This window comes from Rhizobium sp. BK275 (assembly GCF_014193555.1).
In the GTDB taxonomy this organism is placed as follows: domain Bacteria; phylum Pseudomonadota; class Alphaproteobacteria; order Rhizobiales; family Rhizobiaceae; genus Rhizobium.
Window position 1 is genome coordinate 287,950 of record NZ_JACHZL010000001.1, and the last position, 112,673, is coordinate 400,622.

Below are 112,673 nucleotides of genomic sequence, written 5' to 3' on the forward strand. Positions count from 1 at the left end.
AAGCGACCATGTGGAAACCGCAAACCGGCCGTTCTGCAAAGCCTGCATCTTTCATCTCCTCCCGTTTCCTCGTAGGGACTCTGGCAAGAATGGCGTGCGGCTTCAAGCCCGCAATGCTAGATCCGGTCGCCGCGAATGATCGCTTCTGCCGCCAGAGAAACCGCGAGCAGTGCGTCATCCCGGTTAGCCGGGGCCGACAGAAGGAAACCAACCGGCATATCCGCCTCCCCCTTTCCGCAGGGAATGGAAACGCCGCACCAGTCCAGAAAATTGCCGAGCGCCGTATTGCGCAACGTCTTGCCATTTGTGGCAACGAAGAGCTCGTCGTCGCGCTCCAGTGCGGCGATCGGCGGTGCGACATGGGCAACCGAGGGGAAGGCGATCAGGCGATTGCCGATCAGACGCTCCGTATCGGCGATCAGTCGGGCACGCGCAGCAAGAATGGCGATATAGTCGGGCATGCTGGTCTTCTCGCCAAGACGAGTGCGCATGACGACACGATGATCCATGCGCGCAGCCTCCGGCCCTGCAAGCCGTTCGCGATGGAGGGCGAAGGCTTCGGCGGTCACGAGAGCTCCATGTTTTGCCATCAGCGCAAGGATCTCGTCGAAAGCCGGGATTTCGAGCGGGCTGACAAGCGCACCGGCAGCGCGCAGCCGCTTCACACCGCCTTCGAAGGCTTCGGCGACGCCAGCGCCCAGACCGTCGAACACGACGTTCCGCGGTGTGACGATCTCGATGCCTTTCAGGGACTGCCAAGCAATGGTCGGCGCGGTCAGACCGCGCATGGCGGCATCGACCCAGATGGCATCCTGCACGGAACGGCAGAGCGGGCCGAGGGAATCGAGGCTCGTTGCCAGCGGATAGACGCCTTCCGTGGCATAGCGTCCGCGCGTCGCCTTGTAGCCGACGATGCCGTTCAGGGCGGCAGGAATACGCACCGAACCGCCGGTATCCGTGCCCATCGCAACCGGTACAAGGCCTGCGGCAACGGCCACGCCGGCGCCGGAAGACGACCCACCAGGAATACGCGGTTCGTCCTTGCTGTGAGGATTTTCCGGCGTCCCATAATGCGGATTGATGCCGAGGCCGGAGAAAGCGAACTCGCTCATATTGGTACGGCCGAGAGCCAGCATGCCGGCATTCTTGAGCGTGGTGACGACGGTAGCGTCCTTTTTAGCGGGCGCATCGCCCGCCAGTACCACCGAACCAGCCGTGGTTGCCATGCCTTCGATGTCAAAAAGATCTTTCCAGGCGATCGGAATGCCGTCGAGCGTACCGAGCGAACGGCCGTCGCGGATACGCTTCGAGGAAGCGTGGGCTTCCCGCAATGCTCGCTCGCGCAACAATACGGTGAAGACCGCCTTGTCGGCATATTGCTCGATGCCGTCGAAGATCGCCTCTGCGACGTCAACAGGATCAGCCTTTCCGCTCTGGATGAGGAGGGAAAGCTGAGCGATCGACATCGCGCCGAAAGTAAGGGCCATGGGGGGAGTCCTGTGGATATCACACAGGATTTACCGCCTATCATTTCGCAGGACCAGCCCTTGCACGGCTTTTCACGACGATTGGTACGATTTTGTGAACACTGAGTTTGAATTAGCCCTCTTCAATTTATCGCAATTAAGACACACATGCGGTGCTGCACGCGGGAAGCGGACAGGCGCGCCACTAGCTTGCCCTCCCAAGCCGCATCCCAGTGCATTGCAGGAGACTTGAAATGACACAATCTGAAACTTGGACCTCCGGTGACCAGGATATGGTGCACCAGCATGTGAAGGAGGACGTGAGCTACGGCGAAGCTGAACGCGACTACGCCGACCACGTCAACGCACAGAAGCTCTCGGTCCTGGAGCGGATCGTGGTCGTAGGCGCCCTCGTATTGCTGAGCTTTGTAGGCTTCACAGCACCGTCGGCACAGACGTCGGCGACCGATCCGATGACCACCTCGGCCATAGAAGAGCCGACACCTCCGGGTGATAGCCTAGTGTCGCATCATCAGCGCTACGGCCATTGCCGTGAAACGAGCCCCTACGCAGACAAGGTCTGCTAAGAGCCAGCGATTTTCGCCGGGCATGGAATCTTTCGTCTGACTTGCGTAAGAAGCATAGGAAAGGGGAAGAACATGGCCGGTGACCTAGATTACGACCTCCATCGCTTTATCGAAGCGCAGAACGGCGTATACGAACAGGCACTTGCAGAGCTGAAAACCGGCCGTAAGCGCTCCCACTGGATGTGGTTCATCTTCCCCCAGATCGCCGGTCTCGGAACGTCTTCCATGGCGGAGAAATATGCCATTCGCTCCGCGGAGGAAGCCTCGGCCTATCTCGCCGACCCGATCCTCGGCAGCAGACTTTTGCGCTGTGTCGAGGCAATCCTCTCTATCAACGATCGCAGCGCCCACGATATCATGGGTGCACCCGATGATCTGAAGCTGCGCTCGTCCATGACGCTGTTTGCCGCGGTCAGCGACCACGGCTCGCCCTTTCACGAGGCGATCGAGCGTTTCTACGATGGAAAATTCGACGAACGGACAATTTCGATTCTGAGCGCCGGTAATAACTAACCCGGCGAGCGCTCCAGCGCCGCAATCTCCTTGGAGATTTCTTCGAGGCGCTGTTTCAGATCGTTTTGCGTACCATCGTCCACTTCCTCTTCGCCGAAGCAGTAGCGTGCGTCGTGCAGTTCGAGCTTGGCTTCAAGCTCGGCACGTCTGGCATATAGCCGCCGGAGATAAGCGTAATTCATCTCTGCCTCCAGATTGCTCTCCCAGATCAGCAGAAAAACGGCCATGCACTCCCAAGGTTCCCAAGCCTGAGCACCTTGGCCGCGTGGGGATCAGCCGAAGGCGGAGATCGCCACGTTGCACGCTTTTTCGAAATGGCAGGAACAGCCGCCATCCGTCATGGCCTGACGGGTGACGCGCGCGCCCTCGAGCAACAGCGTCAGCGTGTCGGCAAGAAGTTCCGGCTCACGTGCACCGGCAGCCACGCAAAGAGCCGCGAGCCGGTTGCGCTGCATGGCCTTGTGGCGCTCGATCAGCTCGTGCGCCGGATGGCCTTCGCCCTTCAATTCGATGGCGGCATTGGCGAGATCGCAACCTGCGGGCTCGCCATCCAGACAGTGAGCCCGATCTTCGACCCAGGCAAGCAGCTGGGCGCGCGCATCGCCAGGATGAGCAGCTTCGAGATCGCGCCAGATTTTCTCGGCCTTGTCGGAAGCGCGGCGCAGTGTCTCGCAGACCAGTTCATCCTTGGAGCCGAAATGCCGGTAGAGGGTCATCTTGTTGGTGGAGGCAGCATCGGCGATGGCATCGACGCCGATGCCGCGAATGCCGCGCTCGCGGAAAAGCTCCGAAGCCGTCGAAACGATACGCTCCCGCGGGGGGATTCGATCATCTGAAACGGCTGCGGAGATTTCGTTCAATGTTTCTGATTTTTTCGCGGACGAAGTCCTTGACATCGATGTGACCGATCGGTAACAAATATATTGTTACTTACCGGTAACACCACTCTTCGCGGAAGTCAATGCCAAGAGCGCTTGGCAGCAGGAGTGGAACACGGGCGACCGCCCACGAAAGGAGGACTGCACCATGAGAAAGACCAAAGAAGATTTGACCATTTCCGAAGCCCTTCGCGACCCGCTGATCGCCATGGTGCTGCGCGCCGATGGCGTGAAGCTTGACGACTTCAAGCAACTCCTCGAGACGGCCGCCCGCAAACGCGAGCCGCGTACCTCCACGGCGAGCGATATGATCGGGTCCTTTGCCAGCCGCGCCAATCTGCCGGCGATGCCCTGCTTCGGCTGATCTGACCGCTGGCCTTACAAGGCCCGATCGGCACTGGGGTTAAGCCCTGCCCCAGACGGGCTGCCGCTATCAACAGGCGGCAGCCCTTGCAACATGGTTGGTTGCGCGCTTCACGTCTCCGGCTTTCCGGAGTTGCGAGTTTTTTAAACATCCAACCGATTATGACTATATCTCCCAAGACGATACAACGCTCGCCGCCGGTGACGCCGTCATCATGACAATGTTCACCGGCGGTGGCTTTGCAAGCCGCAGACTCGGACTTGCCATCGCTGACCGCAATGCCTGGCCGGAGACATAGCCCGCATCCGATCAGCCAATATCTGCACTGATAGGTCAAGAACTCGGGCTGGGCCTTGTTGTTCCTGCCTGCGGCTCTTTGTGCCGTTGCAATTTAGAGTGATGGCAAATGCCTGCGCCGTATTCGGCACTTGACGCCAAGTTCTTTAGCCCACCTCAACCTGCGCCGCCTGAAAGCGGTATCCGCTGCGCCGCTATCAGGCATTTCCGTAAGCTCCCAAGATTTGCGATTTGCTTCGCAAGCAGCTATGCCATAGTAATGTAACAGGCTCGTATAGCATCAGAGGTACGTTGAGTTGGACGGAAACACATCACCCGCAATCTCCGAAGATGAAACCCCGGCCGAAGAGGCCGGTGCAAAAGGCGCTCGCCGCGCTCGCGTCAGCGGTATTGATCGCGCGCTGCAGGTGATCGACCATCTTTACGAGACGGGATCCCCGGCCGGCGTCTACGCCATTGCGAAAGCTGTGAAGGCGCCGCTTTCGACCGTCTATGTCATCGTCGACGATCTCGTCGAAAAGAATATGCTGACGCGCCAGTCTGACGGTTCGATCTGGCTCGGCTCGCGGCTTTACCATTATGGCCTTGCCTATGCCCGCTCGCTCGACTTCATGAGTGTCGCCACACATGAAATGCACGACCTTTGCCGGCAGGCCGGCGAGACCGTTCAGGTCTGCGGTCGTGACGGCGATTACATGCTGGTGCTCGCCATGGCCGATGGCCCCAGCCATTTCCAGGTCGCCTCGCGTGTCGGCACCCGCGTACCGCTCAACTGGACAGCCTCCGGCCGCCTACTGGTCGGCCACCTGCAGGAAGACGAGCGCGTCGAGCTCTTCAAGCGCTGCGCCCGCTCCTCGCCGACGGGCCGCGCCGAGATCGATCCCGCTACACTATCGGAATCCGCCGGCAAGGCCTTCGAAGCGCGCCTGTCGATCCAGGCCGGCGAATCCGACTATGCCGTCGCCTGCATCGCCTCGCCGATCTGCGATCGTGAGGGCCAATGCGTCGCCACCATCTCCATCGTCCTGCCGGAGCAGAAGGCCTTTTCGGACGAGAGCCATTATACTGCGCAGGTGCGCAACTCGGCGGAACGCATCGAAAGGCTGATGGGCTGGCGAGGCCATTAGGCGTTCCCGTCTGAAATTTTCCCGGTCATGATCCTCAGCCTTCCAAGATCGAATAGCCGATCTCACCCAGTTGATCCGGATCGGCGATCGCGTCCACCGTCGAGATCCTGTCGCCATCGAAACCCAGCGCCAGTACGATACGCAGTTGGCCCTCGATAAAGACAACCACACCGATTTCGCCATCGACAAGCGCGACCTTTGCCGATCTCGCCTTCCCCTTGAAGCTTTCGGCGACAGCCTCGGCGCCGTGAAGGGGAACGACATTGCCGAGGCGAGCGGCGGCCGCGTCCGGCCGGAAAACGGCATCCGGTGCGAGTACCGCAATGAGGCCCTCCAAATCACTGTTGCGAGAGGCGATCAGAAAGGCCTCGGCTATGCTTCGCCTGCGCGCAAGATCGACTTCGGGCGTTTCCGACTGTCCGCTCACCCTGCGTCGCGCCCGGCTTGCAAGCTGCCGGGCAGCAGCAGCGCTGCGACCGATCACGGCAGCAATGTCCTCGAAGGGCAGATCGAACATGTCGTGCAGCACGAAGGCAACGCGCTCGGCAGGCGAAAGAGTTTGCAGCACGACGAGCAGGGCGATGCCGATCGAATCGGCAAAGGCTGCTTCACGCTCCGGATTGCTGGCGATATCGGCGATTGCGCCATGCGCCGGCAGCTCCAGCGGCTCTTCGCGTCGCGTCTTGCGTGAGCGCAGCATGTCCAGGCATATGCGCGCCACGACCGTCGTCAGCCAGCCGGAGAGATTGTCGACGCCAGACCTGTCCGACCGCGTGAGACGCAGCCACGCTTCCTGCACCGCATCCTCCGCCTCCGTACGCGAACCGAGCATGCGGTAGGCGACGGCCCGCAGATGCGTCCGGTTCGCCTCGAATTCATCGGCCAGCCAGTTTTTCTCGTTCATTGGTCCACTCCTCATCCCGTCATGATGTCAAAGGCCATGACGAACGGAAGCCGGACGATGTGACAGGAGCGATGTCGCATCAAGCCCTCGTGAAATTTCTCCGGCGACTTGACCTGCCGCATTTTTCATTGGCTGATGGCGCGCAGATCCCTCCCTATGGTATTTCACTATGTCCTTCCGATTTGATAGCTCAAAACAATATGCCGCCTTCCTGTTCGACATGGATGGGACGATCCTGAGCTCGACTGCGTCAGCAGAGCGCGTCTGGGGACGCTGGGCCGAGCGGCACGGGCTCGATGTAGAAAAGTTCCTGCCGACCATGCATGGATCGCGCGGTATCGACACGATCAGACGGCTGAATCTTCCGGGTGTCGACGCCGAGGCGGAAGCAGCTGAGATTACCGAAGACGAAATCCGCGATGTCGAAGGCGTCGTGGCGCTTCCGGGTGCTGCCGATTTTCTGGCGTCGCTCCCACCGAACCGGTGGACGATCGTCACCTCCTCTCCGCGTCGCCTTGCGGCGCGCCGGCTCGAGGCAGCCGGCTTGCCTATGCCGCAGGCCATCGTGACGGCCGAAGATGTGACCGTCGGCAAGCCTGACCCGCAATGCTATATCCTCGGCGCCGAGAAGCTCGGCTTTTCCACGCGTGAATGCCTGGTCTTCGAAGACGTCGAAGCCGGCGTGAAGGCAGGAGCGGCAGCCGGAGCCGATATCATGGTCATCACTGCCGCCGGCCACAAGCATTCGCTGCAGGGCTATCCCGAGATCGAACATTATGCCGATGCGACCGTTCTCATTGCTGACAGCGGCCACCTCTCGATCAAGCTCTGATTGGCCAAGCTCTGATCGGCCAACCTCAGATCGGTCCGTCGCACCCGCTTGAAAGGAATTGCCATGAAGCCGGAAATCGTCTGCCTGATGATGTCGTCCCTCGACGGCGGCCTGCACCCGAGCAAGTGGACAGAAAGCCCCGATGGCGGCCGCAAGGAATGGACGGCCCTCTATCAGAAGGCACATGAAGAGCTGCAGGGCGGCGCCTGGATCGTTGGGCGCGTAACCATGGCCGAAATGGCGAAAGGAGAGCCGCATCCGCCGAAATCGGCCGGTGCTGTGGAGCGGCCGAACCATTTTGCCGATCGCCGGGCAGACAACTACGCGATTGCCCTCGACACCTCGGGCAAGCTGCATTTCACGCGGCCGGATATCGATGGCGACCATATCGTTGTCATCCTCGGCAGCGAGGTGCCGGATACGCATCTTGCGGAGCTTGCCGCCGACGGCATCTCCTACATAGTCTCGCCTTCCGCCGAAATCGACCTGCCCGCAGTGCTCGATGTGCTGGACAAGGAACTCGGCATCCGCAAACTGCTGCTCGAAGGCGGAGCCGCGATCAACGGCGCCTTCTTTGCCGCCGGGTTGATCGACGAGTTCTATCTGCTCGTCGCTCCGGCCCTGGATGGCAGCAGCGGCCAGCCTGTTGTCACGTTCGACGGAGGACTGGCAGGCAAGACGCAACTCTCACTGATATCGGCCGAAACGATGGGCAATGGCGCTGTCGCCCTGCGCTATAAGGTCCACGCCTGACGGCGCAGGAGCTTGCCAGCCACCTTGCTTCTCATCTTTTTTCCCGACTTCGTCACATTGCCTCATCCTGATCCGTCAAATCCATGACGAACGAAAGCTGGCGACATGCCGGCCCTGCGTCAAACGGAACACATTATCAGGAGATTGAACATGCGAGAGAGAATGGGAAATCCAGCCCTCGTCATCCCGGAAGCCATGCAGGCACTGAATGCTCTCGGTAAAGTGCCGGCCACGGCCGGGCTTGCGCCGGGATTTCTGGAAATCATCTATCTGCGCGCCAGCCAGATCAACGGCTGCAGCGTCTGCATCGATGGGCATTGGCGCATCGCCCGCAAACATGGGGAGACCGACGAGCGGCTCTTTGCCGTCGCAGGCTGGCGCGAGGCTCCCTATTACAGCGATGCCGAACGTGCAGCACTTGCCCTGACCGAGGCCGTCACCCGCCTCAGCGACCGCGCCGATCCGGTGCCGGAAGAGATCTGGGACGAATGCACCCGCCACTACGACGGCAAGAGCCTTGCGGCCCTCGTCATCGCGATCGCCAACATCAATGTCTGGAACCGGCTGAATGTCGCCACCCGGCAGATTGCGGGGAGATGGAAGCCGTGATCCACGGCTTCCCGGTGCTTAGATGATGCCACCGCCGCCGGAGACCGAAGCCGGGCGCTCGGCGGCGACTTGTCTGCGGTAGCCGCTGGCGCGGAAGGTGGCAACCGGATCGATCGCACCGCCGGCACGCCGGCGGGCTTCGGCCAGGATCGGCTCGACATCGGCGCGGTAAGCGCGCTTCAGCGTCTCGGAAGCCATCAGCGCATCGTTATCCTGCTGGTAGCCATCGAGCGCCTTGCGGTCGACGATCAGGGCCTGGGCATAGGCACGGCGGATTTCGTTAGCGCTGTTGATCAGGCTTTCGATCGGGTCCGTCACATTGTGAGACTGGTCGATCATGTGGGCCGGACGGAAATCATTCACGCCGCGCTGTTCAGCATCGACCAGCTCGTTGAAAACGAGGAACAGGCGATAGGGCTCGATCGCTCCGGCGTCGAGGTCATCGTCGCCATATTTCGAGTCGTTGAAATGGAAGCCACCGAGCTTGCCAAATTGGATCAGGCGGGCGACGATCATCTCGATATTGGTGTTCGGTGCGTGATGGCCAAGGTCGACAAGGCAATGCGCCTTGGGGCCGAGCGTCTGGGCGATCAGGTAGTTCGTGCCCCAATCCTGTACGATGGTCGAATAGAAGGCCGGCTCGTACATCTTATGTTCGGAGAAGAGCCTCCAATCGTCTGGCAATGCCTTGTAGATATCCGCCATCGAGGCGAGGTAACGCTCGAACGCCCTAGTGAAATTGCTCTGGCCGGGGAAGTTGGAGCCGTCGCCGATCCAGACGGTTAGCGCCTTGGAGCCGATCGCCTTGCCGATCTCGATGCATTCGAGATTATGCTCGACCGCCTGCCGGCGGGTCGCCGCATCCGTGTGGCTGAGCGAACCATATTTATAGGTCAGCTTCTGGCCGGGTGCGTCCGAGAAGGTGTTCGAGTTCATTGCATCGAAGCCGAGACCGAGCGCATCGCCCTTTGCCTTCAGCTCCTTCACATCGGTCTTGTCCCACGGAATATGCAGGGAAACAGTGGGGGTCGCCCGTGTCAGCTCGTTGATGACGGCGCAATCGTCGAGCTTGTCGAAAATGCCGCGCGGCTCGCCGGTGCCGGGGAAACGGGCAAAGCGCGTGCCGCCGGTGCCCACGCCCCAGGAGGGGACGGCGACGGAGAACTCCGCCACCTTACGGGTAATCGCCTCGATATCGACACCGCGGCGCGCAAGCGTTGCACCCAGCGCTTCGTAGTCGGCCTTCAAGGCTGCAGCGCGCTTGTCGTTTTCCGCCGCGACCAGATCCGGCGCAATCCTGGATTCTGTCATCTGTTCCTCCCAGAAATTCTGTTGCGGCGGGCGTGGCCCGCCGCTCGCTATCAGCGGGTAAAGCTCTGAACGTTGCCAGCGTCAACGTTGATGATGTTACCGGTCGACTTGGCCGAAAGATCCGATGCCAGGAAGTAGACGGCCTCGGCGATATCTTCCGGGAACACGTTCAGCTTCAGCATGGAACGCTTGCGGTAATGTTCCTCAAGATCGTCGACCTCGATCTTCGAGGAGGCCGCGCGCTGTTCACGCCACTCGCCGCTCCAGATCTTCGAGCCGCGCAGCACTGCATCCGGATTGACCGTGTTGACGCGGATGCCGGCTTCTGCGCCTTCGAGCGCCAGGCAACGGGCAAGATGGATTTCGGCAGCCTTTGCAGTGCAATAGGCAGCTGCCCCTGGCGAAGCGGCAAGGCCATTCTTCGATGCGATGAAGACGACGTTGCCGCCGAGCGCCTGACGGCGGAACAGCCGGAAGGCTTCACGCGAGACGAGGAAATAGCCGGTCGCGAGGATGTCGATATTTCGGTTCCAAGTCGACAGCTCGGTCAATTCGATCGGCGCTGAAGAGGCGATGCCCGCATTCGAAACGAGGATATCAATGCCGCCGAATTCGGTGCAGGATTCGGCGAAGGAAGCGATAACCGCATCTTCCTTGGTCACGTCGAGCTTGACGGCGCGAACTGCGTCGGCACCGTATTTCTTGATGAATTCCGCTTCCGTCGATTCAAGCGCAGCCTGATCGATATCGGCAAGCACCACGCAGGCGCCCTCGCCGACAAGGCGGGCTGCCGTCGCACGACCGATGCCGCCGGCGCCGCCGGTGACGAAGGCAACCTTGCCGGCAAGGCTCTTCGGCTTCGGCATGCGCTGCAGCTTGGCTTCTTCGAGCAGCCAGTATTCGATGTCGAAAGCCTCCTGCTCGGGCAGGCCCTGATATTCAGAGACCGTCGAGGAACCGCGCATCACGTTGATGGCGTTGACGTAAAACTCACTGGCGATGCGGGCCGTTGCCTTGTCGCGGGCAAAGGAGAGCATGCCGACGCCCGGCACCAGGAAAATCACCGGATTGGCATCACGCATAGCCGGCGAATTGTCATGCTTGCAGGCATTGTAGTAGCGCGCATAATCGGCGCGATAATCTTCCAGAGCCTTGTCGAGACCGGCGATGATGGCATCGACATCGGGCTTGGCCGGATCGAGATCGACGATCAGCGGGCGGATCTTGGTCCGCAGGAAATGGTCCGGGCAGCTGGTGCCGAGCGAGCCCAGCGGTCGCAGGTTCTTCGAATTGACGAATTCAAGCACCGCATCCTGATCATCGAAATGGCCGAGTTTGCGCTCCTGTTTGCCGATGCGTCCGCGAATTTCCGGCATCAGGCGGGCAGCGATGGCGCGACGTTCGGCAACCGGCAGGCTTTCAACGACTGCGCCGCCGAAGATCATCTTGCCTTCGGTCTGGCCGGCAAACCATTCGATCGCCTTGTTGATGATATCGAGCGTCAGCTCGTAGCAGGCCTTGGCATCGTTGGCCCAGGTAAACAGGCCGTGGCTTTCGAGCACCACGCCCTTTGCGTCAGGGTTCGCCTTGACGAAGGCTTCAAGATCAAGGCCGAGTTGGAAACCCGGGCGGCGCCAGGGCAGCCAGCCGATCGCGTCACCGAAAATCTGCTTCGTCAATTCCCTGGAATTCTTGGAGGCGGCAATCGCAATGATCGCGTCCGGATGCATGTGGTCGACATGCGTAAAGGGAACGAAGCCGTGCAGCGGCGTATCGATGGAAGCGGCGCGGGAGTTCAGGTTGAAGGTGCAATGCGGCAGGAAGCCGACCATGCGATCCTCGTCCTCGACGCCCTTGTAGATGCCCTTCAGCGATTCAAGCTTGTCCTGATAGAGCGTTGCGAAACCGTCGAGCTTGATCGTGCCGACATCACCGCCCGAGCCCTTGACCCAGAGAACCTGAACCTTGCCGCCGGTTAGCGGATCGGTTTCCATGACCTTGGCTGAGGTATTGCCGCCACCGTAATTGGTGATGCGCTTGTCGGCGCCGAGCAGATTCGAGCGATAGAGAAGCTTGCCGGGCTCATCGAGGCCCGCCGCATAAGCATCATCCCAACGGTTCTCAAGAAGTCGAACCTTTGCCGCCATGTCATCCTCCCATATAGGCTTGTGTATAGGCCTGCGGGGCGTCGCGATAAGCACGCCCTTTCGCTCACGGTATCGCGCATCAAAATGGCGCTTGTCAATCGAAAACGATCAAATTCGATTATGTTGCATCGCAATATGAAAATTTATGATCGTTTCTGATTGACAGGCTTTAACGGATACGAAATAAATATGACAAGAGGAGGAGCCCAATGCACGAACGCGAACGCCATCGCATTATCTTAAGCGCTGTCCAGGAAAAGTCCGTCGTTACGATTCAGGACATTTCCGAGCTGACGGACGCTTCTGAAGCGACGATCAGGCGCGACATTGCGGCTCTTCACGTGCAGGGCAAGATCCGGCGCGTTCGTGGCGGCGCGGAGGCTGTGCATCCGCCGCAGCTCGGAAATCTTGCAGGCCGTCCCTTCCGGGTGTCAGAATCAGTCAATATCGATAAAAAGCGCGCAATTGCGCGAGCAGCCGTCGATCTTTGCGAAGCTGGCGACGCCATCATTATCAACGGCGGCACGACCACCTTCCAGATGGTTCACTATATGGCCGGCCATCGTATGCAGGTGATGACCAATTCATTCGCCATTGCCGAGCATCTGGTAAAGCACTCCAAAAACACGGTGACGGTGCCGGGCGGCGCGATCTATCGCGAGCAGAGCCTGATCCTGTCTCCCTTCGACAATGACGCGATCCGCAATTTCTATGCACGACGCATGTTCATCGGCGCCCAGGGCGTCGGCCCGCTCGGCATCATGGAAGCTGACGCACTGATTATCCAGAGCGAGCAGAAGCTGATGCATCAGGCCGACGAGTTGGTCGTCATGGCCGATTCCAGCAAGTTCAATCGCCGGTCGAGCCTCATCCTTTGCGCGCTCGACCGGGTTTCGACAATCATAACCGACGACGGTATCGCCGATGAGGCGGCCCGTATGATCGGGAATGCAGGCGTCCGGCTCGTTGTCGCGAGCCCAACGGCGCAGGCAGTAAAGGAGGATTCCTCGTCGGTCGCATGAGGCGTCGGCGAGGTGTGGAAGTCTAAATCTCAGTGGGAGGACATGACATGAAACTTGCAAAGACACTTGCAATCGGCGTGGCGTTTGCCGTCGCCATGATGGCTGGCGCGGCAAGCGCCAAGGACATCAAGATCGGCCTCGTCGTGAAGTCGCTCGGCAACGGCTTCTTCGACGCCGCCAACAAGGGTGCTCAGGAAGCAGCCAAGGAACTCGGCGGCGTGGAAGTGATCTACACCGGCCCGACGAGCACGACGGCCGAAGGCCAGATCGAAGTCATCAACTCGCTGATCGCTCAGGGCGTTGATGCCATCGCCATCTCGGCAAACGATCCGGACGCTGTCGTTCCGGCGCTGAAGAAGGCTGCCCAGCGCGGCATCAAGGTCATTTCCTGGGACTCTGGCGTTGCCCCTGAAGGTCGCATCCTGCAGCTCAACCCGTCTTCGAACGAGCTGATCGGCAAGATGTGCCTGACGCTCGCCAAGGATCATCTCGACGGCGGCAAGGGTGACTTCGCCATCCTGTCGGCCACCACGACCTCGACCAACCAGAACATCTGGATCGACCAGATGAAGAAGCAGCTCAAGGACTTCCCTGGCCTCAACCTCGTCACCACTGTCTACGGCGACGACCTCTCGGACAAGTCCTATCGTGAAGCCGAAGGCCTCCTGAAATCCAACCCGAACGTCAAGGTCATCGTCGCTCCGACGACGGTCGGCGTTCTGGCTGCTTCCAAGGTCGTCGAAGACAAGGGCCTGGTCGGCAAGGTCTACGTGACCGGTCTCGGCCTGCCGTCTGAAATGGCTGGCGCAATCAAGTCCGGCGCGACGAAGGAATTCGCCATCTGGAACCCGATCGACCTCGGCTATTCCGCAACCCAGATCGCCTATCACCTTGCAAAGGGTGATGCCGACGGCAAGCCGGGCAGCGAAATCGAAGCCGGCCGCATGGGCAAGATTAAGATTGGCGACAATGGCGAAGCCGCTATGGCCGACCCCTTCGTCTACAATGCCTCGAACATCGACCAGTTCTCCAAGGTCTTCTGATTTCCAGAGATCATGAACGGACACCCGGCGGCTCTGCCGCCGGGCTTCTCTTTCGATGGTGGTAAGCTTGCTGATGACCCCTGCCCTTCAATATCCCGTCACGGACCCAAAAGCCGACGACGCAGCCGCCATTCTGGAAATGCGCGGCATCTCGCAGATCTTTCCGGGCGTGAAGGCGCTCGACAATGTCAGCATCGCGCTCTATCCCGGCAAGGTGACGGCACTGATCGGCGAAAACGGCGCCGGCAAGTCGACGCTCGTCAAGATCCTGACCGGCATCTATCGCCCGAACGAGGGCGAGATCATCGTCGACGGCAAGCCGGTGCATTTTGCGACGGCACAGGCCGCCATCGATGCCGGCGTGACCGCCATCCATCAGGAAACCGTGCTTTTCGACGAGCTTTCGGTTGCCGAAAACATCTTCCTCGGCCATGCGCCGCGCACACGCTGGCGCACGATCGACTGGAGCGAGATGAACAGCCGCGCAAGAACGCTGCTGACTTCGCTCGAAAGCAATATCGATCCGACGATCCGCCTGAAGGACCTCTCGATTGCGCAGCGTCACCTTGTGGCGATCGCTCGCGCTTTGTCGATCGAGGCCCGCATCGTCATCATGGACGAACCGACAGCCGCCCTCTCGCGCAAGGAGATCGACGATCTCTTCCGCATCGTCGAGGGCCTGAAGGCGAGCGGCAAGGCGATCCTCTTCATCAGCCACAAATTCGACGAGCTCTATGAGATCGCCGACAATTACGTCGTTTTCCGCGACGGCCGGGCCGTCGGTCACGGGAAGCTGAAAGAAACGCCGCAGGACGAAATCGTCCGCATGATGGTCGGTCGCGATGTCGAAAACGCCTTCCCGAAGATCGATGTCGCGATCGGCGGTCCGGTGCTCGAAGTCGACAAATACTGTCACCGCACCGAGTTCCGCGACATCTCGCTGACGCTGCGAAAGGGCGAGATCCTCGGCATCTACGGCCTGATCGGCGCCGGACGTTCGGAGCTCGCCCAATCGCTCTTCGGCATCACCAGGCCGCTCTCCGGCAGGCTGTCACTTGAAGGCCGAGAGATTGCGATCAACTCGCCACATGACGCCATCCGCGCCGGCATCGTCTACGTGCCGGAAGAGCGCGGCCGTCACGGTCTGGCGTTGCCGATGCCGATCTACCAGAACATGACGCTTCCCTCTCTGGCGCGCACCTCGCGCAAGGGCTTCCTACAGGCGGCGGAGGAATTCGCGCTCGCCCGCAAATATGCCGAGCGGCTGGACCTGCGTGCTGCCGCCCTATCCGTGCCGGTCGGCACGCTGTCGGGCGGCAACCAGCAGAAGGTCGTCATCGGCAAGTGGCTTGCCACCATGCCCAAGGTCATCATCCTCGATGAGCCGACCAAGGGTATCGACATCGGCTCGAAGGCTGCCGTCCATGGCTTCATCAGCGAGCTTGCCGCCGAAGGCCTCTCCATCATCATGATCTCCTCCGAACTGCCCGAGATTATCGGCATGTCGGACCGCGTGCTCGTCATGAAGGAGGGCCTGTCGGCAGGGTTCTTCGAACGCGATCAGCTTTCGCCGGAAGCGCTGGTGCGCGCGGCGACCGGAAATGCATGAGGTGACGGCATGATGAGACTGATCAGAAAACGCGAAACTCTGCTCTTCGCCATCATCGTGGTGATGATCGCCGCCTTCTCGACGCGCGCTGCCGATTTCGCCACGCCGGACAATCTTGCCGGCATCTTCAATGATACGGCAATCCTCATCATCCTGGCGCTCGCCCAGATGACGGTGATCCTGACGAAATCGATCGACCTTTCGGTCGCAGCCAACCTCGCCTTTACCGGCATGGCAATCGCGATGATGAACGCCGCCTTTCCCGGGCTGCCGCTCATCGTTCTCATTTTTGCAGCAGTCGTAATCGGCGCAGCCCTCGGTTCGATCAACGGCTTCCTCGTCTGGCGCCTCGAAATCCCGCCGATCGTCGTGACGCTCGGCACGCTCACCATCTATCGCGGCATGGCCTTCGTCCTGTCGGGTGGGGCCTGGGTCAATGCTCACCAGATGACGCCGACCTTCCTTGCTATTCCGCGCACGCCGATCCTCGGCCTGCCGGTACTGAGCTGGGTTGCGATCATCATCGTTGCGTTGATGTATATGTTGCTGCGCTACAGCCAGTTCGGCCGCTCGGCCTATGCAACCGGCGGCAACCCGACGGCCGCCGTCTATGCCGGGATCGATACCGGCCGGACGAAGTTCCTGGCCTTCGTCCTCTCGGGCGCGCTCGCCGGTCTGTCCAGCTATCTCTGGGTCTCGCGTTATGCGGTCGCCTATGTCGATATCGCCAACGGCTTCGAGCTCGATAGCGTCGCGGCTTGCGTGATCGGCGGCATTTCGATTGCCGGCGGCGTTGGCTCGGTCGCCGGCACGGTGCTTGGTGCGCTCTTCCTCGGCGTCATCAAGAATGCCCTGCCCGTCATCGGCATTTCGCCCTTCACGCAGATGGCGATCTCGGGAACCGTCATCATCCTCGCCGTCGTCTTCAATGCCCGGCGCGAACGCAACCGGGGCCGCATCATCCTGCGGGATCGCGCAGCAGCGGAGGTCGCAGCATGAGCGCCGTTTCTTCAACACCCGAAAAGCGCGTCATTCCTGATCGCCTCGGCACGCCCTTCAAGCGCATCATGTCGAGCTGGGAAGTGCTGCTCTTTTGGGTGGCCGTCCTGATCTTCATCTTCAATTCCGTGGCGTCGCCCTACTTCCTCGATGCCTGGAACCTCTCGGACGCGACCTTCAATTTCACCGAAAAGGCAATGATCGCCTTTGCCATGGCGCTGCTCGTCATATCAGGCGAAATCGACCTGTCGGTCGCCGCCATCATCGCGCTCGCTTCGACCGCGATGGGTGCAGCTGCACAAGTCGGCGTCGGCACGCCGGGCCTCGTTCTGATCGGCATCGGCACCGGGCTTATCTGCGGCGTCTTCAACGGTTTTCTCGTTTCAGTGCTGAAGCTGCCGTCGATCGTCGTCACGATCGGCACGATGAGCCTGTTTCGCGGCATCTCCTATATCGTGCTCGGCGACCAGGCCTATGGCAAATATCCGGCGGATTTCGCCTATTTCGGCCAGGGTTACGTCGTCTGGGTCTTCTCCTTCGAATTCGTACTGTTCATCGTGCTGGCGATCCTCTTTGCCATCCTGCTGCATGCGACGAATTTCGGCCGACAAGTCTATACGATCGGCAACAATGATTTCGCCGCCCGTTTCTCCGGCATTCCCGTCGAGCGCGTGAAATTCATCCTCTTCCTGCTGACCGGCGTGATGAGCGGTCTCGCCGCCGTCTGCCTGACCTCGCGCCTCGGCTCGACGCGTCCTTCGATCGCGCAAGGGTGGGAGCTCGAAGTCGTCACCATGGTCGTGCTCGGCGGTATCTCGATCCTCGGCGGCTCCGGCACGATCGGCGGCGTCGTCATTGCCGCCTTCGTGATGGGCCTCGTCACCTTCGGCCTCGGCCTGTTGAACGTGCCCGGCATCGTCATGTCAATCTTCATCGGCCTGCTTTTGATCATCACCATCGCGATCCCGATCATCGCCCGCCGCATCAAAGCCATGAGCGCCAAATGACCCTGGAAAAATACGCCTTCAAGATGAAGCTCAATCCCGGCATGGAGGCCGAATATCGCAGGCGGCATGACGAGATCTGGCCGGAACTGGTCGATCTCCTGCACAAGTCGGGCGCCAGCGACTATTCCATCCATCTCGACCGCGAGACCAATACGCTTTTCGGCGTGCTGACACGCCCGAAAGACCACACCATGGCGAGCCTGCCCGAACATCCCGTCATGAAGAAGTGGTGGGCGCATATGGGCGACATCATGGAAACCAATCCGGATAATTCGCCAGTTCAAAGCGACCTCGTCACCGTCTTCCATATGCCATGAGTGACTATCGCCACATCGCCGTTCTCGACATCGGCAAGACCAACGCCAAGGTCGTCGTGCTGGACAGCGCGACGGGCGCTGAAATCGCCGTTCGCAAGCAGCCGAACACCGTCATACGCGATGGTCTCTATCCGCATTACGATATCGAAACCCTCTGGAATTTCGCGCTGGCCTCACTCAAGGCCTTCGCCAGGGAGCCGGGCTTCGACGCGATCTCGATCACCACCCATGGGGCAGCTGCCGCCCTGCTCGATGCAAATGGCAAACTTGCCATGCCTGTCATCGATTACGAGCATGAATATCCGCAGGGCATCCGCGACGCCTACGACGCGCTCCGTCCGCCCTTTACCGAGACATTCTCGCCACGCCTATCGATGGGGCTGAATGTCGGCGCACAGCTGCACTATCAAAAGACCGCCTTTCCGGACGCGTTCGCCAAAGTCGCAAACATCCTTACCTATGCACAATACTGGTCCGCACGGCTGACCGGTGTCGCGGCAAACGAGGCGACCTCGCTCGGCTGTCACACCGATCTCTGGAACCCGAAAACCGGCGCTTATTCCTCGCTGGTCGACACGCTGGCCATTCGCGCCCGGATGGCGCCGATCCGTTCGGCTTTCGATGCGCTTGGTCCAGTCCTGCCCGAGATCGCCGATGAAATTGGGCTTTCCGTGCCCGTCTATTGCGGTATCCATGATTCAAATGCCTCGCTGCTGCCGCATCTCGTCGGCCGTGAGGCACCCTTCGCCGTCGTCTCGACCGGTACATGGGTGATCAATTTCGGCGTCGGCGGCGATCTCGACCACCTCGACGCGAAGCGCGATGCGCTTGCCAATGTCGACGCCTATGGCCGCGCCGTGCCGTCGTCCCGTTTCATGGGCGGTCGCGAATTCGAGATTCTCTCAACGGAAATCGGTGAGGTCAGCGATGCCGCGGCACGAGCTGCCGTCGCCGATGTCATCGCCAAGGGTATCATGCTGCTGCCGAACGTGGCGCCTGGTTCCGGTCCCTTCCCCGGCAAGGTCAGCCGCTGGGTGGGTGTGGAGGGCGCCAGCCGCCAAGAGCGATATGCCGCGGTCTGCCTCTATCTGGCGCTGATGACACAGGCCTGTCTCGGGCTGATCGGCGCGAAAGGCCCTGTTATCGTCGAAGGTCCGTTCGCGCTGAACGAGGCCTACTTGTTCCTGCTTTCCGCGTTGACCGGCCGGGACACGATGGCGCTGCCGGGCTCGACGGGCACGAGCCAGGGTGCCGCGCTGCTTGCCGGCATCAGACCCGTCTCCGGCGCGGAAAGACATTTCGCACCCTCGGCCATCCCAGGGCTTTCCGACTATCGGGAGCATTGGTACGCCGCGATGGAATAACAGTCTTTCCAACAGCGCCCTTGCTCAGACCGGCTGCGCCGTTACTGTGGCACCTCTCGATTTGATGAAGGGGACAGCATGACTGAATCATTCGACCCGCGGGCGCTGGCCGCCAAGCTTTACAGCCTGCGTCAGGACGGAAAGCAGGAGCCGACGAGCGCCTTTCCGCTGCCGAACGATTTTCACCAGGGCATGGAAGCGCAGAATTTCCTGAAGGCCGGCGAAGCTGTCGCCAGCAATGCCTGGAAGGTTACGGCCTCCCCTGAGGGCCAGCCGGTTACTGCGCCCCTCCATCCCTATGCCGAAGCCGTCTCCGGCGCGACGATCCCCTGGTATCCGGGCATGAAATTCGAAGCCGAAATTGCGGTGCGCTTCGGCAAGGACCTACCGTATCGCAAGGGCGCACCTTACAGCCGCGCCGAAGTTCTGGATGCGATTTCCACCGCCTATCTCGGTGCCGAACTGCTCGTCACTGCGGTCAAGGAAAGCGGCGCCGTCTCCTTCCTCCTCTTCCTCGCAGACCGTCTCGGCAATAGCGGCTATGTGCTCGGCCCGACCATTGCGAAGAGCTTTATCGATACGGCCGCAAGCACGCCGGTGAAGGTCACCCATGGCAGCAAGGTGATCTATGATGGCCTTGCCAAGCATCCGAAGGGCGACGTCCTGTTCTGGCTCCTCGACTACGTCAACGACCCGCTGCGGCCGGAAGATTCGCTGAAGTCAGGCGCGCTCGTCACCACGGGTACGCTCAGCGGCGCCGTCGAACTCACCGAACCCGGCGAGATCGATATCCACTTCGGCGACAGCGCGCGGCTGACCTTGTCCGTCGTCTGATATCGGCTTTTCGCACAGCGAATCCGGGTGATTGTCATACCGCTCTGCCTCCTGTATTAAACTTGAGTTTCATACGAAGGTTTATTCTGGCCATCTGGCCGGAGGCGGAAGTGGGAATGACATTTCAACCGCGCATGCAGAACAAGATTCACGGTTTTTCCGTCACCAAAGGCGTCAATCGCCGGGTGTGGAACGGCATCGTGGCCGATGTCTGGGATGTCGAATGCGCCTCCCATTGCGGCGGCTACTACGTATCGCAAGACCCGCGGCTTTTCATCCTCCTCGAAAAGCGCGGGCCTGGCAATTCGCGGGTGAAGCTCTCGCCGCGTGCCCATGGCACAGTGCAGGACACCGAAAAACGGCCGATCTCCTATGTTCCGGCCGACATGGAGGTCTGGGCCGATCTGGTGGACGTGCATTCCGTGCGCCATCTCGACATCCATTTCGATGTCGAGACCATCAGCCGAAGGCTCGGCGACGAGCTCGATCCGCAGCGCCTCGCCAATGCGCAACTGCAGTTTTCCGACGAGCGCGTGCTGTCGCTTGCCCAGTTGATCGCCGCCGAATGCGCTAATCCGCAGCCGCTCCATGATCTCTATGGCGACGGCCTGGCGCTCTCCCTCATCATCGATGTGTTGAAGCTCACTCAGGTACAGCCGCGCAAGCGCAGCAAGCTTGCCGCCTGGCAATTGCGCCGTGCCATCGAATTCATCGAGGAAAATTGCCTGCGCAATATCCGCCTCGAAGAAGTGGCGGCGGTCACCGGCCTGTCGCAATCGCATTTCAGTCACGCCTTCAAGGCGTCCACCGGCGTGGCACCGCATCAATACCAGACCAACGCTCGCCTCGAGCGCGCAAAACATCTGCTGGTCGGGAGCGAATATCCTCTGACGACCATCGCGGTGGAAACCGGCTTTGCCGATCAGGCCCATTTCACCCGCGTCTTCCGCAAGAATTTGGGTACCACGCCGGCGAACTGGAAGAAGGCGCAGATTGCCTAATTGCAACACGTCTGAACGTTTGCTCACAGCACGGAAAATTACCCAAGAACGTTCAATTTCCACCCGATCGCGACAATCCGGCCAATTAAAATTGAGTTAAACACTCGACTTATTCAAGGCCATACCGTGGCAAGCGAGGCCGCGGCACGAGTGGGGTAAATCATGCGAGCGCAGACCAAAGGGCTCATCTTCAGGGCATATCTACTGGCAGGAACGGCATTCGCCGGCAACATGGCGGTCTCTTCCGCCCTTGCTCAAGATGCCAATCCGACACAATTGGCGCCGATCGTCATCCAGGGCGGTGATGACAGCGCCACCGGTCCGGTCAAAGGTTATGTCGCGAAGAACTCGTCTGTCGGATCCAAGAGCGATACGCCGATCAACGAAATCCCGCAGTCGGTTTCCGTCATCGGCAGGCAGGAAATGGATGATCACGGCATCACCAACAAAGTCGACGAAGCACTCCTCTACACACCTGGCGTCACAACCCAGCCCTTCGGCAATGATCCCGATACCGACTGGTTCTATATCCGCGGCTTCAACGCCACCCAGACCGGCGTCTTTTTCGACAACCTGAACCTCTTCAGCTACGGCTTCGGCGGTTTCCAGATCGATCCGTTCATGCTGGAGCGTGTCGAGGTTCTGAAGGGGCCGGCCTCGGTTCTTTACGGCGGCGCCAATCCCGGCGGCATCATCAATCTCGTACGCAAGCGCCCGCTCGACGAGCCGCTTTATTACACCGATATCGGCATCAACAGTAACGGCAACGCCTTTACCGGCTTCGATATCTCCGACAAGGTCGGCTCCAGCGATACGATGACCTACCGGATCACCGGCAAGGTCTCCGGCGGCGACAACTACTCCGATTTCTCTCATGATTTCCGCGGCTTCATCATGCCGCAGCTGAGGGTCGCCCCTGACGATGCGACGAACCTCACCGTCTGGGGTTATCTCGCAGGCCTCGATCAGGTCCACACCGGCAACGGCTTCTTCCCCTATGAGGGCACGGTCGTGGACGCGCCCTTCGGCAAGATCCCGCGCGACGCCTTCTACGGCGAGCCTGATATCGACGACGGCAGCTATGTGCAGAAGATGGTCGGCTACGAATTCGAGCACGAATTCGACAACGGCGTGAAATTCACCTCGAACTTCCGTTATGGCCGCCTGGATAAACATGAGCAGGGTCCGTACCTCAACGGCTATGTGGGTGGCGTCCCAACAGCTCCAGATTACGCCCTTGCCCGTATCGGTTTCGAAGGTCGGTCCGGCGTCGATTCCGTTGGCATCGACAACCGCGTAGAGGGCGAGGCCGAATTCGGTGGCGCGACGCATAACCTGCTCGCTGGTATCGACTACAAATATTACCGTCTGGACAACTGGCAGGCTTGCTGCGGCTCGAACCCGATCAGCGCGACCGACCCGGTCTATGGCACGCCGCAGCGCGCCAACTTCGTTTACGCTGACGGCATCGTGACCATGAAGCAGATCGGCATTTACGCTCAGGACCAGATCCATTTCGGCGACGGCTGGCTTCTGACACTGAATGGCCGCTATGACCATGTCGATATCGATTCCGATGCCGCGATCGGCACGAGCTACAGCTTCGACGACGGCGCGGCCAGCGGTCGTGCCGGCCTCGCCTACGAGTTCGACAACGGCCTGACCCCCTATGTCAGCGTGGCAAGCTTCTTCAACCCGTTGATCGGCACCGGCATTTCTGGCCCCCTCAAGCCTGAAGAAGGCTATCAGATCGAAGGCGGTGTCAAATATGAGCCGACCTTCTTCGATGGCGTGATCACAGCCTCCGTGTTCCAGATCGACAAGCGGAACAATGCCGTGACCAATCCGATCACCTTCGAACAGAGCCAGCTCGGCAAGGTACGTTCGCGCGGCTTCGAACTCGAAAGCAAGGTCAACGTCAACGACAACTGGAAAGTCACTGCGGGTCTCGACTATACCGACATGGAAGTGTTGGAAAACGCGGCCAACCCGCTTCTCGTCGGCAAATCCCCCTATATCACACCGAAGGTCAAGGCTTCGCTCTGGGTTGACTACCTGGTCACGACGGGTGCGCTGGAAGGTCTCAGCCTTGGCGCCGGCGTTCGGCATCAAGGTTGGTCATGGGCGGATGAACAGAATACCGAAAAGGTGCCATCGGCGACGGTTTTCGATGCAGCTATCCGCTACGAGAAGGAAAACTGGGCCGCATCGCTCAATGTCGCCAACCTCTTCGACAAGGAATATGTGTCGAGCTGCCAAGGCCTTACGGTCTGCGGTTATGGCGATGCACGCACGGTCACTTTCAAGCTCAGCAAGAAATGGTAAGTTGACAAATAGAGTTTAGTTTTTCAGGAAGCTGCGATAAAGGGAGGGTTAGGGTTTCTCCCAAACCCTTTTGCAGCCAAGCCGGAGTTTCCTCGTGTCCACGCCCTTCCTGACCCTTACCGGGATCGATTATGCCATCGGCACCAGACCCATCCTCAATGGCATTGATCTGACGCTCGAGGCTGGCCGCATCTACGGCCTGGTCGGCCCGAACGGTTCCGGCAAGAGCACGCTCCTGAAGATCATCGCGCGACAGATTGCCCCAAAGAGCGGTGCGATCGCCTTCGACGGCAAAGCTGCCGCCAACTGGGGCAGCCGCGCCTTCGCCCGCCATGTCGCTTATATGCCGCAGTTCACGCCGGCGACCGACGGCATGACCGTGCGGGAACTGGTGGCCCTTGGCCGTTTCCCTTGGCATGGCACGCTTGGCCGCTTCAGCGCCACAGACCGTGAGATGGTCGAGGAAGCGATTGTCCGCACGGAGCTTGAGGATTTCGCTGATCGTCTTGTCGCCAGCATGTCCGGCGGCGAGCGTCAGCGCGCCTGGATCGCCATGATGCTTGCACAGAACGCCCGCTGCCTGTTGCTTGATGAGCCGACCTCGGCGCTCGACCTCGCGCATCAGGCAAGCGTCCTGTCGCTGGTGCAGGAGCTCAGCCACGAGCGCGGCCTCACCGTCATCATCGTCCTGCACGACATCAATCTCGCGGCGCGCTATTGCGATGCCATCATAGCCCTCAATCGCGGCCAGATCACCGCCGAAGGTGCGCCGGCCGATATCATGCAGGCCGATAAGCTCCAGTCGATCTTCGGCGTCGGCATGGGCGTCTTCCCGCATCCGGTTCGCAACGAGCCGGTCAGCTACCTGTTGTAGGCCATGGCATCTTTCTCCCGCAGGCGTTTTCTAGCCGGCGCCGCAGCCACGCTGTCGGCTCCCGCGCTTCTGCGGGCAGCCGACAGCCCGCGCGTCGCGACCCTCGACTGGGCCTTGCTCGAAACCCTACTGGCGATCAGCGCCAATGTGGTCGCCGGAACGGAGCTGCGGCAGTTCCGTAAGGTGGCGGTCACGCCTGTCGTTCCCGGCGGCGTCACCGATCTCGGCCTGCGCGGCACGCCGAATTTCGAGGTGCTGCGCTTCGCTCGCCCGGAGCTGATCCTCAATTCGAATTTCTACGCCTGGGCGGATGCTCGCATGCAGCCGATCGCCCCTGTCGAAAGCCATGCGATCTACAGGCCCGGTGAAAGCCCCTATGCGCTGGCAGAACAGACAACACTCGCCATCGGCGAGCAGCTGCAGCTTGCTGCTGCAAGACAGCTTACCGAAAAGCTCTCCACCAAACTTGAGCGTTACAAGACGGCTTTTGCTGGGGGCGATGGCAGGCCGGTCATCCCGATTAATCTCGGCGATGCCAGGCATTTCCGCGTCTTCGGTTCCGACAGCATGTTCGGCGAGGTGCTGAAGCGTGTCGGCCTAACCAATGCCTGGCAGGGAGCGACCAGCTATTCGGCGGCCGCTCCCGTTGGCATCGAAACATTGGCCTCGATGCCGGACGCCTGGATCGTCATGATCCCGCCCCATCCGGCCGATGCAATCGAGGAACTTTCGACCAGCGCTTTCTGGAACGCATTGCCTGCCGTGCGCGAGAAGCGCGTGCTGACGCTCGGCTCCATCAATCCCTATGGTGCGCTCCCGGCTGCCATGCGCTTTGCCGATCTTCTGCAGGAGGGTCTTGACGATGCATGGAATGGTTAGTCTCGCCAGGCCCGCCCGCAACCTCGACATTCCGTTTGCCGCTGTCGCGCTGCCGGTGCTTTGCATCACTGCCTTCGCGCTACTGATCGCAACACGCCCGCAGGTTCCCGGCGACATCGCTCAAGCCGCCGTGCTTGATGGCGTTCTGCTCTGGAACAGCATCATGCCGCGCGCCGTACTGGCGCTGATTGCCGGTGCCGCCCTTGGCCTTTCCGGCACGCTGTTGCAGCGGGTATTGCGCAATCCGATCGCCGACGCCTCAACGCTCGGCATTGCCTCGGGCGCGGAACTGGCGATGACGGCAGCGCTCAGCTTCTCGCCGCTGCTGCCAGGTTTGTCGCGAGAGATCATCGCCTTTGGCGGTGGGCTCGGCGCCGTCGCGATCGTGCTCGCTTTAAGCTGGCGGCGCGGGCTCGATCCGGTCACCGTCGCACTCTCGGGCATGATCGTCAGCATGATCGCCGCCGCGCTGAGCGTCACACTCATCCTGGCGCGCGGCGAATATGCGATGTCGATCTATATCTGGGGCGCCGGTTCGCTGAGCCAGCAGGATTGGAACGGCGTGCTTTCGCTTGGTCCCCGCCTTGTCCTCGGCTTTGCCGCCGCCCTGATCCTGGTGCGGCCGTTGCGCATTCTGACGCTGGATGACAGCAGCGCCAGGAGCCTCGGCCTTGCATTGCATTCTGCCCGCTTCGCCATCCTTGCGCTCGCGATCTGGCTCGCTGCTTCGGTCACGGCAGAGGTCGGCATCATAGGTTTCGTCTGTTTGGCAGCGCCGGCAATCGCCAGGCTTCTCGGCGCACGCAGCACCGGAAGCCTGATGATCGCGGCACCGCTGACCGGCGCCGGTCTGCTTTTCCTCACCGACTGCCTGACCCAGATCCTCGGCCCCGGCTTCACAGATCTGGCGCCAACAGGGGCTGCGACAGCCTTGCTCGGCGGCCCATTGCTGATTTTCCTGCTGCCGCGCGTGCATTCCGTCGCGGCCACGCCGGCCCAATCGACGCGGCCGCTCACGAGACTATCAAAGCCGCTTGTTGCCCTTGCCGTGCTCTGCGCCGCGGCTGTGCTGCTCTTCGTCGCCTTCCTCACGCTCGGCCCGGCCGATGACGGTTGGCATCTCGCGTCCGGCACCCTCTTCACCGGCCTCCTGCCCTTTCGTCTGCCACGCATCATCGTCGCGGCCGGCGCCGGCGGCATGCTGGCCGCAGCCGGCTTCATCATGCAGCGGATGACCGGCAATCCGATCGCAAGTCCCGAAGTTCTCGGCATCAGCAGCGGCGCCGGGGCTGGGTTGACCGTGGCTCTCTTCTTGTTCGGCTTCCCCTCACCCGCCATCATGCTGCTCGCCATGGCACTTGGCGCGCTCGCCGCATTCGGGGCGATGATCGCCATTTCCGCCCGCACCCAATTCTCGCCGGAACGCATGCTGCTTGCCGGCGTCGGCATCGGCGCCTTCGCCATGGCGATCGTCACCATGGTGCTCGCTCAAGGCGATATGCGCGGATACATCCTGCTGACCTGGCTCTCCGGCTCGACCAATCGCGCCGGCGCTTTTGAAGCTTGGACGGCAATCGTCTCACTTGCCATCCTCGTCGCGCCGCTGCCCTTTCTCGGCCGCTGGCTGACGATGCTGCCGCTCGGCGGCAATTCCAGCCGGTCTCTCGGTCTTCGCGTCGGCGCAAGCCGCCTGACACTTGCCATTCTCGCCGCGCTGATGACGGCAATCGCTTCATTCCTCGTCGGGCCGCTCAGCCTGGCCGGGCTCATCGCCCCGCACCTTGCGCGGCTTGCCGGCTTCCACCGGCCGGGCCACCAGCTTGCAGCAAGCGTGCTCTTTGGCGTTGGCGTGCTGATGACAGCCGACTGGCTCTCGCGTGTCGTTATCTACCCTTATCAGGTGCCGGTCGGCCTCTTCGCGGCCTTGATCGGCGGTCCCTATCTCATCTGGTTGCTTTCGCGAAAGGACATCAAACGATGATGGCTGCACCTTTTACCGCATCCGGCATCGCAATTGCCGTCGATCCCGTCAGGATGCTCGACGAGCTTTGCGCTCATTTTGTCGAACACAGCACCGTCAGGCGCGATGGCGACCAGGTGACCTTGGAGATGATGATCGGCAAGGCCGATATCCGCCATGAAGGTCGCTCGCTAGCAATCGAGCTCTCCTGCAAAAGTGCGCGCGCACTTCAAAATGTCCGCTCAGTGCTTGCCGAGCACCTCTTCCAGTTTGCCGGCGATGACACGTTGGAGCTCACATGGTCGGACGCGCCGAAAGCCGGCCGGCTGCCGGACCTGCGAGAAATCCGCGTCATCGGCGCCCGCAATATCAGCCCACACATGCGCCGGGTAACCGTTGCCTGTGACGACACCAAGCATTTCGCTCATGGCGGACTGCATTTCCGCCTGCTCATCCCACCGAAGGGTCGCGTGCCTGTCTGGCCGAAACTGCGTGCGGACGGGCGTATCGAATGGGCGAAAGACGAGGACGCGTTGACAGTGCGCATCTACACGTTCCGCAGCATCGATCTGGAACGCGGCGAGATCGACATCGATTTCGTGCTGCATGAGGGTGAAAACATGCCCGGCGCGGAATGGGCGGTGAATGCGAAGCCCGGTGATATCGCCGGTGCACTCGGTCCCGGCGGAGGCGGGGTGCCCGATGCCACATCAATAATCCTCGCCGGCGACGAGACGGCCCTGCCCGCAATCTCGCGCATTGCCGCTGAAGTGTCCGAGGGGACACACCTGCGTATCTTCCTTGAGATCGACGGCCCTACGGAAGAGCTTCCACTGCCTTCCGCCGGCACGGTCGAGCTCACCTGGATGCATCGCAACGGTGCGCCAGCCGGCACGATGGGTTTCGTCGAAAGCGCCATCAAGAATGCGCTGGCAACCGCCGATGCCGAGACCTTCGTCTGGGCCGGCTGCGAGCGATCCGAGGCCAAGCGGATCCGCGACTTTCTCAAGACCGAACGTGGTCATGACCGCCACAAAATGAGCATCGGCGCCTACTGGGAGTGCTAAAGCTCACATCTTTTCGCGGAACATTTCGATAATGGCGGAGAAATCCTTGCCGCCGTTGCCGAGCTTTTCGAAGAGCGCGTAAAGCTGCGCGGCTTCTGCACCAAGTGGTGTAGACGCGCCGCTCGCAAGTGCTGCCTCCTGCGACAGCCTGAGATCCTTCAGCATCAGGGCTGCCGCAAAACCCGGCTTGTAATCATTGTTGGCCGGCGAAGTCGGAACCGGTCCTGGCACCGGGCAATAGGTATTGATCGACCAGCACTGGCCGGATGAAGTGGAGGCTACATCGAAGAGCGCCTGATGCGAGAGGCCGAGCTTTTCGGCCAGCACGAAGGCCTCGCAGACGCCGACCATCGAAATGCCGAGGATCATGTTGTTGCAGATCTTCGCAGCCTGACCAGCGCCTGCCTCACCGCAATGGACGATCTTCTTGCCCATGGCCTCGAGGATCGGCTTCGCCTTGGCGAAGGCTTCGTCGGACCCACCGGCCATGAAGGTCAGCGTGCCGGCGCTTGCCCCGCCCGTGCCGCCGGAAACCGGTGCATCCAGCGACAGGCAGCTTGCGGCCTTCGCCATCTCATGCGCCTTGCGGCTGCTTTCGACATCAATCGTCGAGCAGTCAACAACAAGCGTACCCTGCGCAGTCGACTGCAGAATATCGGTCCAGGCCGTCAGCACGTGCTTGCCCTGCGGCAGCATGGTGATGACGATGTCCGCGTCCTTGACCGCCTGGCTGGCATGGCTTGCCGGCTTCACGCCGCTTTCCTCGGCCGCCTTCAGCACGGGAGCGGCCAGGTCGAAGCCCAGCACCTCGTGACCGGCCTTGACGAGATTGGCGGCCATCGGCCCGCCCATATTGCCGAGGCCGATGAATGCGATCCTTGCCATGGTCATCTCCTATCTGTTGTCCTCGAGGATCATGGCCGCTGCCTTTTCGGCGATCATGATCGTCGGCGAATTGGTATTGCCCGAGGTGATGGCGGGCATCACCGAGGCATCCGCGATCCTGAGCTTGGCGAGCGCCCGCAGCCTGAGCCGCGGATCGACCACGCTGTCCCTGTCCACACCCATGCGGCAGGTACCGACGGGATGGAAGATCGTCGTGCCGATATCGCCCGCCGCCTTCTCCAGTTCCGCCTCGCTCTGATAGCTCGATCCCGGCTTGAATTCCTCCGGATGGAAGCGGGCAAAGGAAGGCTGCGCCACGATCCGGCGCGTCAGCTTTATTGAACGAACAGCTATGTCGCGATCGCGCTGCGTCGAGAGGTATTTTGGCGCGATGACGGGCTGGGCAGCAAAATCCGGGCTGGAAACATGCACTGAACCGCGGCTTTCCGGCCGGAGATTGCAGACACTCGCCGTGATCGCCGGAAAGGGGTGGACGGGATCTCCGAACCTGTCCAGCGATACCGGCTGCACGTGATACTGCAGATCAGGCGTTTCCTTGTCGGGACCGGAACGGGTGAAGATGCCGAGCTGGCTCGGCGCCATAGCCATAGGGCCGGTGCGGTGCAGGAGATATTCAAGCCCGATCGCCGCCTTGCCGATCAGCTTGGACGCCTTTTCGTTGAGCGTCGGCACGCCGGTGACTTTGTAGGCAAGCCGAAGCTGCAGGTGGTCCTGCAGGTTTTCGCCGACGCCCTTCACGTCAGTCACCACATCGATGCCCGCCTGCTGCAGTACCTCGCCACGACCGACGCCTGACAGTTCCAGAATATGCGGCGAACCGATGGAGCCGGCCGACAACACGGTTTCCTTCGCGGCATAGGCCCGCTTTGCCGTGCCACCGTGTTGAAACTCGACACCGACGACAGCGCCCTCCTCGACCAACAGCCGCCGCACCTGCGCCTTGGTCATGACCGTCAGATTGCCGCGCTTCATGGCCGGGCGCAGGAAGGCCTTCGTCGCATTCCAACGGATTCCGGAGCGTTGGTTCACATCGAAATAGCCGGAACCCTCATTGCTGCCGCGGTTGAAGTCAGCCGTTTCGGGAATCCCGGCCTCTCTTGCGGCCTGCTGGAAGGCATCGAGCACGTCCCAGCGCACTCGTGCTTTCTCCACGCGCCATTCGCCGCCGGCGCCGTGCATCTCATCCTCGCCCTTATAGTGATCTTCCGACTTGCGGAAGAAGGGCAGCACGTCATCCCAGCCCCAGCCGGTGCAGCCCATCTGCCGCCAGAGGTCGTAATCGCGCGCCTGGCCGCGCATGTAGATCATGCCGTTGATCGAGGAGCAGCCGCCAAGCACCTTGCCGCGCGGGTAATTCAGCGCCCGTCCGTTCAGCCCGTCCTCGGGGGCTGTCGTAAAACACCAGTCGGTGCGCGGATTGTTGATGCAGTAGAGATAACCGACGGGAATATGGATCCAGTGGTAGTTGTCGTTGCCGCCCGCCTCCAGCAGCAGAACCCTGGTGTTGCGGTCGGCCGACAGCCGGTTTGCGAGCACGCAGCCGGCGCTGCCTGCCCCGATGATGATATAGTCGTAGCGATCCATGGATCGTGCACTCCGAAATGGCTGCGTCCCGCCTCCCCGGGGCCGGGGAGGCGGGATTTCGCGCCGCCGCTGCACATCTTCTCCCGTTGCAGGAAAAGCGGTCCGCCCATTCAGCGGCGATAGACAAAGCCCAGTTTACGCCCGAGCCGAGAGGCGTAGAATTCACCGATAATGCCGCGACGGAAGATCAGCACGCAGATCATGAAGACCACACCGGTAATGATGGTCACCGGAAATTCCGAGGTGGCGAGATAATTCTGCAGTGTCACGACCAGACCGGCGCCGAAGACCGGGCCGATCAGCGTGCCGATGCCGCCAAGCAGCGTCATCAGGATCACCTCGCCAGACATCTGCCAGGCGACATCCGTCAGCGTCGCAAACTGGAAAACCAGCGCCTTGACCGATCCGGCAAGCCCGGCAAGCGCCGCGGACATGACGAAGGCGCCGAGCTTGTAGCGCGCCACGGAATAGCCGAGCGAGACCGCCCTTTGCTCGTTCTCGCGGATCGATTTCAGGATCATGCCGAAGGGTGAGTTGATGAAGCGCCAGATGATCAGCAGGCCGATCAGAAATACCGCCAGCACGAAATAATACATGTTGGTCGAACTGTTGAGATCGATGAAACTGAGGAGATGGCCGCGCGGCACGGACTGAATGCCATCCTCGCCCTCGGTGAATTCCGCCTGCAGACAGAAGAAGAAGAACATCTGCGACAGCGACAGCGTGATCATCGCGAAATAGATGCCCTGCCGGCGGATCGCGAAGAAGCCCATGACGAGGCCGAGAAGTGCTGCCCCGAGAACGCCAACGAGAATTCCGAGCTCCGGCGGAAAGCCCCAAGACTTCACCGTATAGGCAGTGAAATAAGCGGCCCCCCCGAAGAAGGTCGCATGGCCGAAGGAGAGCAGACCGGTATAGCCGAGCAGCAGGTTGAAGGCACAGGCAAAGAGCGCGAAGCATAAGAGCTTCATCAGGAAGATCGGGTAGAAGAAGAAGGGGGCAAGCAGCAGAAGCAGCAGCCCGATGATCAGGAACCCGGTCTGCACCGACATCGCGGTGCGGCTCTTTTCCGTGCGGATCGTTTCGGTGATGTCAGCCATGTCACGCATCCCGGCCGAAGAGGCCCGCGGGCCTGATGAGAAGCACGATCGCCATGATGACGAAGATGACGATATTGGAGGCTTCCGGATAGAAGACCTTGGTCAGACCTTCCGCGATACCGAGTACATAGCCGGTGACGATTGCCCCCATGATCGAGCCCATGCCGCCGACGACGACCACCGCAAAGACGACGATGATCATGTTCGAGCCCATCAGCGGCGACACCTGATAGATGGGTGCTGCCAATACACCGGCAAAAGCGGCAAGGCCGGCACCGAGCGCATAGGTGAAGGTCAAGAGAACCGGCACATTGACACCGAAGGCCTGGACGAGAGTGGCATTTTCCGTTGCAGAACGCAGATAGGCGCCAAGCTTGGTCTTTTCGATCAGCAGCCATGTGCCGATGCAGACGACGAGCGAAACAACCACCACCCAGCCGCGATAGATCGGCAGGAACATGAAGCCGAGATTCACGCCGCCGGCTAGCGCCGGTGGCGTCGCATAGGGTTGGCCGGATGAGCCGTAGAGATAACGGAACGTCCCTTCGACGGAGAGCGCCAGCCCGAAGGTGAAGAGCAGGCCGTAAAGCGGATCGAGATCATAGAGGCGACGAAGGAAGAGCCGCTCGATAACGGCGCCGGCAAGCCCGACGATGACCGGCGCCAGGATCAGCGACGGCCAGTAACCTATACCGAGATAATTCAAGAGCAGATAGGCGACGAAAGCGCCGAGCATATACTGGGCGCCGTGCGCGAAGTTGATGACGCGCAGAAGACCGAAAATGATCGCAAGACCGAGGCTCAGCAGCGCATAGAAGGACCCGTTGATCAGGCCAATCAGCAGCTGGCCGAACAGCGCCTGTAGGGGGATGCCGAAGATCATCGTCATCGCGTCACACTCCCAGAACCTTGTGCAGCGTATCCATGCGCTGTGGCAGTTCGCCGACAGGGAATTCCGAGACCATCTGCCCATGATCCATCAGATAGAAGCGATCGGCAATACGGCTCGCGAAGCGAAAATTCTGCTCGACCAGCACGATTGTCATGCCGCGCTCCTTCAGCGTTTTCAGAACTTCGCCGATGCGCTGCACTATAACGGGTGCCAGCCCCTCCGTCGGCTCATCGAGCAGCAACAGGCGCACGCCGGTGCGCAGAATGCGGGCGATCGCCAGCATCTGCTGCTCGCCGCCGGAGAGCTTGGTACCGGAACTCGTGCGCCGCTCGTAGAGGTTCGGGAAAAGCTCGTAGATTTCATCCAGGCTCATGCCGCCTGGCGCCACGGCGGGCGGCAGCAGCAGGTTTTCCGAAACCGTCAGCGTCGAAAAAATGCCGCGCTCCTCGGGAACGAAGCCGATGCCTTTGTGCGCCGTCTTGTGCAGTGGCACCTGCATCATGTCCGTGCCGGCAAAGCTGATCTTTCCCTTTCGGGCACGCACAATGCCGGTGATGGTGCGCAAAGTCGTCGTCTTGCCGACGCCATTGCGGCCGAGAATGGTGATCATCTCGCCCTCGCCGACCGTCATGTCGATGCCGTGAAGGATGTGACTTTCGCCATACCAGGCATTGAGGCCCTGGACTTCGAGAAGCGGTGGCATCAGTGGTGCTCCTCCGTACCCATATAGGCCTGGCGCACACGCTCGTCCCGGCTGACGGTCGCATAGTCCCCCTCGGCGAGGATTTCGCCACGCTGCAGCACGGTGACATGCTGGCAGATATTGGCAACGACGGAGAGATTGTGCTCGACCATCAGAACCGCACGATCGCGTGCAACATCACGGATGATGGCGGAGACGACGCTGACATCCTCCTGCCCCATGCCGGCCATCGGCTCATCGAGCAGCAGCACCTTCGGATCGAGCGCCAGCGTGGTGGCAATCTCAAGCACACGCTTGCGGCCATAGGACAGATCGACGGCGATATGATCGCGCTCCTTGGAAAGTCCGACGCTGGCAAGCAATTGCTCGGCCCGCTCATTCAGGCTGTCGAGCGCCGAAAGCGGCCGCCAGAATTGCGTGGAAAGATTGTTCGGCCGCTGCAGGGCGACCCGCACATTGTCGAGCACCGTAAGGTGCGGAAAGACCGCCGAGATCTGGAAGGAGCGGACGAGGCCCATGCGCGCCACCCTGTCCGGCGGCGTCCTGGTGATGTCAGTGCCCATCAGGGTAATCGTGCCCGATGTCGGCTGCAGGAACTTGGTAAGCAGATTGAACACCGTCGTCTTGCCGGCGCCATTCGGCCCGATCAGCGCATGGACGCTCGCATCATGCACATCGAGATCGACATTCTTGACGGCCGTAAAGCCGCCGAAATCGCGCTGCAGGCCGCGGGCGGAAAGCACCACCCGCGGCTTGGCCTGAGTTTCATTTGCGGAAACCGCCATCGTTCACTTCACCAGATCGCAGCCGCTCTTGGCGGGGTCGATATAGGCTTCCTTGCCTGGGATGGTGGCGAGAACGTTGAAATAGTCCCACGGCTCCTTGCTTTCCGAGGGCTTCTTGACCTGCAGCAGGTACATGTCATGGATCATGCGGCCGTTCGGGCCAACCGTGCCGCCACGGCCGAAGACGTCGTCGACAGGCATTTCGTGAAGCTGCTTGGCAACGGCGTCCGTCTCGTCCATGCCAGCCTTCTGAATCGCCTTCAGATATTGCAGAACGGCCGAATAGGTGCCGGTGTGGACCATGTTCGGCATCTTACCGGTGCGGGCGAAGAACTTCTTGGCGAATTCCCGGCTCTGGTCATCGCGGTTCCAGTAATAGCCTTCCGTCAGTGTCAGTCCCTGCGCGGCCTCCATGCCGAGGCCATGGACTTCGGCAAGCGTGAAAAGCAGCGCCGCCAGATGCTGGCCGCCCTGAGTGATGCCGAATTCTGCGGCCTGCTTGATGGCGTTCGACGTATCAAGGCCGGCATTGGCAAGGCCGATGACCTTGGCGCCTGATGATTGCGCCTGCAGCAGGAAGGACGAGAAGTCCTGTGTCGACAGGGGATGGCGCACCGACCCGACGACCGTGCCGCCGCTCGCCTTCACATAATCGGTAGTCTGCTGTTCCAGCGAATAGCCGAAGGCATAGTCCGCCGTCAGAAAGAACCAACTATCACCGCCCTGTTTGACCAGTGCACCCCCGGTGCCGACGGCCAGAGCATGGGTGTCATAGGCCCAATGGAAGCCATAGGGCGAGCAGGCCTTGCCGGTGAGATCGGTTGTCGCAGCACCGGTAACGATATCGATCTTCTTCTTTTCCTTGCCGATAGCCTGCACGGCAAGCGCCACCGAAGAGGTCGTCAGCTCCATGATGGCATCGACCTGTTCGGTGTCATACCACTGGCGCGCGATGTTGGAGGCGATATCAGGCTTGTTCTGATGGTCGGCATCGACGATCTCGACCGGCATGTCGAGTACTTTGCCGCCGAAATCCTCGACCGCCATCTTCGCAGCCTCGACAGAGGACTTGCCACCGAAGTCGGCATAGACGCCCGACTGGTCGTTCAGAATACCGATCTTGACCTTTCCATCGGAAATGGCTGCGCTCTGGGCAAACACGGCAGTGCTGCTTGCAAGCAAAAATGCAACGGACGCAATGAAATTCTTTCGCATAGTCTCTCCTCCCAGAGATTGGCCAGATTGCGAATCTGTTCAAATTTGGCGACCCGCCCTCCTCAAAGCGGCCACTCCGCCCTTACGATCACGGAATTTCCTCCATGAGGCAACTGGCGGTTTACATCTAATTCCAAACAGTATCTGTTCGTTTTTGAACAGAACCCGTCACAAGCCGCTCCGGCGACAGTCGCAGCGCGCTCCTTGACGGGCGGCATTAGACCAAAGACGTAGACGGATAGGCGACGCCGATGAGCCACGCTTCGCAATTTACCTGGGACGATCTGCAGTTTTTTCTAGCCGTTGCGCGCACCGGTCAACTTTCGACGGCGGCGCGGCAGTTGCGCTCCAGCCATGCGACCGTCTCGCGACGCATCGACAGGCTGGAATTTGCGCTGAAAGTGAAGCTTTTCGAGCGAAATCCGCGCGGCTACGTGCTGACCGCCATGGGCGCGCGCTTTGTCGAAACCGCCGAGAAGATGGAGCAGGAGACGGAGCGCCTGCGAGCCGATCTTTCCGATGGCTCGCTAAGCCAGCGCGGACTCGTGCGGCTGAGCGCGCCGGAAGGCTTTGCCAACTTCTTCTTTGCGACGGTGCTGCCACAATTTGCCGCGCGCCATCCACATCTCGCGCTGGAACTCGTCACCATTCAGCAGATCATGTCGCTGTCGCGCAAGGAGGCGGATATTTCCGTTGTGCTCGACGAGCCGAAGGGCGGGCCTTATTTTGCGGAGAAACTCACGGATTACCATCTGCAGGTCTACGCTTCACGCGACTATCTGGCGCGCGCCGAGCCGATAAGCACGCGCGAAGACCTGCTGAAACATCCTTTCATCAGTTATATCGAGGAAATGATCTTCGCGCCGGGACTGGATTATCTCGGCGACGTGCATCCGCGCATCAAGCCGCAATTCCAGAGTTCAAGCATCTTCGCGCAGCTGACGGCCACCAGAAACGGCCTCGGCCTCGGCATCCTGCCCTATTTCTTCGCCTGCCGTTATCCTGAGCTTGTGCGCGTGCTGCCCGACGAAATCGACCTCAAGCGCCACTACTGGATCACCTGCCATCGGGATCTCAAGCAGGCACCGCGCGTGCGCGCCGTCATCGACTTTCTGCGGGAAACCGTTCGCAGCGAGGATGCCGGTTTCATCCCGCCTTTTATCAGCGTGTCAGGCGCGATACGGAAGGCGAAGGCCGAAACCTGACTATTTCAGGAATTCGGCGCGGTGCGGGGTGAAGGTGTCGATCAGCCGGCCCTTTTCCAGCGCCTTGACGCCGTGGACGAGATTGGGCGGAACGATGAAACTGCCGCCCTGCTTCAGCACTTCGGTGCGGCCGTCGATCGTTACCTCGAAGCTGCCTTCGGCAACATAGCTTGCCTGGATATGCGGGTGAAAATGCGCAGCCCCCACGGCGCCCGGCTCAAAGGCGACTTCCACCATCATCATCTCGGGCAGATAGGTCATGATACGACGGGTCACACCTGGCTCGGGGTTCACCCACTCGGCGCTCTCGGCCGATACGAAAAGATCGCTTGATGACATGTCTGCCTCCTCACTCCAGAATTCACCTGGCCAGAATCTATCTAGCGAGAATCCGTCGCGCGCAAACTGGCGCACCGGCCGTCATTTGAAAAGATGACTTGCGCATCTTTGGTGCAATAGTCGCTTCTGTTGACGCCGTCAGCCGGCAGGTCTATGGCGACCTTAAATCAGGCATGCCTGAACACTGGCGAGGAGACTGGACATGCAGCATACGCGCGAGGTTTTCGACTGGGCCGATCCCTTCCGGCTCGTGGAGCAACTGACCGATGAAGAGCGCATGGTGCAGGATACCGCCCATTCCTATGCGCAGGAGAAGCTCGCGCCCCGCGTTCTCGAAGCCTTTCGCCACGAGAAGACCGATCCGGAAATTTTCCGCGAGATGGGTGAACTCGGGCTGCTCGGCCCAACGATCGATCCGGAATATGGCGGCGCCGGTCTCGGCTATGTCGCCTATGGCCTGATCGCCCGCGAGGTGGAGCGCGTCGACAGCGGTTACCGCTCGATGATGAGCGTGCAATCCTCGCTCGTCATGGTGCCGATCGACGCCTTCGGCTCCGAAGAACAGAAGAAGAAATACTTGCCGAAGCTTGCGACCGGCGAATGGATCGGATGTTTCGGACTGACCGAACCCAATCACGGCTCCGATCCCGGTTCCATGGCGACGCGGGCGAAGAAAGTCGACGGCGGCTATAGCCTGACCGGCTCCAAGACCTGGATTTCGAATGCGCCGATCGCCGATATCTTCGTCGTATGGGCCAAGACCGAGGACGGCCTCATCCGCGGCTTCATCCTGGAAAAGGGCTGGAAGGGTCTCTCTGCCCCGAAGATCCAGGGCAAGGTCGGGCTCCGCGCCTCCATCACGGGCGAAGTCGTGATGGACAACGTCTTCGTGCCGGAAGAGAACCTGCTACCGAAAGTCACCGGCCTCAAGGGTCCTTTCACCTGCCTCAACTCCGCCCGTTTCGGCATTGCCTGGGGGGCGCTCGGTGCAGCCGAGGCCTGCTATGCCATGGCCCGGCAATATACGCTCGACCGCAAGCAGTTCGACCGTCCGCTTGCCGCCAACCAGTTGATCCAAAAAAAGCTTGCCGACATGGCGACTGAGATCTCGCTCGGGCTTCAAGGATGTTTGCGGCTCGGCCGCATGAAGGAAGAGGGTCATCCGCCGGTCGAATTGACCTCGATCCTGAAGCGCAATTCCTGCGGCAAGGCGCTGGATATCGCCCGCGCAGCCCGCGACATGCTGGGCGGCAACGGTATTTCGGATGAGTTCGGCGTTGCCCGTCACCTCGTCAATCTCGAAGTGGTCAACACCTATGAGGGAACGCATGACATCCATGCGCTGATCCTTGGCCGCGCCATCACCGGCATTGCAGCCTTTTCCAACTGAATCTGCCGCGGATAAGGCGAATTGCAACGGAGTTAACAATGTGCAACTTTTCCTCTACCGCGGCAGGCAAGCCGGCGGCTCAAGAGGGATTGGCCTATGTTTCTGCTGCTCGCACTCCTGATCGGCATCGTTGCCGGTCTTCGCGCCATGACTGCACCGGCCGCCGTCGCCTGGGGCGCAGCACTCGGCTGGTACGATCTTTCTCAGACGCCGCTTGCTTTCATGGGCTACCGGTGGACGCCATGGATCTTCACGTTACTGGCTGTCGTTGAGCTCATCACCGACCAGTTGCCCACCACGCCGTCACGCAAGGTGCCGATCCAGTTCGGCGCCCGCATCGTCATGGGTGCGCTTAGCGGCGCCGTGATCGGCGCGGCCAGCAGCTTGCTCTTCGGAGGCCTGATTGCCGGCGTCATCGGGGCCATCATCGGCACGCTTGGCGGGGCTGCCGTACGCGGCAGGCTCGCAGCCTCGTTCGGCCAGGATCGCCCGGCAGCCTTGATCGAAGACGCCGTCGCCATCATCGGCGCCATCATCATCGTGGCAGCGGTCTGATGAAGACCTTCGACGCAATCTTCATCGGCGCCGGCCAGGCTGGCCCGTTTCTCGCCGCCCGCATGGCGGAAAAAGGCATGAAGGTGGCGCTGATCGAACGCAAGTTCCTCGGCGGCACCTGCGTCAATGCCGGCTGCATGCCGACGAAGACGCTGGTGGCAAGTGCGCGCGCCGCCCAGGTGGCGCGACGCGCCGCCGAATACGGCGTGCAGATTCCGGGCGAGATCGGCATCGACATGAAGATCGTGCGCGGTCGCGCAGAGACGATCATCATGAATGCCCGCAATGGGCTAGCCGGCTGGTTCGACGGCATGAAAACCATGACGGTCATCTACGGTCATGCCCGCTTCACGTCTCCCAAGGAAGTCGCCGTCAACGGCGAGACGCTGACGGCGCCGAATATCTTCCTCAATGTCGGCGCGCGGCCGACGGTTCCCGACATGCCGGGCCTTGCCGATATCGATTATCTCACCAGCACCGGCATCATCCATCTCGACAGCCTGCCCAAACATCTCGCCATCATCGGCGGCAGCTATATCGGCCTGGAATTTGCGCAGATGTATCGGCGCTTCGGCTCGGGAGTAACGGTGATCGAGCGCGGCCCGAAGCTCGCGTCGCGCGAGGATGAGGATATTTCCGACGCGATCGCCGATATCCTCAGATCCGAGGGGATAAAGATCCATACTGACGTCAAGAACATCCGCTTCGCAAAGAGTGCTGATGGCGCGGCCGTCACGATCGACTCTGAGACGATCGAGGCAAGCCATGTGCTTATCGCCACCGGTCGCACGCCGAATACCGACGATCTCGGCCTCGATGCCGCGGGTGTGGCCACCGACAAGCGCGGCTACATCACCGTCGATGACCGACTTTCCACCAATGTGGACGGCATCTGGGCGCTTGGTGACTGCAACGGCCACGGCGCTTTCACCCACACGTCCTACAATGACTTCGAGATCGCAGCCGCCAACCTGCTCGACGGCGAAGATCGCAAGCTTTCAAGCCGCATTCTTGCCTACGCCCTTTATATCGACCCACCGCTCGGCCGTGTCGGCATGACTGAGAAGCAAGCGCGCGCCTCGGGCCGTAAGGTCACGGTCTCCACGCGGCCGATGAGCCGGGTGGGCCGCGCCAGCGAACGCGGCGAAACCAAGGGTTTCATGAAGGTGATCGCCGATGCCGGAACCAAAGAAATCCTGGGGGCGGCGATCCTTGGTATCGAAGGCGACGAGGCAATCCACGGCTTCATCGACGCCATGAACGCCGGCACGACCTATCCCGTATTGCGATGGTCCGTGCCGATCCACCCGACGGTGTCGGAATTGATTCCGACGTTGCTCGGAGATTTGAAGGCTGTCTGATCTGCACCGCCGACAGATGCATCGCAATCAGCCGGAGGCCGGCCATTGAATATCGAACTGCTGATCGAGAATTACGGCCTCCCGGCGATCTTTCTCGGCACCGCTTTCGAGGGTGAGACAGCAGCCTTTCTGGGCGGCGTCATCGCGCACAGAGGCCTTCTGACATATTGGGCTGCCTCGATGGCGGCTTCGGCGGGATCCTTTGCTGGCGATCAGATGTGGTTCTTCGCCGGGCGTTACGCTGCCCAATGGAGCTTCGTTCGCCGCCTGATGGAAACGCCGGCGCTGGCGAGGGTAACGCAACTTCTGGAAAAATACCCGACGGGTTTCATCTTCGCGTTCCGCTTCCTGGTGGGATTGCGAACGATCAGCCCCATCGTCATCGGCACGACACGCATATCGACGCAGAAATTCCTCGTCATCAACCTGCTGGCGGCGCTGGTCTGGGGCCAGCTTTTTACCGCCCTCGGCTATGCCTTCGGACATGGAGTAGAACAGATGCTCGGCCGCCTTCCGCTACACAACCATCTGCTCATTGCGCTTACCGCCGCGGCCATCATCGCGGGCGCGGCGCTGCTGCTTCACAGGATGAAACCCGGCATAAGGCACCCGTAAGGGCGCCTTATGCCATGACGATCTGCAGTTTGACGTCTGTCGGACGTGCTTCGACCGCACGATCGAATGCCTTGATCGAATCCTCGAAGGTAAAGGTCTCTGATATCAGCGGCTTCAGGTCGACGCGGCCCGATCCGAGAAGGGCGATCGAGCGCTCGTACTGGTGCGCATAGCGGAACACCGTCTCAATGCGGATTTCCTTAGTGGAAGCCGTAGAGACGTCGAAGCCAACAGGATTGACCGGCAGGCCGACGACGACAATGACGCCGCCCGGACGTGGCAGGGCCATGATCGTCTCCCAGGCCTTCGGTGAACCCGAGCATTCGAACACGACATCGGCACCCCAGCCATCGGTCAGCCGGCTGACTTCTTCGGCCAGGTTCTTCTCGCGGATATTGACCGGAATGACGCCCTGATACTGTGCGGCAATATCGAGCTTCGGCTGGGCGAGATCGGCAACGATCGCGCGCGCGCAGCCGCCGGCAAGGGCGGCAATCGCCACCATGGTGCCGATCGGTCCGGCACCGAGAACGACGGCCGTATCGCCGGGCGTGATCTTCGCCTTGGTCGCCGCCTGCATGCCGACCGCGAAAGGCTCGACCATCGCGCCCTCGGCGAAACTGACATTGTCGGGCAGCTTGAACGTGTAGTTGGCGGGATGCACGACTTCAGGCGTCAGCACGCCATGGATCGGCGGAGTCGCCCAGAAGGTGACGGCCGGGTCGATATTGTACATGCCGAGACGGCTTGCCTTGGAATTGGGATCGGGAATGCCTGGTTCCATGCAGACGCGATCACCGATCTTCAGATGCGTTACACCCGCGCCGACTTCGACCACCGTGCCTGCCGCTTCGTGGCCGAGCACCATTGGCTCGTTGACGATGAACGGGCCGATCTTGCCGTGCGTGTAATAGTGCACGTCGGAGCCGCAGACGCCGACGGTATGGATCTTGATCTTCACCTGCCCCGGTCCCGTCTCCAGAGGCAGATCAATATCGCGAAGCGCAAGCTCATGCTGGCGCTCCAGTACCAGAGCACGGACTTTGGTCATGATCGGTTTCCTTCCCTATGGCTCCCACGATTCATGGGGCGCCGTTGCGGCGACTATAAGACCGTAAGGCGCACCAATTCAATCATATCCGGCAGGCTTTTGCTCAATGCGTGACAAAATGCTCACATACCAATCACCCGAAAGATAAGTACTCCCTAGACGTCCGTATGATTCCGGAAAGACCCGGCGAGGACTACACTTGTCCCTAACCACCACGATAACGTGGGAAGGAGAAAAGCGATGAAGCACGACAACGATAACGTCGGCAGGAACCCAGCTTCCAACTCGCGGATCACAAAACAGCTCCGCGAATTCTGGCACAGCCTGGTGGATGAGGCCATCGCCGTACTCCGGCAAGGCCGCCAACCGCAACCGCTGCTTCAGCCGGTGCGGGTTATTGCGCAGGCGCGGGATCGAAATCGCCCCCAGCAGCGTTATTAGGCATGCACCGGCATGGCGTGGCGGAGGCATGACGCCTCCGACACCATGCGGATCGGCAATTTAAGGAAGACCGTCATGAAATCGATTGTGTCATTCTGCCTGTTCGCATCCCTTCTCCTGGCCGCAAACGAGGCGTTTGCGGCGATCGAGGAAGCATCGCTTCCGCCGGCACAGCAGGAAGAAAAGCTGGTGCCGGCCAACCTCGAACTCACCTTTACCGGACCAGTCGATCTCGCCCACTCGACGGCTATCCTGCTGGATGAGCAGGGTACGGCGCTGCCCACGGGCAAACCATTCCTCTCCGGCCCTGAAGGATCCGTCTTCAAGATCCCGCTCGATCCCGCCATGGCGCCCGGCTTCTACACGCTCAACTGGCGTGTCCTCTCGATGGACGGCCGCAGCGCCGAAGGGCAGTACCAGTTCAAGGTCGACCCTTAAGCTCTCCGACATTGCACCATCTGATATCGCGCCGTGCCTCGAGGCACGGCGTTTTGTTCGTATCGACCTGCCGATGGCGCCACAATTCCGACTTCGGGCGCATAAAGGCATTTATAAGATTTTTATATTGATGCCTCTTGCCCAATCTCGAACCTTTATGCGCTTCGGTCTCATATTAATGTCCGAGAGATCGCAAAGATCATCTCCACGCCAGAAAGCATAAAAGGTGCCGCTTCCACTGAGCCGGCACCCTTTGTCTTGTCTGACTCCAAGAATAACAAACCGGAGTCAAGATCGATGATGGATATAATTCTACTCGGCACTGCAGTCATATTCTTCGGGCTTTGCTTTGCCTATACGCGCGCCTGTGACAGGCTTTGACAGGAGAAAACGATGACCCTCGATTATGTCTTGAGCGGTGCCGTGACCGTGTTTCTCACCGTCTACCTCACCTACGCTCTCATCCGCCCAGAACGTTTCTGACAAAACCGGCGCTTCTCATTCGGAAGCAGCCGGGTACTGAAAGTTTCCTCCCATGACCCTCAACGGATGGCTTCAGATCCTGCTTTACTGCGGGATCGTCCTCGTGCTCGTCAAACCGCTCGGCGGTTACATGACGCGTGTCTTCAGCGGCGAGCGCACATTCCTTTCACCGGTCCTCGTTCCGATCGAACGGGGACTTTACGCCGTTGCCGGCACCAGCGAGCGCGAAGATCAGCACTGGACCTCCTATGCCTTCGCCATGCTGATGTTCAATCTGCTTGGCGTCGTCGTGCTTTACGCGCTGATGCGTCTGCAAGGCGCGCTGCCCTATAACCCGGCCGGCATGGCCGCAGTGCCCGAAGAGCTTTCGTTCAATACCGCCGTCAGCTTTGTCACCAATACGAATTGGCAGAATTACGGCGGCGAAAGCACGATGTCCTACCTGGTGCAGATGATGGGCCTGACGGTTCAGAACTTCGTCTCGGCTGCGACCGGGATGGCGATTGCCGTTGCCTTCATCCGCGCCTTCTCGCGCGCATCGGGCAAGGCGATCGGCAATTTCTGGGTCGATATGATCCGTGCAACGCTCTACATCCTGCTGCCGATCTGCATTGTGCTGACGCTTGCCTATGTTTGGCTTGGTGTGCCCCAGACGCTCGGCCCCTATGTCGATGCGACGACGCTCGAAGGCGCCAAGCAGACGATCGCCGTCGGCCCTGTCGCCTCGCAGCTTGCCATCAAGATGCTCGGCACCAATGGCGGCGGCTTCTTCAATGTCAACTCCGCCCATCCCTTCGAAAACCCGAACGCGATCTCGAACCTCATCCAGATGGTCTCGATCTTTGCGATCGGCGCGGCACTGACCAATGTCTTCGGCCGCATGGTCGGCAATCAGCGTCAGGGCTGGGCGATCCTGGCTGCGATGGGCGTCCTCTTCATCGTCGGCGTCGGCATCACCTATTGGGCAGAAGCTGCCGGCAACCCGCTGATGCATGCCTTCGGCCTTGAGGGCGGCAACATGGAAGGCAAGGAAGTGCGCTTCGGCGTCGCCATGTCCTCGCTGTTTGCGGTCATCACCACGGCTGCTTCCTGCGGCGCGGTCAATGCCATGCACGGCTCGTTCACTGCGCTCGGCGGCCTGATCCCGCTCATCAACATGCAGCTTGGCGAAATCATCGTCGGCGGTGTCGGCGCCGGCTTCTACGGCATTCTGCTCTTCATCATCGTCGCCGTCTTCGTGGCGGGTCTGATGGTCGGCCGCACGCCGGAATATCTCGGCAAAAAGATCGAGGCGAAGGAAATGAAGATGGCTGTTCTCGCCATCCTCTGCCTGCCGCTTGCCATGCTGGTCTTCACTGCCATTGCCACCGTGATGCCTTCGGCTGTCGCCTCCGTCGGCACGGCCGGCCCGCACGGCTTCTCCGAAATCCTGTATGCCTACACGTCGGGCGCGGCGAATAACGGTTCGGCTTTCGGCGGCCTGACGGGCAACACGCCCTGGTACAACATCTCGCTCGGCATCGATATGCTGATGGGTCGTTTCCTTGTGATCATTCCCGCACTTGCCATTGCCGGCTCACTGGTTGCGAAGAAGACGGTTCCGGCCTCGGCAGGCACTTTCCCGACGGACGGCCCGCTCTTCGTCGGCCTGCTCGTCGGCACGATCCTAATCGTTGGCGGCCTTACCTTCATGCCGGCGCTGGCTCTTGGTCCGGTCGTCGAGCATCTCGTTGGCCTTGCGGGCCAAACATTCTGAGGGCTCAGCCATGCTCGTGCGCCACAGGCTCCGAAAAGCCTTCCATCCACGTCCCGGTCTGCCGGGGCGTGGAGCCCAGCGGATGCCGCGCGCCTCCGACATCATCCTGGTGATGATGGCAGGCCTGCTCGTCGTCGTCTGCGCCATCAGAATTTTACAGGGCTGACCGGATGTCCGGTTCGCCGTCCTCGTTTCAAAGCTGGAGTCTCTTATGAGCCAGGCAAAATCCGCGAGCATCCTAGATTCTCGCATCCTCATTCCCGCGATCGGCGCCGCTTTCACCAAGCTGAACCCACGCACCCTTGCCAAGAACCCGGTCATGTTCGTCGTGGCCACGGTTTCGGCACTGACCACCGTTCTGTTCTTGCGCGACCTCGTCTCAGGCAACGGCAATCTCGGCTTCTCCTTCCAGATCAATCTCTGGCTCTGGTTCACGGTGCTCTTTGCCAACTTCGCCGAAGCCGTCGCCGAAGGCCGCGGCAAAGCGCAGGCCGACTCGCTGCGCAAGGCGCGTACCGAAACCCAGGCAAAGCTGCTGACCGCCAATAACGGCAGCGGCTACCGCATGGTGCCCGGCACGAGCCTGAAGGTCGGCGATCTCGTTCTTGTCGAAGCCGGCGACATCATTCCTTCCGACGGCGAAGTCGTCGAAGGTGTCGCCTCTGTCAACGAAGCGGCCATCACCGGTGAATCCGCTCCCGTCATCCGTGAATCCGGCGGCGACCGCTCGGCCGTAACCGGCGGCACACAGGTTCTTTCCGACTGGATCCGCGTGCGCATCACGGCGGCTGCCGGCTCAACCTTCCTCGATCGCATGATCTCGCTCGTTGAAGGCGCCGAACGTCAGAAGACGCCGAACGAAATCGCGCTCAACATCCTGCTTGCAGGCATGACGCTGATCTTCGTACTCGCCACGGCGACGATCCCGAGCTTTGCCTCCTATGCCGGGGGCTCGATCCCGATCATCGTGCTCGTTGCCCTCTTCGTCACGCTGATCCCGACGACGATCGGCGCCCTGCTTTCGGCGATCGGTATCGCCGGCATGGACCGCCTCGTCCGCTTCAACGTGCTCGCCATGTCCGGCCGCGCCGTGGAAGCCGCCGGTGACGTCGACACGCTGCTGCTCGACAAGACCGGCACGATCACGCTGGGCAATCGCCAGGCGACAAGCTTCCGCCCGGTGCGTGGCGTCCCCGAACAGGATCTCGCCGACGCAGCCCAGCTTGCTTCGCTCGCCGACGAAACGCCTGAGGGGCGCTCCATCGTCGTGCTCGCCAAGGAAAGATACGCGATCCGAGGCCGAGACATGGCTAGCCTGAAGGCCACCTTCGTGCCCTTCACTGCCCAGACCCGCATGAGCGGCGTCGACCTCGAAGGCTCGTCGATCCGCAAGGGTGCCGTCGATGCGGTACTCACCTACGTCAATGGGGACGCTTCCTCGAAGAACGGCGCCGAAGTCGTTCGCGAACTGCAGTCGATCTCCGACGAAATCGCCAAGGCCGGCGGCACGCCGCTCGCCGTTGCCCGCGGCGGCAGATTGCTCGGCATCATCCAGCTTAAGGATATCGTCAAGGGCGGCATCCGCGAGCGTTTCAACGAGCTGCGCCGTATGGGCATCCGTACAGTCATGATCACGGGCGACAACCCGATGACGGCAGCCGCCATTGCAGCCGAAGCCGGCGTGGACGACTTCCTCGCCCAGGCAACGCCTGAAAACAAGCTGCAGCTGATCCGCGAGGAGCAGGCGAAGGGCAAGCTGGTCGCCATGTGCGGCGACGGCACGAACGATGCCCCGGCCCTTGCACAGGCCGACGTCGGCGTTGCCATGAACACCGGCACCGTTGCGGCCCGCGAAGCCGGCAACATGGTCGACCTTGACTCCGACCCGACGAAGCTCATCGAAATCGTCGAAATCGGCAAGCAGCTCTTGATGACCCGCGGCGCGCTGACGACCTTCTCGATCGCCAACGACATCGCCAAATACTTCGCCATCATTCCGGCGATGTTCCTGACCTTCTACCCGCAGCTCGGCGTGCTCAACATCATGGGTCTCGCCACACCGCAGAGCGCCATCCTGTCGGCGATCATCTTCAACGCGCTGATCATCATCGCGCTGATCCCCTTGTCGCTGAAGGGTGTCCGTTACCGCCCGATCGGGGCCGGCGCGCTGCTGTCTCGCAATCTGCTGATCTACGGTCTCGGCGGCATCATCGTCCCCTTCATCGGCATCAAGGCGATCGACATCGTCATCACGGCCGCCGGCCTCGCCTAAGGAGTAAAGTCCATGTTAAAAGAACTGCGTCCGGCAATCGTCATGATCGTTGCCACCACGGCCATCACCGGCCTCCTCTATCCGCTCGCCATGACGGGGGTCGCCCAGGCGCTATTCCCTTCCCAGGCGAACGGCAGCCTCATTGAAAAGGACGGGCAGGTCATCGGCTCCAGGCTGATTGGCCAGGCCTTCACCAGCGACAAATATTTCCACGGCCGGCCGTCCGCCGCCGGCGATGGCTACAATGCCGCCTCTTCCTCCGGCTCCAACCTCGGCCCGACCAGCCAGAAGCTGATCGACCGTGTGAAGGGCGACTATGATGCGGCCAAGGCAGCCAACCCGAATGCCGAAGTTCCTGCCGACCTCGTCACCGCGTCGGGCAGCGGCCTCGACCCGCATATCTCGCCGGATGCCGCCTACTTCCAAGTGCCGCGCGTCGCCAAGGTGCGTGGTGTCGAAGAAGCCAAGGTCAAGGCGCTGGTCGATGCGGCCGTGGCCGACCGCGAACTCGGCCTGCTCGGCGAGCCGACCGTCAATGTTCTTGCGTTGAACCAGAGCCTTGATGCTTCTATGACTCAGTAAAGGTTGAGAGCCCCGGAGCGCTGCAGGCGGGCCGGGGCTCGCTCGTGAAGAAAGACCGAACCGCATGCCAGACGACAACCGCGACCAGGCCGGCAGGCCCTCGCCCGATGCGCTCCTTGAAAAGGCCCGGGCGGAGTCGCGGGGGCGCCTCAAGATCTTCCTCGGCGCTGCACCGGGCGTCGGCAAGACCTATGAAATGCTCGTCTCCGGCCGCGCCAAGATGGCCGACGGCTTCGATGTCGTTATCGGCGTTGTCGAGACCCACGGCCGCAAGGAAACCGAGGCGCTGCTCGCAGGTTTTGAAATCATCCCTCGCATCAAAGTCGCCTATCGCGGCCAGTCGCTCGAAGAGATGGACCTTGATGCCATCCTTGCCCGCAAGCCCGACCTTGTTCTTGTCGACGAGCTTGCCCATACCAATGCCGAGGGCAGCCGCCATCCGAAGCGCTATCTCGACGTCAAGGAGCTGCTTGACCGGGGCATCGACGTCTATTCGACGCTGAACATCCAGCATGTCGAAAGCCTGAACGACGTCGTTTCGCAGATCACTCGCATCCGGGTGCGTGAGACGGTACCGGATTCCGTGATCGACATGGCCGACGATATCGAGATCATCGACCTGACGCCCGACGACCTCATCAGGCGTCTTCACGATGGCAAGGTCTATGTGGCAAAGACCGCCGAGCGGGCGCTGACCAACTATTTCACCCCCGGCAACCTGACGGCATTGCGCGAACTTGCACTGCGAAAGACCGCCCAGCGGGTCGACGACCAGCTGCTGACCCATATGCAGGCGCATGCCATTTCCGGCCCATGGGCTGCCGGCGAGCGCGTGCTGGTGTCGATCGACGACCATCCCCGCTGCGCCTCGCTCGTCCGTTACGCCTCACGCATGGCTGCGCGCCTGCGCGCGCCCTGGGCTGCCGTCTATGTCGAGACCAACCGCTCCATCAATCTCTCGGAAACGCAGCGCGATACGATCGCCGCCACGCTCCGGCTGGCCGAACAGCTCGGCGGCGAGGCGATCACCATTCCTGGCCGTGAGGTGACCGAGGAACTGGTGCGCCACGCCACTGCCAACAATGTCACCCACATCGTCATCGGCGCACCGAGGAAGCCGACATGGCGCGAATGGTGGTGGAGCCGCTCAACGACCGACGAGCTAATCCGCCAGGCCGGCGACATCAGCGTTCATGTCATTTCCGGAAACGAGAAGGACATGGCTTCGCAGCGCGGCGTCAAGGCGGCCCCGAGCGCCCCGGCGCTGAATTTCAGGGCCTATATCGTCTCGACAGCCTATGTCGCGATCGCGCTGGCTGTCAGCGTGGTGCTCGATCAGGTGCTCGACGTGCGCAACCTGGCGCTCGTTTTCCTGATGGCGGTTCTGACGTCAGCGGTCATCCACGGGCTGAGGCCGGCACTCTATGCCTGTATCCTCAGCGCTCTCTCCTTCAACTTCTTTTTCCTGCCGCCACGCTACACGCTGACGATCAGCGACCCCGAAAGTGTGCTGGCGCTGTTCTTTTTCCTCGGCGTCGCCATTATCGCCTCAAATCTCACGGCAACGGTGCAGCGTCAGGCGGCAGCGGCTCGTCAAAGGGCGCGAACGACCGAAGACCTCTATCTCTTTTCCAAGAAGCTCGCCGGTACCGGCACACTGGATGACGTTCTCTGGGCGACCGCCTTTCAGCTTGCCTCCATGCTCAAGGTGCGCGTCGTTTTGCTCCTTCCGGAAGAAGGCTCCATCGCGGTCAAGGCCGGCTATCCGCCTGACGATACGCTCGACGATGCCGATATTGCCGCCGCCCGCTGGGCCTGGGAGCATAATCACGCCGCCGGACGCGGCGCCGATACGCTGCCGGGCGCCAAGCGTCTCTATGTGCCGCTGCGCACCGGCCGCACGGCCGTCGGCGTCATCGGACTGGACAGCGACCGTCGCGACGGCCCGCTGCTGACGCCCGAGCAGCAACGTCTTCTGGACGCCCTGGCGGATCAGGCAGCACTCGCCATCGAGCGCGTCCAGCTCGTCGCCGATGTCGATCGCGCCAAACTTGCGGCGGAGGCAGATCGCTTGCGTTCGGCCCTGCTGACCTCGATTTCGCATGATCTGAAGACGCCGCTTGCGGCGATCCTCGGCGCGTCCGGCACGCTGCGCGACTATTTCGATTCCATGACCGCGGAGGACCGCACCGACCTTCTCTCGACCGTCGTCGATGAATCCGAGCGCCTCAACCGCTTCATCGCCAACCTGCTTGACATGACGAAGATCGAATCCGGTGCCATGGAGCCGAACTATGCGCTGCACTATGCCGGCGACATCGCCGGCAGCGCGCTGCGCCGCGCTGCCAAGATTCTCGACCGTCACAGAACGGAAATGACGATCCCCGCAGACCTGCCCATGGTCCGCGTCGATCCCGTGCTCTTCGAGCAGGTCCTCTTCAACCTGCTGGACAATGCCGCAAAATACGCGCCCGAGGGTTCGGTCATCCGCATCGAGGGTTGGGCGGATGCCGATCATGTCGTCGTACAGGTCTCCGACGAAGGCCCGGGCATTCCCCCTGCAGACCTCACCCGTGTCTTCGACACCTTCTACCGCGTGCGCAAGGGCGATCAGGTCCGCGCCGGCACTGGCCTCGGCCTTTCCATATGCCGGGGCTTCATCGAGGCGATGGGCGGAACGATCACCGCCGGCAACCGGACCGACCGGTCCGGGGCCGTCTTCACCATCCGCCTTCCGAAACCGAATAACATTCCCAAACTGGATGAACTCAAATGACCGGTTCAGCCGTCAAGATTCTCGTCGTCGACGACGAGCCCCCGATCCGCAAGCTTTTACGCGTCGGCCTTACCGCACAGGGCTACGAAGTCCATGAAGCGCCGAATGCCGGTGCTGCCCGCCAGTCCGTCAAGGACGACCAACCCGATCTCATCGTGCTCGATCTCGGTCTTCCCGATATTCCGGGCCATGACCTTTTGCAGGAATGGCGCGAGGATGGGCTCACCATGCCCGTCGTCATCCTGTCGAGCCGCACCGACGAAGCCGGCATCGTCAAGGCGCTGGAAATCGGTGCCGACGACTATGTGACCAAGCCCTTCGGTATTAACGAGCTCGGCGCACGAATCCGCGTGGCAATCCGCCATCGGCTGCAACAGCAGGGAGAAAAGGCGGTTTTCCAGACAGGTGGCCTGTCGATCGATCTCGTCAAGCGCATCGTCAAGATTGACGGCAGTGAGATCAAGCTGTCGCCGAAGGAATACGACATCCTGCGCGTGCTCGCCCAGCATGCCGGCAAGGTTCTGACACATCAGTTTCTTCTGAAGCAGGTATGGGGTCCGGCGGCGGACGTGCAGTATCTGCGCGTCTATGTGCGCCAGCTGCGGCAAAAGGTCGAGCAGATTCCCGACCAGCCACACTATATCACCACCGAGACCGGCGTCGGCTATCGGCTCCGCGAGCCTGACTGATACAAGTCGAAACAGCATCGAGACTGAAATGAACCTCTCCAACATCATCCGGCCGGAGCACACCTTCATCGGCCTGTCGGTGACGACCAAATGGCGCGCGTTGCAGGCGATCTCCGAAAAGGCCGGCAAGGCTTTCGAAATTGACGGCCAGACCGTGCTGAAAGCGCTCGAATCCCGCGAGAAGCTCGGCTCTACCGGCATCGGCAACGGCATTGCCGTTCCGCATGCGGCTATCGACGGCATGACGAGCCCGCGGGGTCTCTTGATCCGTTTCGCCCAGCCGCTGGATTTCGATGCGATCGACGATATCCCGACGGACATCGCCTTCGTACTGCTCTTCGGGGAAAACAATCGTGGGGAATATCTGAACGTGCTTGCCGCCATCGCCCGCAGGCTTCAGTCGGAAGGTGTCCTTGCGGCCATGCGCAAAGCCAGAAACGTCGATGAATTCTATTCGGATTTCATCGCGGATTCGCGCGAGTGAGGAAAAATTCACTTCGCGCTTTCGACCTTCTCCCCGCCGTAGCGGGGGGAAAGCAAATCGAAACAAAGAGGCCGCTTCGGCCCCTTTTTATTAGAAGTCGCGCTGAAGACGCAGGAAACCGGAGGTTTCGTCGTCGCCGTCTTCTTCGTCGTAATACTGAACGCTGAGCTTGCTGCGCAGATTTTCAGCGATCTGGTAGTCGACGGTGACGCCGGTGGTATAAGCACTGCCGCCGGTGAAGTCACCATTAGCATCGAGATCGATCTTGTCAAAGTACTGGAAGGCCGGGATAACGGCCCACTTGTCGGTGAGCTTCATCTTGTATTCGGCAGCAACCGTCCACTCGGACTGTTCATAGTAGTAGTTAGCACCGCTGGCCCAGATGCCAGCGAGGCCGAGGGTGCCGGGGCCGATGTCGGCGTACAAGATTGCGCGGATAGCGCCTTCTTCGTTGTCGCTGTCGTAACCACCGAGCAGGTAACCGCTGAATGCGCCGCTCTTGAAGGAAACCTGGGCTGCAACGCCGAAGTTGTTTGGACCTTCGCCCGGCTTCTCGTCGTAGGCTTCTTCAAGTTCGTCGATCGAGATACCGGCTGCGAAGCGGTCGGTCTCATACTGATAGCGGATCGAGTTGTGGTTCGTCTCGTTGCTCGAGAGCGTGTCCGTCTCGCCGCTCAGATCGTCATCCCACCAGCTGTACTGCTTACCAACGCGGAAGCCGGCGATGTCGATGTAACCTTCGTCGAGCGTCGTCGTCTGGTTGGTAGCGTTGTCAGCGTTGGTACGCAGCGTGATAACGCCGGTCAGCGTGCCGTACTCGGTGTCGTTCTTGGTCTGGAAGGTGACCTGACCACGGGTAACGGCATCCCAGTCGGAATCGTTCGGGTTGGTTGCGGAGGCGCCGGGATTCTCGCCGGCGTTAAGTTGGAAACGGATGTAGCCTTCGATTTTCAGGCAGGTTTCGGTGCCAGGGATGTAGAAGTAGCCAGTCCCGTAGGCGTCGCAAACGCGAACATATTCTACGGGCTCCGGCTCGGCGGCGACGATAGCGTCGGCTGCATGTGCTCCGGAAACCGCTGCAAGGGCGGCAACAGAGCCAAGGAGGATAGTTTTAATAGACATCAGAAAGACCTTTTACGGTTTGAAGAAGGCAAGCAGTGCTTCAAGGGCACCCCTGCCGCCGGTCGCCGAATCCCAACGACCGGAAGTCCATGTAGGCACTCGAAAACGTCGGCGCTGCAAAAGAAGGCTGAAAATCGACACGCCAATGTCACTTTGGCGGTCAAACTGTGGCAGAAAAAACACGGCGCGGCGCGGCGCCACAATTGGCCGCGGCCGACTGTCAGCACATCCCGTTCGCAATCACCCGCTGAAAATGGGATGGCTTTCTAAGGTTGGTCCCCGGAACCGGAACAATCTTCGTTTCATTATACGACTTAGTTGATAGAGTTTAGCGCATAATCACGGAGGGTTCCCCATGCAGACTTCAAGGCTCACCCGGCTCATCGCGGCCGCGGTCATGGCAGGCAGCTTTGCGATTGGCAGCGTCGCGCCCGCATTCGCCGACCAGACGCTTCTCAACGTATCCTATGATCCGACGCGCGAATTGTATAAGGATTTCAACGCCGCCTTCGCTGCAAAGTGGAAGACCGACACTGGCGAAGCCGTAACGATCCAGGCCTCTCACGGTGGTTCCGGCGCCCAGGCGCGATCGGTCATCGACGGTCTCGATGCCGATGTCGTGACGCTGGCCCTCGAAGGCGACATCAACGCCATTGCCAAGGCGACAGGCAAGATTCCAGCCGACTGGAAGACCAGGCTCCCTAACAATTCAACCCCCTACACGTCGACGATCGTCTTCCTCGTGCGCAAGGGCAACCCCAAGGGCATCAAGGATTGGAACGACCTGATCAAGGACGACGTGCAGGTCATCACGCCGAACCCGAAGACTTCAGGCGGCGCCCGCTGGAACTTCCTTGCCGCCTGGGCATGGGCCAAGCAGGCGAACGGCGGCGACGAAGCCAAGGCACAAGATTACGTCACCAAGCTCCTGCAGCACGTTCCGGTTCTCGACAGCGGCGCACGTGGCGCGACGACCACTTTCGTCCAGCGCGGGCTCGGCGACGTACTGCTCGCCTGGGAAAACGAAGCCTATCTCTCGCTCGAAGAGCTCGGTCCCGACCAGTTCGAGATCGTGACCCCATCCTTCTCGATCCGCGCCGATCCGCCGGTCGCAATCGTCGACGGTAACGTCGACAAGAAAGGCACCCGCAAGGTCGCAGAAGCCTATCTGAGTTACCTTTATTCGGATGAGGGCCAGAAGATCGCGGCGAAGCACTATTACCGCCCGATCAAGCCGGAAGCAGCCGATCCGGCCGATATTGCCCGCTTCCCGAAGCTGACGCTCGCGACGATCGATGACTTCGGCGGCTGGAAGGATGCACAGCCGAAATTCTTCGGCGACAGCGGCGTATTTGACCAGATCTACAAGCCGGCCCAATAATAGATCTTATGAGCGCACATAACCCCACACGGTGGCGGTTCAAGCGGCCGAGCGTCATTCCGGGTTTCGGACTGGCGCTCGGCCTTACCTTGATCTGGCTTACCCTTATCGTCCTCATTCCCCTGTCCGGCCTTGCCTGGCGGTCGAGCGCACTCGGCTGGGAGAAGTTCTTCGGCATTGCATTCGACCAGCGGACATTGAGCGCGCTGCGCATCAGCTTCGGCTGTGCGTTCATCGCTGCCTGTCTCAATGTCGTCTTCGGCGTCATCCTTGCCTGGGTTCTGGTGCGTTACCGGTTTCCCGGCAAACGCATTATCGACGCCATGGTGGACCTGCCCTTCGCCCTGCCGACGGCCGTCGCCGGCATAGCACTGACCACTCTCTACGCTCCGAACGGCTGGGTCGGGCAATTCTTGACGCCGCTCGGCATCAAGATCGCCTTCACGCCTGCCGGTATCGTCGTTGCCCTCATCTTCGTCGGCCTGCCCTTCATCGTGCGAACGGTCCAGCCGGTCATGGAAGAGATCGACAAGGAAGTAGAGGAAGCCGCCGCCACGCTTGGCGCCAACCGCTTCCAGACCATCGCGCGCGTACTGCTGCCGGGCCTTGCCCCGGCGGTACTGACGGGCTTTGCGCTCGCCTTTGCCCGCGCCGTCGGCGAATATGGTTCGGTCATTTTCATCGCCGGCAACCTGCCGTTCAAATCGGAAATCGCCCCGCTGCTGATCGTCATCAAGCTCGAAGAGTACAATTATGCGGCTGCGACGGGCATTGCGGCGATCATGCTGATCATCTCCTTCGCGATGTTGCTCGTCATCAATCTCATCCAGAGCTGGAGCAGACGGAGGTACGGTTATGGCGTCTGATACCATCCAATCGACCGAGCCGCACAAGCTCCATTCGGCGGTCACCGAAAGCAAGGTCGCCCGCGTCACGCTGGTCGCCATCTCGCTCGTCTTCCTGCTTTTGATCCTGCTTCTGCCGCTGGCGGCGGTTTTCGTCGAGGCCTTCCGCAAGGGTGCCGGCTCATTTTTCACATCGCTTCAGGATGCCGAAACCTTCTCGGCGATCCGCCTGACGCTGATCGTCGCCGGCATCAGCGTGCCGTTGAACCTGACCTTCGGCGTCGCCGCCGCCTGGGCCGTCGCCAAGTTCGAATTCAAGGGCAAGGCGTTCCTGACGACGCTGATCGACCTGCCCTTCTCGGTTTCGCCGGTCATTTCGGGCCTCGTCTTCGTGCTGCTCTTCGGGGCCAACACCTGGCTCGGCCAGTGGCTGAGCGCCAACGACATCAAGATCCTGTTTGCAGCGCCAGGACTGATCCTCGCCACCATGTTCGTCACCTTCCCCTTTGTCGCGCGCGAGCTCATTCCGCTCATGCAGGAACAGGGAACGCAGGACGAGGAGGCCGCCCTTTCGCTCGGTGCCAGCGGCTGGCAAGCCTTCTGGCACGTCACGCTGCCGAACATCAAATGGGGCCTGCTCTACGGCGTGCTGCTCTGCAATGCCCGCGCCATGGGTGAATTCGGTGCCGTGTCGGTCGTGTCGGGCCATATTCGCGGCCAGACCAACACGATGCCGTTACAGGTGGAAATCCTCTACAACGAATATAATTTCACCGGGGCCTTTGCGGTCGCTTCGCTTCTGGCCTTGCTTGCCCTTGTCACGCTTGTTTTGAAGACGCTGCTGGAAATGCGCTATAGCGCCGAAATCGCCGCCAGCCGGCGGCACTGAAGGAAATAGAATGGAAGTACGCGTCCAGAACCTACGCAAGGAATTCGATCGCTTTCCGGCACTGCACGATGTCTCGCTCGACATCCGCTCCGGCGAACTGATTGCATTGCTCGGTCCCTCCGGCTCCGGCAAGACCACGTTGCTGCGCCTCATCGCCGGCCTCGAAAGCCCGACCGAAGGCCAGATCTTCTTCGGTGACGAAGACGCGTCGAGGAAGACGGTCCAGCAGCGCAATATCGGCTTCGTGTTCCAGCATTATGCGCTGTTCCGCCATATGACGGTGCTCGACAACGTCTCCTTCGGCCTGAAAGTGCGTAATTCATCCCGCCGTCCGCCGAAGGCGGAGATTCGCAAACGGGCGCTGGAACTGCTCGATCTCGTGCAGCTCTCGGGTCTTGAAAAGCGTTATCCGGCACAACTTTCCGGCGGCCAGCGGCAGCGCGTGGCGCTCGCCCGCGCCATGGCGGTCGAGCCGAACGTTCTGCTGCTCGACGAGCCCTTCGGTGCGCTTGATGCACAGGTTCGCAAGGATCTGCGCAAGTGGCTGCGTGAAATCCATGATCGTACCGGCCATACCACCGTCTTCGTTACCCATGATCAGGACGAAGCGATGGAGCTTGCCGATCGCGTCGTCGTCATGAGCCAGGGTGCGATCGAGCAGGTCGGCACGCCGGACCAGGTCTATGACAGTCCCAATTCGCCCTTCGTCTTCGGCTTCGTCGGCCAGTCGAACTGCCTGCAGGTGGAGGTCGCCGGCGGCGATATTCACTTCGAAGGCCGTTCGCTGGGCCTCAACGCCGAGGATGAGGCCGATGGCGCCGCCCAGCTCTATTTCCGTCCTCATGATGTCAGGCTCTGCGAATCGGCGGAGAACTGCATTGCCGGCCAGCCGGTTGCCAGCCGCCGTGTCGCGGGCACCCGCCATATCGAGCTCGATATCGGCAAGGACCGCCCGCATATCGAAATCGAGCTTCCGCCGAGCGAAGCCGACCGGCTGGACCGCACGCGTGTCGCCTTCAAGCCGACACGCTGGAAGCTCTTCCGAGGCTGATATCATCGCAGCACCGGTTCCCGCCAGAATCGTATTCCGGCGGGAACCCATTGGATTTTTTGTTATCTCCGGTTGTTTGTATTTTTGTCACATGCCGGGTAAAACGTTTTCGCTGAATCGAAAAGGGCTGGACTAATTCCAATAGGAGGCACCTGGCGTTGAGGGCGGAGATTTCCTTTGGAAAATCCCTGGTCGGGATTTTATTCGTAGGACTGGCAGCCGCGAGCTGCACGACGACACCGAAACCGGCGACAGCGCCGGTCAAAGCCAAACCGAAACAGTTTCAACCGGCAAAGGTCACTTTCAATTACACCACCAAGGATCGCGACTGCCTGAAACGGGCGATGTATTTCGAATCCGAGCATTCGGATGAGGCCGGCTATATGGCCGTCGGCAGCGTCGTCATGAACCGCCTGACCTCCGGCGCCTATGCCGACTCCATCTGCGGCGTCGTGGCCCAGAAAAGGCAGTTTGCGCCAGGCGTTATGACTCGCGAGGTCAAATCGCAGGCAGAGCCCGAGCTTGCGACCGCGGCTGATGCGATCCTGAGCGGCGAGCGCCATCCCGCAGTGAAGGACGCAATGTTCTTCCACACCGCGGGGTTGAAGTTCCCCTACAATAACATGCATTATGTGACGGTTGCAGGCGGCAACGCCTTTTACGAGAAGCGTGATGAAGACGGCGCGCTCGAGACCCCGCCGCCCCTGCCTTCTTACGAAGTCGCAATGAACTATGTACCCGGCGAAAGCATGCTGCCGCCACAGTTCGAGGTGCTGATCCCGTCAGCCGTTCCGGTGCCGATTCCAGCTCCCGATCCCATGGCGACGGCGAGCACACAACCGATACCGGTCATTGAGCCAGTGACGTCGATCGAGCCGGAGCCCGGAATGCCGATTGCGATTCCGACACCTCGCCCCGCCTATGACAATGTGATGCTGCGCGGAAGCATTCCGGCAAACGGCAGCTGATCCCGGAAGAATGAAAAGCGCCACAGCATCGGCCCGGAAATCGGAATCGATTTTCGGGCCGACACTTAGATTCACGGCGCTAGGCGCGCTCTTCCCAGATCTTCGCAAGCTCCACGATCGTCCCGACAGCCTTTTCCATATCCTGGCGGCTGATCCATTCGAGCGGCGAGTGGAAGGCATGGCCTCCGGCAAAGATATTCGGGCATGGCAGGCCCATGAAGGAGAGACGTGAACCATCCGTGCCCCCGCGGATGCTGCCACGCACCGGTGTCATCCCCACCTTGCGCACCGCCTCGACGGCGTTCTCGACGATCTCAGGGTGACGGTCGAGCACCACCTTCATATTGCGGTACTGCTCCTTCACCTCAAAGCGATAGGTCGAGCCTGGATAGGACTTCATCACATCCTTGACGATCGCTTCGAGCATGGTCTCCTTTTCGGTAAGGCCTTCGTCGGTGAAATCGCGAATGATGAGGCTGATCGCTGCCTTTTCCATCGAGCCGGCGACACCCGTCGGATGAATGAAGCCTTGCTTTCCCTCGGTTGTCTCCGGCGCGATATCCTTCGGCAGCCGGTCGATGATGGCGCCGGCGATCTTGATGGAATTTTCCATCCGGTTCTTGGCAAAACCCGGATGGATGGCGACGCCGGCAATGACGATATCGACGCTGTCGGCCGAGAAGGTCTCGTCCTCGATATGGCCGGCGGTCTCGCCATCCATCGTATAGGCGTAATCGGCGCCGAGCTTCTTCAGATCGACCTTGTTGACGCCTCGGCCGACTTCCTCATCAGGCGTAAAAAGGATCTTGATCGTCCCGTGCCTGATCTCCGGATTGTCGACGAGGATCTTTGCCGCGGCAATGATTTCCGCCAGCCCCGCCTTGTCGTCGGCGCCGAGCAGGGTCGTACCATCCGTGGTGATGATGTCGTTGCCGATCTGGTTCTTCAGCTGCGGATGCTCGGAGACACGGATCACCCGGCTCGGATCGCCGGGAAGCTGGATATCCCCGCCGGCATAGTTCTTCACCATCTGCGGCTTGACGTTCTTGCCGGTGAAGTCAGGTGCAGTGTCCATATGCGAGCAGAAACAGATGACCGGCACCTTCTTATCGGTATTTGCCGGAATGGTCGCATAGACATAGCCGTGCTCATCGAGATGCGCATCCGAAAGGCCGATCTCCAGGAGCTCCGCAACCAGAACCCGGCCGAGATCCTTCTGTTTCTCGGTGGTCGGCTGCGTGGATGAGGCGGGATCGGATTGGGTGTCGATGACGACATAGCGGAGAAAACGGTCGAGAACGGTACCTGTCATAATATCCCTTCCAGCATGATCATCATCTGATGATATAGCGTCCGAAAGCTCTGTGATGAAAGCTCTTTCCGCCGGCAGCGGGCCGGCATTCACCGCTCAATCCAACTCATCCACCCTCGGCGAGCGACCGCATCGACACAATATGCGACAACAGCCGGTCGTTCCCGACCTCGTGCACCAGAAAGGAGGAGGCGTCGAGAACGGGAAGATCGCCCCGATCTCCCAGCAGCAGCGGATTGGGCGGACAAAGCGAACCGCATGTCTGAAGGACGATCGATCCCGTTCTGCTGAGAACGGGCCGGTGAACATGGCCGCAGAGAATGCCAAGTGGTGGACGTTCCACCGCTTTCAAAAGCTCAAGAAGTGCGTCACCATTCCTGCATCCGACCTGATCCAGCACCTCTATGCCGATCTCGAACGGTGGCTGATGCATGAAGACGAGGACGGGTGTCGCCGCATCGGCAAGTGTGCTTCCTAGCCACGGCAGATGCGGCAGGATGTCACCATAGCTTTGTCCGGCTATCGTTACATCGACACCAACAAGGGTCACATCAGTGAGAGCTGCATGGAAGTGCATCGGGATGAATGTGCCGGCCCAGCTGCCGATCCCGGCAAGTTCGCCCCGCATCACGGATTGATCATCGCCATTGCCCGGCAACAGACAGACAGGAAAATCCAGCGACCGCAGGCTTTGCGCAATGCGGCGATAGCCCTCCCGCCATCCGTCATCCACCAGATCTCCGGTCAGGACGAGCGCATCGGGCCGGAATGCCTTCAGCCAATCGATCGCCCTTTCGAATACGAGCAGCGATGGACTGTCCGGTCCGGCATGGATATCGGATATCTGTGCAACAAGCATATCGTGCCCCTCGATTCCCAATGAAGGCAGTATGCCGAAAGCGACCGTTGCATTCTATCGCCTTCCGTTCAATCGACGCGGTTGCCCTCGCCGTTGAACACATGCAGGTGCTTGGCCGGAAAGGCGACGTTGACCTTTGGTCCCGCGCTCAGCGTCTCGCGATCGAGCGTGAAGATCTTGAACGGCAGGCCATGCAGCGAAAGATGCAGGATGATGCCGAAGCCCGTCGGCTCGACGAGCTCGACATCGGCGGCAATTCCGGCTCCGTCATTCGTCATGACGACATGTTCCGGTCGGATGCCGAGCGTCACCTTCTCGCCGTTCGACAAAGGCAGCGATCTGTTGAGAGGCACGTTCGTGCCGTCCTTCAGCTTCACCCCACCGGCATCGTAATTTGCATCCAGGAAATTCATACCGGGAGAGCCGATGAAACCGGCGACGAAGAGATTGGCGGGCCGGTCGTAGAGCTCCAGAGGGCTGCCGACCTGTTGCACGACCCCGCCATGCATGGCGACGATCCGGTCCGCCAGCGTCATCGCCTCGATCTGGTCGTGGGTCACGTAGATCGAGGTTGCCTTGAGGTCGCCATGCAGTTTCTTGATTTCGGCACGCATCTGCTCACGCAGGCGCGCATCGAGGTTCGAGAGCGGCTCGTCGAACAAGAAGGCTTTCGGCTGGCGCACGATGGCACGGCCCATGGCGACGCGCTGACGCTGGCCGCCTGACAGTGCCTTCGGTCGGCGCTCCAGCAGCGGGTCGAGGCCGAGTTTGGAGGCGGCACTCGCCACCGCACCGGCGATCTTCTCCTTCGCCGTCTTCCTGAGCTTCAGACTGTAGCTCATATTGCCGGCGACGTTCATGTGCGGATAAAGCGCATAGGACTGGAACACCATGGCGATGTCGCGGTCCTTCGGATGCAGCTCGTTGACACGGTTGCCGGCGATGCGGATCTCGCCAGCTGTGACCTCCTCAAGGCCTGCGATCATGCGCAGCAAAGTGGACTTGCCGCAGCCGGACGGGCCGACCAGCACGACGAATTCGCCGTCCTTGATCTCCAGGTCGACGCCGTGCAGCACCGAGAAATGACCATAGGATTTCTGGATATTCTTGATATCGATCGATGCCATGTAACTAACCCTTGACCGCGCCGGCCGTCAGGCCCTGGACGAGATACCGCTGGATGAGCAGGAAGAAGAGACCGGCAGGAATGAGCGCCATGATGCCCGCTGCCATCATCTGCCCGAAATCCACGGAAAATTTGGAGACGAAAGTAAGAAGGCCGACCGGGAAGGTCGCGGCATCATTGCCGTTGATCAGCATCAGCGCGAAGAGCAGCTCGCTCCAGGCCGCCGTGAAGACGAAGCCGAGGGTCGCCGCTATGCCTGGCAGCGTCAGCGGCAGGATGATCTGCCGGAAGGCCGTGAACTGGGTGGCGCCATCGATCATCGCCGCCTCTTCCAGATCCTTCGGAATGCCGTCGAAGAAGGACTGCATGAGGAAGGTCGCGAAAGGCACGTTGAAGGCGGTGTAAACGATGACGAGGCCCGTCAGGCTGTTCGTCAGGTGCAGCGGCGACAGGATCTTGAAGATCGGCGCCACCAGCATGACGAGCGGAAACATCTGGGTCAGCAGCATCAGCGCGATGATCCAATATTTCGCCCGGAAGCTGAAGCGCGACAGCGCATAGCCGGAGAGCGAGGCGCAGATCGTCACCGCCACCGCCGTCGCAGCCGACACGATCAGGCTGTTCTTGAAGAAGGTCGGGAAGGCGCTGTGCTCCAGCACGAAGCTGTAGTGCTCCCATGTGGTCCGCGACGGCCACATACGCACGCCCTCCGTATAAAGCAGGTCGTTCGGCGTGACCGAAACCTTCAAGAGCCAGAAGAGCGGGAAAAGCGCGAAAACGACATAGACGAGGATCGCCAGACGGTGCGCGATGATGGGAAGAACGGCTCGTCTCATGGCTCAATCCTTGGCAAGCAGGCTCTGCCGCAGCAGGATGATCAGCATGGAGTAGGCCAGAAGCAGGACCAGCAGCACCAGCGCGATCGCCGAGGCATAGCCGAAATCGAGGCGCCTGAAGGCCTGGGTGAAGATGTAGCTCGCAACGATCTGGGTACGATCCGCCGGCCCGCCACCGGTCATGACGACGATCAGGTCGGCGAAGTTCGAAATCCAGACGGTACGCAGCATCACGGTGATGGCGATCGTCGGCGCCAGGAACGGCAGGGTGATCGACCAGAAGCGCTGGAACCAGCCCGCACCGTCGATGGAGGCCGCCTCATAGAGATCGCGCGGAATTGCCTGCAGGGCGGCGAGCAGCGTGATGGCGAAGAACGGAATGCCCCACCAGACATTGGCGATGATCGGTCCCCACATCGCATATTGCGGATCTGAGAGGATATTGCCTGGCTCGCTCATCAGCCCGAGCGCAAAGAGCCAATGTGGGATCGGCCCGATGACCGGATTGAAGAGCCAGGCCCAATTCAACCCGGCAAGAAAGGACGGCACGGCCCAGGGCAGGAAGACCAGTGCCTGGATAACACCCCTGCCCCAGAAGGGCTTATCCAGCAGAAGGGCGAGGACAAGACCGAAGAAGAACTGCAGGATGACCGAGGCGCCGGTCCACCAGAGCGTGTTACGCAGCGCGCCATAGAAGGCTTTATCGCGCGAAAGTTCCCGGAAATGCTCTAACCCCACGAAGCCGCCGGAAAAGGGATTGAGAAGCTGGATATCACGGAAGGCATAAGAAACGCCGACCACCAGCGGCACCAGCATGACCGCGATGATCAGGATCAGCGACGGCGCGCTGTAGAGATAAGGCTCCGAGGCATCGGCCAGACGGCGCAGCCATGGCCGGCGGTCATGGCGTAACTCGAGCGTATGGGCGGTGATGGTCATTAACCCGATGCTTTCCCTCGCGACGCTTCAGGGCGCCGTCTGTCGTTGAATGAGCGGCGGCGGAAGAATTCCGCCGCCGTTTCAGTAGCCTGCCTTACTTCTTGGCGAGGAACTTCTGCTGAGCCTTGGTGAGGTAGTCGGCCCACTGGTCGGCAAGGTCCTTGGCGGAGATGTCACCGAGCAGCGCCTGCTGCGAGGTCTTGATCGCCATGGAATCCTTGAAGAAGGCGAATTCCTCGAGATAGGTCGGCATGACCGTCGGGACGGTGTCCTTGTCGGCCAGTTCCTCGAACCAGCCCTTGAACTGGTCACCAGCGTAGAAGGGATCTTTCTCGGCTGCCGTATAGGCCGGCAGAGCGCCGATCTTCTTGTTCCACTCGATATTGCCTTCCGGGCCTTCGAGCGTGGCGATCAGCTTCCAGGAGAGATCCTTGTTCTGGCTCGTCGTGAACATCGACCACCCGCCGTAACCGATGGTCGGATAGGACTTGCCGGCCGGCCCCTTCGGCAGCGGCATGACACCGAAATCGTCCTTTTTCATGCGTTCGGCAATGGCGATCAGCGCATCCGGGTCCTGGTCGAGGAAGGCGCAGGTGCCGGAATAGAAGCCGGCAACGACTTCATTGAAGCCCCAGTTGACGCTGTCCTTCGGCGCATAGCCCTTCTTGTAGAGATCGACCATCCACTCGATGCCCTTTGCCCAGCCTTCGCTGTTCATGGTCGAGGTGCCGTCTTCCTTGAAGTATGTGTTGTCGCCGGCCATGGAGGCGGCGAAGATCATCCAGCCGTTCAGACCGCCCGGGCCGCCGCGCATGCAGTAGCCATATTTGCCCGAGAGCTTGGAGACGGCTTCCGACGCCTTGGTGAAGTCCTCCATCGTCTTCGGCGGCTCCTTGACGCCGGCTTCCGCGAGCAGCTTCTTGTTGTAGAACATGGCACGTAGATAGAAGCCGTAGGGCAGCATATAGGCCGTGTTGTTGACGTCGCGGCCGAGTTCAAGCGCGCGCGGCGTCAGTTCCTTGGTATGTTCCCACTTTGCGAGATAGGGCTCAAGGCTTTCGAGCATGCCGTTATTGGCATAAAGCGATAGCCATGTATCAGGCATTTCCATCACGTCGGGCACGTCGCCGGCCGAGACCATGGTCGCAAACTTCTGGAAGGCTTCGTTCCATGGCAGCGAGATGATATCGACCTTGGTGCCGGGATTGGCGGCTTCGAACTTGCCGACGATCGATTTCAGCGTCTCGGTACGCTCCGGACTGGTGATGACCTCCACCAGCTTCAGCGTCGTATCCGCAAAAGCCGTGCCTGCCATCATCGTGGCGAAGAGCGTTGAAATTATAAGCTTTTTCATTTTAGTTCCCCTCCTGGTTGTTTGTGAGGTTTCGGTTATGAGGCGACGGCTATCGCCTTTTCGATATCCCTCCACAGGGCCTCGGTTCCTTCGAGGCCGATATGAAGGCGCACAGATCGCGGGCTGATACCGAAGGTTTGTGCGGAATTCGGCTGTGCCTTTTGCTGCAGCACCACCTCGCCCGGTACGATCAGGCTTTCATGTCCACCCCAGCTTACGCCCAGTTTGAAAAGCCTGAGGTGATCTGCGAAGGCTCTGATGTCGATGCCTTCGCGGAATATAAAGGAGAAGAGACCCGACGTGCCGCTGAGGCCGTTGGGCAAGCGGTTGGCAAGGCCCGGATGACAGACCTGCTCGACGACATCGAGCGCCTGCAGGCGCTGCGCGATCGTCACCGCCGCCGTCTCATGCGCCCGCATGCGGATCGGCAGGGTGCGCAGACCGCGGATCAACAGCCACGCATCGAAGGGAGAGAGCTTGCCGCCGAGGTAAGGATAGGATTCGGCCTTGATGCGGGCGATCATCTCCTTCGAGCCGGCGACGACACCGGCAACCACATCGCTGTGGCCGCCGAGATATTTGGAGGCCGAATGGATAACGAGGTCGACGCCAAGCGTCACCGGCCGCTGGAAGAACGGGCTCGCCCAGCTGTTGTCGATCATGGTGACGACGCCGTGTTTCTTTGCCAGTGCGGTCAGCCCGCCGACATCATGGGCTTCCATGACCCAACTCGTCGGGCTTTCCATGTAGAAAACCTTGGCGCCGGGCAGCGCCTTGGCGACGGCCTCTTCGTCGCGGCCGTCGACATAGGTCACTTCGACCTTCATGCGCTTCAGGATCGTGCCGAACAGGCGGAAGGCATCAGGATAGACATGCTTGACGGCGACGATACGGTCACCCGGCTCCACGAAGCTCAGCACGGCAGACGAGATCGCCGCCATGCCGCTTGCAAAACCCAGCGCATCCTCCGCACCTTCGAGCTTTGCCAGCATCTCCTCGAACATGCGCACGGTCGGATTGAGGCCGCGCGTATAGATCGGCCGTACCTTCTCGCCGCGATAGGAGGCGATCATGTCGTCATAATCTGAAAAAGTAAAAAGCGAGGTCTGGAAGATCGGCGGAACGACCGCTTCGGCGAAGTTGCCTTCGTCATGGGCAGTGATCAGCGAAGCAAGGTCGAACGGTTCGAGGCCGTCAGTCATCGGGACATTTCCTTGATGTCTTCCTCGACCACGTCGAGGATTTTCAGTGTCTCGCGCCGCGCCGCCTCGGTGTCTTGGGCGACGATGGCGTTGAAAAGGGTGCGGTGAAAGGGAAAGGAGCGACGGGCAAAATCCTGCCGGTCGAAAGGGTGCGTCCAGAAGCGTTCGAAGGTCTCGCGCATCTGCTCGAGAAGCTGGCGAAACAGCGGATTGTGCGTGGCATCGTAAACGGCGAGGTGAAAGGCCAAGTCCTCCGGCCCGGACGTCCCCTTGGCGATATGCACCCGCTCCATCTCGTCGAGCTTCTCCTCGATGACCATGAGGTCCTTCGCCGTGCGCCGCCGTGCAGCGACCATGCCGGCCTCGCATTCGATGCCACGGCGAACTTCCAGCGTCTGCAGCAACACGTCACGCAGATGCGCGGTATCGAGCGACAGCGACATGTGGACCGTGTCCCGGGAAACCGGTTTCAGCAGATAAGTTCCACTGCCTTTGCGCGTTTCAATCACGCCAAGCGCCTGGAAATGCCGGATCGCTTCGCGAATGGTGGAACGCCCGACGGCAAGGGCAGCCATCAATTCGCGCTCCGCCGGCAGCCGGTCACCCGCCTGAAGCCGGGCATCCTCGACGTAATGCGCCAGCGCATCCGTCACTTGACGGGCGCGGTCAATCGCCGGAAGCGGCCGGATCACCGGCCTGTCGCTACCATTTGCCTTCATGGTTCCCCAAGCTCTTTTCTAAGGCAGCCGACCTTTAAAATTGGTCTGACATCTTAGCATTTCTGAAAGCTGAAGCAGCGTCAAGGCGGTATTTTTGGGAACCCTGGGAATTGCCCGGAAGCGGGTTTCATGGCCCAAAAGGAACTCGCTCACCACAACGCTGTTTGGGTTCGAAAGCGGCTCGGCAGTGCTCACCTGCAATCTCGGCCACAGGCCGCCGGCGCAAACGCCGCGTAGCGGTACACGCGGCATTTGTGCATTTTAGGTCCGAGCAAGTTGCGTTACCCTCTTGACGAACGCACATGCTCAGCGCTTACTATGCCGCTTGACGGATATAAACCAAATAAACTGATATGAATGGGGGGAGGAATATGCAGGCTCGAGTCACAGCGCACGCGCGTTATACGGTAGCCGATATCGACAAGAGATTGTACGGGTCGTTCCTTGAACATCTCGGACGGGCCGTCTACACGGGCATCTACGAGCCCGGGCACCCAACAGCCGACGAGTCTGGCATGCGCCAGGACGTCCTTGAACTGGTTCGCGCTCTTGATACGCCGGTCTGCCGCTATCCCGGCGGAAACTTTGTATCGGCTTACAATTGGGAAGACGGTATCGGCCCAAAAAGTGAGCGTCCGACACGGCTCGACCTGGCCTGGCGGACTTCCGAGTCCAATCAGGTAGGCATTCACGAATTTGCGGGTTGGGCGAAGGCTGCGGGCACCGAGATGATGCTTGCCGTCAATCTCGGATCCCGCGGGCTCGATGACGCTCGCAATTTCGTCGAATACGTCAACCATCCAGGCGGCAGCTACTGGTCTGACCTTCGTCGCAAAAATGGACAAGCCGATCCATGGAACGTCAAACTCTGGTGCCTCGGCAATGAGATGGACGGTCCCTGGCAGGTTGGGCACAAGACCGCAGTGGAATACGGCCACCTCGCAAACGAGACGGCCAAGGCGTTGCGTGCCTTCGACGATAGCCTGGAGCTCGTCGTCTGCGGCTCCTCACATTCCGACATGCCGACCTACCCCCAGTGGGAGGCGACGGTTCTGGAAGAGACCTACGATCAGGTCGACTACATCTCGCTGCATATGTATTTCGAGAACTACGAGAAGAAGACCTCGGAGTTTCTGGCCCTGCCAGAGAAACTCGATCGGTATATCGGCACGGTCGGTGGCGTTATCGATTATGTGAAGGCGAAGAAGCGCTCCAAGAAGAATGTCCGCATCTCATTCGACGAATGGAACGTCTGGTATCATGAGCGTCGTAGCGATGCCAAGCGAATGAAGGAGTGGGACTGGCCGCATGCGCCCGTGCTGTTGGAAGACATCTATAATTTCGAGGATGTGCTTCAGGTCGGCTGCATACTCAATACCTTCATCCGCCGATCGGACGTCGTCCGGATCGCCTGTATAGCGCAGCTGGTTAATGTCATTGCGCCGATTATGACCGCACCGGGCGGCGCTGCCTGGCGACAGACCATCTACTTTCCATTCCAGTTTGCGTCGAATTATGGACGCGGCACCGCCCTTCGGCTCGATGTCGATTGCGCCAGGTACGACGCCGATATCGCCGCCGGTGTCTCCTACCTGGACATCGCCGGCGTTCATGACGGGGATGCAGGTACGCTGACCTTCTTTGCGATCAATCGCCACGGTGAGGAGGCCATGACGATCGATCTTTCTGTGGAGGGGTTCGGCAAAGCCCGCAGCGTCGAGCATACGCTGATCAAGCACGATGATCTGGAGGCTCGCAACACCAAGGATGCGCCGGACACAGTTGCCCCGATGAAGGTTGAGGGCGCGACGATCTCTAGCAATGGCGTGCAAGTCACCGTACCTCCATACTCTTATTCGATGATCAGGATCACGCTTTGACTTTGTAGTGAAACATGTTGGCGGCGGGAGGCCGCGAGCAAAAAGGGAGGAAAATATCATGTTCAGAATGCTGAAGCTCGCCAAGTGCATTGTGGTCGCAACTGCACTATGCGGGTCCGCTGCCCATGCACAGGAAACGGTCGCCTGGTGGGATTTTCTCAGCGGTGGTGACGGCGTGCGCATGAAGCAGATGATCGCCGATTTCAACAAGGCCCATGAAGGGAAAATCAAGATCGAGGCGACCACGCTGGAATGGGGCACGCCGTTTTACTCCAAGGTTCAGACCGCAGCCTCGGTCGGCGAAGCACCCGATATCATGACTTATCACGCCAGCCGGATTCCGCTGGCGGTGAAGCAGGGGATTCTCCAGGAAATAACTGCTGACGACTGGTCCAAGATGGGTCTTGCGAAAGATGACTATGCCGAAACCACGTGGGATGCCGTTACGATAGACGGCAAACAATATGCCGTTCCCTTCGACACCCATCCGATCGTGCTCTACTACAATAAGGATATCCTGGCTAAAGCGGGTCTGCTGACCGAGGACGGCAAGCCCAAGGGGCTCGACAGCCGGGAAAATTTCGAGGCAACTCTGCAGGGGCTGAAGAAAGCCGGCGTCAAATTCCCGCTTGGATCGGTCACTGCCGATGGCAACTTCATGTTCCGGACAATCTACTCCTTGATGGGTCAGCAGGACGGAGAACTTCTGACCGACGGCGAATTCCTCGCGGGTGACAACGCGCAGAAACTGCAAAACGCGCTTGCCCTCCTCCAGGGGTGGACCAAGGAAAACCTGCAATCGACATATACCGATTATCCCGCGACTGTCGCACTTTTCACATCAGGCGAGGCCGCAATGATGATCAATGGGGTTTGGGAAGTGCCGACCATGGTCGACCTTCACAAGCAGGGCAAACTCTTTGAATGGGGTGCCGTCGAGCTTCCCGTGCTTTTCAAGCATGCCTCGACCTACGCAGATAGCCATACCTTTGCCATTCCCGCCAACAAAGGAAAGGACATGACGGCGGACAAAAGAGCAGCCGTGCTGGAAGTCATTTCCTGGCTTTCGAAGAACTCGCTCTACTGGGCAAGTGCAGGCCACATCCCCGCCTATGGACCGGTCACCCAGAGTGCTGAATACAAAGCCATGCAGCCGAACGCTACCTATTCTCCTCTGACGGCCAACATGATCTTCGATCCAAAGACGCCACTCGCCGGCGTGGCCGGACCGATCTTCGATGTGATGTCCAACTACTTCGTTCCAACTCTCAACAATGAGATGGATCCGGCTAAAGCCGTCGAGGAGATCAAGACCGAACTCAACGATCTCTAACACCTTCTACGACAGGTCGCGGCACATTGCTCCGACCTGTCAGCAGCCCTCACGATCCCCTTATTGGAACGAAGGAAGCTTGCATTAATCATGCTCAGGAATAAACGAAGCGAGGCTTTGATCGCCGCGGTACTGGTTGCGCCTTTTGTGGCGATATACGGTCTGGTCTTTATCTACCCTTTGATCAGACTTTTCCTGACCAGTTTCACGGACGCTCCTCTGATCGGCAGCGGCGCGTATGTCGGTTTCGATAACTATGTGCGCCTCTGGGGTGAACGGCGTTTCGACACTGCACTGTGGAACACAGCCTATTTTGTCTTGCTAACGGTTGTACCTGGGACATTTACCGCCTTTGCCATTGCTCTCGGCATCAATCGGCTTGCAGGCCGGATGCAGGCCTTCGTCCTGGCGCTGTTTTTTCTGCCTTATATCCTGCCCGTGTCGGTCGTCTACCTGATCTGGGACTGGACTTTGAACTTCCAGTTCGGAATCGCAATGTATCTCTTTGACATGATAGGGATAAGCCGGGTCCCAGTTTTCAAGTCGACAGGCTGGTTTATGCCCGCCGTCGCCTTCATCACCATCTGGTGGACTGCCGGCTTCTCCATCCTTCTGTTTCTTGCCGGTCTTCGTTCAATCCCCGCCGAGATTTATGAAGCGGCCGCTCTCGACAATGCCGGCCGCTGGGCGACGTTCCGGCAAGTTACATGGCCGCTCATGTGGCCGATTACGGCCTTGGTGCTCACCATACAGTTGATCCTACAGCTAAAGATCTTCGACCAGGTCTACCTGTTTTCGACTGGTGGCCGCCCCAACGACAACCTTGTCCTGGTCTATTATGTCTTCCAACGCGCGTTCCAGTCCGACCAGGGAGGTCGTGCCGCCGCGGCTGCAGTCGTCCTTTTCGTGATCGTTATCGTCGTCTCGGTCATCAACTTCCAGCTCACACGTCTGTCGAAGGGAGGCGCGCGATGACCTCAACAACTGTCCAGCGCTTAAATGTGGCAGGTTTTGCGATCACGCTGGCGACCGTCGTCATCGCCGTGCTCTGGGCGTTCCCGCTCTATTGGGGCGTCGTCTCGTCGCTCAAACCGGAAGACGAAGTGGTAAGGCCCTACATCGAACTATGGCCAGACACCTTCACCCTCTCGCATTATGTCTTCGCACTGACTCAGACCCAGATCGGGACCTGGTATCTGAACTCGATCGTGACGGCACTGGCGATCACCGTACTGACCGTCGCTTCATCGCTTCTTTGCGGCTATGCGATATCGCAGCTCGAATTTCCGCTCCGCCGCCCACTCTGGTGGCTAATCCTGGCGAGTTTCATGGTCCCTATGCAAACCATGATCGTCAATCACTTCGAACTTGTGGCAAGCCTCGGGCTTCTCAACACATGGAGCGGCATCGTACTTCCGCAATTGATCCACCCTGTGATCATCATCGTCTACAAGCAGTTCTTCGATGGAGTGCCGAAGGATTTTCGCGAGGCCGCTGTCATGGACAATGCTTCTGAATGGCGCATCCTGACGCGGGTCTACATGCCAATGAACTGGGGTGTCACGGCGGCACTTGCGATCGTCACCTTTATCTGGTCTTGGAACGCCTTTCTCTGGCCCTTCCTTGCCGTGACGAAGACCGACATGATGACCATCACCGTCGGTATTACGCAGGTCAACGATGCCTTCGGGGTCTATTATGCCCGGCAACTCTCTGCAGCCGTGCTGGCCGGCCTGCCGGTGGCAATCGCCTATCTGGTGTTTCAGCGGCGCGTGACAGAAGCAATTACCCTGTCAGCCGGCATCAAGGGATGATACGGAACGTCAGCAAGAGCTGCCGTTCCGTATAAGAAGAGATTTTGCTCCTCAGTGTACGTGATGCGCCTTTCCGTCCTTGTCGAAGAGATGGACGGCAGTCATGTCGAATGAGATGAAGACGGTATCGCCCGGCTGAACATTGCAACGTCCTCCATCCTGTGCAATGACCTCGCTGCCATCCTTCAAGCTGCAATAGAGGAGCGTTCGATCGCCGAGCCGCTCCACGACACCAACTTTGGCCTCACTGCCCCGTGCGCTGGCACCTTCGCCTTCAACGGCCCGTACGGCTTCCGGCCGGATGCCGAGTTCGTAGCGACCCGGGCCTGACGGCGGCGGCGAGATCTTCAATTCGGCTCCGTCTCCTAGCCGCAAAATTCCTTCGGGTAGCAGGTCCACAGGGAGAAAATTCATTGCAGGACTGCCGACAAACCCCGCGACAAATCTCGATGCTGGCCTGAGATAAACCTCCATCGGCGTGCCGATCTGTTCGATCCTGCAATTGTTTAGTACAACAATACGGTCGGCAAGCGTCATAGCTTCAGTCTGGTCGTGCGTTACATAGATCATCGTCGACTTCATGCGCTGGTGAAGCTCGGCAAGTTCCACGCGGGTGCGTACGCGCAGCGCAGCGTCGAGGTTGGAGAGGGGCTCGTCTAAGAGAAAAGCTGTTGGGTCCTTGACGATTGCACGACCGATTGCGACGCGCTGGCGCTGGCCACCCGAAAGCTGGGCAGGCCTTCGCCCAAGCAGCGCATCCATCTCCAGCATCCGCGCCGCTTCGGCAACGCGCAGGTCGATATCCTTTTCTGGCATGCCTATGTTTCGCAAGCCGAAAGCCATGTTGTCCCGGACCGTCATGTGCGGGTAGAGCGCGTAGTTCTGAAAAACCATGGCCAGCCGGCGCTGACCTGGCGCCAACGTCTCGCTTCGCACACCGTCGATGCTCAAGGCCCCACTCGTAATCGTTTCAAGCCCAGCGATCATCCGCAGCAACGTTGATTTTCCCGAGCCCGAGGGTCCGAGAAAAACCATGAGCTCTCCGGAACGGATCGTCAGGGATATATCTTCGATGACTTTGACATTGCCGAAGCTCTTGGTGACATTTTCAAGCCTGATTTCTGCCATGAAGTTCCTCCCGATTAAAACCATTCTTTCCGGTATATACCAGAAGTCAAGATATCAGTAGGATACGACCATTCTGTTGTGACTTCTCTCCAGCCGCTCGCGAAACGGACACTCGAGTACCCGGTATACCGGCGGCGTTGCGCAGTCTTAATCAAGGCTGGACGGGCTTGGCTGAGCGGCATTCGTACAGCAGCCGGATCGCACTGTTTGCCCTAAAATTCTATTCCTTGGGCCGCCTGACTAGCAGGCCGACCGGCGCCCTTGATACATCATAATTTCCGATATACACATGAGCAAAACATGGGGACATGATGGAGCGGGCGTTTTTAACAATTTTCGCTGGCGAGAACAGTGACGCTATACGCGCGCTCTCGGCACCCGCGAGGGTTGATATGCTTAAACTTCTCTGCGCAGAAGGGCCGATGAACATCAATGACATTGCGCGTGCCCTTTCCCTTCCCCAATCGACAGTTGCTACTGGAATACAGATTTTGGAAGACGCGAGGCTCGTCGAGTCCCGGCTCGCCAAAGCACGGAAAGGGAACCAAAAAATCTGCTCAGCGATCTATAGTGAGATCGTCATCAGTTTCGAAAAGACCGCGGCTCAACGGCTTGATGATGTTATCGAGGTCGAGATGCCGGTCGGGCTGTATACTAGTTGTGACGTTTACGCGCCGTGTGGACTTTGTTCCACCGAAAGCGTCATCGGTCCCCTTGACGTTCCGGATTACTTTCTTGATCCGCAGCGCATGCAGGCCGGGCTCATCTGGTTCGGCAGGGGATATGTGGAATACAAATTCCCCAACAATGCCAGAGTCCTTAACAAGGATATCCGTGCAATCGAGTTCTCTCTGGAACTCTCGTCGGAAGTGCCGGGCACGAACGCCGACTGGCCATCGGATATAACACTTTGGGTCAATGGAGTGGCCATCGGAACGTGGACTTCGCCTGGTGACAACGGCGATAAGCGAGGTGCGTTTACTCCACCATGGTGGAAGCTGGAGGGCTCGCAATATGGGATGCAGAAGACGTGGCATATATCACGTAGGGGGACCTTTGTTGACGGCGCTCCCGCATCAGAAGTGACGATAAACGATCTCGCGCTTGCCCAGCACTCTTCTATACGGCTGAGGGTCGGCATTGCGGAGGATGCCCGCCATACCGGGGGCGTTAACATTTTTGGTCGCAATTTCGGAAATTACGGTCGCGATATCGTTATGCGATTGCATGTCTGATCACGGACGCCAGCAAGGTCTTCGACATTGTCCGCCCATCCCCTATGGCATGATAACAGCGTTAGACTAGCCTAACGCTGAATTGGAGCATTTGCGGTCGCGCAAGCTGCGCGCCCATAGCCGATTCAAATCACACCAATAAATAGCAGTTTCGCAACCGCTTCTGCACGGGGCCGCAACCTTCCCCAAAGGTGATCACACACCCCGCATGTTTCCCCAGAGCAAGACGTGAAGCTGGGGAAGAACGCGAGCGTCGAACCACCGGTCCGAGGTAACCCTGTCGACCAGCCACCGCATGCGGTTCAGTATTCCTTCGAGATCGATCGTGGCTTCTTCATCCACTGGCGGCGTGTGATTGCCGGGTTGCAGGAAGATCGGAAGCTCTTTGAAATCCTTTGCGACAGACCTTGCAAAGGCATAGTCGTCTTCATCGAATATGACGATCTTCATTGCGATCCTGGGGCCGTTGCGAGCCGCAGTTATGCAGTTTCTCAGTTCGCCCGGCTTGAATTCCATACCGCTGGACGGTGGTTTGGGACTGAGGATCAAATGATCCAGCTCTGCAAACCAGTCCTGGGCTATCGACCCCTGTGTTTCCAAGGCGAATTGATAGCCATCGTGCTTTCCTCGGGCGATCAGCGGCCCAAGCGGCTGGGTCGCCGGGTTTCCACCGGACAGGGAAATCATGAGAGGAGCGCCTTGAGAGAGCGATTCCACGTTCGACCAGACCTCATCGACCGACATTGGCGTCCACTCGTCGCGGAAGGCGCTGTCGACGGCGTGAAGCGTATCGCACCATTCGCAGCGATAGTCACAGCCGCCCGTTCTGACGAAGACGGTCGGAAGTCCCATGAGCGGCCCTTCCCCCTGGATCGTCGGTCCGAAGATTTCGCTGATGCGGATCTTTTGTTCCTTGCCTGTCATGGGCGATATTCCGCCCATGTCTTCGGGGTCTCGCTTACCCTCACGGCGGAGGTTTCCGGCAGGCGCTGCTTGCACCAGTCATAAAAATGCTTGGCGAGCCATTCGGATGTCACCCGGTCATGGCCCAACGCGTCGTTGAGATGCCGGTGATCAAAGGTCTCATCGATGTATCGCTTGAGCGGCGAAAGCTCGTGATAATCACGGACGAAGCCGTCCTCATTCAACTCCAACGCGGCAAGCTCGACCTCCACGATATAATTGTGGCCGTGCAGACGTGCGCACTGATGGTCATCAGGAAGGTGGGACAGCTGATGCGAGGCGGAAAAATGGAACTCCTTGGTGATCCGGTACATCACTTCGCCTCTTCTGCCTTGAACGCACCCGTCGCAGCGATCCAGAAATCCGGGTCGTCATAAACGGTCGGATCCTCGACGCCTGCGAGATGGAAGGCCTCGCGGCGCTCGACGCATGTCCCGCATCTTCCGCAATGGAAACGACCGCCTTTGTAGCAAGACCATGTCTCTTCAAAAGGCGTTCGGTGTCTTGCGCCATCAGCGACAATGTCGGCCTTCGTCGCGTTTACATATGGAGCAAGTAATCTGACATCGGCATATCCCTCAAGAGCATGCTGCTGCATCGTCTCGAATGCTGAAATGAACCCCGGCCGACAGTCCGGGTAGATGAAGTGGTCTCCGCCATGGACGGCAATCGCCACGGCGTCTGCGTGACGAGCAGCAGCAAGTCCGAATGCGATCGACAGCATGATGGCGTTGCGGTTCGGCACGACCGTCGCCTTCATCGTCTCCTCGGCGTAGTGCCCATCAGGAACCTTGACATCGTCCGTGAGGGCGGAGCCGGTCAGGTGCTTGCCCACGTTCGATATGTCTATGATGTCGTGTGGCACGTCGAGCTTTCGCGCGCAGAGAGCCGCGAATTCCAGCTCTTTGACATGCCGTTGACCGTAGTTGAAGGAGATGAGGCCGATAAGTTCGTGGTTCGCCGCAATCTTGTATGCAAGCGAAATGGAGTCGAGACCGCCTGAGCAGACGACAAGTACTTTCATTGTAGGATCCCTTGTTTTGTTGAACCGGGTGGGCTGCGACCGGTTAGCGGGGCACCTACTAAACTTCCGAAGCCGGGATGTCCAGTAACTTTGCCGGCAAGATGGCGAGCGGCGATCAGCGTCTTGGGTGCGCGGCGCTCGAACGGTCATTTCATCTTGCAACCACATTATGATGACCTGCCCGGCAGTCCTGCTGATGGCTGCAAAGTGAAGTCTATAGTCTGCAATCGGATCGAACAGTTCCAAAAGAAAAGCGGCGGCCGAGGGGCCACCGCTGCGGAGGTCAACTTAGCTGGTAATAAAGCGAACTCAGGCGACGTTCTGCCGTTTCGGCAACTTCCAGCCGGGGCGAGCAAAATGGCATGTGTAACCATTCGGAATGCGTTCGAGATAATCCTGATGCTCCGGTTCGGCTTCCCAGAAATCGCCGACGGGGACGACTTCCGTGACGACCTTGCCCGGCCACAGGCCCGAAGCGTTCACATCGGCGATCGTGTCCTCGGCGATGCGATGTTGGTTCTCGTCCGCATAGAAGATTGCCGACCGATAGCTTGCCCCGATGTCATTGCCCTGGCGATTGCGGGTCGACGGATCATGGATCTGGAAGAAGAACTCCAGGATGTCGCGATAGCTCGTCTTTTGCGGATCGAAGATGATCTCTATCGCTTCGGCATGGTTGCCATGGTTGCGGTAGGTTGCATTGGGAACTTCACCGCCCGTGTAACCGACACGCGTTGAAACAACGCCGGGAAGCCGTCGAATAAGGTCCTGCATTCCCCAGAAGCAGCCGCCAGCAAGTACCGCACGTTCTGTCGTCATAGAGATGTCCTTTCCAAAGGCGCGAAATTGACGGGGATCGTCAAGGTCTGCTTCGCTGACGCCTATATGGGTACTCGGCTCAATGATCGCCAGTCCACTGCCGCGGCATCGGGACCTTCCCTGAACCACATTCCGGCTTCCAGGCTGCTCCCTCAGCCGAGGGTATAATTTCTGCGGAACGAGATTGACCGGTGAGACGGGTCAAAGCACTCTGAGCCGAATTTTGCGTCGTCTGTCATCCGGGCGGCATTCTCTGGTTCGCAATTTCCGGCACCGCCTCTCAAAATCGGCTGCGAGCGTCGCGCAAGGGAGCTTTGGACATGGCACCAGAAAGACGGACGACCATAGAGCTTGATGGAGAAACCGTTCAGCAGATCGTCCAGAACCTCGATCCTGGCCTTGTCGCCGGCGGCTTTGCCCGTCTGCATGGCGGCAGCACGGAAGTCTACAGGATCGACCTTGCCGGCGCTGACATCGAACCGCTGGTCCTCAAGATCTATCCTGACAAACCTGAATGGGGACCGGCGAAAGAGAAGCTTGTGGCGGGTTGGTTCACGGAGCTGACGCGGCTTGCGCCAAACTGGCTGGAGATCGACGAGTCGCGAAGCCTCCTGCCGTTGCGCTACGCCTTGCTGCCGCTGCTGCCCGGCCGCGCGCTGCGTGACTGGATGGCCGAGCCGGATATAGAGCAAGCCTATCGGCAGATGGGGGAGTTGCTGAGAGGCATTCATGCGATGGCGATGCCAGCCTATGGCTACGTATTCGGCCACGGGATCGACAGACCGATATCGACGAATGCGGACTATATGACATCGGCGTTCGAAGACGTGTTCCGGCGCTTTCGCGACCTAGGCGGCGATGCCGATCTTGGGCGCCGTCTGCGGCAGCTGGCAGAAGGAAACTTCGGCCTTCTGCAGCAAAGCAGCAATGCCGTGCTCTGCCACGACGACTTCCATCAGGGCAATGTACTGGCCTTGCGCGGCGATGCCGGCAGGCTTCAGCTCAGCGGGCTTGTCGATTTCGGCAATGCGCGGGCAGCAGACAGGCTCTTCGATCTTGCCAAAGCCCTCTTCTGCTCGGCACATGAAGATCCGCGCAGCTATAAGCCCATCCTTGAAGGATACGGCTCCGTCGATCACTCCGATATCGAACGAACGCTTTGGCTCTACACGCTTTTCCATCGGCTCAGCATGTGGTGCTGGCTGACGAAGCTCGGCCTGGCTCCCGCAGCAGAGGATGGTCCCGGCGGGCTTCTCCGAGACCTCCACGCGATGGCGCGAGTATCAGACCTAGGCATCACTTTGCAAACAGGGTCTTGAACTGCGACGGCTGGCACCGGAGATACTGGTTGGCCGCTTTCACTTGCCCGCCAAGCTCGGCAGCCGCGTGCCACGGCCAGCGCGGATCATAGAGGATGGCCCGGGCGAGCGCGATCAGGTCTGCATCGCCGGTTGCTACGATTGCCTCGGCCTGCGTCGGCTCGGTGATCAAGCCGACGGCGATGACCGGCATTTTGACGGCGCTTTTGATCGCCCTGGCGAGCGGCACCTGGTAGCTCGGACTGATCGGGATCGACTGCGAAGGGTCCAAGCCGCCGCTCGATACGTGGATGGCGTCGCATCCGTGTGCTTCGAGCATCCCGGCAAATTCGACACTCTCGGAAATCTCCAAACCGCCCTCGACCCAGTCGGTGGCGGAAACGCGCATTGTCACCGGCCGTTCGGAAGGAAAGGCGTCCCGGACGGCGTCGAGAACCTCCAGCGGGAATCGGGCGCGATTTTCCAGCGAACCGCCATATTCGTCGGTTCGCTGGTTCGACAAGGGCGACAGGAATTCGTGCAACAGATAGCCGTGGGCGCCATGGATCTGAACGGCGTCGATGCCGATCCTTGCCGCCCGCCGTGCGGCGGCAGCAAAGGCATCGCGGACGCGCTTCATGCCATCGCTATCCAATGCGGTCGGCGGCACGTAATTCGGATTGAAAGCGACAGCGGAGGGCGCTTCGGTCTGCCATCCCTTCGGATCAGTCGGTGGAAACTGACCGCCGCCTCGCCAGGGAACCTCGGTCGAGGCCTTGCGTCCGGCATGGGCCAATTGCACGGCGATCGGCATGTCCGACCATTTTCTGATGCTTTCGAGCGTGCGCGCCATGGCCGCCTCGGAAGCATCGTCATAGAGGCCGACATCGGCAAAGGTGATGCGTCCCTCGGGAACGACGGCAGTTGCCTCGATGGTCAGAAGCGCGGCCCCGGAAAGCGCCAGCTGTCCGAGATGAATCAGGTGCCAATCCGTCATGCAGCCGTCCACAGCCGAATACTGGCACATGGGCGCGATCACGATACGGTTGACGAGTTCGAGATTGCGCACGGTGAAGGGCGAGAACAGGACGGGCTGGGGCATGGCGTTCCTCGAAGCGGAATTCAATGGTCTCGGTTTATAGCATTCTGTCGGAGCTTTACGACGGTTAGCAGAGCCTCGACATGTCAGGAACTGTTCTTTGGTGTGGGTCCGCCTTGTGAAGCGGCTCCGTATGCCAGCTTCTTCCGATTGTTTCGCCACGCGGAAGAAAGCCTTCAGCACAACCTCTGTTCAGGCCCGGTGCGGCCGGATGTATTGATTGATCCATCGACGATATTCCGTCCGCGAACCGAATGGGCCTCCGATCGTTTCATCGGCCAAAGCGTCGCACGACATCTTTACCGACAGGCTCGAAACGGCGACCGACGAGACGAGCGCTGTTTGAGGCCTATGGAGAGAATACGGTGAGCAAAGATCTCATCACCCCGATCATGCGCATACAAATCGAACTTGCTATCGCAAACGCGAGAAATGATCTCAACGCTCTCCGATCTCTGGAGATCGAGGCGAAACATCTGGCGCTGAGCGGCGCGGAGATCGACGCAGCAAAACGCGGAGGCAGTTTCGACTTGCTTGCCGATATCACCGTGAAACTCGCGCTGGCGATCGAAGCAGGCGATAAAGAGGTCAGCACAGTCGCAAGACAACAGCTCACGGTTTTCGGTATTCCAGAGATCGCTTCGGAACTGCTCGCCTTCGTCAAGGAGATGGAACCACCGCCACCGAAATAAGATGCTTTCGCCCAGCAGCTTGCCCCTATGGGATTGATAGATTGCGATCGGAAGAAAAGCGCTTAAATCTCTGTCCGGGACTTAAGCTCTTCAAGACAAATGTGTGTCGCATGGATCGATGGCAGGCAATGAGGGTCTTCGTGAAAGTCGCGGAGGCTGAGAGCTTTGCAGACGCAGGACGGCAACTCCACATGAGCCCTCCGGCCGTCACGCGCATCGTGTCTGCCCTGGAAGACGTCATAGGGACACGCCTTCTGACGCGCACGACCCGATCCGTCAAACTGACGGCAGCAGGTGCCCAGTATTTTGCGGACTGCCAGAGACTTCTCGCCGATCTCTCGGAGGCGGAAGCGGCCGCAGCCGGCGCCTACGGCAAACCGACGGGCACGCTCACCGTCACCACTTCTGCCATGTTCGGGACAATGTTCGTCCTGCCGCTGATGACCGAATATCTGGATCTTTATCCCGATGTCGTCGGTCGCGGCCTGTTTGTCGACCGCGTCGTCAGCATGATCGACGAAGGCATCGACGTTGCGATCCGTATTGGCCATCTGCCTGATTCCGGCCTCACCGCGACGCGCGTCGGCCAGGTGCGGCGCGTGATCTGCGGATCGCCTGCCTATTTTGAAAAGCATGGCGTCCCCATGACCCCCGGCGATCTGTCGAAGCATCGCATTATCGCATCGACCAGTGCTTGGACCTCGCTCGAATGGCGATTCGGGGTGCAGAAGAAGTCTGCCGTCCACGTCAATCCTCGGCTTTTCTGCAACACCAACGAGGCGGCAATTTCGGCGGCAGCTCGCGGCTGGGGCCTGACGCGCGTTCTGTCCTACCAGATTGCGCCGCAGCTTGAGGCAGGTGAATTGCGCACGATCCTGGCTAGTTATGAGGAGGAGGCGTTGCCGATCCATGTCGTCCATCCGGAAGGCCGGTATGCTTCGGCAAAGGTGCGGAGTTTCATCGATTTCGCGGTCGGAAAGCTGAGGTCCAACAGGCATTTCAATTAGCAGCGAAAGGCCCGCGTGTTCATCGCTGAATGCGCGGGCTCTCATGAAAGCGATTATTGCTTTGCAATCTTGCGGTCGAGGAAGTCGTGAATGAGCGGCGCCATCTCATCCAGCTTGTCTTCAAGGGCAAAATGGCCGGTGTCGAGGAGGTGCATTTCAGCGGCCGGCAGATCACGCAGGTAAGGATGCGCGCCTTCCTCCGGAAAGATCTTGTCGTTCTTGCCCCAGACGATCAGGGTCGGCGGCTTGCGTTCGCGGAAGAAGGCCTGGAATTGCGGGTAGAGCGGAACGTTCGTGCCGTAATCATGGAAGAGATCGAGCTGGATATCCTTGTTACCCGGCCGATCGAGCAGGGCCTGATCGTGAACCCAGTTGTCGGGGCTGATGCGGGTGAGGTCCTTAACGCCATCGGTGTACTGGAACTTGGTGGTTTCGAGGACGACGAGATTGGACAGGGCCTCGCGCTTTTCCGCGGAACCGTCTGCCCAGTATGCCTTAATCGGATCCCAGAATTCGCGCAGGCCTTCTTCATAGGCGTTGCCGTTCTGGACGATCAGCCCGCTTACCCGTTCCGGATGCTTGAGCGCCAGTCGATAGCCAACGGGCGCGCCGTAATCCATGAGATACATGGCGTAGGTCTTGGCGCCGAGCTTAGTCATGAGCGTATCGACCATGTCAGCATAATGGCCGAAGGTGTAGGCGAACTTGGTGTGATCGGGTGCATCGCTCTGACCGAAGCCCGGATAGTCAGGTGCGATGACGTGATAACGATCGGCAAGCAAGGGAATGAGGTTGCGGAACATGTGCGAGGATGTCGGGAAGCCGTGCAGAAGCAGGACGACAGGACCATCAACCGGACCGGCTTCGCGATAAAACATGTTGACGCCATCGATCTTGGCCGAACGATAATGAACGGTCACCGGCGCCTGCCGGGTCATCGCAACCTGCTTGGCAGGAGCGGCTGCGGCTTCAGAAAGGGGAGCGAGGCTGACGGTTGCCAGCATCAGGGAAAGGACCAGTCGGTTCATCTTGGTTCTCCGTTTTAACAAATCCGCCAACAACCCTTGCTGGCCTGGCACCAACAATAGCCATTCACTGGAATCCGTTAATCGGTAGAATGTGGAAGTAATTATTCCGCCTATCGGAATAGTGAAATGTTCCGTTGCAAGCCGGGACAGCGGCGCCGGTGGCGGCAGCGGCAATGAGACGATCTGCGCATATGCGAAGCGGCTAACCGTTTCTTCACACCGGGCAGGTAGTTCAAGGTTTGGATAATCTGTTCTCGGCAGCGCCGGCGGCGAAGAGTTTGTTCTGGTTATTCCGAACACGGTTCCCGAAGAGGCGGCGGAGATCGTCAATCGCATGCTGGTTGCCGTCAGGCAGTCTCGCCCGCTGGCCGATCACCTCAGCTTCCGCTAGAGTTTTTCTGCAGGCATCGCCTGTGTCATGAGCGGAGACCATGCCAATAATATCTATCGAAGGGCCGATCTGGCGCTCTACGCGGCCAAGATGAGAGGTCGCGACCAGATCAGCATCGATCCCCATGCGCACCCGCTTGGGGCGACAGACATCATAGCCAGGCCTGCCAGTCAGGCCATAAGCCAGGGAGTTTCAATGGTCGAAAAGATTGCGCCCACCTCGCCCACAGCAGCCTCCTCGGCCACGCATGTAGACCAAAGCACCTCCATCGGCTCCGAACCTGACAATGCCTGGGTCGCCGAGCGGCAAGCAAAGATCAGCGCTGGCAGTGGGAAAAAAGACGATCACCACACCGCTGTGAGCAATGAAGATCGTATCGATAGCGATGACGATCCGGCAGCGGAGCGGCATCTCGACCATCATTCCACCCATCCCCATGCGGAGAGTTCCGATCCGACCGAAGAACGCCTGTCCGGCGAGAGCGAGCGCATCGGTACCGGCACCCTGGATGAGGATGTTCCGTTCGGCAAGCACGTCGGATATCTGTAAGTGATTGAGCTCGCACGCTGACAAGCCTTGTGGTGCTCAGCTTCGATCAGAAGCCGGCTCATCGTTGACATCAATTCTCTCCTCTTCAACCAGCCCTGGATCGATTAGCGATAGATGAGAAAACCTTTTCTCACTTGACAATTTCCATGAGAAAAGGTTTTCTCATTGCGAGTTCGATGGAGGAGCGACTGGACACAACAGGAGGAAGAAAAGGCCGGATCACCATTCATGATGTCGCGGCGGCTGCTGGAATCAGCATCTCGACGGCGTCGAAGGCGCTGAACGATACGGGCCGGATGGGTCCGGAAACGCGCGAGCGGGTCAAGCGCATCGCGGCGGAGATCGGATACAGACCGAACGCTTTGGCAAGAGGCTTGCTCAGCAAGCGCAGTTTCACGATCGGGCTTCTCACCAACGATACCTATGGTCGTTTTACCCTGCCGGTCATGGCGGGCATATCGGATGCTCTCGTTGATCATGGTGTTTCGGTCTTTCTATGCGCGATCGAGGAGGATCCGGCACTCGGGCAGATTCATGTGGAGGCGATGCTCGACAAACAGGTCGACGGCATAATTGCGACAGGAAAGCGTCTGGACAGACGGTTGCCGGTCGATCTGTCGAATTTGAACGTGCCCGTGGTCTACGCCTTTACGGAGGGAGCGCCGGGAACCGTGACGTTCCGCTCCGATGATGCACAGGGCGCGCGGCTTGCAATCGAATGGCTGGCAAAGCTCGGGCGCAAGCGGATCGCCCATGTCACCGGACCGGAGAATTTCTTTTCGGTGCGCGAGCGGGCCGATGCCTATCGCAAGGTTGCGGGAGAGGAGCGGCCGGTTCTGTTTGGAGCCTGGTCGGAAAGCTGGGGCCACGAAGCGGTCGCGAGAATGTGGAGCGGCAACGGCGAAAAGCCCGACGGCATCTTCTGCGGCAACGATCAGATTGCGCGTGGTGTCATCGATGCGCTGCGCGAACGCGGCATCGGGGTGCCGCAGGATGTTTCGGTGGTCGGTTTCGACAATTGGGAGATTGTCGCCGCCCAGACGCGTCCGCCGCTGACGACGGTGGATATGGAATTGAAGGAACTGGGGCGGCAGGCCGGATTGACAGTTCTGGCGCTTGCGGAGGGACGTCCGGTAGAGCCAGGCATCAGGAAACTGCCGTGCCGTCTCGTCGTGCGGCAATCATGCGGGGGGTGACACCCTCGGAATATAGCAACGGCGCGAAGGAGACGCGCCAATTTGGGAGGAGAGCCAATGATGAAGCGTCTAATGGTGGCAACCAGCCTTGCCACACTCTGCCTGGTTTCGACAGCTTCGGCTGCCGAAAAGATCGAAATGTGGGTCCGCACCGGTATCGGCGATTCCTTCAAGAAGGTTGTCGAGGCCTATAATGCGAGCCATGAAAACCAAGTCGCTACCACAGAAGTGCCCTTCGGCGAACTAGTGCAGAAATACGCAACCGCAATCGCCGGCGGCCAAGCGCCCGATGCCCTGTCGATGGACCTGATCTACACCCCGGCCTTCGCGGCGGCCGGTCAGCTCGAAGACCTGACCGACTGGGCCAAGAGCCTGCCCTATTTCAATTCGCTGTCGCCGTCGCATGTCAAGCTCGGCACCTATCAGGACAAGATCTACGGCCTGCCGCTTTCAGTCGAAACCTCTGTCTTCGCCTGGAACAAGGACCTCTACAAGAAGGCCGGCCTCGACCCCGAAAAGGCGCCCACGACCTGGGAGGAAATCGAAGCCAATGCCGAGAAGATCCGCAAGCTCGGTGATGACACCTACGGCTTCTACTTCTCCGGTGGCGGCTGCGGCGGCTGCATGATCTTCACCTTCACGCCGCTCGTCTGGGGTGCGGGTGTCGATATCCTCTCGGAGGATGGCAAGACCGCAACGCTCGATACGCCGCAGATGCGCAAGGCCGTCGGCTACTATCGTGACATGGTCAAGAAGGACCTCGTTCCGGCGAGTGCCGCGAGCGACAACGGCACGAACTTCCTGACCTTCACCAATGGCAAGATCGGCCAGCAGAGCCTTGGTGCCTTCGCCATCGGTACGCTCGTCACGCAATATCCTGATATCAACTTCGGCGTGACGCTGATCCCAAGCGTTGATGGCAAGGCATCGTCCTTTGCCGGCGGCGACAATTTCGTCATCACCAAGGGCACGAAGAAGATCGATGCCGTCAAGGAATTCCTCGAATATATCTATTCGATGGACGGCCAGAAAGTCCTGGCCAAATACGGCAGCCTGCCGACACGCGGGGACATTGCCGATCAGGTGCTTGCCGGGCTCGATCCGCGCATGCAGGTGGGCCTGAAGGCAATCTCCGTTGCCAAGACACCCTATACGCTGCAGTTCAACGATCTGATCAACAGCGCCAATGGCCCCTGGGCAACCTTCACCAACGCCGCGATCTTCGGCGATGACGTCGATGGCGCTTTCTCGAACGCTCAGTCCGAGATGCAGTCCATCATCGACAGCGGCCAATAACTCTCCCGGCCGTGGCCGGGGGACGGTGGCAGTTCCCCGGCCGATCCACAGACTGATCATTCGTAAGATGCGGAGGTTTCGATGACCGGTTCCGGTCCGCAGCGCACGCGCGCTGTCCGAAAACGGCGGCGAAGGTCGCAATGGCGCGGCTTTCTTTATATCGCGCCCGCCATGGCGCTCGTCATTGTCTTCTTCGTCATGCCTGTGCTGTTCACCGGCTGGATGAGCCTGCACAACTGGCCGCTGATGGGTGCGGCGCGCTGGATCGGCTTTGCCAACTATATCCGCATGTGGAACGATAGCCGCTTCATGGCGGCCTTGAACTTCACCGCCTACTATACGGTCATCGTGACCATCGCGATCTTCGCAGTCGCCTTCCCGCTGGCGATCTTCGTCGAGAAGGAGCGACGCTTCGTCAGCACCTACCGAACGATCATCTTCCTGCCCGTCGTGGTCGGCCTGGCGACAGCGTCGCTGCTTTGGGTCTGGCTTGCCAATGTCGACAGCGGTTTTGTCGGCCCGGCCCTTCGCGCACTCGGCCTCGTCGAGCGAAGCCCCAATATCATGGCGAGCTTCGATACCGCTTTTGCAACCATCATCGTCATGGTCGTCTGGAAGATCGCGGGCTTTACCATGATCATCCTGTTGACCGGGCTTCAGGCCATTCCGTCCGAGTTGACGGAGGCAGCCCGCATCGATGGCGCCGGGCGCTGGCAGCGCTTTCGACATCTCACCCTGCCGCTGATGCGAAAGACGATTGCGCTGGCGCTGATCGTCTCGGTCACCGGCTCGATCCTCGCCTTCGACCAGTTCTACATCATGACCTCGGGCGGACCGCAGAACAAGATGATCTCCGTCGTCTACTACATCTTCAATCAGTCCTTCGTGTCCTTCAATCTGGGCTACGGATCCGCCCTTTCGATCGTCCTTCTGGCGATCCTCGTTGCGATCTCCGTCGTCCAGCTCTGGCTGCTGCGTGTCGGAGAGGAACGCTGATGATTTCCTCCCGTGAACGCCGCGCCCGCAAACGCTTCAGATCGCAATCGGCCTATCATGTCGCCGGGATCGCCGTTTCGGTCTTCTTCCTGGCGCCCTTCATCATCACGCTGCTTGCCTCCTTCCGGCACGGCACGGAGGCAAGCCTGCCGCCGCTGCCGCCATGGCCGACGACAGGTGTCAGCTTCGATGCCTATGCATTGCTCGATACGTTCGGCGCCGGCATCTGGCGGCACATGATCAACTCGCTATTCGTTTCGCTGGCAACGGTGTTGCTGACGGTCACGGTGAGCCTGCTCGCCGGCTACGGCTTCTCGCGTTATCGCTTCCCGCTGAAGAATGCCCTCTTCGTGCTGATCATCGCGACGCTCATGATCCCATTCCAGTCGATCCTGACGCCGCTCTTCATCATTCTGGCGAAGCTCGGCCTCAACAATTCGCTGCTGGGGCTCACCCTCGTCTACGTGACGCTGCAACTTCCCTTCTCCGTCTTCATGATGCGCAATGCCTTCGATGCCGTGCCGAAGGAGATCGAGGAAGCAGCGCGCATCGATGGCGCGCGGGACCTGAAACTGCTGATCCGCGTGCTTCTGCCGTTGGTGCTGCCGGGTATCGCGACAGTCGCGATCTTTGCCTTCCTCAATGCCTGGAACGAATTCCTGGCCGCCCTCGTGCTGCTTTCCAGCAACGAGAAATACACGCTTCCCGTCCTGATGACGGCGGTGCGCGCCGGCCGCCTCGGCGCCATCAACTGGGGCGCGGTTCAGGCCGGTGTCGTCGTCATGACGATCCCCTGCCTGATCGTCTTCCTGCTCCTGCAACGCTACTACATGCGCGGGCTGATGGCCGGCGCGGTGAAATGATGATCTTTCAACGAAATGGATGAGCCTATGAACAAGCTGAAGAGAGACCGCCAGTTCCGTCCCCTGCCCGTGCCGAGCGTCGAACTGCGCGGCCTGTTTGGCGATCGCCAGGATGTGATCTGCGATTCCACCGCCGAAACGCTGCTCGACCGCTGCGTCGAGGCCGGTATGCTGCAGGCGATCGACGTGACCCAGCCGAGCCCCGGCGTGGTCATTCCGATCGGCCCCTGGGGCGGCACGACGCAGATGTTCTGGGACAGCGATCTCGGCAAGTCGATCGAAACTGTCGCCTATTCACTCTACCGCCGGCCCAATGCGCAGCTCGAAGCCCGCGTCGATGAGATTATCGACATGTATGAGAAGCTGCAGGACAAGGACGGCTATCTGAACGCCTGGTTCCAGCGCGTCCAGCCCGGCCGGCGCTGGACGAACCTGCGCGACCATCATGAGCTCTATTGCGCCGGACACCTGATCGAAGGCGCGGTTGCCTATTACCAGGCGACCGGCAAGAAGAAGCTGCTCGACATCATGTGCCGCTACTCCGATTACCTGATCACCGTCTTCGGCCACGGCCCCGGCCAGATGCCCGGCTATTGCGGCCACGAGGAAGTCGAGCTCGCACTGGTCAAGCTGGCGCGTGTCACGGGCGAAAAGAAATATCTCGACCTTTCGAAGTTCTTCATCGACGAGCGCGGCACCGAACCGCATTTTTTCACCGAAGAAGCGATCCGTGACGGCCGGAGTGCTGCCGACTTCCACCAGAAGACCTATGAGTACGGCCAGGCGCATGTGCCGGTACGCGAACAGAAGAAGGTCGTCGGCCACGCGGTACGCGCCATGTACCTCTATGCCGGCATGGCCGATATCGCCACCGAATATAATGACGACACGCTGACGGCAGCGCTCGAAACTCTTTGGGACGACCTGACGACCAAGCAGATGTACGTCACCGGCGGCATCGGTCCGGCAGCCGCAAACGAAGGCTTCACAGACTATTACGACCTGCCGAACGAGAGCGCCTATGCCGAAACCTGCGCCTCGGTCGGCCTCGTCTTCTGGGCAAACCGCATGCTTGGCCGCGGCCCAAACCGTCGTTATGCCGATATCATGGAGCAGGCGCTCTATAATGGCGCCATGGCCGGCCTCTCCCTCGACGGCACCCGCTTCTTCTACGAGAACCCACTGGAAAGCTCCGGCAAGCACCATCGCTGGATCTGGCACCATTGCCCCTGCTGCCCGCCGAACATCGCTCGCCTGCTCGCTTCCGTCGGCTCCTACATGTATGCGATCGCCGAGGATGAAATTGCCGTCCACCTCTATGGGGAAAGCAAGGCGCGCTTCGATCTTGCCGGCGCCAAGGTCGAGCTTTCGCAACGGACGCGTTACCCTTGGGATGGCGCGATCCATTTCGACCTGGCGCTCGACCGCCCGGCTCACTTCGCGCTGTCACTGCGTATCCCGGAATGGGCCGACGGTGCGACGCTTTCCATCAATGGCGAAAAGCTCGATCTCGCATCCGTGCTGATGGATGGTTATGCCCGCATCGACCGCGACTGGAAGAGCGGCGACAAGGTCGATCTCTCGATCCCGCTGACGGCCCGCAAGCTCTTCGCCAATCCGCTGGTTCGCCAGGATGCCGGCCGCACGGCGCTGATGCGTGGTCCGATGGTCTATTGCGTCGAGGAAACCGACAACGGCGCCGGACTGAACGGCATTTCTCTGTCAGCTGATGTTTCGCAAGCCAAGACCTCCGAGATATCGGGTCTTCGCGGCGCGGTCGCCCTCGAACTTCCCGTCAGCCGTGATACGGCCGACTGGGGCTCGGCGCTCTACCGCACCTCGCCGCCTGCCACAAAACAGGCGAGCGCGCGTTTCGTGCCCTATCCTTTCTGGGACAACCGCGAACCAGGCGAGATGCTCGTCTGGGTCAGAGCCGGCGAGGCGCGCGGTGAATAAAATGGCGGATACGAGCGTTGTGCTGACCGAAATTCGCAAGAGTTTCGGCAATCTGGAAGTCATCCATGGCGTCGACCTGACCATCGCTGAGGGATCCTTCGTCGTCTTCGTCGGACCCTCGGGATGCGGAAAATCGACCCTGCTCCGCATGATTGCCGGGCTGGAGGATGTCACCGACGGCGAGATCGAGATCAAGGGACGCAATGTCACCGATCTCGACCCTTCCGATCGCGGCATCGCCATGGTCTTCCAGTCCTATGCGCTCTATCCGCATATGAGTGTGCGCGACAATCTCGCCTTCGGCCTGAAAATGGCTAGGACGCAGACCTCGGAGATCGAGGCCCGCGTCAAGGCAGCCTCGGCGATCCTGAAGATCGACCATCTGCTCGACCGCCGGCCGGGACAGCTCTCGGGCGGCCAGCGGCAGCGCGTGGCGATCGGTCGCGCGATCGTCCGCAAGCCGGATGTCTTCCTCTTCGACGAACCGCTGTCGAACCTTGACGCGGAGTTGCGCGTCTCGATGCGCATCGAAATTGCCAGGCTCCACCGTGAGCTCGGCAATACGATGATCTACGTCACGCACGACCAGACCGAGGCAATGACGCTCGCCGACAAGATCGTCGTGCTGCGGGATGGATATATCGAACAGGCGGGAACGCCGCGCGAGATCTATGAGCGGCCGAACAATGTCTTCGTCGCGGGCTTCATCGGTTCGCCGCGCATGAACCTTCTCGACGCAAGTTGGACTGGCGACGGCAATATCATGGTATCCGGCAACCGAATCCGTTCGCCGATCGGCGGGGCTGGTTTGAGCCAAGGGCAGAAAATTACCCTTGGCATGCGCCCGGAGCATCTGAGGATCGCCGCAAGCTCACAGGATGAGACACTGCGGGCCACGGTCGATTTTGATGAATATCTCGGCGGCACTCAGTTCCTCTATTGCCAGCTTGGCGACGGCCAGCCGTTGACCGTGGAGTATAGGGGATTGTCTGACATCGCGACCGGCAGCCAGCTCGCCTTCACCTGCGATCCCGCTTATTTGCACATCTTCAACGCCGACGGCATGCGGCTCGACAAATAAACTCTGCCGGCTGTAGGCTGCGTTCCTGTTCTTCGGTCGGGCGCCTGCGGCATCGGCCGATCGGCACAAAACTCTCGCTGGAGGACAGCACCCGCCTGTCGCGTTGCATTGATCGTTTTCCTGGATTTCGAGGCCTCGTCCCTCAGCAAGAAAAGCGTTCCGATCGAAGTTGCCTGGGTGTTCGAAGACGGCCGCTCGCGCTCGGCCCTGATCCGGCCAGCCGCTGACTGGGATGACTGGGCGGCCGATGCGGAAGCAATCCATGGGATTTCGCGGGAGTTACTGGCATCGAAGGGCGTACCGGTAGAGCAGATCGCTCATGAAATGATTGAGGTTTTGACGGGGCACGATCTCTATGCGAGCGCCCCTTCTTGGGATGGAAAATGGCTGAGCGTTCTCCTGCGCGCCGGCGGATTTCCTCGGCATGCCCTCCGGCTCGGCAAGTCGCGTGATGCCTTTATGGCCGCGGCGCGTGAATTAACAGGAGCGGCCATCACGGAGACAGAGCTATCGAAGCTCATCGACGGCATTGTCGAGGAAAGCAAGGCGGCAAACCCGGCGCATCGCGCATTGGCGGACGCCATGCTTGAGCTTACCCGATGGAAGCTTGTCCGCGAGGCGACCAAGAAGCGGATGGCGACAGGAGGGTAGAGGTCAGCGCTTGTGAAGGCTCTCGGTCACCCAGCGTGCAAAATCCGCAGCCGGGGGTGTAAGGCGGTCGAAGCTGCGGGTAACCAGCCAGTAGGCGCCGTTCGGAACCGTGAGGTCGAAGAGTTGGCGCAAGCGGCCGGCCCGGATTTCCTCTTCTGCAAAGGCTTCATCCAGGAGCGCAACGCCCTGGCCGCGCAGCGCCGCCTGCAGCACGAGACCGTCATCAGCATAGACAGGCCCCCTCGCCGTCTGGGGCATGGCGACGCCGGCCGCCTCAAACCACCGGCTCCAGCCGTCGCGGGCTTCCTCATGCAAAAGCCCATAGGCAAAGATGTCATGCGGAGAGGAGATCGGTGGGCCACGCTCCAGGAGATCGGAGGCGATCACCGGCACCGCGCGGACATCGATCAGGTGCCGGCTTTCCGTCCGTGGCCATGCGGTGACGGTGGCGCTGTGCCTGATGGCAATCTGCGCCTGGCCGGTGCGGAATTCGATCGTCCGGGGATCGGCATCGATCGATACCTCCACGTCAGGATGAAGTCTGCGGAATTCCGGCAGGCGCGGCACCAGCCAGCAAGCGGCGAAGGAAGGTTCGACGCTGATCTTCAGATCCGAAGATACTGAAGCCCCGCGGATATCCTCCAGGCATTCGTCGATCCGATCGAAGGAGGGCGTCAGGATGGCAAGCAGCTTCCGGCCACTGCCCGTCAGAACGACACTTCGATGGCGCCGCTCGAACAGCAGCTCACCCAATAGCTGTTCAAGCTCACGGATCTGCCGACTGACAGCCGCCTGCGAGATGAACAGCTCCTCAGCCGCAAGCGTGAAGCTCTCGAGCCGTCCCGCAACCTCGAAGCTTCGCAATGCCGTCAGAGGCAGCCGACCGCGCTTCATCCCATAACCTCAAGTTATCAGAAGCCGACAATAAGCTCGTTTGAAGACCACACGCAAGACGAAGAGAACACTTGGGAAAGGAGAGAAGCCATGTGGAAGAAGATCGTCTCCATCCTGATCGATGCCCTTCACCTCGTCACTTTCACATCTGATGACAAAGACAACCGGCGCCACCGGGACTGCTGAACGCTCGCGCAGCTTATCGGGATTCTCGCGCATTCATAATCCTGCACCGGGGTCTATATAGACCTCTCCTCACTTGAGAAGCAGGAGCATCACGATGCGGAAGCGCAAACTCGGCAGTCAGGGACTTGAAGTATCGGCCATCGGCCTCGGATGCATGGGCATGAGCCAATCCTACGGGCCGGCCGATGAGACGGAATCCATCGCAACCCTTCACCGCGCCATCGAGCTCGGCTGCACTTTCCTCGACACAGCCGAGGTTTACGGCCCCTACAAGAATGAGGAACTGCTCGGCCAAGCTCTCAAGGGCCGGCGTGACGAGGTGACGCTCGCCACCAAGTTCGGCTTCCGCCTGAAGGACGGCAAACAGGTGGGCACCGAACGCGACAGCCGACGGGAAACCATTCGCAGCGCCATAGAAGGCTCGCTCAAGCGTCTTGCGACCGACCACATCGACCTCATCTACCAGCATCGTGTCGATCCGGCTGTGCCGATGGAGGACGTCGCCGGCACGGTCGCCGAGCTCGTCAAGGAGGGCAAGGTTCGTTACTTCGGCCTCTCCGAAGCCGGTGTCGCCAACATCCGCCGCGCGCATGCCGTCTTCCCGGTGTCGGCCGTGCAGAGCGAATATTCACTCTGGGAGCGCAATCTGGAGGCCGACGTCATCCCTGCTTTGAAGGAGCTCGGCATCGGCCTCGTGCCCTTCAGCCCACTCGGCCGCGGCTTTCTGACCGGGGAGGTCAAGCGCGCCGAAGACTATCCGGAAGGCGATTTCCGCCGTGGCGATCCGCGCTATCAGGGCGAGAACTACGACGCCAATGTCCGCGCGGCCGATGCCGTTCGCTCACTCGCATCCTCGCTCGGCGTCAAGCCCGGCCAGATCGCGCTCGCCTGGATCCTGCACAAGGGCAGCGACTTTGTGCCGATCCCCGGTACCAAGCGCCGCACCTACCTGGAAGACAATATCGCCGCCACCGCCATCGCGCTCAATGCCGAGCAGATGAAGGCGCTCGATGAAGCGCTTGCCCCCGGCAAAGTCTCGGGCAAGCGCTACAACGACACGATCATGTCGACGATCGATCGCTGAGGGTGGCTCACGCGTCGATATCGGTCGACAGCGTGATCTCCTTTTGCGCTTCCAGCTCGGCAAGCCGCTCGTTCAGGGCCTTGCGGATCGACTGATAGGTCGTGCTGCCAAGCGCAAGCCTTTTGGGCGCCGGCTGCGCCTCAGCCGCCGCGATCATCGCGTCGGCCATCTTCATGGGGTCGCCCAGGATCTTGAACGAGCCATCGGCGATTGCCTTGCGCACCTGGCCGGCTGGGGTGTCTTCGTAGACATCCGTCTGCGGCGGTCTGACGAGACCGGCTCCGAAATCCGTACCCGCCGGCCCCGGCTCGGCAATGGTGATGTCGATGCCGAAAGGGGCGACTTCCTGCGCCACGGCCTCGATGAAACCTTCAATCCCCCATTTGGTGGCGTGATAGAGGCTGAAATTCGGATAGGCGATCTGGCCGCCTTCCGAAGCAACCTGCAGGATGCGACCACCGCCCTGCCGGCGCAGATGCGGCAAGGCCGCCCGGATCACCTGGATGGAGCCGATCAGATTGGTATCGATCTGATGGCGGATCTGCGCATCGCTCACCTCTTCGGACGCGCCGAACAGGCCATAACCAGCATTGCTGACGACGACATCGACCCGCCCCATCTCTTCGAAAGCGGCGTCGACGACCGCATGAACGGCCCGGTCATCGGTGACGTCGAGGGTCGCGACCCAGAGCCGGCCGCCATACTGCGCTTCAAGATCAGCCAGGGCTTGGCGCTTGCGCAAGGTTGCGGCGACGCGATCGCCCCGCGCCAGCAGCTTCTCGGTCATGATCCGGCCGAACCCGGAGGATGTGCCTGTGATGAGCCATGTCTTTGTCATCGTCTGTGCCTTTCTGATGCCGGTGGATCGCAGCTTGATGACAGCAAAGATAGAGAGGTTTATTGATGTGATAATCCGTTCAAATCTGCATGAGCTGTTGAAAAATACCCATGAGTTATCGACCGACGCTTGATGACCTCAATTCCTTCGCGGCAATCGTCGCCCACCGCAGCTTCCGCAAGGCGGCCGGCGAACTCGGCCTGTCGCCGTCGACGCTCAGCCACATGATGCGCAATATGGAGGCGCGCATGGGCGTGCGCCTGCTGCATCGCACGACACGCAGCGTCGCGACTACCGAAGCCGGCGAAATGCTTCTCGACAGGCTAAAGCCGGTCTTGCGCGATCTCGATCTGGCGCTCGATGCCGTCGGCGAATTCGGCGGCCAGCCGAGCGGTACGCTACGCATCAACGCCAGCGAAATTGCCGCCCGCGTGCTGTTGAATGCCGCCGTTCCTCTCTTTCTCGAGCGCTATCCGGAGATATCGCTCGATATCGTTACCGAAAACCGGCTGGTCGATATTGTCAGCGAAGGCTTCGATGCCGGCATCCGCCTGCGGGAATCCGTGCCGCTTGATATGATAGCGGTCGAACTCGGTGGCGAGGCACGTTTCCTCGCGGTTGCCTCGTCAGCTTACTTGAAAGACCACAAGCGGCCAAAGACGCCCGAGGACCTGAAGCATCACCGCTGCATCCGCCTGCGTATGCCGAGCGGCAAACTCTACCGCTGGGAATTTGAGAAACACGGCCAGGAAGTGACTATCGAGGTATCGGGCGCCCTGACCCTCGATCATGTAGAACTGATGGCGGAAGCGGCGGTCAAAGGGCTTGGCATCGCCTATGTGCCGGAAAGGGTCGCGCGACCCTATCTTGCCAGCGGCGAGGTTATCTCTGTTCTTGACGACTGGTGCCCGCCAATCCCCGGACTCTGCCTCTATTATCCCGGTCACAGGCATGTGCCGCAAAGCCTCAGAGCCTTCATATCCGTGCTGACGGAAGTCGAGCGGCGAGGCGCTTAGCCTCCCCCCGCGCATCACCCCTGCCCATTCTGTCTCACCTTTTCCGCAGCGCGGAAGCGCGCCGGCGTTAGGCCACGTCTTGCCTTGAAAGCCTTGCCGAAGGCGGCTTCGGATTCATAACCGACCTTTGCAGCGATATCTGCAACCGTTCGGCGCGTCCTGAGCAACTGGTCGCTCGCCAGCATCATCCTGATATCGGTCAGGAACGCGCCGACCGTCATTCCGGCGCGCTCGCGAAATTGCCGGGCATAGGTAGCCCGCGACATGGCCGAATGACGGGCAAGATCACCGATCGTCCAGGCAAAGGCCGGCGAGGACATCATCGCCACGACGGATTTGCCGAGCCTCGCATCGCCAAGCAATTGCAGCAGCCCCGAAGATGCGACGGGCGAGACCTTGCCTGCCCTCACCGCCATGATAAAAAGCGAGAGACAGGTGGCGGTGATGATCGCCAATGCTCCCGGCTTTTCTTCAACCGTTTCCCTGTAGAGCATGGCGACGAGCGTCTTCAGCAGCTCCTCCGACTCCTCGGCGAGCGATACGTGAAAGACGTCAGGCAGGCTATCGAGCAGCAAGGCGGCCGATCCCGGCGCGCAATCGAAATGACCACAGAGCAGGTCGACATCGGCCTCGCCTTCGCCGTTTTCGCGCAAAGGCAGCATGCCACCCACGGCGATGCGCAGAGGCTGCGCTTCGCCGCTTGGCCGCAAGCCAACGATCGCATGCGCATCTCCGCGCGGCAACAGCAGGAAATCGCCGGAGCGCAAGATGATTTCACGACCGGAGCCGAGGCGAATGAGACAATCGCCGCCGAGGATCAGATGAAACGGCAACGTACCTGCAGCAACAGGTTCGTGGTCGATATGAAACGCGCCCTGCAACTGGCAGCGAATGTCGAGCGTTGGCTGCAGGCGGGCAAGCTCGATAAGGCGGCTTAAAACATCCATGAGACGATCGCGCTAGAAAATGACTTTTTTGAGCATTCAAATTATCACGTCTGAAGGTCATAGTCACGTCCAACAGTCGAGGCAATCACGCCGTCGCTGATAAGAGAAGGAATGATCTTCATGTTGGACTGGAAGGAATATCGCGGCGAACTCCTGGGCCGGATCGGCGAAATCGCCAAGATCGTGCCAGAGACGATCAAAGGCTATCAAACCCTTTCGACCGCCGGACGGAAGACCAACCATCTCGATGCCAAGCAGCGCGAGCTGATCGCCCTTGCCGTGGCCGTCACCGTCCGTTGCGATGGCTGTATTGCCGTACATACGACCGAAGCCCAGAAAGTCGGCGCTACCAAGGAGGAAATTGCTGAGGCCCTCGGTGTCGCGATCTCCGTCAATGCCGGTGCTGCTCTTGTCTATTCGGCCCGCGTGATGGACGCTGCCGATGCCGTTGCAAAGTAGAACGTCCAACGTGAACCGCTTGCCGCACCGGCAGGGTAAACGATCCTGCCGGATCAATTCGGAGAACCGAACATGTCGTTCCCCCGCATACCCGCTGCATTCTTTGGCATTGTTCTTGGCGTTGTCGGGCTCGGCAACAGCTGGCGCGCCGCCGCTGCCATCTTGCCGGTTCCGGCCAGCGTGGGCGAAGCCATCAGCCTTCTTGGCTTTGCCATCTGGCTCGTCCTCATCCTCCTCTACACCGCGAAATGGTTTATCGCGCCGAAGGAGGTGACGGCGGAACTTGAGCATCCCATCCAGTGCTGCTTCGTCGGACTGATCGGCGTCGCGACCATGCTGGCGGGACTTGCGATCCTTCCTTATTCGCGCATCGCAACTGAAGTTCTGGCTCTGGCAGGATTCGCGATCACCCTGTTTTTCCTGCTCTGGCGAACCGGCCTGCTCTGGCGTGGCGGGCGTGATCCGGTCACCAACACGCCAGTCCTTTATCTGCCGACTGTTGCCGGCTCTTTCGTCACCGCCATCGCGGCAGGCACGCTCGGTTATGCCGACTGGGGCCAGTTCGCCTTCGGTGCCGGTTTCTTTTCCTGGCTGGCGATCGAATCCGTATTGTTGCACCAACTGCTGATGGCACCCGAGCTAGCCGTACCGCTGCGGCCGACTCTGGGCATCCAGCTCGCCCCACCCGCCGTCGGCAGCGCCGCCTATCTGAGTGTGACGACCGGCACGCCCGACATGCTCGTGCATGCCATGTTCGGTTATGCCATCCTCCAGGTCCTGATCATCAGCCGCCAGCTGCCCTGGATCATGCAACAACCCTTCGCCGGTTCCTATTGGGCCTTTACCTTCGGCCTGACTGCGCTTTCGACAGCAGCACTGCGCATGACGGCACGCGGCGACGCCGGCGCGATCAGCGAGCTGGCGCCTGTTATCTTCGTGCTCGTCAACATCGCGCTTGCGATCATTGCAGTCGGAACGCTCTGGCTGCTGCTGAGAGGCAAGCTTCTTCCCGCTCCCGTCCGGACCTGAGAACCTGCACGGCGCTAAGCCCCTGCCACTTCCTGCTGCAGATCGACCACTGCCTTGATCGGCAGGTGGTCGGACGCCATGCGGGCGAGTGGAGTGTCATGCACCTCCACGGCGGAGATGATACCTTTCCGGTTGGCAATGATGCGGTCGAGCGCCAGGACCGGCAAGCCGGCCGGAAAGCTTGGAACGGCAGGTGGCAGCGGACCGAAGGCCATCTGAAAGGTAGTGAGGGACGAGCGGTCGCCGAGCCGCCATTCGTTGAGATCGCCAAGCAGGATGGTCGGCATCTCATGCCGGTCGCTGATGAGATCGACCAGCGTCTTTGCCTGTTGCGCCCGCGAGTGGCGCAGCAGGCCGAAATGCGCGGCGATGATACGCAGCTTCCCACCGGCTTCGAGCTCTATTTCCGCAACCAGCGCGCCGCGCGGCTCCAGCCCCGGCAGCTTCACCTGGTGGACATCATGCACGAGACCCTTGCGGACGAGCACGACATTGCCGTGCCAGCCATGCGCCTTCACCGCCCCTGAGATCGGAACCGGAACGAGCCCGGTTTCGCGCTCCAGCCGGGTGAGATCGAGAATGCCCGTACGCTCGCCGAAACGCGTATCGGCCTCCTGCAGCGCGATGACGTCGGCATCGATCTCATGGATGACACGGCTCGTGCGTTCCGGATCGAAGCGTCGGTCAGTGCCGACGCATTTATGGACATTGTAGGAGGCGATAAGAGTGCCGTCATTGCGCGGTTTTGGCCCCGCACGCCAGGTCTCGACGCGCTTCTTCCTATTCTTGATGGAAGCGATGATACTGGCGGGCAGACTGTCTTTCTTCTTGACTTGCATCGGAAGGAACGCCGGCTCCATTGCTCGAAAAGCTCTTTTCAGGATTATAGGCAGCGCAGCAAAACTTGCCATGCCGCAATCACGAAAACGCGGTCAAAGATATGGGGAACCCAGCCACAGCACCTTTTCAAGCAGCCGCACGAGGAAGGGCCGCGACCACAGCCCCTCGAGCGTAACCGGCGTGGCGGACTTGATGGCATCGTCGATGCGCTCATCGATTTCGGCAGCAAAGCCGGCATTCAGCACTTCGAGATCAACCTCGAAATTCAGCCGAAGCGAGCGCGGATCGAGATTGGAGGAACCGACATAGGCCCAGGTTCCGTCGATAGAGAGAAGCTTGGAATGGCTGAAGCTGCCGGTCGAACGCCAGATGCGGCAGTAGTTCTTGACGATCTGGTCGAACTGCGCCGTCATCGCCCGGTCGACCAGAACGAGATTGTTGGCGGCAGGCACAACGATATCAACCTCCACGCCACGCCGGGCCGCCGTCGTCAGCGCGCTGATCAGCTCCCGATCCGGCAGAAAGTAAGGCGACATAATACGGATCGACTGGCGCGCGACGGAAAAGGCACCTATCAGCATCTTGTGGTTCGTTTCCACGCTCCGATCCGGTCCGGAAGCGACGACGCGCAAGAAGACCGGGTCGCCGCGCTTGCGCTCCAGTCGGTCGCCGCGCCAGGCTTCGCCGTTCAGGACTTCGCCTGTCGTGAAACGCCAGTCCTCGGCCGCGACGTCGAAGAGATCGGCCACCGCCGGGCCGCTGACGCTGAAATGCGTGTCATGGGCAAAACTCCCGCCGACCGCCTCCTCGCTGAAGCCTTCGCGGATATTCATGCCGCCCGTCAGTGCGATCTTTCCATCCGCGATCAGGATTTTGCGGTGTGTGCGCAGGTTCGCATAGGGCAACCTCAAGCCCATGATGACGTTGCCGTTGAAGACACTGACGGTCACCCCACCCTCCTTCAGGTATCCGAGAATGCTCGGCACCGAATAGCGCGCGCCGACTGCATCGATCAGCACACGTACTTCCACGCCGCGCTTGACGGCTGCAATCAGCGCATCGGCGATGCGCAGCCCGATCCTGTCACGGTCGAAGATATAGGTCTCCAGCAGGATACTGCGCTCGGCGCCATCAATTGCCGTCTTCATCGCCGCATAGGCTTCGTCGCCGTTTTCCAGCATATCGATCGTATTGCCCGTCGTCAGCGGGTAGCGCGTGATGCGATCACCAAGCGTCTGCAGGGCGGCAAAACGCCGGCCGAACTGGCTGATGACGGCATCGGTCTCCGCGTCGAACTTTTCGAGCTCATCCAGATCGGCAGCAGGCAGCAACGCGTCGCGGCGAAGGCTCAGCGACTTGCGGCGGATGCGGTTGATGCCGGCAATCATGTAAAGCAGCGCGCCGATGATCGGCGAGAGGATGATGACGCCCACCCAGCCGGTCGCGGCCCGGACCTCTTCCTTGGTCATGGTGGCATGGATCGCCGCCGCTGCCCCCATGGCAATGGAGATGACGAAGAGGATATGCGGCCAGTAGGTCGACAGCAGTTGAAACATCGCCACAGGATATAGCCGCGAATCGTCTGCGTTCAATCAGTCAGCGGCTCGCTCTCAACGCGAAATTTTTCAAATGCTTAATTCGCCGGCTCAATATCGATGGCAAAGATGACCGAATGCGGCGGCAGCGCGCCATTCTCGGCGGGCTTTGCTTCCTTGCCGTAGCGCTCATAGATCACAGTCCCGGCGACCGACGGCAAGACCAGTGCCTGCCCCGACAAATTGGCGCGCAGCGCCAGCGTCAGATTCGCGACCTTCCACCAGACGGCGATCGCTCCTTCAGGCGCTTCCAGCGCGCCGCTCTCGATGGCAGAGCTCTGCTTCAGCAGCGGTACGACATAGGTCTTGCGCAACTCCAGGAGCGCGGCGACGAAAGCCAAACTTTTCCGGCCCTCCTCGTTCTCCCGCCATTGCCAGTCGAGTTTCGAATTCTCGAAGGTCGAAAGGGCATTGGGATCGGGCAGATCGGCCACGGTCCTGCCGGCCTTCAAGCCGCCGAACCCCTCAGCTTCCGCCATGCGCCCATCGCGGACCATTCTGCCGAGCTCGCCCGTATAATCGGCAAAGAAATAGAAGGGCCGCCTTTCCCCATACTCCTCGCCCATGAAGAGGAATGGGATGTGCGGCGAGAGCAGGAGTATCGCCGTCAGCGCATCCAGCATATCGGGATCGGCAAGGCTTATCAGCCGCTCGCCGAAGGCCCGGTTGCCGATCTGGTCGTGGTTCTGCAGGAAATCGATAAAGGCGGTCGGCGGCAGGTAACGACGCTCGCCGACAGGCAATTCCGGCGGATCGGTTCGATCAGGATAGATGAAGCCATGCTGAAGTGCCATGCGAAGCTTATGCCAGAGCTGATCGGCGAAAGGCTTGTAGTGGCCGATGGTTTCGCCGGTCGCGATGATGTGCGCCACATGATGGAAATCATCGTTCCATTCGGCCTCGTAAGCTTTGGGAGCGCCGTTCTCATCACGAATCAATAGCTCCACGAGATTGCGCTGGTCTTCGACGACGAGATGAACCTGCCTGTCGGCGAAGGTGGCTTTCACTTCTTCGGCCATGGCTGAAAGCACATGCTTTTCAGAGGTATCATGGATTTGCTCCACGGCATCGAGCCTGAGCCCGTCCAGCCGGAACTCGCCGATCCAGTAGAGCGCGTTCTCGATGAAAAAGCGCCGCACCGGCTCCCGCCCGAAATCGATCGCCGCCCCCCAGGGCGTTTCCCGATCTTTGCGGAAGAAGCCCGGCGCATAGCTGTGGAGATAATTGCCCTCGGGTCCGAAATGATTGTAGACGACGTCGAGCAGCACCATGATGCCGAGGCCATGCGCCGTATCGATGAAGGCCTTGAAATCGTCCGGCGTGCCGTAAGCGCAATGCGGCGCATATTGCAGCACGCCGTCGTAACCCCAGCCGCGATTGCCGGCAAATTGCGCAACGGGCATCACTTCGACAGCCGTGATGCCGATTTCCGCAAGATGCTTCAGCCTCTCCGCTGCAGCCCGAAACGTACCCTCGGGCGTAAAGGTGCCAATATGGATTTCGCTGATGACCACCTCTTCCCAAGGACGGCCGCGCCAGCGTGAGTTCTGCCATTGATAACCGGGATCGACGATCAGCGACGGACCATGCACATCCCCGGCTTGCCTTCGCGACGCCGGATCCGGCACGGTGTTTCCATCCGGGAGGACGAACATGTACTCATCGCCTGCGGACGCCTCGACCCCTGCCAGCTCGAACCAGCCGCCGCCTATGTTCTCCATGGGAGCATCGTGGCCGCGATGCCGCAGCGAGATCGCATCCGCGCTAGGCGCCCAGAGACGAAAACGCGCACGTCCGCCCGCGAGCAGCTCTGTACCCCAACGCCCCGTGCGTTCCGTGATCGTGCCAGTCTTTGAAATCTGGTTCATCCCTCACTCCGTGTGACTTCCAATCAGCATCAAATTCCTGAAGCTGCGGGTTGTTCCGAACGGGCAGGAACAATCCGCGGCGCGATCGGTTGAAGGTGAGAACCAAGAGATTGCCGTCATGAACGTTGCACAGAAATTTGGCCCTGCCTTCACGCTTGAAAGCGCCGACGCTGCCAGCCTCGATCAGCTCAGACATCAGGCGGAAGGCTGCACGCGCTGCGAACTCTACAAGAACGCCACCCAGCTCGTCTTCGGCGAGGGATCTCAAAAGGCGGATATCATGCTTGTCGGAGAACAACCGGGCGACAAGGAAGATATTGCAGGACGCCCCTTTGTCGGCCCTGCCGGTCACCTGCTCGACATCTGTATGGAAGAGGCCGGGCTCGACCGCTCGCGATGCTATGTCACCAATGCGGTCAAGCACTTCAAGTTCGAGCCCCGCGGCAAGCGCCGCCTGCATTCGAAACCCAATGCCGGGGAGATCCGGCGCTGCTCCTGGTGGCTCGGTGCCGAAATCGAGATCATACATCCCAAACTCGTCGTTGCGCTTGGCGCGACAGCACTTTATTCCCTCCTCGGCGCGAAGGTGAAACTGACCCCCGAGCGCGGTCACGTCCTCACGCCAGAGGATCATCCGCCGGTTCTCGTGACCATCCACCCTTCCTTCCTCCTGCGGATTCGCGAGGAAGAGGATGTCGCGCGCCAGCGTGCGAATTTCATTGAGGACCTGCACCGCGCTGTCCAATATCAGGGCAACTAGAACGAGTTATTGCCTATAAATATTGCAACGCAAAAATATTCCCGATTTACTTGGCAAATCCACTTGAAACCGACCCCATAGTCTGGAACCTTTTCAACAGTATCGCGTTCGAACGACGGCATGTTGTGACTGGAGATCAGCGATGGCAGAAGCTCGGGAAGAGTGGATAAAAAAACGTGCATATGCCCTTTGGGAAGAAGAAGGGCACCCGACGGGGCGAGACTCCATCCATTGGGAACAGGCAAGGGCCGAGCATGATGCGCTCAAGGGGGCCTCGAAGTCTGGAAACGGGAAGGAAGTAAAGCCTCGAGCGAAACGGGCGACCGCCGCCAAGGCTGATACGCCGAAGGTAGCAGAGCCCACCAACGGTGGCGAAGCCAAGACGAAGGCCAAACGGCCAGCGACAAGCACCAAAGCCAAAGCCAAAGCCAACGACATCGTCAAACCGGCGCCGAAACGCGCGGTTGCTCGTAAGTCGGCTCCCTGACGAGAAATGTTCAGATTTTAATGAAAAAGGGCGCTTAACCCGCGCCCCTTAAACCTTTGTGTCATAAGTTTGAATTAGTTGCGCGCTATCAATTTCGTGAAGCGCCGGCTTCTATGCGGGGGGTGACCACAAATCGAATGAAACGTCCGTCTGGACAGACTTATAAAAAGCTGCGTCCGCCCCTCGAAACGGGGAACAAGAACGTCTTCCGTCTGTTAATGGGCAAACAGGGGAAGTCGCCGTGAACAGCCGTTTTGCTAATGCCATCAGCATCCCAGTTCCGGCGGCCCCTGGCCGAGCTTTCCCAGCGTTGGTGTGAGGGATGGAGATGTCGCTTCTTGTGATCGCCGCTTTGCTCTACATCGGTTTCGCGCTGGGGCTTATTCTTTTCGTCGATAATATAGTCGGCGTATTTTTTCGTGATCCGCGCAAACCGATCCAGCTTCGTTCCTTTGCTTTGAGCCGCACTTTTATCGCTTCGCAGAAGCTGGACCAGGAATAACAAATATAAACAGCCTCATTGCGAGTAATCGGACACTTTGCCCGGTTAACGATATTTGCAGCACGCCCTTTCCCTTATGTCCGATGCCTCTATTTTGTGGACTGGACCGGCAGACCCGGCGCGGATGATGCCGCATAAGGAATGAAAGCGATTTTTAATGGCACGGGTTGGAGGCCGCTGGCCGGAAGGCAACAGCGAAATCGGAAATTTGCTGCGCCGGAAAGGTTTGAACGCAGCCGGCATCGGGTCAGTTGAAGCATGGCCGAGTTCACTCCGACATATCGCGGAAATGGTCGTCAATTCACGCCAGCCGAAATTCGTCGCCTGGGGTCCCGAACTCGCTTTCATCTATAACGACGCCTATGTGGCGATCTTCCCAGAACGGCACCCTGCTGCTCTTGGAAGACCCTTCCAGCAGGTCTGGTCTGATATCTGGCCGCAGTTCGAACCGATCGTGCAGGCAACACTTGACGGCCAGTCGCAGCTCTACAAGGAACTTCTCGTTCCGATGCAACGCGAGGGCCAGACAGAAGACACCTGGTTCACCTTCTCCTACACGCCGTTGCGGGACGACGACGGGAAGGTCGCCGGCATTCTCTGCGCCACCATGGAAGTGACGGATCAGGTGCTCGCCAAGCGGCGCGAGCGCGCTGCGCTGGACGAGTCACGAGAGAAATCCGCCACACTGGCCGTCGTCAACCGCGCCGGCGCTGCGATCACCGCAGAACTCAATGTCGACCGCCTGACGCAGATCGCCGTCGATGCCGGCGTGGCGCTGGCTGGCGCCGAATTCGGCGCCTTCTTCTACAATGTCGACGATGGGGAAGGCGGCAGTTACATGCTCTATGCGCTGTCGGGTGTCGATCGCAAACATTTCGACCGGTTCCCGATGCCGCGCAACACCAAGGTCTTTGCGCCGACCTTCAATGGCGAAGGCGTAGTACGCTCCGACGATATCCTGCTCGATCCGCGCTACGGACAGAATATGCCGCATTCCGGCATGCCGAAGGGCCACCTTCCGGTGCGCAGCTATCTCGCCGTGCCGGTCAAGTCACGCGACGGCAGTGTGATTGGCGGGCTGTTCTTCGGCCATAGCGAGCCCGCCCGCTTTTCGGATGCGGTGGAAGCAAGCCTCGTCAGCCTGGCGGGCCAGTCTGCCGTCGCGATCGATAACGCCCGGCTCATCCGCGCCGCCGAGGTCGAAATCGCCCAGCGGCGCGAGGCAGAAGATAAACTCCGCAAGCTGAACGAAACGCTTGAGGTACGTGTCGCCGCCGAAATCCTCGAACGCCAGCAGGCCGAGGCAGCCTTGCAGCAGGCGCAAAAGATGGAATCGATCGGCAAATTGACCGGCGGGGTGGCGCACGACTTCAACAATCTGCTGCAGGTCATATCCGGCAACCTGCAGCTTCTCGGCAAGGACGTGATGAATAACGGCCGGGCCAAGGAACGCATCTCCAATGCGCTCTCCGCCGTCGAGCGTGGATCGCGTCTCGCCAGCCAGCTTCTCGCCTTCGGGCGCCGCCAACCGCTGGAGCCGAAGGTGATCAATATCGGCCGCCTCGTCTCGGCGATGGACGACATGCTGCGCCGCGCGCTCGGCGAGGAGATCGAGGTGGAGACCATGGTCTCTGGCGGTCTCTGGAACACCTTCGCCGATCCGATCCAGATCGAGAATGCGCTGCTCAACCTTGCCATCAATTCGCGCGATGCGATGGATGGCGCCGGCAAGCTCACGATCGAGGTTGGCAATGCCTTTCTCGATGATTCCTACAGCCGCACCCATCCGGAGGTCGCAGCCGGCCAATATGTGGTGCTCGCCGTCACCGACACCGGCTCGGGCATGGCACCCGAGATCATCGAGCAGGCTTTCGAACCGTTCTTCTCCACCAAACCGGAGGGCAAAGGCACCGGGCTCGGCCTTTCCATGGTCTACGGTTTCGTCAAGCAGTCCGGTGGCCATGTGAAAATCTACAGCGAGACCGGCGAAGGCACGACGGTGAAGCTTTATCTCCCCCGCTCACTCCGGAGCGAGGATCGAATCGCAACTGGCGACAATATTCCCACAACCGGCGGCACCGAGACGATTCTGGTCGCCGAGGATGATGAAGGTGTGCGCACGACGGTCGTCGAGATGCTGACCGATCTCGGCTATTACGTGCTGAAGGCCAAGGATGCGCAGAGCGCGTTGACCGTGATCGAGAGTGGCGCGCATATCGACCTGCTCTTTACAGACGTCGTCATGCCCGGTCCGCTGAAGAGCCCGGAGCTCGCCCGCATGGCCCGCGAGCGCCTGCCCAATGTCGCCGTACTTTATACGTCAGGCTATACCGAAAATTCGATCGTTCATGGCGGCCGGCTCGATCCTGGCCTGGAGCTCCTCTCCAAGCCCTATACGCGGGAGGCCTTGGCGCGGAAAGTCCGCCACGTCCTCGTCAATCAGGCGCAACGCCGCCAGACCAACCCGGTGCCGCTGCCGGGCAGCGCACAGCCGCGTGATATCGTCCAGGCCAGGCTGAAGCTTTTGCTGGTCGAGGATGATGCCTTCATCCGCATGGATACTGCAGAAATCCTGCAGGATCTCGGCTATGACGTGATCGCAGCCGACAGCGGCGAACAGGGCGTTGAACTCCTACGCACGACGGATATAGACATCATCGTTGCCGATGTCGGCCTGCCGGGCATGTCCGGCCCGGCCTTCGCAGCCTTGGCGCGCGAAGCCGTCCCTTCGGTCGGCCTCGTCTTTGCGACCGGCAACAGCAATCTGCCGGATGCGAACCGCTTTTCCGGTTCCGTGCTGCTGCCAAAGCCGTTTACTACCGCAGCGCTCGATCGCGCGGTGAAGACCGCTGCCCGCCAGCGCCCCGTTGCCTAGGGCTTGATTGCCGGCTCACGATCCTAGCTCCAGACCACTTCCCGGCGGCCGGAACGACCTCGGAACTTTTTGGACGGCCAGCGGTTGAGCCTCATTCAAACCACAGGAGGCAGCCATGCCACGAGGTGACAAATCCGCTTATACCGACAAGCAGAAGAGAAAGGCCGAGCATATCGAAGAAGGCTATGAGGATCGCGGCGTATCCCACGCCGAGGCCGAACGCCGGGCATGGGCAACCGTCAACAAGGAAAGTGGCGGCGGCAACAAGTCAGGCTCTGGCCGCGGCAAGAAGGATACGAACGAATCCTCCGAAAAAGGCGGCCGCATCGGCGGTCATGCTTCGGCATCCCGGTCGAAAGAGGAGCGCTCCGCTTCCGCCAAGAAAGCAGCCGCCACTCGCAAGCGCAACGAACACCACGCCCATCGCTGACGGCCCCATCAGACACCAACAACCCGGCAGGCGGCCTCACGCCGCCGCTTTAAGGACACTCACAATGGCGAAGAGCAAGACGAAATGGTCACAGGGCGTGACCGAAAACAGCGACGCCATGGACCTCAAGGAAGGCGTCTTCACGTCTGACGATCCGAAGAAGATTGCCGTTTCCCTCAAACACTCGGCCGAGAGCAGCCATCGGCGCAAATCGAGCCCGTTCCGCTCGGCCATGTCGATGCTGAATTTCTACATCAACCGCGCCGGAGACCAGTTGACGAAGAAGCAGAGGGGCACACTTGAAAAGGCCAAGGATGAGCTGCGCAAGGATTTCGGTCGCGAAACCAGGCATTAGAGAATCACGAGGGCAAATGACTTACGAGCTTTATTACTGGGACGGCATCCAGGGCCGCGGAGAATTCGTGCGACTGGCACTCGAGGAAGCCGGCGCCGATTATATCGATATCACCCGCCAGTCCGGCCGCGGGCGCGGCACCGGGGCGATGTTTGCCATCATGCAGAGCGACAGCGAAGCGTATATTCCCTTCGCCCCGCCCTTCCTCAAGGAAGGCGATCTCATCATTCCGCATGTCGCCAACATTCTTCTCTACCTCGGCCCCAGACTCCGACTGGCGCCTGATGACGAAGGGCTGCGCTATGTCGTAAACGGGTTGCAGCTCACGATCACCGATTTCGTGGCCGAGGTGCACGACACGCATCACCCGATCGCCACCTCGCTCTATTACGAGGACCAGAAGGAAGAAGCGAAGGCCCGTTCGGCCGATTTCATCAGGGAGCGCATTCCGAAATTCCTCGGCTATTTCGAACGCGTGCTGCAGCAGAATCCGTATGGCTCCAAACATATAGCCGGCAATGCGCTGACTTATGTGGATCTGTCGCTCTTCCAGATCGTCGAAGGCCTGCTTTACGCCTTTCCGAAGGCCATGAGCAGCTACCGCAGCAAATATCCGCTGCTTGCCGCCCTCCATGACAGTGTCGAGCAGCGCCCCAACATAGCCAGCTATCTGAAATCCGACCGCCGCCTGCCTTTCAACACCGAGGGGATTTTTCGACATTATCCGGAACTCGACATGGAAGCGTCCTGAGCCGCATTGCTCTCGATTTTCGGGGGCGATTGGCAGCGCCGTCGGTTTTGCCTGCGATCCCGAATTAGAGATATCGGAGAGGCCACGAAAAGGGTGCCACGAGAAGCACACCACCTGACGCTTACCTTCCTGTTAAACTCGAACCCCGCGGTTTCGGTCGTGGTTCTTTTTCATTCGGGAATGGTGTTGCGCGTCAGGAAATCCAGCATGCGGTTCTCAGCCGCCCGAAGCCCGCGCGGAGGCTCGGTACCGCTCTCCTCCAGCATCTCATCCTTGGCTGAAAGTGCAATGATCGCCGGGTGGATGTAGCTGGAGCGCGAAATTGACGGCGTATTGTGCAGGACCTCGGCTGCAGCCTCCGACATCTCCTTGACGGTCGGCCTGCGCCCTTCCGACATGGCGCTGCGTGCAGCACCGAAAGCGGCGAGCGAACCTGCCCAGGTGCGAAAGGTCTTGGCCGAGATGGCGATGCCGGAAATCTCCGCGAGATAGGCATTGAGCCGGCCGGAATCGACCGGCTTCAGTGCGCCGGTCTCGTCCTTCCAGACAAAGAGCTGCCTGCCCGGCAGGTCGGCGATCTCTTCCAGAATTTTCTGAAGACGAGGATGCCTGAGGCTGCGCTGCACGCGCTTGCCGCCTTTGGCGCGGAATTTCAGCTCGATACGGCCATCGACGATCTTCAGATGGCGCTTCAGCAGCGTCGTTGCACCATAGGTACCGTTTTCCTTCACATAGGCCTGGTTACCGACGCGCAGATGCGCTTCGTCGAGAAGTATCGTCAGCGCCGCAAGCACACCGTTGATATCTTCCGCGCCGGTATCGAGATGATGCAGGACCGTTCGCCGGATCTTCGGGAGCGCCCGGCCGAACTCGATGAGCTGATAAAACTTGCCGGCACTTCGGAAGGCCTGCCAATCCCCGTGGTAGCGATACTGTTTGCGGCCACGCGCATCGTAGCCCGTTGCCTGCAGATGGCCATTCTCGTAAACGCAGATCCACACATTTTCGTAGGCTGGTGGCAAGCCGAGCGCGCGGATGCGCGCCCGCTGGATCTCGTCGGCCAGTGTTTTCCCGTCCGGCAGCGTATAGCTGAAGCCCTTGCCCTTTCGTCGTCTGCGGATACCGGGTTCGGTATCGCTGACATAGATCAGGCCAAGCTCGGTGATGACGTCGGCATTCATTGCTTGTTATCGATCCGTCACCTGCTCCGCCGACCGAAGTGGAACCACCGGCGGCGTTCAGCCTTGCTTGCATCCTTTGGCGGTTTGGTCTGCCCCTTCGGCGCAAAGACTGCAATGCTTTGGGCATAAACCATGACGGGACCCTCCTGCTCATGGAGCTTGAAAGCATCCTCCTCTGCGCCGGTATCGAGTACACGCGCCCAGTGCTTCAGGCCGTTGACCTCGGGCAAATGTACCTCGCAATCTCCACCGGCATTGAAGACCAGATAGAGATCGTCCATCTCCTCGATGTCGGGAGAATGCGCACTCTTCGAGAGATAGACGCCGAGCACTTGCAGCCCATCGTCATTCCAGGCGCCGTCATCCATGAAACTGGCGTCCGGCTTGTACCAGGCGATTTCGATGCGGCCGTCCTCGGTACTGTCGCCTGTCAGAAAGCGCTCCTGCCTCAGCACCGGATGCGCCCTGCGGAAGGCGACGACCTTGCGGCAGAAATCAAGGAACGGATCATCGAGGCCGTCCCATTTCGTCCAGCCGATCTCATTGTCCTGACAATAGGCGTTGTTGTTGCCGCCCTGGCTGTTGCCGACCTCATCGCCGGCAAGGATCATCGGCACGCCCTGGGAGAGCATCAAAGTCGCCATCATGTTGCGGCGGCGGCGTGCTCGCAGCCTGTTGATGTCCTCGTTGTCGGTCACGCCTTCGGTACCCATATTGTCCGAATAATTGTCCGAATGGCCGTCCCTGTTGTCCTCGCCATTTGCCTCATTGTGCTTGTCGTCGAAGGAAACCGTATCCATCAGCGTGAAGCCGTCATGCGCCGACAGCAGATTAATTGATGATGTCGCCCCGCGATCCGAGTGATTGAACTGCACCGCAGAGCCGGTGATGCGCTGCGAGATCTCCGAGACCATTCCGCCGTCCCCCTTCCAGAAGCGGCGTACGTCGTCACGGAACTTATCGTTCCACTCGCGAAAGGGATGCGGGAAGCCACCAACCTGATAGCCGCCGGCTCCGACATCCCAGGGTTCGGCGATCAGCTTGACGCCGGCAAGGATCGGATCCTGGCGGATCGCGCCGAAGAACAGGCCCTGCCGGTCGAACTCCAGGTCCTGGCGGCCAAGCGTGCTGGCGAGATCGAAGCGGAAACCGTCGATATGCATGACGCCGACCCAATAGCGCAGGCTGTCGAGCACCATGCGCATCACCATCGGGTTGGCGACGTTCAGCGTGTTGCCGGTACCCGTCGTATCGAAAGTATGGCGCGGATCATCAGGCGAGAGGATGTAGTAGCTTGCATTATCGAGCCCTCGGAAGGACAGGGTCGGTCCTTTCTCGCTGCCCTCGGCCGTATGATTATAGACGACGTCCATGATGACTTCGATGCCGGCGGCATGAAACCTCTTCACCATGGTCTTGATCTCGGTGATCTTGTCGCCCGAGAGATAGCGCGCCTGCGGTGCGAAGAAACCGAGCGTCTGGTAGCCCCAGTAATTCGTCAGCTTCTTCTCTTCGAGATAGCGGTCGTTGGGGAAGAACTGGATCGGCAGCAGCTCGATCGCGGAAATGCCGAGTTTGACGAGATGATCGATGATTGGATCGCTGCACATGCCGAGAAAGGTGCCACGCAGCCTGTCGGGCACTTTGGGATGCAGCATCGTCAGTCCACGAACGTGCGCCTCATAGATGATCGTCTCCGGCCACGGCCGCCGTATTGCTTCTTCACCCGCCCAGTCGAAATCCGGATCCTGAACGACGCCCTTGACCATGTAAGCCGCGCTGTCACGTTCATCGAAGGAAAGGTCGTCCTTGCCGATCGTATAGCCATAGAGCGCATCGTCCCATTGGAGATCGCCAAGCACCTGCTTGGCATAGGGATCAAGCAGCAGCTTGTTCGGATTGAAACGATGCCCATTCTTCGGATCGTAAGGGCCATGGGCGCGATACCCATAGACCGTACCCGGCCCGATGCCGGCAATATAGCCCGACCAGATGTCGCCTTCTCGCTTCGGCAGCGGCAGCCGGGCGACTTCCTTTTTACCGTCGGGAGAAAAGAGGCAGAGCTCAATCTGCTCGGCATGAGCGGAAAAAACCGCGAAATGCGTGCCTGTGCCGGTATATTCCGCCCCCAGCTCCGGTTTCAGGAAGTCGAGTTCGGAAAAGGAAAAGCTCATGACGCCCCCACTTGATGAATGGCAAGCGGGAAACGTCGTTGCAGTGCGAAAGTTCCGTAAACTACGATCTTTCCGGCCCCATCAGGGCATCAGCTGACCGCCATTGACCTCGATGATCTGACCCGTGATGTAGCCGGAGAGCGTCGGCGAGGCGAGGAAAAGATAGGCACCGACACAGTCTTCCGGCGTGCCGACGAAGCCCATCGGAATCGATTTGCGCTGCAATTCCATCTGCTCGTCATTCGTATAGCGCTCGTGGAAGGGTGTCGCGATGACCCCCGGCGCAACTGCATTGACGCGGATCCTGTCGGCGACGAATTCCTTGGCGTGGCCATGGGTCATCGTCGAGACGAAACCCTTGGACGCCGCATAGAGGATGGCGCCATTGCCGCCGCCGTTGCGCGCCGCAATCGATGTCGTGTTGATGATGAAGCCGCCCTGCTTCTTCAGCCAGGGATGAGCAGCACGCGTGGCTGCCAGCACCGAACGGGCATTAAGGTTCATGACCTTCTCATAATGCTCGTTGGTATATTCCGACGTCGGCTTGCGGCCGAGCATGCCGCCGGCATTGTTGATCAGGCCATCGAGATGGCCGAAGGTCTTGGCTGTCTCCTCGACGACACGCTCCGTCTCACCTTCCCGCGAGACGTCGCCATGCACCAGATGCACCGTGCCGCCGGCGGCCTTGATTTCCTCGGCAAGCTCTTCGGCCGGTTCACGGCTCGAATTGTAGTGTACGCCGACCTTGGCGCCCTGCGCCGCAAAGGCGCGCGCAACGGCCGCACCGATGCCGGTGGAAGCGCCCGTAATCAGCACGGCCTTGCCGGCAAGATCGGGAATTTTGATGGATGCAAGCAATTGAGCAAGATCTGCCATGGCGACGATAGCCTCCCGAAAAACCAAGAACATAGGTGATGACGTGATATGCGCCAGTCTTAGCAGGGGAGATTGGTGAAGGGCAATGCACGAAAGAGCGAGATGGGTACGCTTGCGGCACCAGTGCCGCCGTTGACAAATGACCGGCAGGCCATAGTCTCGGCCTTGCCCTGGGCAGCCAAATTTTGATGCAGTCGATTCCCGAATCGGCCGCTCTCAGACCTGTTCGAGCGCCACAGCAATCCCCTGGCCGACGCCGATGCACATGGTCGACAGCGAATAACGACCGCCGGTTTCACCAAGCTCCAGTGCCGCGGTGCCGGTGATGCGGGCACCCGACATGCCGAGCGGATGGCCGAGAGCGATCGCACCGCCATTACGGTTTACGCGCTGATCATCATCCGCAATGCCGAGCTCGCGCAGAACAGCAAGCCCCTGGCTGGCGAAGGCCTCGTTGAGCTCGATCACATCGAACTGTTCCTGCTTCATCGCAAGCCGCGCCATCAGCTTGCGGGAAGCCGGGACAGGCCCAATGCCCATGACGCGCGGCGGGACGGCCCCGGCCGCACCGCCGAGAATACGCGCAATCGGCGTCAGGCCATATTTCTTGGCCGCCGCTTCCGACGCGATGATGAGGGCAGCCGCTCCATCATTGACGCCCGAGGCATTGCCGGCCGTCACCGTACCGCCCTGACGGAAAGGTGTCGGCAGCTTGGCGAGCGCTTCCATGCTGGTTGCGCGCGGATGTTCGTCTTTCTCGACGATAACAGGGTCGCCCTTGCGCTGCGGGATGCTCACCGAAGTGATTTCCCTGGCCAGCCTGCCGCTTGCCTGAGAGGCCGCAGCCTTCGCCTGCGAACGTACGGCGAAGGCATCCTGATCCTCACGGCTCACCTTGTAGTCCTCGGCAACG

At 60.1% G+C, this 112,673-nt stretch carries 111 protein-coding genes (2 of these 111 only partly in view); 68 read left to right on the plus strand and 43 right to left on the minus strand.

The window, feature by feature from the left end; translation table 11 throughout:
* Positions 1-48: the beginning of a TIM barrel protein gene (locus tag FHT82_RS01265; protein WP_183725568.1), read on the minus strand. It extends 813 nt beyond the left edge of the window; the window shows 48 of its 861 coding nt (coding positions 1-48); the start codon lies at positions 46-48; its stop codon lies off the left edge, out of view.
* Positions 49-116: 68 nt separating this feature from the next.
* Positions 117-1,487: an amidase gene (locus tag FHT82_RS01270; RefSeq protein ID WP_183725570.1), complete on the minus strand. Its 1,371-nt coding sequence runs from the start codon at positions 1,485-1,487 to the stop codon at positions 117-119.
* A 272-nt stretch (positions 1,488-1,759) separates the two neighbouring features.
* Here FHT82_RS01270 and FHT82_RS01275 point away from each other — a divergent pair, with 272 nt between their 5' ends.
* Together FHT82_RS01275 and FHT82_RS01280 are read left to right on the plus strand one after the other, a co-directional pair.
* Positions 1,760-2,053: a hypothetical protein gene (locus FHT82_RS01275; RefSeq protein ID WP_183727205.1), complete on the plus strand. Its 294-nt coding sequence runs from the start codon at positions 1,760-1,762 to the stop codon at positions 2,051-2,053.
* Between the two features lie 72 nt (positions 2,054-2,125).
* On the plus strand, positions 2,126-2,566 hold the full coding sequence (locus tag FHT82_RS01280; protein ID WP_183725571.1) for a DUF1810 domain-containing protein: 441 nt from the start codon (positions 2,126-2,128) through the stop codon (positions 2,564-2,566).
* On the opposite strand, the gene FHT82_RS01285 is transcribed toward FHT82_RS01280, so the two are convergent.
* Positions 2,563-2,748 carry a hypothetical protein gene (locus FHT82_RS01285; RefSeq protein ID WP_183727206.1) on the minus strand — a complete coding sequence of 62 codons (186 nt, stop codon included), beginning with the start codon at positions 2,746-2,748 and terminating at the stop codon, positions 2,563-2,565. The genes FHT82_RS01280 and FHT82_RS01285 overlap by 4 nt on opposite strands.
* A gap of 90 nt (positions 2,749-2,838) precedes the next feature.
* Positions 2,839-3,462 carry a TetR/AcrR family transcriptional regulator gene (locus tag FHT82_RS01290; protein WP_183725572.1) on the minus strand — a complete coding sequence of 208 codons (624 nt, stop codon included), beginning with the start codon at positions 3,460-3,462 and terminating at the stop codon, positions 2,839-2,841.
* Between the two features lie 130 nt (positions 3,463-3,592).
* On the opposite strand from FHT82_RS01290, the gene FHT82_RS01295 reads away from it, so the two are divergent.
* Positions 3,593-3,808: a hypothetical protein gene (locus FHT82_RS01295; protein WP_183725573.1), complete on the plus strand. Its 216-nt coding sequence runs from the start codon at positions 3,593-3,595 to the stop codon at positions 3,806-3,808.
* A gap of 593 nt (positions 3,809-4,401) precedes the next feature.
* The gene (locus tag FHT82_RS01300) at positions 4,402-5,232 is read left to right on the plus strand and encodes an IclR family transcriptional regulator (RefSeq protein ID WP_183725574.1); all 831 of its coding nucleotides are present in this window, start codon (positions 4,402-4,404) and stop codon (positions 5,230-5,232) included.
* A 34-nt stretch (positions 5,233-5,266) separates the two neighbouring features.
* Here FHT82_RS01300 and FHT82_RS01305 read toward each other — a convergent pair whose 3' ends face one another.
* Positions 5,267-6,136 carry a sigma-70 family RNA polymerase sigma factor gene (locus tag FHT82_RS01305; protein WP_183725575.1) on the minus strand — a complete coding sequence of 290 codons (870 nt, stop codon included), beginning with the start codon at positions 6,134-6,136 and terminating at the stop codon, positions 5,267-5,269.
* Positions 6,137-6,305: 169 nt separating this feature from the next.
* On the opposite strand from FHT82_RS01305, the gene FHT82_RS01310 reads away from it, so the two are divergent.
* The 3 genes from FHT82_RS01310 to FHT82_RS01320 all read left to right on the plus strand — a co-directional run bounded on the left by FHT82_RS01310 (position 6,306) and on the right by FHT82_RS01320 (position 8,330).
* Positions 6,306-6,968 carry an HAD-IA family hydrolase gene (locus tag FHT82_RS01310; RefSeq protein WP_183725576.1) on the plus strand — a complete coding sequence of 221 codons (663 nt, stop codon included), beginning with the start codon at positions 6,306-6,308 and terminating at the stop codon, positions 6,966-6,968.
* Between the two features lie 63 nt (positions 6,969-7,031).
* Positions 7,032-7,721, plus strand: a complete 690-nt coding sequence (locus FHT82_RS01315) for a RibD family protein (RefSeq protein WP_183725577.1) — start codon at positions 7,032-7,034, stop codon at positions 7,719-7,721.
* A 150-nt stretch (positions 7,722-7,871) separates the two neighbouring features.
* The gene (locus FHT82_RS01320) at positions 7,872-8,330 is read left to right on the plus strand and encodes a carboxymuconolactone decarboxylase family protein (protein WP_183725578.1); all 459 of its coding nucleotides are present in this window, start codon (positions 7,872-7,874) and stop codon (positions 8,328-8,330) included.
* An 18-nt stretch (positions 8,331-8,348) separates the two neighbouring features.
* Here the strand turns inward: FHT82_RS01320 and rhaI are convergent, their stop codons facing one another.
* On the minus strand, positions 8,349-9,641 hold the full coding sequence (rhaI, locus tag FHT82_RS01325; protein WP_183725580.1) for an L-rhamnose catabolism isomerase: 1,293 nt from the start codon (positions 9,639-9,641) through the stop codon (positions 8,349-8,351).
* 50 nt (positions 9,642-9,691) lie between these two features.
* Entirely contained in the window at positions 9,692-11,788 is a 2,097-nt protein-coding gene (locus FHT82_RS01330) for a bifunctional rhamnulose-1-phosphate aldolase/short-chain dehydrogenase (RefSeq protein ID WP_183725582.1), read from the minus strand.
* A 209-nt stretch (positions 11,789-11,997) separates the two neighbouring features.
* Between FHT82_RS01330 and FHT82_RS01335 the strand changes: the two genes are divergently transcribed.
* The 14 genes from FHT82_RS01335 to FHT82_RS01400 all read left to right on the plus strand — a co-directional run bounded on the left by FHT82_RS01335 (position 11,998) and on the right by FHT82_RS01400 (position 28,089).
* Positions 11,998-12,810, plus strand: coding sequence for a DeoR/GlpR family DNA-binding transcription regulator (locus FHT82_RS01335; RefSeq protein WP_183725584.1), 813 nt, complete (start codon positions 11,998-12,000; stop codon positions 12,808-12,810).
* Between the two features lie 47 nt (positions 12,811-12,857).
* Positions 12,858-13,853 carry a rhamnose ABC transporter substrate-binding protein gene (gene rhaS / locus FHT82_RS01340; protein WP_183725586.1) on the plus strand — a complete coding sequence of 332 codons (996 nt, stop codon included), beginning with the start codon at positions 12,858-12,860 and terminating at the stop codon, positions 13,851-13,853.
* A gap of 73 nt (positions 13,854-13,926) precedes the next feature.
* The gene (locus FHT82_RS01345; protein WP_183725588.1) at positions 13,927-15,462 is read left to right on the plus strand and encodes a sugar ABC transporter ATP-binding protein; all 1,536 of its coding nucleotides are present in this window, start codon (positions 13,927-13,929) and stop codon (positions 15,460-15,462) included.
* 9 nt (positions 15,463-15,471) lie between these two features.
* Positions 15,472-16,461 carry an ABC transporter permease gene (locus FHT82_RS01350; protein ID WP_183725590.1) on the plus strand — a complete coding sequence of 330 codons (990 nt, stop codon included), beginning with the start codon at positions 15,472-15,474 and terminating at the stop codon, positions 16,459-16,461.
* Entirely contained in the window at positions 16,458-17,468 is a 1,011-nt protein-coding gene (locus tag FHT82_RS01355) for an ABC transporter permease (RefSeq protein WP_183725592.1), read from the plus strand. Before FHT82_RS01350 ends, FHT82_RS01355 begins: the two co-directional genes overlap by 4 nt.
* Positions 17,465-17,785, plus strand: coding sequence for an L-rhamnose mutarotase (gene rhaM, locus FHT82_RS01360; protein WP_183725594.1), 321 nt, complete (start codon positions 17,465-17,467; stop codon positions 17,783-17,785). The genes FHT82_RS01355 and rhaM overlap by 4 nt, the downstream gene beginning before the upstream one ends.
* A complete protein-coding gene (locus FHT82_RS01365) occupies positions 17,782-19,149 on the plus strand; it encodes an FGGY-family carbohydrate kinase (RefSeq protein WP_183725596.1) in 1,368 nt (455 codons plus the stop codon). The genes rhaM and FHT82_RS01365 overlap by 4 nt, the downstream gene beginning before the upstream one ends.
* A gap of 78 nt (positions 19,150-19,227) precedes the next feature.
* The gene (locus FHT82_RS01370; protein ID WP_183725604.1) at positions 19,228-19,983 is read left to right on the plus strand and encodes a fumarylacetoacetate hydrolase family protein; all 756 of its coding nucleotides are present in this window, start codon (positions 19,228-19,230) and stop codon (positions 19,981-19,983) included.
* Between the two features lie 116 nt (positions 19,984-20,099).
* On the plus strand, positions 20,100-20,984 hold the full coding sequence (locus FHT82_RS01375) for a helix-turn-helix domain-containing protein (protein ID WP_183725606.1): 885 nt from the start codon (positions 20,100-20,102) through the stop codon (positions 20,982-20,984).
* A gap of 162 nt (positions 20,985-21,146) precedes the next feature.
* Entirely contained in the window at positions 21,147-23,309 is a 2,163-nt protein-coding gene (locus tag FHT82_RS01380) for a TonB-dependent siderophore receptor (protein ID WP_183725608.1), read from the plus strand.
* A gap of 94 nt (positions 23,310-23,403) precedes the next feature.
* A complete protein-coding gene (locus tag FHT82_RS01385) occupies positions 23,404-24,183 on the plus strand; it encodes an ATP-binding cassette domain-containing protein (RefSeq protein WP_183725609.1) in 780 nt (259 codons plus the stop codon).
* A 3-nt stretch (positions 24,184-24,186) separates the two neighbouring features.
* Positions 24,187-25,062, plus strand: a complete 876-nt coding sequence (locus FHT82_RS01390; protein WP_183725610.1) for an ABC transporter substrate-binding protein — start codon at positions 24,187-24,189, stop codon at positions 25,060-25,062.
* Positions 25,055-27,043, plus strand: coding sequence for a Fe(3+)-hydroxamate ABC transporter permease FhuB (fhuB, locus tag FHT82_RS01395; protein ID WP_183727208.1), 1,989 nt, complete (start codon positions 25,055-25,057; stop codon positions 27,041-27,043). Before FHT82_RS01390 ends, fhuB begins: the two co-directional genes overlap by 8 nt.
* Complete coding sequence (locus FHT82_RS01400) at positions 27,040-28,089, plus strand: DUF2218 domain-containing protein (protein WP_183725611.1); 1,050 nt, start codon at positions 27,040-27,042, stop codon at positions 28,087-28,089. The genes fhuB and FHT82_RS01400 overlap by 4 nt, the downstream gene beginning before the upstream one ends.
* Positions 28,090-28,092: 3 nt before the next feature.
* Here the strand turns inward: FHT82_RS01400 and mmsB are convergent, their stop codons facing one another.
* From mmsB to FHT82_RS01435, 7 genes are all read right to left on the minus strand, one after another.
* Positions 28,093-28,974: a 3-hydroxyisobutyrate dehydrogenase gene (mmsB, locus tag FHT82_RS01405; RefSeq protein ID WP_183725612.1), complete on the minus strand. Its 882-nt coding sequence runs from the start codon at positions 28,972-28,974 to the stop codon at positions 28,093-28,095.
* Positions 28,975-28,983: 9 nt separating this feature from the next.
* Positions 28,984-30,579 (minus strand): GMC family oxidoreductase N-terminal domain-containing protein, encoded by a 1,596-nt coding sequence (locus tag FHT82_RS01410; protein ID WP_183725613.1) that lies wholly within the window; start codon positions 30,577-30,579, stop codon positions 28,984-28,986.
* Between the two features lie 110 nt (positions 30,580-30,689).
* The gene (locus FHT82_RS01415; protein ID WP_183725614.1) at positions 30,690-31,679 is read right to left on the minus strand and encodes a branched-chain amino acid ABC transporter permease; all 990 of its coding nucleotides are present in this window, start codon (positions 31,677-31,679) and stop codon (positions 30,690-30,692) included.
* Position 31,680: 1 nt separating this feature from the next.
* A complete protein-coding gene (locus FHT82_RS01420) occupies positions 31,681-32,568 on the minus strand; it encodes a branched-chain amino acid ABC transporter permease (RefSeq protein ID WP_183725616.1) in 888 nt (295 codons plus the stop codon).
* A gap of 4 nt (positions 32,569-32,572) precedes the next feature.
* The gene (locus FHT82_RS01425) at positions 32,573-33,274 is read right to left on the minus strand and encodes an ABC transporter ATP-binding protein (protein WP_183725618.1); all 702 of its coding nucleotides are present in this window, start codon (positions 33,272-33,274) and stop codon (positions 32,573-32,575) included.
* On the minus strand, positions 33,274-34,059 hold the full coding sequence (locus FHT82_RS01430; RefSeq protein ID WP_183725620.1) for an ABC transporter ATP-binding protein: 786 nt from the start codon (positions 34,057-34,059) through the stop codon (positions 33,274-33,276). The genes FHT82_RS01425 and FHT82_RS01430 overlap by 1 nt, the downstream gene beginning before the upstream one ends.
* Positions 34,060-34,062: 3 nt before the next feature.
* A complete protein-coding gene (locus FHT82_RS01435; RefSeq protein ID WP_183725622.1) occupies positions 34,063-35,274 on the minus strand; it encodes an ABC transporter substrate-binding protein in 1,212 nt (403 codons plus the stop codon).
* A gap of 251 nt (positions 35,275-35,525) precedes the next feature.
* On the opposite strand from FHT82_RS01435, the gene FHT82_RS01440 reads away from it, so the two are divergent.
* Entirely contained in the window at positions 35,526-36,479 is a 954-nt protein-coding gene (locus FHT82_RS01440) for a LysR family transcriptional regulator (RefSeq protein WP_183725624.1), read from the plus strand.
* Here the strand turns inward: FHT82_RS01440 and FHT82_RS01445 are convergent, their stop codons facing one another.
* A complete protein-coding gene (locus FHT82_RS01445; RefSeq protein WP_183725626.1) occupies positions 36,480-36,818 on the minus strand; it encodes a cupin domain-containing protein in 339 nt (112 codons plus the stop codon).
* A gap of 202 nt (positions 36,819-37,020) precedes the next feature.
* Here FHT82_RS01445 and FHT82_RS01450 point away from each other — a divergent pair, with 202 nt between their 5' ends.
* The 4 genes from FHT82_RS01450 to FHT82_RS01465 all read left to right on the plus strand — a co-directional run bounded on the left by FHT82_RS01450 (position 37,021) and on the right by FHT82_RS01465 (position 40,739).
* Positions 37,021-38,208 carry an acyl-CoA dehydrogenase gene (locus FHT82_RS01450; protein ID WP_183725628.1) on the plus strand — a complete coding sequence of 396 codons (1,188 nt, stop codon included), beginning with the start codon at positions 37,021-37,023 and terminating at the stop codon, positions 38,206-38,208.
* Between the two features lie 96 nt (positions 38,209-38,304).
* On the plus strand, positions 38,305-38,763 hold the full coding sequence (locus FHT82_RS01455) for a DUF4126 family protein (RefSeq protein WP_183725630.1): 459 nt from the start codon (positions 38,305-38,307) through the stop codon (positions 38,761-38,763).
* Positions 38,763-40,124 carry an FAD-containing oxidoreductase gene (locus tag FHT82_RS01460; protein ID WP_183725631.1) on the plus strand — a complete coding sequence of 454 codons (1,362 nt, stop codon included), beginning with the start codon at positions 38,763-38,765 and terminating at the stop codon, positions 40,122-40,124. The genes FHT82_RS01455 and FHT82_RS01460 overlap by 1 nt, the downstream gene beginning before the upstream one ends.
* A 45-nt stretch (positions 40,125-40,169) precedes the next feature.
* Positions 40,170-40,739, plus strand: coding sequence for a DedA family protein (locus FHT82_RS01465; protein ID WP_183725633.1), 570 nt, complete (start codon positions 40,170-40,172; stop codon positions 40,737-40,739).
* 7 nt (positions 40,740-40,746) lie between these two features.
* Here FHT82_RS01465 and FHT82_RS01470 read toward each other — a convergent pair whose 3' ends face one another.
* Complete coding sequence (locus FHT82_RS01470) at positions 40,747-41,790, minus strand: NAD(P)-dependent alcohol dehydrogenase (protein WP_183725635.1); 1,044 nt, start codon at positions 41,788-41,790, stop codon at positions 40,747-40,749.
* A 240-nt stretch (positions 41,791-42,030) separates the two neighbouring features.
* Between FHT82_RS01470 and FHT82_RS01475 the strand changes: the two genes are divergently transcribed.
* The 10 genes from FHT82_RS01475 to FHT82_RS01520 all read left to right on the plus strand — a co-directional run bounded on the left by FHT82_RS01475 (position 42,031) and on the right by FHT82_RS01520 (position 51,711).
* Positions 42,031-42,231 carry a hypothetical protein gene (locus tag FHT82_RS01475; RefSeq protein WP_183725636.1) on the plus strand — a complete coding sequence of 67 codons (201 nt, stop codon included), beginning with the start codon at positions 42,031-42,033 and terminating at the stop codon, positions 42,229-42,231.
* A gap of 75 nt (positions 42,232-42,306) precedes the next feature.
* Positions 42,307-42,669, plus strand: coding sequence for a copper resistance protein CopC (locus tag FHT82_RS01480; protein WP_183725638.1), 363 nt, complete (start codon positions 42,307-42,309; stop codon positions 42,667-42,669).
* Between the two features lie 393 nt (positions 42,670-43,062).
* Positions 43,063-43,152 carry a K(+)-transporting ATPase subunit F gene (locus FHT82_RS01485; RefSeq protein WP_007825856.1) on the plus strand — a complete coding sequence of 30 codons (90 nt, stop codon included), beginning with the start codon at positions 43,063-43,065 and terminating at the stop codon, positions 43,150-43,152.
* 52 nt (positions 43,153-43,204) lie between these two features.
* Positions 43,205-44,908 carry a potassium-transporting ATPase subunit KdpA gene (gene kdpA, locus FHT82_RS01490; RefSeq protein ID WP_183725640.1) on the plus strand — a complete coding sequence of 568 codons (1,704 nt, stop codon included), beginning with the start codon at positions 43,205-43,207 and terminating at the stop codon, positions 44,906-44,908.
* A gap of 10 nt (positions 44,909-44,918) precedes the next feature.
* Complete coding sequence (locus FHT82_RS01495; protein WP_183725642.1) at positions 44,919-45,074, plus strand: hypothetical protein; 156 nt, start codon at positions 44,919-44,921, stop codon at positions 45,072-45,074.
* Between the two features lie 45 nt (positions 45,075-45,119).
* Positions 45,120-47,180: a potassium-transporting ATPase subunit KdpB gene (gene kdpB / locus FHT82_RS01500; protein ID WP_183725644.1), complete on the plus strand. Its 2,061-nt coding sequence runs from the start codon at positions 45,120-45,122 to the stop codon at positions 47,178-47,180.
* Positions 47,181-47,192: 12 nt separating this feature from the next.
* On the plus strand, positions 47,193-47,762 hold the full coding sequence (kdpC, locus tag FHT82_RS01505) for a potassium-transporting ATPase subunit KdpC (RefSeq protein WP_183725646.1): 570 nt from the start codon (positions 47,193-47,195) through the stop codon (positions 47,760-47,762).
* A gap of 64 nt (positions 47,763-47,826) precedes the next feature.
* A complete protein-coding gene (locus tag FHT82_RS01510; RefSeq protein WP_183725648.1) occupies positions 47,827-50,538 on the plus strand; it encodes a sensor histidine kinase KdpD in 2,712 nt (903 codons plus the stop codon).
* Positions 50,535-51,227 (plus strand): response regulator transcription factor, encoded by a 693-nt coding sequence (locus tag FHT82_RS01515; RefSeq protein WP_183725649.1) that lies wholly within the window; start codon positions 50,535-50,537, stop codon positions 51,225-51,227. Before FHT82_RS01510 ends, FHT82_RS01515 begins: the two co-directional genes overlap by 4 nt.
* A gap of 28 nt (positions 51,228-51,255) precedes the next feature.
* Positions 51,256-51,711 (plus strand): PTS sugar transporter subunit IIA, encoded by a 456-nt coding sequence (locus FHT82_RS01520; RefSeq protein WP_183725651.1) that lies wholly within the window; start codon positions 51,256-51,258, stop codon positions 51,709-51,711.
* Positions 51,712-51,801: 90 nt separating this feature from the next.
* Here the strand turns inward: FHT82_RS01520 and FHT82_RS01525 are convergent, their stop codons facing one another.
* A complete protein-coding gene (locus FHT82_RS01525) occupies positions 51,802-52,833 on the minus strand; it encodes a porin (RefSeq protein ID WP_183725653.1) in 1,032 nt (343 codons plus the stop codon).
* A 355-nt stretch (positions 52,834-53,188) separates the two neighbouring features.
* Here FHT82_RS01525 and FHT82_RS01530 point away from each other — a divergent pair, with 355 nt between their 5' ends.
* The 5 genes from FHT82_RS01530 (at position 53,189) to FHT82_RS01550 (ending at position 57,967) form a co-directional block, all read left to right on the plus strand.
* Positions 53,189-54,214: a sulfate ABC transporter substrate-binding protein gene (locus tag FHT82_RS01530; RefSeq protein ID WP_183725655.1), complete on the plus strand. Its 1,026-nt coding sequence runs from the start codon at positions 53,189-53,191 to the stop codon at positions 54,212-54,214.
* Between the two features lie 8 nt (positions 54,215-54,222).
* Entirely contained in the window at positions 54,223-55,080 is an 858-nt protein-coding gene (cysT, locus tag FHT82_RS01535; RefSeq protein ID WP_183725657.1) for a sulfate ABC transporter permease subunit CysT, read from the plus strand.
* Positions 55,070-55,948 carry a sulfate ABC transporter permease subunit CysW gene (cysW, locus tag FHT82_RS01540; protein ID WP_183725659.1) on the plus strand — a complete coding sequence of 293 codons (879 nt, stop codon included), beginning with the start codon at positions 55,070-55,072 and terminating at the stop codon, positions 55,946-55,948. Before cysT ends, cysW begins: the two co-directional genes overlap by 11 nt.
* A gap of 10 nt (positions 55,949-55,958) precedes the next feature.
* Complete coding sequence (locus tag FHT82_RS01545; RefSeq protein ID WP_183725661.1) at positions 55,959-56,999, plus strand: sulfate/molybdate ABC transporter ATP-binding protein; 1,041 nt, start codon at positions 55,959-55,961, stop codon at positions 56,997-56,999.
* 158 nt (positions 57,000-57,157) lie between these two features.
* Positions 57,158-57,967, plus strand: a complete 810-nt coding sequence (locus FHT82_RS01550; protein WP_183725663.1) for a cell wall hydrolase — start codon at positions 57,158-57,160, stop codon at positions 57,965-57,967.
* Between the two features lie 79 nt (positions 57,968-58,046).
* On the opposite strand, the gene pepT is transcribed toward FHT82_RS01550, so the two are convergent.
* From pepT to FHT82_RS01590, 8 genes are all read right to left on the minus strand, one after another.
* Positions 58,047-59,279, minus strand: a complete 1,233-nt coding sequence (gene pepT, locus FHT82_RS01555; protein WP_183725665.1) for a peptidase T — start codon at positions 59,277-59,279, stop codon at positions 58,047-58,049.
* A 106-nt stretch (positions 59,280-59,385) separates the two neighbouring features.
* A complete protein-coding gene (locus FHT82_RS01560) occupies positions 59,386-60,138 on the minus strand; it encodes a metallophosphoesterase (RefSeq protein ID WP_183725667.1) in 753 nt (250 codons plus the stop codon).
* Positions 60,139-60,206: 68 nt separating this feature from the next.
* A complete protein-coding gene (gene ugpC, locus FHT82_RS01565) occupies positions 60,207-61,265 on the minus strand; it encodes a sn-glycerol-3-phosphate ABC transporter ATP-binding protein UgpC (RefSeq protein WP_183725669.1) in 1,059 nt (352 codons plus the stop codon).
* A 4-nt stretch (positions 61,266-61,269) separates the two neighbouring features.
* Entirely contained in the window at positions 61,270-62,100 is an 831-nt protein-coding gene (locus FHT82_RS01570; RefSeq protein WP_183725671.1) for a carbohydrate ABC transporter permease, read from the minus strand.
* A gap of 3 nt (positions 62,101-62,103) precedes the next feature.
* The gene (locus tag FHT82_RS01575) at positions 62,104-63,039 is read right to left on the minus strand and encodes a sugar ABC transporter permease (RefSeq protein WP_183725673.1); all 936 of its coding nucleotides are present in this window, start codon (positions 63,037-63,039) and stop codon (positions 62,104-62,106) included.
* A gap of 94 nt (positions 63,040-63,133) precedes the next feature.
* A complete protein-coding gene (locus FHT82_RS01580) occupies positions 63,134-64,393 on the minus strand; it encodes a sugar ABC transporter substrate-binding protein (RefSeq protein WP_183725675.1) in 1,260 nt (419 codons plus the stop codon).
* 35 nt (positions 64,394-64,428) lie between these two features.
* A complete protein-coding gene (locus FHT82_RS01585; protein WP_183725677.1) occupies positions 64,429-65,595 on the minus strand; it encodes a PLP-dependent transferase in 1,167 nt (388 codons plus the stop codon).
* On the minus strand, positions 65,592-66,314 hold the full coding sequence (locus tag FHT82_RS01590; protein WP_183725679.1) for a FadR/GntR family transcriptional regulator: 723 nt from the start codon (positions 66,312-66,314) through the stop codon (positions 65,592-65,594). Before FHT82_RS01590 ends, FHT82_RS01585 begins: the two co-directional genes overlap by 4 nt.
* A 371-nt stretch (positions 66,315-66,685) precedes the next feature.
* Here FHT82_RS01590 and FHT82_RS01595 point away from each other — a divergent pair, with 371 nt between their 5' ends.
* The 4 genes from FHT82_RS01595 (at position 66,686) to FHT82_RS01610 (ending at position 71,341) form a co-directional block, all read left to right on the plus strand.
* Complete coding sequence (locus FHT82_RS01595; protein WP_183725681.1) at positions 66,686-68,194, plus strand: alpha-N-arabinofuranosidase; 1,509 nt, start codon at positions 66,686-66,688, stop codon at positions 68,192-68,194.
* 58 nt (positions 68,195-68,252) lie between these two features.
* Positions 68,253-69,527, plus strand: a complete 1,275-nt coding sequence (locus FHT82_RS01600; RefSeq protein ID WP_183725683.1) for an extracellular solute-binding protein — start codon at positions 68,253-68,255, stop codon at positions 69,525-69,527.
* Positions 69,528-69,617: 90 nt separating this feature from the next.
* Positions 69,618-70,502 carry a sugar ABC transporter permease gene (locus tag FHT82_RS01605; RefSeq protein WP_183725685.1) on the plus strand — a complete coding sequence of 295 codons (885 nt, stop codon included), beginning with the start codon at positions 69,618-69,620 and terminating at the stop codon, positions 70,500-70,502.
* Positions 70,499-71,341: a carbohydrate ABC transporter permease gene (locus tag FHT82_RS01610; protein WP_183725687.1), complete on the plus strand. Its 843-nt coding sequence runs from the start codon at positions 70,499-70,501 to the stop codon at positions 71,339-71,341. Before FHT82_RS01605 ends, FHT82_RS01610 begins: the two co-directional genes overlap by 4 nt.
* A gap of 51 nt (positions 71,342-71,392) precedes the next feature.
* Here FHT82_RS01610 and ugpC (FHT82_RS01615) read toward each other — a convergent pair whose 3' ends face one another.
* Positions 71,393-72,469 carry a sn-glycerol-3-phosphate ABC transporter ATP-binding protein UgpC gene (ugpC, locus tag FHT82_RS01615; RefSeq protein ID WP_183725689.1) on the minus strand — a complete coding sequence of 359 codons (1,077 nt, stop codon included), beginning with the start codon at positions 72,467-72,469 and terminating at the stop codon, positions 71,393-71,395.
* Positions 72,470-72,777: 308 nt separating this feature from the next.
* On the opposite strand from ugpC (FHT82_RS01615), the gene FHT82_RS01620 reads away from it, so the two are divergent.
* On the plus strand, positions 72,778-73,704 hold the full coding sequence (locus FHT82_RS01620) for an ArsR family transcriptional regulator (RefSeq protein WP_183725691.1): 927 nt from the start codon (positions 72,778-72,780) through the stop codon (positions 73,702-73,704).
* A 195-nt stretch (positions 73,705-73,899) separates the two neighbouring features.
* On the opposite strand, the gene queE is transcribed toward FHT82_RS01620, so the two are convergent.
* The 4 genes from queE to msrA form a co-directional block, all read right to left on the minus strand.
* Positions 73,900-74,628 (minus strand): 7-carboxy-7-deazaguanine synthase QueE, encoded by a 729-nt coding sequence (queE, locus tag FHT82_RS01625; RefSeq protein ID WP_246698024.1) that lies wholly within the window; start codon positions 74,626-74,628, stop codon positions 73,900-73,902.
* Positions 74,625-74,981, minus strand: coding sequence for a 6-carboxytetrahydropterin synthase QueD (queD, locus tag FHT82_RS01630; RefSeq protein ID WP_183725695.1), 357 nt, complete (start codon positions 74,979-74,981; stop codon positions 74,625-74,627). Before queD ends, queE begins: the two co-directional genes overlap by 4 nt.
* Entirely contained in the window at positions 74,981-75,691 is a 711-nt protein-coding gene (queC, locus tag FHT82_RS01635; RefSeq protein ID WP_183725697.1) for a 7-cyano-7-deazaguanine synthase QueC, read from the minus strand. Before queC ends, queD begins: the two co-directional genes overlap by 1 nt.
* A gap of 309 nt (positions 75,692-76,000) precedes the next feature.
* Entirely contained in the window at positions 76,001-76,510 is a 510-nt protein-coding gene (gene msrA / locus FHT82_RS01640) for a peptide-methionine (S)-S-oxide reductase MsrA (protein WP_183725699.1), read from the minus strand.
* A gap of 320 nt (positions 76,511-76,830) precedes the next feature.
* On the opposite strand from msrA, the gene FHT82_RS01645 reads away from it, so the two are divergent.
* Positions 76,831-77,829, plus strand: a complete 999-nt coding sequence (locus FHT82_RS01645) for an aminoglycoside phosphotransferase family protein (RefSeq protein ID WP_183725701.1) — start codon at positions 76,831-76,833, stop codon at positions 77,827-77,829.
* Here FHT82_RS01645 and FHT82_RS01650 read toward each other — a convergent pair.
* Entirely contained in the window at positions 77,807-78,910 is a 1,104-nt protein-coding gene (locus FHT82_RS01650) for an NADH:flavin oxidoreductase/NADH oxidase (protein ID WP_183725703.1), read from the minus strand. The genes FHT82_RS01645 and FHT82_RS01650 overlap by 23 nt on opposite strands.
* 362 nt (positions 78,911-79,272) lie before the next feature.
* Between FHT82_RS01650 and FHT82_RS01655 the strand changes: the two genes are divergently transcribed.
* Positions 79,273-79,599: a hypothetical protein gene (locus FHT82_RS01655; protein ID WP_348647570.1), complete on the plus strand. Its 327-nt coding sequence runs from the start codon at positions 79,273-79,275 to the stop codon at positions 79,597-79,599.
* A 110-nt stretch (positions 79,600-79,709) separates the two neighbouring features.
* The gene (locus FHT82_RS01660; RefSeq protein ID WP_183725705.1) at positions 79,710-80,606 is read left to right on the plus strand and encodes a LysR family transcriptional regulator; all 897 of its coding nucleotides are present in this window, start codon (positions 79,710-79,712) and stop codon (positions 80,604-80,606) included.
* Positions 80,607-80,659: 53 nt separating this feature from the next.
* Here the strand turns inward: FHT82_RS01660 and FHT82_RS01665 are convergent, their stop codons facing one another.
* Entirely contained in the window at positions 80,660-81,634 is a 975-nt protein-coding gene (locus tag FHT82_RS01665) for an alpha/beta hydrolase (protein WP_183725708.1), read from the minus strand.
* 232 nt (positions 81,635-81,866) lie between these two features.
* Positions 81,867-82,151, minus strand: a complete 285-nt coding sequence (locus tag FHT82_RS01670; protein WP_183725710.1) for a hypothetical protein — start codon at positions 82,149-82,151, stop codon at positions 81,867-81,869.
* Between the two features lie 69 nt (positions 82,152-82,220).
* Here FHT82_RS01670 and FHT82_RS01675 point away from each other — a divergent pair, with 69 nt between their 5' ends.
* The 8 genes from FHT82_RS01675 (at position 82,221) to FHT82_RS01710 (ending at position 90,613) form a co-directional block, all read left to right on the plus strand.
* Positions 82,221-82,574, plus strand: a complete 354-nt coding sequence (locus FHT82_RS01675; protein WP_183725711.1) for a hypothetical protein — start codon at positions 82,221-82,223, stop codon at positions 82,572-82,574.
* Between the two features lie 146 nt (positions 82,575-82,720).
* On the plus strand, positions 82,721-83,770 hold the full coding sequence (locus FHT82_RS01680; protein WP_183725713.1) for a LacI family DNA-binding transcriptional regulator: 1,050 nt from the start codon (positions 82,721-82,723) through the stop codon (positions 83,768-83,770).
* Positions 83,771-83,827: 57 nt separating this feature from the next.
* Complete coding sequence (locus FHT82_RS01685) at positions 83,828-85,066, plus strand: sugar ABC transporter substrate-binding protein (protein ID WP_183725715.1); 1,239 nt, start codon at positions 83,828-83,830, stop codon at positions 85,064-85,066.
* An 81-nt stretch (positions 85,067-85,147) separates the two neighbouring features.
* On the plus strand, positions 85,148-86,062 hold the full coding sequence (locus tag FHT82_RS01690) for a sugar ABC transporter permease (RefSeq protein WP_183725717.1): 915 nt from the start codon (positions 85,148-85,150) through the stop codon (positions 86,060-86,062).
* Positions 86,062-86,925 carry a carbohydrate ABC transporter permease gene (locus FHT82_RS01695; protein ID WP_183725719.1) on the plus strand — a complete coding sequence of 288 codons (864 nt, stop codon included), beginning with the start codon at positions 86,062-86,064 and terminating at the stop codon, positions 86,923-86,925. The genes FHT82_RS01690 and FHT82_RS01695 overlap by 1 nt, the downstream gene beginning before the upstream one ends.
* A gap of 27 nt (positions 86,926-86,952) precedes the next feature.
* Positions 86,953-88,881: a glycoside hydrolase family 127 protein gene (locus FHT82_RS01700; RefSeq protein WP_183725721.1), complete on the plus strand. Its 1,929-nt coding sequence runs from the start codon at positions 86,953-86,955 to the stop codon at positions 88,879-88,881.
* Between the two features lies 1 nt (position 88,882).
* Entirely contained in the window at positions 88,883-89,962 is a 1,080-nt protein-coding gene (ugpC, locus tag FHT82_RS01705) for a sn-glycerol-3-phosphate ABC transporter ATP-binding protein UgpC (RefSeq protein ID WP_183725723.1), read from the plus strand.
* Positions 89,963-90,070: 108 nt separating this feature from the next.
* Positions 90,071-90,613 carry a transcriptional regulator gene (locus tag FHT82_RS01710; protein WP_183725725.1) on the plus strand — a complete coding sequence of 181 codons (543 nt, stop codon included), beginning with the start codon at positions 90,071-90,073 and terminating at the stop codon, positions 90,611-90,613.
* 3 nt (positions 90,614-90,616) lie between these two features.
* Here the strand turns inward: FHT82_RS01710 and FHT82_RS01715 are convergent, their stop codons facing one another.
* Positions 90,617-91,507, minus strand: a complete 891-nt coding sequence (locus FHT82_RS01715) for a LysR substrate-binding domain-containing protein (protein ID WP_183725727.1) — start codon at positions 91,505-91,507, stop codon at positions 90,617-90,619.
* Between the two features lie 274 nt (positions 91,508-91,781).
* Between FHT82_RS01715 and FHT82_RS01720 the strand changes: the two genes are divergently transcribed.
* Entirely contained in the window at positions 91,782-92,777 is a 996-nt protein-coding gene (locus FHT82_RS01720) for an aldo/keto reductase (protein ID WP_183727211.1), read from the plus strand.
* A 7-nt stretch (positions 92,778-92,784) separates the two neighbouring features.
* Here the strand turns inward: FHT82_RS01720 and FHT82_RS01725 are convergent, their stop codons facing one another.
* A complete protein-coding gene (locus FHT82_RS01725) occupies positions 92,785-93,615 on the minus strand; it encodes an SDR family oxidoreductase (protein ID WP_183725729.1) in 831 nt (276 codons plus the stop codon).
* A gap of 110 nt (positions 93,616-93,725) precedes the next feature.
* Here FHT82_RS01725 and FHT82_RS01730 point away from each other — a divergent pair, with 110 nt between their 5' ends.
* Positions 93,726-94,631 (plus strand): LysR family transcriptional regulator, encoded by a 906-nt coding sequence (locus FHT82_RS01730; protein WP_183725731.1) that lies wholly within the window; start codon positions 93,726-93,728, stop codon positions 94,629-94,631.
* Positions 94,632-94,645: 14 nt separating this feature from the next.
* Here FHT82_RS01730 and FHT82_RS01735 read toward each other — a convergent pair whose 3' ends face one another.
* Positions 94,646-95,578 carry an AraC family transcriptional regulator gene (locus FHT82_RS01735; RefSeq protein WP_183725733.1) on the minus strand — a complete coding sequence of 311 codons (933 nt, stop codon included), beginning with the start codon at positions 95,576-95,578 and terminating at the stop codon, positions 94,646-94,648.
* 120 nt (positions 95,579-95,698) lie between these two features.
* On the opposite strand from FHT82_RS01735, the gene FHT82_RS01740 reads away from it, so the two are divergent.
* Complete coding sequence (locus FHT82_RS01740; RefSeq protein ID WP_183727212.1) at positions 95,699-96,037, plus strand: carboxymuconolactone decarboxylase family protein; 339 nt, start codon at positions 95,699-95,701, stop codon at positions 96,035-96,037.
* Positions 96,038-96,109: 72 nt separating this feature from the next.
* Positions 96,110-97,066: a dicarboxylate transporter/tellurite-resistance protein TehA gene (tehA, locus tag FHT82_RS01745; protein ID WP_183725735.1), complete on the plus strand. Its 957-nt coding sequence runs from the start codon at positions 96,110-96,112 to the stop codon at positions 97,064-97,066.
* 14 nt (positions 97,067-97,080) lie between these two features.
* On the opposite strand, the gene FHT82_RS01750 is transcribed toward tehA, so the two are convergent.
* The 3 genes from FHT82_RS01750 to treZ form a co-directional block, all read right to left on the minus strand.
* On the minus strand, positions 97,081-97,905 hold the full coding sequence (locus FHT82_RS01750; RefSeq protein ID WP_246698025.1) for an endonuclease/exonuclease/phosphatase family protein: 825 nt from the start codon (positions 97,903-97,905) through the stop codon (positions 97,081-97,083).
* Positions 97,906-97,998: 93 nt separating this feature from the next.
* The gene (locus FHT82_RS01755) at positions 97,999-99,462 is read right to left on the minus strand and encodes a phosphatidylserine/phosphatidylglycerophosphate/cardiolipin synthase family protein (RefSeq protein ID WP_183727213.1); all 1,464 of its coding nucleotides are present in this window, start codon (positions 99,460-99,462) and stop codon (positions 97,999-98,001) included.
* 77 nt (positions 99,463-99,539) lie between these two features.
* Positions 99,540-101,369 carry a malto-oligosyltrehalose trehalohydrolase gene (gene treZ, locus FHT82_RS01760; RefSeq protein ID WP_183725739.1) on the minus strand — a complete coding sequence of 610 codons (1,830 nt, stop codon included), beginning with the start codon at positions 101,367-101,369 and terminating at the stop codon, positions 99,540-99,542.
* 118 nt (positions 101,370-101,487) lie between these two features.
* Here treZ and FHT82_RS01765 point away from each other — a divergent pair, with 118 nt between their 5' ends.
* From FHT82_RS01765 to FHT82_RS01795, 7 genes are all read left to right on the plus strand, one after another.
* Positions 101,488-102,129: a UdgX family uracil-DNA binding protein gene (locus FHT82_RS01765; RefSeq protein ID WP_183725741.1), complete on the plus strand. Its 642-nt coding sequence runs from the start codon at positions 101,488-101,490 to the stop codon at positions 102,127-102,129.
* 142 nt (positions 102,130-102,271) lie between these two features.
* A complete protein-coding gene (locus FHT82_RS01770) occupies positions 102,272-102,616 on the plus strand; it encodes a DUF2934 domain-containing protein (protein WP_183725743.1) in 345 nt (114 codons plus the stop codon).
* A gap of 328 nt (positions 102,617-102,944) precedes the next feature.
* Positions 102,945-103,118: a hypothetical protein gene (locus FHT82_RS01775; RefSeq protein ID WP_183725745.1), complete on the plus strand. Its 174-nt coding sequence runs from the start codon at positions 102,945-102,947 to the stop codon at positions 103,116-103,118.
* A 157-nt stretch (positions 103,119-103,275) separates the two neighbouring features.
* Positions 103,276-105,993 (plus strand): response regulator, encoded by a 2,718-nt coding sequence (locus FHT82_RS01780; RefSeq protein ID WP_183725747.1) that lies wholly within the window; start codon positions 103,276-103,278, stop codon positions 105,991-105,993.
* 115 nt (positions 105,994-106,108) lie between these two features.
* Positions 106,109-106,423 (plus strand): plasmid stabilization protein, encoded by a 315-nt coding sequence (locus tag FHT82_RS01785; RefSeq protein ID WP_183725749.1) that lies wholly within the window; start codon positions 106,109-106,111, stop codon positions 106,421-106,423.
* Between the two features lie 64 nt (positions 106,424-106,487).
* The gene (locus FHT82_RS01790; protein ID WP_183725751.1) at positions 106,488-106,778 is read left to right on the plus strand and encodes a DUF3175 domain-containing protein; all 291 of its coding nucleotides are present in this window, start codon (positions 106,488-106,490) and stop codon (positions 106,776-106,778) included.
* 16 nt (positions 106,779-106,794) lie between these two features.
* Positions 106,795-107,529, plus strand: coding sequence for a glutathione S-transferase (locus FHT82_RS01795; RefSeq protein WP_183725753.1), 735 nt, complete (start codon positions 106,795-106,797; stop codon positions 107,527-107,529).
* Between the two features lie 170 nt (positions 107,530-107,699).
* Here FHT82_RS01795 and FHT82_RS01800 read toward each other — a convergent pair whose 3' ends face one another.
* The 4 genes from FHT82_RS01800 to pcaF all read right to left on the minus strand — a co-directional run.
* Positions 107,700-108,710, minus strand: a complete 1,011-nt coding sequence (locus FHT82_RS01800) for a DNA topoisomerase IB (RefSeq protein ID WP_183725756.1) — start codon at positions 108,708-108,710, stop codon at positions 107,700-107,702.
* A 17-nt stretch (positions 108,711-108,727) separates the two neighbouring features.
* Complete coding sequence (gene glgX / locus FHT82_RS01805; RefSeq protein WP_183725758.1) at positions 108,728-110,884, minus strand: glycogen debranching protein GlgX; 2,157 nt, start codon at positions 110,882-110,884, stop codon at positions 108,728-108,730.
* An 81-nt stretch (positions 110,885-110,965) separates the two neighbouring features.
* Complete coding sequence (locus FHT82_RS01810; protein WP_183725760.1) at positions 110,966-111,760, minus strand: SDR family oxidoreductase; 795 nt, start codon at positions 111,758-111,760, stop codon at positions 110,966-110,968.
* 216 nt (positions 111,761-111,976) lie between these two features.
* A protein-coding gene (pcaF, locus tag FHT82_RS01815) for a 3-oxoadipyl-CoA thiolase (RefSeq protein ID WP_183725762.1) crosses the window boundary here: on the minus strand, positions 111,977-112,673 show its 3' portion. 506 nt of this gene lie beyond the right edge of the window; only the last 697 of its 1,203 coding nucleotides appear in the window; the start codon falls outside the window, past its right edge — the gene reads right to left on this strand; it ends in the stop codon at positions 111,977-111,979.

What these genes read in the sequence shown, in the direction of transcription:
- FHT82_RS01275 (WP_183727205.1), top strand. Translation starts at nt 1,760, where the DNA reads ATGGTGCACCAGCATGTGAAGGAGGACGTGAGCTACGGCGAAGCTGAA.
- FHT82_RS01495 (WP_183725642.1), top strand. Translation starts at nt 44,919, where the DNA reads ATGCTCGTGCGCCACAGGCTCCGAAAAGCCTTCCATCCACGTCCCGGT.
- FHT82_RS01380 (WP_183725608.1), top strand. Translation starts at nt 21,147, where the DNA reads ATGCGAGCGCAGACCAAAGGGCTCATCTTCAGGGCATATCTACTGGCA.
- msrA (WP_183725699.1), bottom strand. Translation starts at nt 76,510, where the DNA reads ATGACGACAGAACGTGCGGTACTTGCTGGCGGCTGCTTCTGGGGAATG.
- FHT82_RS01650 (WP_183725703.1), bottom strand. Translation starts at nt 78,910, where the DNA reads ATGCCCCAGCCCGTCCTGTTCTCGCCCTTCACCGTGCGCAATCTCGAA.
- fhuB (WP_183727208.1), top strand. Translation starts at nt 25,055, where the DNA reads ATGGTTAGTCTCGCCAGGCCCGCCCGCAACCTCGACATTCCGTTTGCC.
- FHT82_RS01435 (WP_183725622.1), bottom strand. Translation starts at nt 35,274, where the DNA reads ATGCGAAAGAATTTCATTGCGTCCGTTGCATTTTTGCTTGCAAGCAGC.
- FHT82_RS01460 (WP_183725631.1), top strand. Translation starts at nt 38,763, where the DNA reads ATGAAGACCTTCGACGCAATCTTCATCGGCGCCGGCCAGGCTGGCCCG.
- kdpC (WP_183725646.1), top strand. Translation starts at nt 47,193, where the DNA reads ATGTTAAAAGAACTGCGTCCGGCAATCGTCATGATCGTTGCCACCACG.
- FHT82_RS01510 (WP_183725648.1), top strand. Translation starts at nt 47,827, where the DNA reads ATGCCAGACGACAACCGCGACCAGGCCGGCAGGCCCTCGCCCGATGCG.
- FHT82_RS01715 (WP_183725727.1), bottom strand. Translation starts at nt 91,507, where the DNA reads ATGAAGCGCGGTCGGCTGCCTCTGACGGCATTGCGAAGCTTCGAGGTT.
- FHT82_RS01400 (WP_183725611.1), top strand. Translation starts at nt 27,040, where the DNA reads ATGATGGCTGCACCTTTTACCGCATCCGGCATCGCAATTGCCGTCGAT.
- FHT82_RS01665 (WP_183725708.1), bottom strand. Translation starts at nt 81,634, where the DNA reads ATGAACCGACTGGTCCTTTCCCTGATGCTGGCAACCGTCAGCCTCGCT.
- ugpC (WP_183725723.1), top strand. Translation starts at nt 88,883, where the DNA reads ATGGCGGATACGAGCGTTGTGCTGACCGAAATTCGCAAGAGTTTCGGC.
- FHT82_RS01560 (WP_183725667.1), bottom strand. Translation starts at nt 60,138, where the DNA reads ATGCTTGTTGCACAGATATCCGATATCCATGCCGGACCGGACAGTCCA.
- FHT82_RS01335 (WP_183725584.1), top strand. Translation starts at nt 11,998, where the DNA reads ATGCACGAACGCGAACGCCATCGCATTATCTTAAGCGCTGTCCAGGAA.
- FHT82_RS01475 (WP_183725636.1), top strand. Translation starts at nt 42,031, where the DNA reads ATGAAGCACGACAACGATAACGTCGGCAGGAACCCAGCTTCCAACTCG.
- mmsB (WP_183725612.1), bottom strand. Translation starts at nt 28,974, where the DNA reads ATGGCAAGGATCGCATTCATCGGCCTCGGCAATATGGGCGGGCCGATG.
- FHT82_RS01350 (WP_183725590.1), top strand. Translation starts at nt 15,472, where the DNA reads ATGATGAGACTGATCAGAAAACGCGAAACTCTGCTCTTCGCCATCATC.
- FHT82_RS01685 (WP_183725715.1), top strand. Translation starts at nt 83,828, where the DNA reads ATGATGAAGCGTCTAATGGTGGCAACCAGCCTTGCCACACTCTGCCTG.
- FHT82_RS01695 (WP_183725719.1), top strand. Translation starts at nt 86,062, where the DNA reads ATGATTTCCTCCCGTGAACGCCGCGCCCGCAAACGCTTCAGATCGCAA.
- FHT82_RS01425 (WP_183725618.1), bottom strand. Translation starts at nt 33,274, where the DNA reads ATGCCACCGCTTCTCGAAGTCCAGGGCCTCAATGCCTGGTATGGCGAA.
- FHT82_RS01740 (WP_183727212.1), top strand. Translation starts at nt 95,699, where the DNA reads ATGTTGGACTGGAAGGAATATCGCGGCGAACTCCTGGGCCGGATCGGC.
- FHT82_RS01570 (WP_183725671.1), bottom strand. Translation starts at nt 62,100, where the DNA reads ATGAGACGAGCCGTTCTTCCCATCATCGCGCACCGTCTGGCGATCCTC.
- glgX (WP_183725758.1), bottom strand. Translation starts at nt 110,884, where the DNA reads ATGAGCTTTTCCTTTTCCGAACTCGACTTCCTGAAACCGGAGCTGGGG.
- FHT82_RS01440 (WP_183725624.1), top strand. Translation starts at nt 35,526, where the DNA reads ATGAGCCACGCTTCGCAATTTACCTGGGACGATCTGCAGTTTTTTCTA.
- FHT82_RS01515 (WP_183725649.1), top strand. Translation starts at nt 50,535, where the DNA reads ATGACCGGTTCAGCCGTCAAGATTCTCGTCGTCGACGACGAGCCCCCG.
- cysW (WP_183725659.1), top strand. Translation starts at nt 55,070, where the DNA reads ATGGCGTCTGATACCATCCAATCGACCGAGCCGCACAAGCTCCATTCG.
- pepT (WP_183725665.1), bottom strand. Translation starts at nt 59,279, where the DNA reads ATGACAGGTACCGTTCTCGACCGTTTTCTCCGCTATGTCGTCATCGAC.
- ugpC (WP_183725669.1), bottom strand. Translation starts at nt 61,265, where the DNA reads ATGGCATCGATCGATATCAAGAATATCCAGAAATCCTATGGTCATTTC.
- FHT82_RS01735 (WP_183725733.1), bottom strand. Translation starts at nt 95,578, where the DNA reads ATGGATGTTTTAAGCCGCCTTATCGAGCTTGCCCGCCTGCAGCCAACG.
- FHT82_RS01455 (WP_183725630.1), top strand. Translation starts at nt 38,305, where the DNA reads ATGTTTCTGCTGCTCGCACTCCTGATCGGCATCGTTGCCGGTCTTCGC.
- rhaI (WP_183725580.1), bottom strand. Translation starts at nt 9,641, where the DNA reads ATGACAGAATCCAGGATTGCGCCGGATCTGGTCGCGGCGGAAAACGAC.
- FHT82_RS01800 (WP_183725756.1), bottom strand. Translation starts at nt 108,710, where the DNA reads ATGAATGCCGACGTCATCACCGAGCTTGGCCTGATCTATGTCAGCGAT.
- FHT82_RS01790 (WP_183725751.1), top strand. Translation starts at nt 106,488, where the DNA reads ATGGCGAAGAGCAAGACGAAATGGTCACAGGGCGTGACCGAAAACAGC.
- FHT82_RS01785 (WP_183725749.1), top strand. Translation starts at nt 106,109, where the DNA reads ATGCCACGAGGTGACAAATCCGCTTATACCGACAAGCAGAAGAGAAAG.
- FHT82_RS01595 (WP_183725681.1), top strand. Translation starts at nt 66,686, where the DNA reads ATGCAGGCTCGAGTCACAGCGCACGCGCGTTATACGGTAGCCGATATC.
- FHT82_RS01415 (WP_183725614.1), bottom strand. Translation starts at nt 31,679, where the DNA reads ATGGCTGACATCACCGAAACGATCCGCACGGAAAAGAGCCGCACCGCG.
- FHT82_RS01305 (WP_183725575.1), bottom strand. Translation starts at nt 6,136, where the DNA reads ATGAACGAGAAAAACTGGCTGGCCGATGAATTCGAGGCGAACCGGACG.
- FHT82_RS01270 (WP_183725570.1), bottom strand. Translation starts at nt 1,487, where the DNA reads ATGGCCCTTACTTTCGGCGCGATGTCGATCGCTCAGCTTTCCCTCCTC.
- FHT82_RS01470 (WP_183725635.1), bottom strand. Translation starts at nt 41,790, where the DNA reads ATGACCAAAGTCCGTGCTCTGGTACTGGAGCGCCAGCATGAGCTTGCG.
- FHT82_RS01680 (WP_183725713.1), top strand. Translation starts at nt 82,721, where the DNA reads ATGAGAAAAGGTTTTCTCATTGCGAGTTCGATGGAGGAGCGACTGGAC.
- FHT82_RS01315 (WP_183725577.1), top strand. Translation starts at nt 7,032, where the DNA reads ATGAAGCCGGAAATCGTCTGCCTGATGATGTCGTCCCTCGACGGCGGC.
- kdpA (WP_183725640.1), top strand. Translation starts at nt 43,205, where the DNA reads ATGACCCTCAACGGATGGCTTCAGATCCTGCTTTACTGCGGGATCGTC.
- FHT82_RS01295 (WP_183725573.1), top strand. Translation starts at nt 3,593, where the DNA reads ATGAGAAAGACCAAAGAAGATTTGACCATTTCCGAAGCCCTTCGCGAC.
- FHT82_RS01675 (WP_183725711.1), top strand. Translation starts at nt 82,221, where the DNA reads ATGGTCGAAAAGATTGCGCCCACCTCGCCCACAGCAGCCTCCTCGGCC.
- FHT82_RS01485 (WP_007825856.1), top strand. Translation starts at nt 43,063, where the DNA reads ATGACCCTCGATTATGTCTTGAGCGGTGCCGTGACCGTGTTTCTCACC.
- cysT (WP_183725657.1), top strand. Translation starts at nt 54,223, where the DNA reads ATGAGCGCACATAACCCCACACGGTGGCGGTTCAAGCGGCCGAGCGTC.
- FHT82_RS01725 (WP_183725729.1), bottom strand. Translation starts at nt 93,615, where the DNA reads ATGACAAAGACATGGCTCATCACAGGCACATCCTCCGGGTTCGGCCGG.
- FHT82_RS01410 (WP_183725613.1), bottom strand. Translation starts at nt 30,579, where the DNA reads ATGGATCGCTACGACTATATCATCATCGGGGCAGGCAGCGCCGGCTGC.
- FHT82_RS01520 (WP_183725651.1), top strand. Translation starts at nt 51,256, where the DNA reads ATGAACCTCTCCAACATCATCCGGCCGGAGCACACCTTCATCGGCCTG.
- FHT82_RS01285 (WP_183727206.1), bottom strand. Translation starts at nt 2,748, where the DNA reads ATGAATTACGCTTATCTCCGGCGGCTATATGCCAGACGTGCCGAGCTT.
- ugpC (WP_183725689.1), bottom strand. Translation starts at nt 72,469, where the DNA reads ATGGCAGAAATCAGGCTTGAAAATGTCACCAAGAGCTTCGGCAATGTC.
- rhaM (WP_183725594.1), top strand. Translation starts at nt 17,465, where the DNA reads ATGACCCTGGAAAAATACGCCTTCAAGATGAAGCTCAATCCCGGCATG.
- FHT82_RS01770 (WP_183725743.1), top strand. Translation starts at nt 102,272, where the DNA reads ATGGCAGAAGCTCGGGAAGAGTGGATAAAAAAACGTGCATATGCCCTT.
- FHT82_RS01290 (WP_183725572.1), bottom strand. Translation starts at nt 3,462, where the DNA reads ATGTCAAGGACTTCGTCCGCGAAAAAATCAGAAACATTGAACGAAATC.
- FHT82_RS01545 (WP_183725661.1), top strand. Translation starts at nt 55,959, where the DNA reads ATGGAAGTACGCGTCCAGAACCTACGCAAGGAATTCGATCGCTTTCCG.
- FHT82_RS01580 (WP_183725675.1), bottom strand. Translation starts at nt 64,393, where the DNA reads ATGAAAAAGCTTATAATTTCAACGCTCTTCGCCACGATGATGGCAGGC.
- FHT82_RS01730 (WP_183725731.1), top strand. Translation starts at nt 93,726, where the DNA reads ATGAGTTATCGACCGACGCTTGATGACCTCAATTCCTTCGCGGCAATC.
- FHT82_RS01320 (WP_183725578.1), top strand. Translation starts at nt 7,872, where the DNA reads ATGCGAGAGAGAATGGGAAATCCAGCCCTCGTCATCCCGGAAGCCATG.
- FHT82_RS01280 (WP_183725571.1), top strand. Translation starts at nt 2,126, where the DNA reads ATGGCCGGTGACCTAGATTACGACCTCCATCGCTTTATCGAAGCGCAG.
- FHT82_RS01430 (WP_183725620.1), bottom strand. Translation starts at nt 34,059, where the DNA reads ATGGCGGTTTCCGCAAATGAAACTCAGGCCAAGCCGCGGGTGGTGCTT.
- FHT82_RS01700 (WP_183725721.1), top strand. Translation starts at nt 86,953, where the DNA reads ATGAACAAGCTGAAGAGAGACCGCCAGTTCCGTCCCCTGCCCGTGCCG.
- FHT82_RS01590 (WP_183725679.1), bottom strand. Translation starts at nt 66,314, where the DNA reads ATGAAGGCAAATGGTAGCGACAGGCCGGTGATCCGGCCGCTTCCGGCG.
- FHT82_RS01775 (WP_183725745.1), top strand. Translation starts at nt 102,945, where the DNA reads ATGTCGCTTCTTGTGATCGCCGCTTTGCTCTACATCGGTTTCGCGCTG.
- FHT82_RS01690 (WP_183725717.1), top strand. Translation starts at nt 85,148, where the DNA reads ATGACCGGTTCCGGTCCGCAGCGCACGCGCGCTGTCCGAAAACGGCGG.
- FHT82_RS01780 (WP_183725747.1), top strand. Translation starts at nt 103,276, where the DNA reads ATGGCACGGGTTGGAGGCCGCTGGCCGGAAGGCAACAGCGAAATCGGA.
- FHT82_RS01420 (WP_183725616.1), bottom strand. Translation starts at nt 32,568, where the DNA reads ATGACGATGATCTTCGGCATCCCCCTACAGGCGCTGTTCGGCCAGCTG.
- rhaS (WP_183725586.1), top strand. Translation starts at nt 12,858, where the DNA reads ATGAAACTTGCAAAGACACTTGCAATCGGCGTGGCGTTTGCCGTCGCC.
- FHT82_RS01750 (WP_246698025.1), bottom strand. Translation starts at nt 97,905, where the DNA reads ATGCAAGTCAAGAAGAAAGACAGTCTGCCCGCCAGTATCATCGCTTCC.
- FHT82_RS01670 (WP_183725710.1), bottom strand. Translation starts at nt 82,151, where the DNA reads ATGGGGATCGATGCTGATCTGGTCGCGACCTCTCATCTTGGCCGCGTA.
- FHT82_RS01450 (WP_183725628.1), top strand. Translation starts at nt 37,021, where the DNA reads ATGCAGCATACGCGCGAGGTTTTCGACTGGGCCGATCCCTTCCGGCTC.
- FHT82_RS01445 (WP_183725626.1), bottom strand. Translation starts at nt 36,818, where the DNA reads ATGTCATCAAGCGATCTTTTCGTATCGGCCGAGAGCGCCGAGTGGGTG.
- FHT82_RS01605 (WP_183725685.1), top strand. Translation starts at nt 69,618, where the DNA reads ATGCTCAGGAATAAACGAAGCGAGGCTTTGATCGCCGCGGTACTGGTT.
- FHT82_RS01525 (WP_183725653.1), bottom strand. Translation starts at nt 52,833, where the DNA reads ATGTCTATTAAAACTATCCTCCTTGGCTCTGTTGCCGCCCTTGCAGCG.
- FHT82_RS01645 (WP_183725701.1), top strand. Translation starts at nt 76,831, where the DNA reads ATGGCACCAGAAAGACGGACGACCATAGAGCTTGATGGAGAAACCGTT.
- FHT82_RS01345 (WP_183725588.1), top strand. Translation starts at nt 13,927, where the DNA reads ATGACCCCTGCCCTTCAATATCCCGTCACGGACCCAAAAGCCGACGAC.
- queC (WP_183725697.1), bottom strand. Translation starts at nt 75,691, where the DNA reads ATGAAAGTACTTGTCGTCTGCTCAGGCGGTCTCGACTCCATTTCGCTT.
- kdpB (WP_183725644.1), top strand. Translation starts at nt 45,120, where the DNA reads ATGAGCCAGGCAAAATCCGCGAGCATCCTAGATTCTCGCATCCTCATT.
- FHT82_RS01375 (WP_183725606.1), top strand. Translation starts at nt 20,100, where the DNA reads ATGACATTTCAACCGCGCATGCAGAACAAGATTCACGGTTTTTCCGTC.
- FHT82_RS01795 (WP_183725753.1), top strand. Translation starts at nt 106,795, where the DNA reads ATGACTTACGAGCTTTATTACTGGGACGGCATCCAGGGCCGCGGAGAA.
- FHT82_RS01480 (WP_183725638.1), top strand. Translation starts at nt 42,307, where the DNA reads ATGAAATCGATTGTGTCATTCTGCCTGTTCGCATCCCTTCTCCTGGCC.
- FHT82_RS01610 (WP_183725687.1), top strand. Translation starts at nt 70,499, where the DNA reads ATGACCTCAACAACTGTCCAGCGCTTAAATGTGGCAGGTTTTGCGATC.
- FHT82_RS01600 (WP_183725683.1), top strand. Translation starts at nt 68,253, where the DNA reads ATGTTCAGAATGCTGAAGCTCGCCAAGTGCATTGTGGTCGCAACTGCA.
- FHT82_RS01310 (WP_183725576.1), top strand. Translation starts at nt 6,306, where the DNA reads ATGTCCTTCCGATTTGATAGCTCAAAACAATATGCCGCCTTCCTGTTC.
- FHT82_RS01330 (WP_183725582.1), bottom strand. Translation starts at nt 11,788, where the DNA reads ATGGCGGCAAAGGTTCGACTTCTTGAGAACCGTTGGGATGATGCTTAT.
- FHT82_RS01660 (WP_183725705.1), top strand. Translation starts at nt 79,710, where the DNA reads ATGGATCGATGGCAGGCAATGAGGGTCTTCGTGAAAGTCGCGGAGGCT.
- FHT82_RS01390 (WP_183725610.1), top strand. Translation starts at nt 24,187, where the DNA reads ATGGCATCTTTCTCCCGCAGGCGTTTTCTAGCCGGCGCCGCAGCCACG.
- FHT82_RS01530 (WP_183725655.1), top strand. Translation starts at nt 53,189, where the DNA reads ATGCAGACTTCAAGGCTCACCCGGCTCATCGCGGCCGCGGTCATGGCA.
- treZ (WP_183725739.1), bottom strand. Translation starts at nt 101,369, where the DNA reads ATGAACCAGATTTCAAAGACTGGCACGATCACGGAACGCACGGGGCGT.
- tehA (WP_183725735.1), top strand. Translation starts at nt 96,110, where the DNA reads ATGTCGTTCCCCCGCATACCCGCTGCATTCTTTGGCATTGTTCTTGGC.
- FHT82_RS01355 (WP_183725592.1), top strand. Translation starts at nt 16,458, where the DNA reads ATGAGCGCCGTTTCTTCAACACCCGAAAAGCGCGTCATTCCTGATCGC.
- FHT82_RS01365 (WP_183725596.1), top strand. Translation starts at nt 17,782, where the DNA reads ATGAGTGACTATCGCCACATCGCCGTTCTCGACATCGGCAAGACCAAC.
- FHT82_RS01755 (WP_183727213.1), bottom strand. Translation starts at nt 99,462, where the DNA reads ATGTTTCAACTGCTGTCGACCTACTGGCCGCATATCCTCTTCGTCATC.
- FHT82_RS01585 (WP_183725677.1), bottom strand. Translation starts at nt 65,595, where the DNA reads ATGACTGACGGCCTCGAACCGTTCGACCTTGCTTCGCTGATCACTGCC.
- FHT82_RS01370 (WP_183725604.1), top strand. Translation starts at nt 19,228, where the DNA reads ATGACTGAATCATTCGACCCGCGGGCGCTGGCCGCCAAGCTTTACAGC.
- FHT82_RS01620 (WP_183725691.1), top strand. Translation starts at nt 72,778, where the DNA reads ATGATGGAGCGGGCGTTTTTAACAATTTTCGCTGGCGAGAACAGTGAC.
- FHT82_RS01765 (WP_183725741.1), top strand. Translation starts at nt 101,488, where the DNA reads ATGAACGTTGCACAGAAATTTGGCCCTGCCTTCACGCTTGAAAGCGCC.
- FHT82_RS01810 (WP_183725760.1), bottom strand. Translation starts at nt 111,760, where the DNA reads ATGGCAGATCTTGCTCAATTGCTTGCATCCATCAAAATTCCCGATCTT.
- FHT82_RS01575 (WP_183725673.1), bottom strand. Translation starts at nt 63,039, where the DNA reads ATGACCATCACCGCCCATACGCTCGAGTTACGCCATGACCGCCGGCCA.
- queE (WP_246698024.1), bottom strand. Translation starts at nt 74,628, where the DNA reads ATGACAGGCAAGGAACAAAAGATCCGCATCAGCGAAATCTTCGGACCG.
- queD (WP_183725695.1), bottom strand. Translation starts at nt 74,981, where the DNA reads ATGTACCGGATCACCAAGGAGTTCCATTTTTCCGCCTCGCATCAGCTG.